Here is a 109817-nt window from a genome sequence, read left to right as displayed (position 1 = left end):
TCGCCGGTGCGGTCGTGGCCCTCCTCGGCGTCGGGCTGATCATGTATGCCCCGCGCTGACCGTCAGCCCAGATGGGCGCTGTCGTCGTCGAGGTCGTCGCGGCTCAGGCCCATCGGGGTCGCGGCGGGCACGTCGCCGGCGGCCACCACCTGCCGGGTGATCGGCGTCAGCACCCGGAACAGGGTGGTGATCTCGTCGTCGGTCAACGCGTCCAGCGCACCAAGGGCCAGGGCATCGGTCCGGTCCTCGACCGTCTGCTTGACGTCTCGCCCGGCGTCCGTGAGCTCGCCCCGGCTGTCGAGCCAGCCGCGCGAACGCAATTGCTCGACGTAGCCCGCCCACTGCTCGTCGTCGTAGTCGCGGCCGCGCATGATCATCTCGCGCGGCACCCGGCCGGCCGCGGCGTGCAGCACATTGCATTCCCGTCCGCTGATCCCCTCGGCGACCAGCACAGCGATATGGCCGTCGCCGCGTTGCTCACGCAGCAGGGTGACCGCATGCCAGAGCTTCGCGATCGGTTCCTCCGGCCAGGGCAGGGCCCGGTTGGCGGCGTAGAGCGGCCGGCCGTCCAGGGGCGCGGTGCGGGCCGCCTTCGCGGCCAGCTCGGCCGCCAGGCGGGTCGATTCCGAGTCGGTCACCCCGGAGCGACGCAGTGCCGCGACGGCCGACTCCGACCGCAGCTGCAAAAGCTTTGCCGGACTTGCCTTGTCCCATGCCGCGGGTAGCGCCCTGGCCACCCGCTCGGTGGTGAAGTTGTAGAACGCCGCGGCGACGACTTCGGGCGGCACGATGCCAAGTGGCGCCGAGCGGGCGCCGAAGTAGCCCATCCAGAAGCCGGGGTAGCCCAATTCGGCGAACGCCGCGAGCGACTCCGGGGCGAAGTAGGTGACCCCGTGTACCGGCTCCAGCCGGTCGAAGAAGCGACGTGCCAATGCGGGAGAACGACCCATACCGCTAGTTAAGCATCGGGACCGTCACCGTCGACCACCGCGGTGGCGGCCTCGTCGATGATGGCCCGCATGGCCCGTTCGGCGCCGTCCTCGTCGCGCAGCCGGATCGCCCGGGCCACCTCGTCGTGCAGCGCGATGGCGGCCGGGTTGGGGGAGTCCGGCATCAGGCCGTGCTGGGTGCGCCCGGCCAGGACCTCGGCCACCACGTCATTGAGTGCGCGGAACATCTCGTTGCCGCTGGCGTCCAGGAGCGTCTGGTGGAAAACCTTGTCGGCCAACAAATAAGCGTCGAGATTGCCGGACCGGCCATGTACCACCATGTCGGAAACCGCGGCGGCCAGGATCCGGCACTGATCCGGGTTCGCGCGCCGGGCGGCGAGTGCTGCGGCGGCCGGTTCGAAACCCCGCCGGAGTTCCGACAGCGACGCCAGCAGGGCGGCGCGGTCGCCGGCCTGCAGACGCCAGCGAATCAGCCTGGGGTCGAACACATTCCATTTGCGCGCGGGCTGGACGGTGATTCCCACCCGGCGCCGTGATTCCACCATGCCCATCGATTCCAGGACGCGGATCACTTCGCGCGCGACACTGCGGGATACCTCATGCTCGGTGCTGACCCGGTCCAGGGTCAGCACCTGCTCGGCCGCCAGCTCACCGGAGACGATGCCGGTGCCGAGCGCGGTCAGCAGGCTGGCATGCAGCGCACCGACGTTTGAGGGCGAGGACACGGTTACATCGTGTCATATCCGCCGATGGGCGGTAAAAAAACCGATGTAATCGTGACACTCTTGCAAACGTATGCCTTTTAAGGCAGGCTGTGTGACGGCAGACACATATCGTGAGGCGGATGTATGGGTTCACCAGTCGTGGTCATGGGGGTATCGGGGTCGGGTAAGTCGACCGTCGGCGCCGCGTTGGCACAGCGGATGCGCGTGCCGTTCGCCGATGCCGACGACTTTCACCCCGCGGCCAACATCGCCAAGATGTCCGCGGGCCACGCCCTCGACGACGACGATCGCTATCCCTGGCTGGAGTCGATCGGTGAGTGGCTCGCCAAGCACCACGACGGCGGAGTGATGAGCTGCTCGGCGCTCAAACACAAGTACCGCGACCAATTACGGCGGCACTGCGCCGATGTGGTGTTTTTGTTTCTGAGCGGCTCAGCCGAGGTGATCCGTCGACGCCAGGCCAGCCGCCCCGGGCATTTCATGCCGGCTGCCCTGCTGGACTCCCAATTCGCGACGCTGGAGCCGCTCGGCCCCGACGAGGCCGGCATCGCCATCGACGTGGATCAGAGCATCGACGACATCGTCGATGAGTACATTGCCCAATCCGACACCTCGACAACAGAACAGGACAACCGATGACCTCGACGCTGACTCATCTCGCGGCCGGGACGGAGCTGGTCGAGCCGGTGGCGGGCGGCGCGCAGCTGGTCCTGGCCGCACTGGCCGGCATCGCCCTGATCGTCGTGCTCATCACGATCGTCAAACTGCATCCGTTCCTGGCCCTCATCTTCGGCGCGCTGACCGTGGGCATGGCGGCGGGCGAGAACGTCAGCGACGTGCTCGCCTCGTTCTCCACCGGCTTCGGGTCCACTGCTGCCAGCGTCGGCATATTGATCGCTCTCGGTGCGATGTTCGCCAAGCTCCTGGCCGACTCCGGGGGAGCGGACGAGATCGTGGACACCATCGTCGGGCACGCCTCACCACGGGCGCTCCCGTGGGCAATGGCGTTGGTGGGCGCGATCATCGGTCTGCCGATGTTCTTCGAGATCGGTCTGGTGCTGCTGATGCCGGTGATCTATCTGGTGGCCCGCCGTTCTCAACTGTCCCTGATCACGGTCGGCATCCCCGCGCTGGCAGGCCTGTCGGCCATGCACGGATTCGTACCACCACACCCGGGACCCGTCGCCGCGATCTCATTGCTGAACGCCGATCTCGGTGTCACCTTGGCGCTGGGTGTGTTGGTCGCGATCCCGACGATCGTGGTGGCAGGTCCGTTGTTCGGCAAGTTGGCCGGACGCTGGGTGGTCCTTGAGGTCCCGGACCGGTTCGACGCCGCCGACTCCTCGGCCGGCTCGACCGGCGCGGACGCCGGCGGCGGGACCACGGCGGGCTCGACCGGCACGGCCACGACGACCGCTACGAAGGCGCGACCGACGTTCGGGATCACCATGTTCAGCGTCCTGCTGCCGGTGGCACTGATGATGGGCAAGGCGCTGGTCGACATCTTCGTCGACGACAAGTCACACCTGTTGCGTCAGACGTTCGACATCCTCGGGCAGCCCTTGATGGCGCTGCTGATCGCGGTGGTCGTCGGAATGTTCACGCTCGGCGGTGGCGCCAAGATGAGTCGCGACCAGATCGTGAAATGCATCGAGTCATCGCTGCCGCCGGTCGCAGGCATCATCCTGATCGTCGCGGCCGGTGGCGGATTCAAACAGGTTCTGGTCGATACCGGGATCGGAACCCTGCTCGCCGAATGGGCCAAGGGAGCCAACCTGTCGGTGGTGCTGCTGGCGTGGGTGCTGGCCGTGCTGATCCGGTTGGCCACGGGATCGGCCACCGTGGCCACCATCACCGCGTCGTCACTCATGCTCGGACTGGTCGAGGGGATGAGTACCGGGGAGGTGTCCCTGGTGGTGCTTGCGGTGGGTGCCGGCTCGTTGTTCTTCTCGCACGTCAACGACGCCGGATTCTGGCTCGTGAAGGAGTATTTCGGGATGACGGTCGGTCAGACCATCAAATCGTGGTCACTGATGGAGACGGCGCTGTCGGTGTCCGGCCTGATCTTCGTCCTGTTGCTGGGCCTGGTGGTCTGAGCCCGTTGGCCGGACCCGGCGTGAGGTGCCCGATCGAACGGGCACCTCACGCAACGGGTTTCAGCCCCGCACCACCTGTGTTCCGCCGGCGAGTTCGTCGTGCTTGCCCTGCTTGGTGGGGCTCGAGCTGATGGTCACCGCGATGATGATCATCGCGACGATGGCCAGGAAGCCGCCCGCGAACGGGATGATCGGCAGCAGGGTGAAGGCATTGCGGATGGCTGACTCTTTGGCGGTCGGCTTCGGTGTGTTGCCCGCGCCGTGTACCGCGAGGCCCAGCATCTTCTTGCCCGGTGTCGCACCCGTCGCCACTTCGAGACCGACGAAGTACACGAACATCAGCAGTCCGGTGAACAGGCCGGTTACCCAGTAGCTCGACAGCGAGTCGGTGACGAACGACAGGAAGAACGCCACGATCGCTACGAGGATCCCGTCGATCACCCGGGCCAGCCAACGCCGGCCCAGGCCGCCCGGGGTTTGCGTGCCGTAGGGCGGGGGATAGCCACCCGGCACCTGCCCGCCGTAGGGCGGTGGGTATCCGCCGGGTTGTCCGTATTGTCCGAATTCCGGTTGATAGTCACCCGTGGTCATGCCACAACGCTACCGATCAAGGCGCTGGTCGAGTTGAGTTCGTGCGAGATCGGCCAGAGCAGCGGAGCGTTCGCGGGCGGCCTCGGCCAGTTCGGGTGCGCGTTCGCGGGCGACATGGGCGAGTTCGCCGGCCCGCGCACGGGCGGCGTCAGCGACCTCGGGTCCATGTTCACGCGCCAGTTGGGCCAACTCCGAGGCCAATTCGGTCGCCCTGTCCACAGCCGCGTCGGCGAGTTCGCGGCCGCGTTCGGCGCCGACAGCCAGACCGTGGCCGATCTTCTCGGCGATGGCACTGTCGGCGAGGGCGTCACCGCCCGCTGCCACGCCGGGAACGGCGGCCGCGACACTGGCCGAGACGTGTCGGGCGGCACGGCGTCCACGCCATGCCAGCGACGGCTTGCCCGCGGTGTCGGCCGCCGCGATGATCAGACCGCCCAGCAAGCTCACGTCGGTCAGAAGCTCACGGCGCTGCCGCGCGGCGTGTTGCGGGTCGGAATCCTTCAAGAATGCCTGCGAACCAAGGCTTCCCGGAATCATCGTGACGGCAAGGGCCGCCGCGGTCAGTCGGGGCGCCCGCCCGGCGGCCAGTAGCAGCCCACCTGCCACCTGGACCACCGCGTTGACCCGGGCGACGGCATGGGCGTTGTTGGGGACCCCGGCCCCGACCGGGCCGGGCAGTGCGCTCAGCGCGCCGAGGGTTCTCTGTGTCGTCTCGGTGGAGGTACTCGGGTCGCGCAGGGTGTCCACACCGCGGGCGATGAAGGTCGCAGACAGCATGGGGCGGGCGATTCGTCTGATCAACATGGGCTAGGAGTTCCCCCAGCCCGCCAGAGCAAACCTGTGCGGTCAGCTCAGTGCGGACCGGCCAGCAGAACTTCGCTGAGGTGGGTGGTGGTCTGGACTCCGTCGTCGTAGCCGCCCTGGTCGCCGAGGGCGTTCATGATCGCCAACGTGTACCGCTGCTGCGGTCCCGCGAAACCGACACTGTTGATCACCCAACCGCCCTGTTCGAGTGACCAGCCGTCCTTGTTGCCGGGATTCATCGCCGCGCCGGCACCCCAGACACCCCACTGCTGGTTGGCGTCCACGTGTTGCAGTGCGTCCACGATGCCCGCGGTTTCGGCCGGTGCGAGGCTGGTCAGCGTGTAGTTCATCAACCGGTCCAGATCCTCGGGCGTGGCCTTCTGAAAGCCCCAGTACGGGAAGGTCTTGCTGAATCCGCGTTGCGGTTGCAGCCCGGTCAGCCCGTAGGCCCCGAAATCGGCGTTGAAGGCCTGGTGGTCGGCGCCGCTGTACCGGGTCCACAGGGTGTCGGCGGCGTCATCGTCGGACGAGTGCAGCATCGCCGCCATCAGGCTCCGGTCCGAATCGGTGAGCGTCACGGTCCCGGCCCGTTGCCTGGTCAGCAGGTCGACCACCATGCCCAGCTTGATCGTGGACGCCGTCCACACCAGGTCACCGGCGTGCGCGTTCCGGTAGACGGCGCCGGTGGTGCGGTCGCGCAGCACATATCCGACCGTGCCGGGGCGTCCCGCCAAATAGGCGTCGGCAGCGGCGACGCGTTCGGCGAGATCGCAGTCCGCCCCCGTCGTGCAGGCCGCCCGCGCAGACGGGATCGTGATGCCGCACGCCATCGCGACGAGTACACAAACAGAGAACAGGAGGCGGTGCACAGGAGTAGCTTCGCAGGCGTGTGTCCCATTGCCGGCATCGACGGTGGGCAATGAACTACGACTGGGAACAGTTGGGCGACGGTGTGTGGCGCACCCGTCTGCCGTTCCTGGATGTGACGGTCGGACTTGTCGGTGGCCGCACGCACGCCCTGTTGGTCGATTCCGGCACCACGTTGGCCGAGGCCCGCGGCATCGAGGCCGACGTTGCCGCGCTGACGGCGCGACGGGTCGGGCATATCGTCCTGACGCACAACCATTTTGACCACGTCCTCGGCTGCTCATGGTTCAGGGAGGCCGAAATCCATTGCGCACCAGAGGTTGCCGCAGCCATGACATCGGGCCGGGCACACCTGCGCGAGGATGCGATCCGCTATGGCGCCGATGCCGACGATGTCGACCAGGCCATCGCGGCGATGCCCGTCGCTGCACACCAGGTGTCCGCCGGCGATATTGATCTCGGCGGTCGGATCGTGACCATCCGGCGGCCCGGCCGGGGCCACACCGACCACGACCTGATCGTCACCGTGCCGGGCAGGCACACGGTGGTGTTCTGCGGCGATCTCGTCGAGCAGTCCGGTGACCCGGTCATCGACGCCGACTCCGACCTCGCGGCCTGGCCGGTCACCCTGGACGCGGTGCTCGCCGCAGGCGGGGAGGACGGAGTGTTCGTTCCCGGCCACGGCGCCGTCGTCGACGCTCATTTCATCCGGCTCCAGCAACGCTGGCTGAGCGCCCGGTCCGCTTCGTGATCCCCGCCGACAAATTTAGTTAGCCCATATGCGACGATTCGCCGATGACCGAGGTTGACGCCCATTTTGTGCAGTCCGAGCAGGACAGGTTCCAGCCGACCCGCTTTGCGCAGAGCCACTGGGGTGAGGATCACCTCAACGGCCCGGCGTTGGTCGGTCTGGCCGCGCGGGCGCTGGAGGCGGCCTTCGGGCTGCCCGAATTTCTGCCGGCCCGGCTGACGGTCGACCTGTTCAAGGCCGCGCGGGGCGTGCCGACCACGACGAAGGTGGCGTTGGTCCGGGACGGTCGGCGGGTCCGCAACTCCGAATGCGAACTGGTGCAGGACGGCGTCACCGTGGCACGTGCGACGTTGGTGCAGTACCGGCTGAGTGCACCCCCGCGCGGTGAGGAGTGGACGGCGCCGACCCACTTCGAGCCGCCGACCGCGCTCGATGGGGACCGGACCACCTATATGGGCAGCGACGCGGGCGGTTGGAGTCGCGCCATCGCCGAACATCAGAACGCGTCCCGCAAGCGTTTCATGAATCGGACGATCACCGTGGTCCAGGGACAACCCAACTCACCGTTCGTGCGGGCCGCGATGGCTGCCGAGGGCACCAGCCTGGTGACCAACCTGGGCACCGCCGGTGTCGGTTACATCAACGGTGACCTGACCGTCGCCCTGTCCAGGTTGCCCGGCGACGAGTGGATCGGCGTCCAGGCCGATTCGCACTGGGCTGCCGATGGTGTCGCCGTCGGTGGGTCGACGTTGTTCGACAGCGCCGGGGCGTTCGGCACCGGCCTCGTCACCGCGATCAGCAATCCGGCGGCACAGATCGATTTCTCCCACGACCCGTTTCCGGATCGCACCGCACCACGGTGACCGACATCCCGGCCGATTTGGTCGTCCGATTTTGATCGGCCGGATTTGATCCCTTGTTTCGGTCGCCGGGTTGGCAGATAGTTTCGCCGCCCCGCGGGATCTGTGAGCCCGCGCGTTGTTCGCCGGTCTCCACCGGCGGAGCTGAACCTGCTGCCGGAGGTCTCCCGTGACACGCCAGATCGTGCTCAATGCGTTCGACATGAACTGCGTGGCCCACATCGTGGCCGGCACCTGGCGACACCCGGATTCGCAGGCGGCGCGCTACAAGGACATCGACTACTGGCTGGACCTGGCCCGGTTGCTCGAACGCGGCCTGTTCGACGGACTGTTCATCGCCGACGTGCTCGGCATCTACGACGTCTACGGGGGTGGCCCGGCGGCCGCGCTGCGTTCGGGCGCCCAGGTGCCGGTGAACGATCCGCTGTTGGTGGTGCCCGCAATGGCCACCGTGACGGACAATCTGGGCTTCGGTGTCACCGCGGCCACGTCGTTCGAGCACCCGTACTCGTTCGCCCGCCGGATGTCCACGCTGGATCACCTGACCAAGGGGCGGGTCGGCTGGAACATCGTCACCGGCTACCTCGAGAGTGCTGCGCGCAACCACGGCCTGGACACCATCACTCCGCATGCCGACCGCTACGACATCGCCGACGAGTACACCGAGGTGCTGTACAAGCTGTGGGAGGGCTCATGGGAAGACGATGCCGTCGGCACCGCGCCCGGTAGGGCGGCCTACGCCGATCCCGCCAAGGTGCATCCGATCGGGCATGACGGCAAGCACTTTCGCGTCCCCGGCATTCACTTGTGCGAACCCTCGCCGCAGCGTACCCCGGTGCTCTACCAGGCCGGTGCGTCGAATCGCGGCCGTCAGTTCGGGGCCGAGAACGCCGAGGTGATCTTCATCGGGGCGCCGACCAAGGAACTCTTGCGCGAGGCGGTGGCCGATATCCGGGCCAGGGCCGCGGCGGCCGGGCGTGACCCGTATGACGTCAAGATCGTGAACGGGCATGTGGTCGTGACGGGGGCGACCGAGCAGGCCGCGCAATCCCGGTATGACGAGTTCCGGCGTTACACCGATCCGGAAGGGACGCTGGCACTGTGGTCCGGGTGGCTCGGCACCGATCTTTCGCGGTTCGACCTCGATGATCCGGTGGCGGTCACCGACAACGAATTCCTGAAGTCAACGGTGGAGACGTTCGGCCAGGGCCAGTGGACGTTGCGCGACTTCATCGACTCGAAGTCGATCGACGCCGAGGGTGGCTTCACCGTCGGGTCGCCGACGAAGGTGGCCGACGAGCTGCAGGAGTGGTTCGAGGAGACCGACGTCGACGGTTTCAACCTGACCAACGTGATCACGCCGGGCTCGTTCGTCGATTTCGTCGACCACGTGGTGCCGGAGTTGCAGCGGCGCGGGCTGTACAAGACCTCCTACGAGGAGGGCACGTTGCGCAACAAGCTGTTCGGGCGCGGTCCGCGGCTGCCCGAATCGCACCGGGCAGCGGGCTACCGCGACCTTGCCGTATCCCTGACCAGCTGACGCCCGGTGTGTCACCGGCGAAACACCAGCCACCGCATGGCGCTGTACATGTAGATCGCCTCGCAGCCGCCGGCAACGATCCGGGCCAGGTGGTACTCGACACCGACAGCCGCCAGCCCGCTGGACACCCCGAGGATGAATGCCAGGTAGTTGATCACGACTACCACCACGTACACCGTCAGCTGGGGACCGACGGCGGCGTGCGAGCGGAAGTTCAGGGTCCGGTTCAGGTAGTACGCGAGGCCGAAGGCCCCCGCGTATCCGACGGTCACCGCGAGCGGAAGTGGCACCCTGAATGCGCCGTGCAGGGCCGTGAGGATCGCCAGGTCGACGCCGAAGGTGAACGTGTTGATCAGGACGAAACCGAGAAATGTCGGGGCCACAACAGAATTCAGCGGCGCCGGAAGCGCGCGGACGACCAGGACACAGAACCGGTGGAACCGTTCGGCGGTAGCTGCCCGGCTTCGATCGTCTCGCACATGGACACCGTGGCATCGGAAGGTGTCAGGTTCGTGAGCGCCGAGCGAACTCCGATGGAGCCCTGGCGATCCCGCGCATCATGCCCCGGTTCGGGCCGGGGTGAACCGGATGTTCAGGTGCGTCAGACCCCGCAGGATGAATGTGGGCAGATAGCGGTATCTGCGGGCGTCCGGCGGGCCGTGGACCTCCTCGTCGATCCAGATGTGCTCGGTACGGTCGAGTAGCCGGTTCAGGCTGACCAGGCCTTCGGTGCGGGCCAACGGGGCACCCGGGCAGCTGTGCGGTCCGCGACCGAACGCCACGTGGTTGCGGGCATTGGCGCGGTCGGCATCGAAGCGGTCCGGATTCTCGAACTTGGCGGGATCCCGGTTCATCGCGGCGTTCACCAGCATGACAGTGGTCCCGGCGGGAACCTCCACGCCGCCGATCGTGACGGGGACCTTGGCGAGCCGGAAATCTCCGCGCACCGGGCTCTCGTAGCGCAGGGACTCCTCGACGAAACGCGGGATCAGCGTCCGGTCGGCGCGTAGCCGACGCTGCAAGTGCTGATCCTCGGCCAGGATCATCACCGCGGCCGACAACAACCGGATGGTGGTCTCCTGTCCCGCGGCGAACAGGTTGGCGGCCACTCGGACCGCGTCGATCACCTCGGGGGTGCTCCCGTCGGGGAAGGTCGCAGCAGCAACCCCGGTCAGGACGTCCTCGCGCGGACGGGCGCGCCGGTCGCTGATGTAGTCGGTGAATTTCCCGTACAGGTACTCCAGCGGCGTCTGTTGCAGCGACTCGCCCTTACTGCTGCCGATCGTGCCGGTGTGGCCGCCGTGCAGCAAGGCTTCCTGGAACTCCGGATGGTCGGATTCGGGAACTCCGAGCAGGTCGGCGATGACCAGCATCGCGAAGGGGCCCGCGAAATCGTCGATGAACTCGCAGCCGCCGTCGGTCAATGCGGCGTCGTACTGGCGGTCGGCGATCCGCCAGATGAACTGTTCGTTTTCCTTGAGCCGCTTGGGCGTGATCATTCTGGCCAGCAGGGCGCGATGATCGGTGTGTTTCGGCGGATCGAAGGTGGGCAGCTGGTCGTTGAACGGCAGGTCGTCGCGGTGGACCTCGATCAGATCGGAGATGTCGGTAGCGCCCGATCCGTCGAGTGGAACGGGAAAGCCGGGAAACGGGCCGGTGACCGAAAGACACGAGGAGAAGCGTTCACTGTCGTTGTAGATCGCCACGCCCTCGTCGTATCCGGTGACCATCACGACGCCGTGGTGTGTCTCCCTGCGTAGCGGACATTCCGTGCGCAACTCCGCGAGATAGGCGTAGGGGTCGTGCAAGAGCCTGTTGTCGGTGAAGAAGTCGACGGCATCGACATCGCCACGGTTGGTCTCGACGCTCACTCCGAGATCTCAACTCCCTCATAGCTGGTCAGCATCTCGGTGTTCGGCAACGCCATCTGCAGATAGACGTCGATGTGGCGGATCTTGTCGTCGGGGGTGAATTCGTACACCGAGATCGAGTTGACCACAGACTCGAAATCGCCCATCTTCGTGCGCTCCTCGAGCTCGAGGAACACCACGCCGTCGACCTCGCTGACCCGTTTGAACAAGCCGTCCCATTCCGAGGCGGTCGCCCAGTTGGTCAGAAAGCCGGTGTACTGGTCCCAGTTCATCACCTCTTTGAAGTTGCCCACCCGTTCGAACTCGTCGGCGGCGACCAGATCCGCCAGCGGCGCCCAGCCTTCGACCCCGAAACCGGGTTGCTTGGCGGCGTCCACGAGCTGCTTGGTGGTGACCGCGTACCGCACCGCCGCGCGACTCCGGCCGGTGTAGTCGTCGACGACCTCATTGACATGCTTCAACGAAAACCTCTCTTCTGTAGTCATTTCCGAGACAGGATCGATCAGGATCCGACACCGGCCGACTCGAGATACTTGTCGACGACCGAATGGAAGTGCGCGATGACGACCTCTTCCTTGACCAGAGCCATATGCTGCAGCGCAGTGTTGCGCAACCCGATCTGCTGGCGGGGCATCTGCTCGTAATCCTGTTGCAGCGCTTCGAAATACTTGTAGCTGCCGGCCTTGTCGACGACGATCGGCTCAGCCGTGAAGGCCGACTTCATCTCATCGGGCAGCCACATGTAGCTGGCGACATGCCAGATGCAGCGGTTGGGGTCCCCGTCGGGATGCGGCAGCGACATGATGATGGTCGCCTCACCGGCGCGGATGGTCATGAAGAAGTTAGGGAACCACACCCAGCCGTGGTTGTCGCTCATCTGGGCGTCGGTCAGCCCGCTGACGTCAAGTCCCATGGTGGTCAAGGTGTCTCGGGTCGCCTTCTGCAGCAGTGTGCGGGCGGTAACCCCTTCGGGAAAATTCAGCGATCCGTCGTCGCCGCGGAACTCGGCGACGAGTTCCTGGAACCGGGGGAGCACCGCGACGGTGGAGGGGAAGGTCTCGGGCAGGTCCATGATTCCGTCGACCTGATGCTCCGGGGTGGCGCCGACGACGTCGAACGGCGCCATCGACACGCTGTGCTGCTCGAAGAACCGGTACCGGCTGGTGGCGGGATCGATGTTGATCACCCGCAGGAGCTGGGGGTGGATGCCGTCGATGTGGTAGCCCTCCTGGAAGGCGTCGAGCACCACCTTCCAGTTGCAGTCGATGGCCTCGGTCACGTCCATCACGGTGACCATCTCATCGAGGTGATACGGCGCCAGCATGGTAGCGACCTCATCGCCGATGAAATCGGCCAGTGGCGCGGCATCCGGGTCCGGGTTGAGGAAGATGAACCCGGCGAAGGTATCGACCGAGACCTCGATCAGCCCATGGCTGTCTTTGTCGATCGGGCCGGCCAGTGCCTCCCGGAGCATGCCCTTGAGGCGGCCGTCCAGGTCGTATGACCACAGGTGGTACTGGCACAGGAAGCCGCGCTTGGCATTCCCGCGGGATTCGCGGCACAGCACATTGCCCCGATGGCGGCAGGCGTTGACGAACGCGCGAATCCCGTCGTCCTTGCCCCGCACGATGATGTAGGACTGATCGAAGATCCGGTACTGCTTCCAATCGCCGGCCTTGGTCAACTCATCGACCCGACCGACCACCTGCCAGACTTTCTTCCAGATCGAATCACGTTCCTGGGTAACAAATTCCGTGGCGATGTAGCGACTCGTCGGAATCTCCATCCGATACGCATCCGGGGCGATGTCGTCCAGGCGGGTGGCGTTCTCGACCCAATCTCCGGGGCGTGCTGTCTGCACGGGCGGACCTCCTCGATCGATATGTGGGCGGGTGAGGTGTCGCTGACGGCCGGTTATGTCCAGGCCTGTCGGCGCCAGTGGTGCTTGTGACTGCGATCACTACTATACATACGCGTATATCGAATACAACAATGAATATGCACGGACAAAACGCAGCGATCGTGGAGGTGTTCCGGGTGCGGTCTCAGTTGGAGCTCATGGCTGAAAGTGCGGAGCAGACGGTGATCTGGGCCGGGGGGCTGATCTGCGACCGGGCACTCGCCGGCTGGCAGGTCGTGGTCTGGCTGCCGGAGGTGACCAAGTCGGTGGCGCTGACGATTCTGGGCGCAGAGGCGCGGGTCGCCGGATCGGAGGTCGCCATCGTCGACACCGTGATGCCACTGGTCCGGATCGCCTCGGGGTCGGGCGGCCCGGCCGGGGCCGGACAGCTTCAGACGTATCTCTGTGACCGAACGGACCCTGCCGGGGCCGCAACGGGGAGTGCCAGTCCGCAGGCGGTCGTCGACGGCGTACTCCACCATCGGCTCAGCTTTGCTGCGCGGGCCTTCAAGGCGCAGGCGCTGACAGCCTGTGGGCGCCCTGGGCCCGTCGGAGAGGTGGAGACGTTCCGCCCCACCGACCTGCGGTGGTCAAGTGGCCCATCTGCCGGCCGGACCGTGACAACACAAGTGCATTGACCTTTGACAGGATGGGGCTATGGCCGAACGCTGGACCAAACAACGCCGCTTGGAACACACCCGCAACGTCCTGCTGGACGCCGCTGAGGAGGTGTTTGCGCGCAAGGGGTTCGACGGGGCCGCGCTCGAAGACATCGCCGAGGTCGGGGGCTACACGCGAGGTGCCATCTACTCCCATTTCGGGAGCAAGGCCGAGTTGTTCCTGGCGGTCATCGAACGGCAGCGCCAACAATTCCTCGACGGGTTCGCCGACGTCATCGCGACGTTTCACCGGCTCGAGGACCTCGATGCCGACGAACTCGGCGACCGCTGGCGGGATCTGGTCGCGGCCGAGGGGCCCGACCGCGCGGTCCTCGGATCCGAGTACACGCTGTTCCTGCTGCGCAATCCCGAGGCGCGGGAGCGCGTGGCCGCACAGCGGGAGGAGACGGTTCGTGCCCTCGCCGACTACGTCTCCAAAGGTGCAGCCCGGCTGGGAGGCCACCTGAGCATCCCGGCGCTGGACCTGGCCCGGGTCATCCTGGCCGCCAACGACGGCGTCACGCTCAACAGCCTGCTCGACGGCCAGGCGGTCTACCGGCCGTTCCTTCGCATGGTGATGGCCAATATCGTTGTCCCCAAGGGGAACAACTTGTGACCAACACCGGACATCCGGCGCGCACCGGCGCGCTGATGGCCATGGCCTCCATGCTGTGCGTGCAGATCGGGCTCGCGGTTGCGGTCGGTCTGATCGATGACATCGGAGCCGAGGGTGCCGCGTGGCTGCGCCTGGCGTGGGCCGGCGTTCTGATGCTCGTGATCGTGCGGCCGCGCCCGTCGGCCTTCACCAAATCCGCATTCTGGACCTGCGTCGCGCTCGGCGTGGTCACGGCCGGGGTGACGATGCTCTTCATGGCGGCGCTGTCCAGGATCCCGCTCGGCACAGCCAGCGCGCTGGAATTCCTCGGCCCGCTCGGGGTCGCCGTGGCCCACGGGAAGGGGCGCAATCGGATTCTGTGGCCCGGGCTGGCAGCGGCCGGCGTGGTGCTGCTCACCGAGCCCTGGACGGGCGACGTCGACCTCGTCGGTGTGCTCTACGCGCTGTGTGCCGCGCTGTGCTGGGCCTGCTACATCCTGCTGACGCAACGGGTCGGCGACGAGGTGGCCGGCATCAAGGGGCTGGCGGTGTCCATGCCGGTCGCCGGCCTGGTCGGCACCGCGGTGGTCGGGCCGTCGGTGTTTCCTCAGCTGACGCCGCAGTTGCTCCTCATCGGAGTGGGGCTGGCGATCCTGCTGCCGGTGATCCCGTTCGCCCTCGAGATGTCTGCGCTGCGGTACCTGAGCACGGCCGCGTTCGGCACGCTGATGGCCCTGGAGCCGGCATTTGCGATGCTGGTCGGTTTCGTTCTGCTCCACCAGGTCCCGGCCCCGGCCGCCGTGATCGGCATCTGCCTCGTGGTGGCTGCCGGGATCGGCGCGGCGCGTACCGGGGCGCGTGCCACGCCGGTCCCTGCCGAGATCGGCTGATCCGGCTACCCTGGCGCCAATGGCACGTGGAATCTTCAATTCCCCGATCACCCGCTGGTTCAATGCGGCCGCCGTGGGCCTCACCCGAGTTCCGGTGCTCGGCCGGTGGATCGGCCACGGTGTGGTGGTCATCCGGTACACCGGGCGCCGGTCGGGCCGCACGTTCGAGACTCCGGTTTCCGTGACGCGCGACGGGAACGCGGTGACCATCAACGTGATGGCGCCGGACAGCAAGAACTGGTGGCGCAACTTCCTCGGCGAGGGCGGTCAGCTCACCCTGCTGAACCTGGACGGCAGCGACCGTACAGGGCACGCCGTCGCCCACCGTGACGGCCGAGGCAAAGTGGCCGTCACGGTGCGACTCGACGCGCCCTGATTCAGGCGTCGATCCGCTTGCGCCGGTAGAGCGTTCCGAACATGAGCAGCAGCAGGCTCACCACCAGGATGGCGGTGGCCAGCACATTGATCTGCGGAGGTACCGCGGCCTTGACCGCCGCGTTGACGTACAGCGGATAAGTGACCGTGGAGCCGCTGACGAAGTAGGTGATGATGAAGTCGTCCAGGGATAGCGCGAACGACAACATCGCAGCGGCCACGATGCCCGGAACGATCAGCGGCAGAGTCACTTTGAAGAACGTTCTGGTCGGGCTGGCCCCGAGATCCATCGACGCGTCCTCCAGCGTCCAGTCGAATCCGCGCACCCGCGCCCGCACCGTCATGGCGATGAAGCTCACCTCGAACGCGATGTGGGCGATGAGGATCGTGGTGTAGCCCGCGGCCCAGCCGAGGTCGAGGAACAGCGTCAGCAGCGAGGCGCCCATCACGACCTCGGGTGCGGTCAGCGGTAGCACCAGGAACGTGTCGACCGCCTTCTGGCCCCGGAACCGTTGGCGCACGAGGGCGATGGCGACCAACGTGCCGAGCACCACGGCGACCGCGGTGGATACCGCCGCGACGTTCAGGCTCAACTTGAGCGCATCGGTCAGCGCCGGGTACTTGAACGGATGCGCCCAGTTGTCGAGGGTGAAGCCTTGCCAGGTGTAGTTGAACTTGCCCGCCGGCTTGTTGAAAGAGAACAACACGATCACGAAGATCGGCAGGAACAGGTACAGCAGCACCAGGCCGGCGACGATCCGCAGGGACCAATCACCCCATCGCGGTGATCCTTTGACCACCTTCGGGGTGGCCGGGCTGGTGGCGTCTGCCAGTGCGGTCGACGTCATACGAGATCCTCCGTGCCCAGCGCCCGCGTGTAGAGCAGCACCCCGACCAGGATGATCGCCATCAGCACCATGCTGAGTGCGGCCGCGGCCGGATAGTCCTTGACCACCAGGAACTGCTTCTGAATCACGTTGCCGATCATGGTGGTTTGCGTGCTGCCGAGGTAGTCGGCGTTGATGAAATCGCCGGCCGCGGGGATGAACACCAGCATGCTTCCGGCCAGCACTCCTGGCATGGACAGCGGCAGAATGACTTTGGTGAAGCTGCGGGTATTCGACGAGTACAGGTCCTTGGAGGCCTCGATCAGGCGGGGATCGATCTTCTCGAGACTCACGTACAGCGGCAGGATCATGAAGATGATCCAGTTGTAGGTCAGGCCTCCGATCACCGCCCAGCTCGTCGACAGCAGCCGTCCTTCACTCGGCAGCAATCCGATGGATCCGAGTGCGCTGACCACCAATCCGTCGTCGGCCAGAATCGTCTTCCACGCGATGGTGCGGATCAGGAAGGTCACGAAGAACGGCAGGATGACCAGGCCCAGGATCAGGTTCTTGTATCGGCCCGCCTTGAAGGCGATGACGTAGGCCAGCGGAAAGGCCATTACCGCACACAGCACGGTCGCCACGAATGCGTAACCGAACGTCCGCAGAATCTGATCCTGATACGCACTGAACGCATGCAGGTAGTTGCCGAAGTTCCAATCGAACTCCAGCGTCGGTAGGTACACCGAACCGCCCGACGTCGACAACGAGGTGCGCGCCAACGAGAAGAACGGCACCACAAAGAAGATCCCCAGGTACACCAAGGCCGGCAGGATCATCAGGTAGGGAGCGATCTTGCTCCGCTGCCGGTTGCTGGTGGCTGCGCCCGCCATCGGCGTCAGCCTCCGGTCACTGCGGCGTAGAGACTGTTGAACTCCTGGGTCTTCTCGTCAGTGAGCGCAGGCCACGACTTGAGCTTGGCGAGAATGTCGGCAGGCGGGTTGATCAGCGGGTTGCTCGCCAGCTTCGGATCGATCTTGGCGAGCTCGTCGGTCATGTCCGACAACACCGGCACGAACTGGGTGAACGCGATGAGCTTGGCGTAGTTCGCCCGGTCGTAGACGTAGTCGATCCACGCCTCGGCACCCTTCTGGTTCTGCGTGGTGTAGGGGATCACCATGGTGTCGATGAACCAGTCGCCACCGGTCTCGGGCACGATGAACTGCAGGTCCGGGTTGTCGGCCTGCAACTGCACCACGTCACCCGAATATGCCTGGGCGACAGCGATGTTGCCGGCCGCCAGATCGTCGGCGTAGTCATTGCCGGTGAACCGGCGGATCTGGCCCTTGTCCTTCTGCTCACGGATGAAATCGACGGCCTTGGTGATGGACTCGGTGGTCGGATCCTCGACGGAATTGCCCTGCCACTGCATGATCATGCCGAGCCCGTCCTGGACGTCGGACAACAAGCTGACCCGGCCCTTGAATGCGGGATCCCACAGATCGTCGATCTTGGTGATGTCGCGCCCGGTCGCGGCCTTGTTGTAGGCCAGGCCCACCATGCCGGTCATGTACGGCGCGGTGTACTTGCGGCCCGGATCGGCCTTCGAGTTGAGCAGGTCCTCGCGCAGGTTCTTCTTGTTGGGGACGCGGGAGTCGCGGATCTCGTTGAGCCACTTGAGCCCGGCGAGCCGGACCGCCATGAACTCGGTGGGGACGACGAGATCGGAGCCGATGTCCTGCTTGCGGGACAACGGTTCCTTGACCTTGGCGAACCACTGTTCGTTGTCGTTGAAATCCTCTTTGTAATCCACGGTCAGACCGGACGCGGTCTGGAATGCCGCGACGAATCCTTCGGCCATGTACAGCGGCCAGTTCGAGATGCGGACTTCGCCGGTGGCCGGTGAGCCGTCGTCGGGGGCGGCCGACGACGTTGCACCGGAACCTCCCTCGCCACCTGACCCGCACGCTGCCAGCACGGACGGACCCAGCGCGAGTGCGGCGGCGGCTGCTGCGCCGCCGCCCAGGAAGCGGCGCCTCGAGGTGCGATTCGCGGTGAGCCGGGCGAGAATTTGGGGATCGAATTGAGCGGGCATGGGCGACCTTTCTGAATTCGGGCGCTTTCGTCGATGAAGGGTGGGCGAGGGTCGGCTGGTGCCAATGCCTACGTGTCGTCGAGCATCTCTTCGAGATCCTCGGTGGTGGGTATGTCCGCGGCCGGAAGTACCCGTGACGCGTCTGGTGACCAGCTCACGTGCACCTGGTCGCCCGGGCGCAGCAGGGGGAGGTCCTGCTCGGGTCCCACGTGGGCGATGATCGTCGAATCATCAGGTGCGGCAAGGGAAAGCCGGAGCACCGGACCCTGGAAGGTCAGGTCCTTGACGGTGGCGGGCACGGTGGCCACATCCCCGGTGGGCACATCCATGGAGACGCGGACCCGCTCGGGGCGGATCATCAGGGTGGCGTGGCCGCCGGGTTCGATGGTGGTGTCACCGGGCTTGGCCTTGAGCGTCGTGCCGAGCACGTCGACCTCGACGAAGTCGCGGTTGGTCCGCCCGGTCTGCCGGCCCGGCCACAGGTTGGCCTGCCCGATGAAGCTGGCGACGAACACCGTTGCCGGGCGGTCGTAGATCTCGGTGGGGCTGCCGATCTGCTCAACGTTTCCGTTGTTCATCACCGCGATCCGGTCGCTCATGGTGAGCGCCTCTTCCTGATCGTGGGTGACGTAGATGAACGTGATGCCGACCTCGCGCTGAATGCGCTTGAGTTCGAATTGCATCGCGTGGCGCAGCTTGAGATCCAGGGCGCCCAGCGGCTCATCGAGCAGCAGCGCGCTGGGGTAGTTGACCAGGGCACGGGCCAACGCGACCCGCTGCTGCTGGCCGCCGGAGAGCTGGCCCGGCTTGCGCTTGGCGAAGTCGGTGAGCCGGACGATCTCCAGCAGCTCGTCGACGCTGCGTTTGATCTCGGCCTTATCCTTCTTCGCGCTGCGCGGACCGTAGGCCACGTTGTCCCACACGGTCATGTGCGGGAACAGCGCATAGTGCTGGAAGACCGTGTTGACGTTGCGCTTGTGCGGTGGCACGTGGGAGACGTCGACGCCCTCGAGCCGGATGGCGCCCTCGGTCGGGCTTTCGAATCCGGCGATCATGCGCAGCGTGGTGGTCTTCCCGCAGCCCGAGGGGCCGAGCATCGAGAAGAACTCACCCGATGCGATGGAGAAGTCCGCCTCGGCTACGGCTAGGTAGTCGCCGAACCGTTTCGTGACGTGGTCGATCTCTATGACTGGCGCGCCGGTGCGTGGCGTGCCGTCGTGTCCCGTCGACTTGTCGACGGCGGTGATATCTGGGCCGGTCAGCGGAATCCTCCTCCAGTACAGCGGGGAAGCTGTCGGTAAACAATCGCCGATGGAGCCGACCTTCGCAACCGTTTCCGCAATGAATTAACAATTTTTCAATGGAATCCTTTGTCTGAACCGGGTTGACAGCGCGATTCCATAGCGCGGCAGGCGAACGGCCACGGCGGGTGCGGTCGGTCCATGGTCCGGATGGTCGATGACTGGCTGGGCTCAAGTTTCGCAGCTCAGCGGGCTGTCACGACGGGAATCCGGCGACTGGAGGAATCAGCCCCATTCGTGGTTCATGGCGCGGGACTCGGACATGGTGCGCACGGACTCGCCGTGGCGGTCGGGTGCGCGGGACACCGCGATGAGAGCCATCGCGAGGGCGGCTGTGACCGCTCCGGCGACGAAGATCGTCACGAAGCTGCCCTCCGATGGCACCATGCGATGCCCGAGCAATACCGCCACGACCGCTGCCGCCACGGAGCTGCCGATCGTCCGCGCTATCGCGTTCATGCTCGTGGCGATGCCCGTCTCGCCGGCGTCCACCTCACTGACGACCAACGCGGGCAGGGCGCCGTAGCCCAGGCTGATGTAGGCGTTGGCCAAGACGCCGGCCACGACGACCTGCCAGGGACGGCCATGGGCGACGGCGAGCATGACGAATCCGGCGATACCGGCGACGGCGGCCACCACCAGCACCCGGCGGGCGCCGTATCGGTCGATGTACCGGCCGCTGACGAGCGCCACCAGGAAACCGGTCAGCGCTCCGGGCAGCAGGAAGTAGACGCTGGCTTGCAGCACGGTGGCTCCGAACCCGTAGCCGGCGACCTGCCGTGACATCTGCACGAACTGGGTGAGGCCGAGGAAGGCGAAGTACAGCCCCATTCCGACCAAGATCGTGGCCAGATTGGTCAGCAGGATGGGACGCCGGGCCAGCATCGTGGTCGAGACCAGCGGATCGGCGGCCCGTCGTTCCCACCACCACCAGCCGATAAGCACGCCGATACCGCCGGTCAGAAAGCCGATCGTCCCCGGGTGGGTCCACCCCCACGAGTTGCCCTGGGTGATGGCCAGCAGCACCGACGACAGTCCGATCGCCAGGCCTGCAGCACCCAGCCAGTCGATCGCGCCTCCGGCGGCGGGCTTGCGATTGGGCACGACCACGACCGCCACCACGATGACGACGGCGGTGAACGCGGTGGTGAGCCAAAAGACCCGGTGATACCCGGCGTCGCCCGACATCAGGAGGCCGGTGACGACGAGGCCGACTCCGCCGCCGAAACCCAGCGTCCCGGACAACACCGACATCGCGCCGACCAGACGATCCTCGGCGAGTTCTTCGCGCAGGATCGCGATGCTGATCGGATAAAGCGCGTACGAGGCGCCCTGCAGGATGCGTGCTGCCACCAGCAGCGGTACCGACGCCGTCACCGCGGCCAGCACCGAACCTGCCAGCACGACCACCAGCACGCCGAGCAGGACCCGCTTCTTGCTGTAGAGGTCGGCGAGCCGGCCGATCAGCGGGGTCGACGCGGCGGCCGCCAGCAGGTTGGCGGTGACCGCCCAGCTGACCGCCACCGACGAGGTGTTCAGCTGCCGGGCGATGATGCCCAGGACGGGGACCACCGCGGTCTGCAGGATGGCGACGGTGAGGGCCACCAGACTCAGGCCGACGATCAGGACACCGGGACGACGGGGTGTTCCGGGCACCGCGGGGGAGACGGACCGGTCGGTTTCGGTCCTGGCCACGTCCCGCTCCGATCCATAGCTAATCTTTGTGTTTCCCGATTATGGCCTTGATGCGGCACGTGCCCGCACACCGGGTGCGTGGTCGAATAGACGAATGGCTTTCGGCGTCAGTGCGCTCAACACATCTACGTTCAGCGGGCGCCGCCCGACCGGATCGGGTGATCTGACCGTGGAGACCCATGGGATCGCACCGCTGGCCGCCGACCAACGGTACGGACATCCCGCCCGGCTGTTCACGGTGTGGTTCGCACCTCAGGTCAACATGACCGGCGTCTTCACCGGGACATTGGCGATCACCCTCGGACTGGGCTTCTGGCTGGGACTACTGGCCATGGTGATCGGCACCGTTCTGGGGTCGGCCGTGGTCGCCTATCTGTCGACATGGGGGCCGCGCACCGGGGCGGGCCAACTTCCCAACGCGCGCATGGCATTCGGCGGACTCGTCGTGGTGCCGGGCATCCTGCAGTGGGGATCGTCGATCGCCTGGGACGCACTAGTCGGATTGTTCGGCGGGGAGGCGCTCGCGGCGCTGCTGGGCATCCCGTTCTGGATCGCGGTGTTGATCGTGCTGGCGGTACAGGGCGCCGTCGGGTTCTTCGGCTACGAGTTGATTCACCGTCTGCAGGCGGTGTTGACCGTCATCCTCTTCATCACGTTCGCGGTCTTCACGGTCAAGCTGGTCAGCGGCCACGACATCGTCGTGGCGCCGTCGGCGTCCGGTGCCGATCTGGCCGGAGCTTTCGTTTTCGAGGTCACCATTGCCCTGAGCCTGGCGATCTCGTGGGCCAGCTACGCCGCCGATTTCAGTCGGTATCTCCCCAGCGACTCGTCGCGGTGGCAGGTGTTCGGCTACTCGTTCGCCGGGATCGTCCTGGGCTACATCTTCGTTCAGGGCATCGGGATCGCGGCCGCGTCGGTCATCGGTGAGCACACCGCCGACGGTGTTCACGCGGTCATGGGCGGGGGGCTGCTCGGCGGTCTGGCGTTGTTGGTGATCGCGCTCGCGGCGGTCGGGTCGGGGGTGATGAACGACTACAGCGGCTCCTTGGCACTGCAGACCATCGGTGTGCGGGTGCGCCGGCCGGTGTCGGCGATCATCGTGACGGCGCTGGCCTTCGGTTTGATCCTGTGGCTGCATGCCGCCGACACCGCGACCCGGTTCACCGATGTCCTGCTGTTGGTCAGTTACTGGATTCCGGCGTTTGTCGCCGTGGTCGTGGTGGATTGGACGATCCGTACCCGCGGACGCAACACCATCGATCCGAGCAGCGAACCCACCGGGCGCCGCGATGCGGTGGCGGCACTGATCACCTTCCTGGTGGCCTACGCCATCGCCGTGCCGTTCATGAACACCACCTTGATCCAGGGTGCGGTGGCCACCGCATGGCACGGTGCCGACATTGCCTACTTCGTCAATTTTGCTGCGGCGCTGGCACTTTACGGAGGTTACCGACTGCTGACACGGGGGGGCGGCCCGACTGTAGGAGTCAGGGCAGTGCGGCGAGTACGTGCTCGGTGAACGCTGACGTGGACGCGTTGCCGCCGATGTCGGCGGTGCCGACACCGGCATCGAGGGTCCGCCGGACCGCATCCTCGATGCGGTCCGAGGCGATGCCGAGCGCCGGTGTGCCGCCCTCCCGACCGGCCAGCCATCGCAGCAGCATCGCGGTGGACAGGATCATCGCGACCGGGTTGGCGATGTCGCGTCCCGCGATGTCTGGCGCAGACCCGTGGGCCGCCTGCGCCATGGCGTGAGTGTGCGACGCGTTGATCGAGGGCGCCATCCCGAGTGAGCCGCTCAATTGGCCGGCGAGGTCGGACAGGATGTCGCCGAACATGTTCTCGGCCACGATCACATCGAAGTCGCGCGGGTGGCTCACCAATCGAGCCGCCAGGGCGTCGATGTGTTCACCACGGACTTCGACATCGGGATAGCTCTCGGCGACCGCCTGGCACACGTCGCGGAACAGCCCGGTGGTCTTGGCCAGGACATTCGTCTTGTGGGCGACGGTGACCGACTTGCGCCGGACGGACGCCAACTGGAAGGCCTGATGGGCGATCCGCTCACAGGCGGTCCGGGTGAACACAGCGACGGCCAGCGCGACATCGGGGGTCGGCATGAATTCGCCTGCGCCGTCGTACATGTTGCGGTCCGCGTAGAACCCTTCGGTGTTCTCCCTGACGATGACCACATCGAGATCGGGGCAGACCGCGTGGACGGCTGTACTCAGAGTGCGCGCGGGCCGGATGTTGGCGAACAAGTTGTAGCGCTTACGGATTGCCCCACCGGGTGACAGTGTGCCCCGGAACTGCTCGGGGTATCCGGCGTTGTCGTGCGGTCCGAGAATCCACCCGGCCAACCCATCGAGCTCGGCCAGCGTCGGTTCCGGCAGAGGAGTTCCGAACTCACCGATCGCCTCGAGTCCGAACGGCAGTTCGCGCCAGTGCACGGCGATCGACACACCGGCCAGGGTCCGTTCCGCGACCCTGGTGGCCGAATCCACGATCTCCGGCCCGATACCGTCGCCGAGAAGCACTCCCAGAGTCAGCACACCGTCATCTTCCGCTCAAACAGGATGGGCCGCGAACCACTGCAACAACATTTCTGCGATCTCGGCCGGCTTTTCCTCCGGAAGCCAGTGCGAGACTCCGTGCAGCGTTTCGAAACGGTAGGGACCGCTCACGTAATTCGCGGTATCGCGTGCAGGCTTGGCGGTGATCGCGATGTCGCGGTCACTCCAGACATACAGCGTCGGCACCGTGATCTTGTCCGCTGCGCCCAGGCCGGACCGGCTCAGCGGCATGGCTCGGTACCAGTTCAGCGCGGCGGTCAGGGCCCCGGGTTGAGCCATCGCGCGAGCGTCACGTTCGGCGGCCTCGGATGGCAGCCCGCTGCGGATCAGTGATTTCTCAATCGCCGCGCCGTTGCCCTCGCGCCCGAGCAACAACCGTTCGGACACCCACGGCAGTTGATTGACATACATGTACCAGGAGGCCAGACCCTGTCGGCTGGTGAGCAGGGACCGCAGGAACGCCAGCGGGTGAGGCACCGACAGTGCTGACAACGACGCCAGTTTCCCGGGTGCGTGGCCGGCCACGCTCCAGGCCACTGCGGCACCCCAGTCATGGCCGACGAGATGGACACGATCGGCGCCGCTGGCATCGATCAGCGCAAGGGCGTCCTCCACCAATTCCGTCGCGCGGTAATCGCGGCGCCGAGTCGGCCGGTGCCGGGCGAGTACCCGCGCTGATTGGGCGCAAGACACCGGAACCCCGCGGCGGTGAGCAGGGAGATGATCGGCTCCCAGCTGACATTCTGCTGCGGGAAACCATGAAGCAAGACGACCACCGGACCGTCGGCGGGACCGTCATCGATGACGTCGAATACGAATTCCCCGCGGCGGTACTGATCCATGCCATGCATCATGCCAAGCGCTGCGGCGGCCGGGAATGAGGCATTGCCTGGTGAGGCTGATCGCCGGTGGATTTGAGGTAGCCCGCTACGCGCGACCGGTCACAGGCCGGCAGTCGACACTGAGCCGATCGACGCCTCACGCGACCAGAAAGGCAGTGGCAGATGAAGAACTACACAGTGGCACTCGGCGACACCCTGTTCGGGATCGCCCAGCGCGAATACGGCGACGGAGATCTCTACCCCGTGATCGCCGAGCAGAATCACCTCAGCAATCCGGGGCTGATCAACATCGGACAGGAACTGTTGATCCCGTACGTCACCTACCGGCACCTGTTCACAACCGATGACGGCGCTGCCGCCCGCAGGCAGCTCACGCAGTCGTTCTACGGGACGCAGAGCCCGGACATCCAGTTGGTCTGGGAAGTGGTCAACGGTGTGGCACAGCGGGAGATCCGTCGCGGTACGTGGTTGCTCCTGCCCGATCTCGCCAACGTCGGACACCACACCGTCGTCGAAGGGGAGAGCTTCGTGGTGTTGGCGGGCCGGTGGTACGGCGACGATCACCTTGCGATCGTCATCGCCAACGCCAACAACCTGGACCCGTCCACCGATCCAGACCCAGGTCAGGTTCTCATGGTTCCCGGGCTCAATCGTCGTCGCCATATCGCCGGGGACACCCTCGAGTCACTGTGCGTCGAAGAGTACGGCGACCACGATGTGTCGACCCGTGCGGCCGTTGCCGGCGCGGCCAACTACATCAGCCGTCCACACCATCTCTTCTCCAATCAGGTGGTGTACTTCCCCTCGTGATCACCTCGGCGTGAACGAGAGTGGTTGTTTGCCAGTCGATCCCGCTATGCCGACGGCGACGGCGGCCGTGACCTTCCGGTGGCCAACTTGTGACAGCAACGTGGCGGCGGTGGGGCCCTGCGCGGTTGCAGCGGATACGCAGGATGCGGTACCAATCATGGGGTGTGCGCGGGAAGGACCATCTGAATGAGCTCGATTGGGGCAGAAGACGTTCCAGGGCAGTGGCTGACCGCGGCGGAAGTGGCCCGGGCGTCGCAGCTGCGGGAGGATCTCGTAGAGCGGTTCCTGCCGGCCGGGCAACCTCAAGGGGCGCTCTACGGACGCGATCTCGTGTCGGTTGCCCGATTCGTCAAGGTGCTCACCGATCTGGGAACACCGAGCGCTGCTGTCGAAGTGGCTGTCGCCGAACTGCGGGCGCGTCCGGATGCGGCATTCAATGTGGCTCTTCGCGGGGGCGGCAGTGCCAGTCGGTGGTCGCTCAGCCCGAAGCTGACCGGTAGCCGGACCCGGGCCTGGAGAACGATCGGTGCGACGACGGCCGCAGCGTTGCTCGTCGGCGGCGTCGTGGCGGTCACGATGTCGACACACGACGATGAGCGGGCCGCAGCGGCACCGGCACCATCTCCGGCCAAACCCGTTCCCGCCGAAGTAATTGCGTCGACCGTGACGGATGGGCCAGGCAGTCGGCCCGCTCAGGCGTTTGCCGCCCCCAAGCCGGATCCGGTGTGCGCGCAGTGGCAGCGGGCCAGCGCCGGGTACGGCGGTAGGCAGCAGGTTTGGGTCAAGACCGATCACCGGATTCCGGCATCGCGATGGTCACCCAAGCAACGTTCGGTGACCATGGCTGTCATCCCGGTCATGCGCCAGGAGGCCGCTGAACTCCGCGCCTTGGCCGACAAGGCCACGGATCCGCTTCTGACCGGTCTGCTGAGTGCGCAGTCGCGGTATCTGGACAACTACGCCACCAAACTGCCGAAGTTCGAACCGGCAGATCATGCGAACTGGACCGCGGCCGGTGCGATGGACGCTGCGGCGAAAGCGGTTTGCTCAACGTCACGTTGAGCGCCCTCGTTCCGATATCTGGTGGGGCACTTGGGGATGAGTGCCCCACCAGAAATCGGTTCGGTTACATCGGAATCCAACGATCGAGGAACCAAAAGCCCCAACCGCGGCCATCACCGGAAGGCATCGGAGTGACCCGCTGGCCATTCCACTCGAACGGTTGGTGATCGCGCCGACCGGCGTCGATGCCGCGGCCGTGCCAGTCGTCGGGCCGAGCACCACGGTCGTCATGACGGTCGCACTGCGGCGCACCCGGGCGGTCGCACCCGGGGCCCGGGTCGGCGTTGGCGGTACCGATGCCAAGGCCGAGCAACCCGGCCATGCCGATTCCTGCCGCCATCGCCGATATGCCCACGGATTTCTTCAAACCCATTGCTTTACTCCGTTCTGACCAGTGCGACGACGGTGCCGCACGGAGAGCAAAGCTATTTCGAAGGGTTGTGTTTGCCCTGTGCTGAGTATTGGCGCGGGCTGTGTGGTCGGTAACGAGATGAAAACTGGTTGGAATCAGTGATATTGAGCACGGCCCGCCGGCCCTCAGATACGTCTCGACAAGCCGACTCAGCCGCATGCTGACCATCTGGATGCGGCGGCGAATTTGTCGAGGTCAACCTCCCAATCGGGGATGCGCCTGAGGATCTCGTCAAAGGCGACACGACCGTCGGTACGCCACAAGGCATTTCCCAGAAATCAGTCCGCGGTGCCAACGGTCACGCCGGCCTCGGCCGGCGGGGACGCCTACTCACCAGGTCAGATTGTGCTTTTCGAAGTGGCGAGCCAAGGCCTCCATGTACTCGTCGCCGTGAAATGGCCCGCGGGCGCCGATCGCCTTTTCCAGGAAGGGACCGTATTCCTCGTCGTTGACGTAGGTCGACCAGTGGGTGATCTGGCCGTCGTCGTTGGTGTCGATGAAGCTGATCGAATAGAAGCCCATCGTCTCGCCATCGGCTGTCGTGCCCTCCCAGCGGTAGCGCATGACGAGGCCGTTCTCGGCGGGCCAGAACTTGTGGTCGACGGGTTTCCAGTCGGGGAAGACCACCGAATACGCCTTGGCCTCGACGGTGGCCGCGACGTCGAACGAGGTCGCCACGTCCTTGAGTACGAGTTCCTGACCGGCCACGAAGTAGGGCGAGGTGTACACGGCGTCGTCGGTGAACTCCCACTCGTCGTATGACTCGCCTTCCTGCACCTTCCGCAGCACGTACTTGTCGCGGTAACTCTCGGCCATGCGGCGGTGTTTGGCGATTCGGTCGACCAGATCCATTGCGGTCCTTATTCATTGGGGGAGTGGCAAGGCCAGGCCGGCGGCTCGTGTGGCCTGGCGCACACCACTAATATACAGACCTGTATCGCAGATTCAATGCTGAATTTCCAGGGCGGCGGCCCCCCTCTACCTGGGTTTCCGGGCTACGCCGGAACCCGCCTCGGCCTCGTCGCAGAGTCGGTCTGAAACGGATTCCGGGCGGGTTCAGCGCACCGCGAGACTAGGAGCGGGTGAGGAACCCCAGCACGGTCTGCTCGAAGGCCTCTTTGGCCTCGATCATCGCCCAGTGTCCGCAGTTGGGGAATACGTGCAGCTCGGCGTTCGGGATGGTCCGCATGGGGATCAATGCCATGTCGAGCGGGCTGACCCGGTCATCGCGGCCCCAGGTCAGCAGTGTCGGAGCCGCTACCTTGTGCATCTGCGCCCAGGGCATCGGGGCATCGGAGGCACGCATGGCGGCCATCATGCCCGCGAATGCGGCCTTGCCGTACATCCGCTTGGCCGCGGCCAGCGTCGTGGGGTCGGTCGCCAGCTCCCACCGCTGTTCGATGAGCTCGTCGGTGACCAGCGCCGGGTCGAACACCATCGAGTTCAACCAATCGATCAGGCGCTGGCGGGTCGGGTCTTCGGTGAACTCCTGCAGGAGCCGGATGCCCTCGCTGGGCCCCGGGCTGAAGAGGTTGGTCCCGATGCCGCCGATGGTGACGAGCTTGCCGATGCGGTCCGGCCTACGGATGGCGAAGTTGATTCCCACCCCGCCGCCCATGGAATTGCCGACGATGTGTACCCGCTCGATGTCGAGCGCATCGACGAAGGGTGCCACCACACCCTGTGCGGTGACCATGGGATGGCCGCCGATGTCGTCGGTGACACCGAACCCCGGGAATTCCAGGATCAGGCACCGGAACTGCTGAGCGAAGGCAGGCAGGATTCCCCGGAAATTGCGCCAGCCCGTCACCCCGGGCCCCGAGCCGTGCAGGAACAGCAGTGCCGGTCCTTCGCCGGTGTCGTAATACCGCAACACTCCGGCGGATGTCTCGATCTCTCTCAGTTCCAGCTCGGTCATGGCGACCAACCTACGGGTGGTTGCCCGCAGGCTCCTCGGCAGTCCCGCACCGTGGAACAGATCTGGTGTCGAGCACGATGCCGAACTCACGGTCCCACGGAATCCGCGCATGATGGGCGCGACCATGGCGGCAGTCGGAAATCTTTGGCTGCCTTATCTCGCTGTGTTGCAGGGTCTTTCGCGGCGGAGCAATACGGTGCTGATCGCCCCGCCGCACAGCGCAACCGCCCCGCAAGTGAGGAGGGCGGCCACGACAGCGCCGGTCGACGGTCCGTCGTTCACCCGCGCCGCCTGGCTGATGGTGCCGCATAGTGCGATGCCGATGGTCAGGCCAAGTTGGCGAGCGGCGTTGGCTGCCGCGGCGGCCACTCCGGCCCGGGCGGGCGGTACCGACGTCGCCGCAACGGCGGGTAGCACCGGGGACACGATCGCAGCACCGATGCCGGTCCCGATCAGCATCGCGATCAGTGAAGTCCAGTCTGGGCGCAACAGCAGTGCCGCACCAGGAAGGCAAGCCAGTCCGGTGAGTAGCGTGCCGCCGCCGAGCACCCAGCTGCGCGGCGCATGGTGCAGTCGAGCGCTCAAGGTCAGCGACACCAGAATGAATGTGGCAAGTTGCAGCGTCAGCACCAGAGCGGCGTGCAGGGGTTGCATGCCACGGCTGGTCTGCAACCACCACGACAGCGCCGGCAGTGCGGCGAAAGCCGCGAAGTAGTAAGCGAATCCGGCGATGAGTACGGCGACGAATCCACGTGTCGCGAACAGGTCCGGCGGCAGTAGTGGATGGGTGGCGCGGCGTTGGACCGAGACGAACAAGCACGCCGCGGCGAAGCTCACCGCAGCGGCTCCCAGGGTCCCGGGCGAGGCCCACCCCGACTCACCGGCATTGATCACCGCGTACGTGGTCCCCGTCATCACGATGGTGATGAGGGCTATTCCCGCGACGTCGAGTCGGGCGCGCACCGGACGCTCCCGCGACAGCGATTGCCCACCAATGATCACGGCGAGCAGGCAGATGGGCAGTGCGCCGAGAAACAACCAGCGCCACGAGATGAATTGGGTGACCGCGCCACCGGCGATCGTTCCCGTGGTGCTGCCGATCCCCGCGACCGCGCCCCAGACGGCGAACGCGATTCCACGTGTGCGGCCGAGGTAATGCTGGGTCAACAGCGGCACGGCAGTTCCGAAGATCGCCGCACCGCCCGTCCCCTGGACGACGCGCGCCGCGACCAGGAGGCCACCGCCCGAGGCCGCCGCGCATCCCGCCGATGCCACCCCGAACACGATCAGGCCGACCAAGAAGAGCCGCCGGTGTCCCCACCGATCTCCCAGGGTTCCCATGGCCATCACGAGCGCGGCAAGCGCGAGGGTGTAGCCATCGATGATCCACTGGGCTGTTGCGAATCCGGCACCCAGCCCGCTCGCGATGTTCCCGGCGCTGACCGTCACGACGGTGGTGAACGCGAGCAAGAGGAAGGTCGCCAGACAACAGCTCACCAACGGGCGCCAATCCCTGCCTTGCTCGGGTGCAGGGTCGTGGACGGGGGCGGAACTGGGGGAGCTCAAGGACATGGTCCGACCCTGCTGTAATGGTCTTGTGCATGTAAACCATTACATCGAGCCGCTGCTGCGCAACGTGACCGATCTGGTCAATCGGCCCGCGGCCACACCGGCCGACCTGGAACAGCGCTGGACGGCTCGCGACATGCCCATCCACTGTCGCGTCACGCGTGCCGACGTGCGAGCGGTGAGGGATTTCCTGGAACTGTGGACGGGTGTCGTCGACGCCGGCACCGAGCAGGACCGGGTCACGGTACTCAACCAGTTACTGACTCGCTTCGCCACCAGTCCGTCGATCACCAATCACGATGGCAGCGGCTGGCATCTGCACTACCGCGACGCTGACGCCGGCTTCGCCGCGACGCTGGCCGGCGCCACGAGTGCCGCGGCCGCCCACTTCCTCACCGAACGCGGGATGTACCGCATCCGGCGGTGCGCCCGCGAAGGATGCACGTTGGCATTCGTCGACTTCACCCGACCGGGTACACAGAAGTACTGCAGTCACGGTTGCGCGAATCGCGATGCCGTCCGGCGGCACCGCGCCGTGTCTGCCCGCAGTGCCTCAGTGCGTCACTGAAACGCCCTGGCAGACAAGGCGCCATCGCTTGACGGTCGGACAGCGGCCCACCTAACCTCCAGACACGACGCATACATGTCCGACGCGACGTCAACATCTGCGGGGGAGTTGTGGGGGAATCACGTTCTGCGGTGCCGGTCGACGGTGTCGCGATGACGGCGATCGGGGTGGCCGTCATCCGAGTACGCGAGAGTCAACGTCCGGACGCGCTGTACCTGGATCCCTTGGCGCAGTCGTTTTGTCGACGCTGCGCGCCAAGGGTTTTCGGCCCAGCGCTGGGCGACGCTGGAAGGCCTCGCCGATCAGTTCTACGAGGGGCGCTCGGTGGCCGTCCGGCTGGTCGATGATCGTGTCCGCAATGCGGTGGATAGCGGTGTCAGGCAGATCGTAATGCTCGGAGCGGGTTTGGACACCCGGGCCTTTCGGATGGCATTACCCGCTGATGTGAATGTTTTCGAGATCGACCTGCCTGAGCTGATCGCGTTCAAAGAGCCCGTACTGGCCAACCGAGCAGCCGCGCCGACCTGTCGCCGCCATGTGATAGCGGCCGACCTGCGTGAGGACTGGACGGCACCGCTGCGCGAGAGCGGGTTTCGCCCGGAGTCGCCGACGCTGTGGGTCGACGAAGGGGCATTGGCCTATCTACCGCCCGGGCCGCGACGTGACGTCGTGGCCGACCTCACCCGACTGTCCGCTCCCGGTAGCCGATTCGGTGTCAGTCGGTACTCGGTCGATGCCAACAGTGCGCCGTACACGGGGCTGGCCGGCCTGGTCGGTGGTAGCGCATCGGGACAAGCTCCGCGGGAAACCGTTCGCGATGTACGGGAATGGCTCGACAGCCTCGGCTGGGACACGGAGTTCCAGAGCTGGAACGAGGCCGTGACGCGGCTGAATCGCGCGGTTACGCAGGCTGATTCCGAGGTCGGTCACATCGCCGCCGTTCTCAGGCCGAGTGCGCACTAGGCCCGAATCGATTAGGGTTTGCCCGTCAGCGACTGACTCGAGCACGCGTCGCGCCCGGTTCGTATTATTGGGTAATGGAGCGAACGATCCGTGCGCTTCGGGCAACACTGGGAAGACCGCAGATGTGACTCCGTCACCGGCACCCGCATCACGCCCACGTCCCGGCGTGACAACGGATCCTGCCGGGACCGGTACGCAGCGCAGGCTGCCGCTGCGAATCCTGCTCGCCGTGGTGGTACTGACCCTCGCGGGTAGCGGGGCCGCACTGGTTCTTGATCACGACACGGGCCGGATCGGCCACGAGTCAGCGCTGATGGGGCTGGTCGCGGTGTCGTTGGCCGCGACGATTCTGCTGCACGGTCTGCTCCTCGGGCGCCCGCTGACCGTGGCCCATGGTGCCACCGCCGCGGCGGCCCTGTTACTGGCGACGTTCGCGGTGGTGCTCGGCCACCCGGCAGACGCCTGGATCTGTCTCGTCCTCTCGGCCGCCATGCTGATCAGGCCGCGGGGGTCGACGGCGCAACCCGATGCCTTACGTGCGGTGGCATCTCTGGTCGACCGCACCCCGGGCGATCCGCTGGCGCCATTCGCGATGGCCGCGGGCAAAAGTTACGTGTTCTCGGCCGACGGAACCGCCGCACTCGCCTTCCGGACGGTGGCCGGGTTTGCGGTGGCCAGCGGTGATCCGATCGGAGACGCGGCCCGTTACCCGGAGGTCGTCACCGCATTCGGCGGCCTGTGTCGAGCGCAGGGCTGGCGCATCCTGGTACTGGGCGCATCCGAACGGCGGGTGATGCTGTGGCGCGACCGCGCCGCGACCGGCACCGCCCTGCGGGCCATCCCGATCGGACGTGACGTGGTGGTGGAGGTGAACGGGTTCGATCTGGCCGGCCGGTCCAGACGCAACCTCCGGCAGGCGGCTCAGCGAACGCGCAACGCCGGCGTGACGACCGAGGTGGTCGCCGAGTCCGGTCTCGACGATGCGCTCCGGGCCGAACTCCTCGACGTGATGCGCGAGTCGGGAAAGGCCGTCGGTCGTGAGCGGGGGTTCTCGATGATGCTCGGCGGCACTCTGTCCGGCCGCTGTCCCGGCGTGTGGCTGATCTACGCGCGCGACCGTGAGGGACGGATTCAGGCATTTCAACGTTACGTCTCCGCCGGTGGCGGGACCGACATGAGCCTTGACCTGCCGTGGCGACGGCTGAGCGCACCGAATGGGATCGACGAACGTCTCACTGTGGACATGATCGGCTGGGCCCGAACGCACGGGGGCGAGCGCGTCTCGCTGGCCTTCGCGCCGTTTCCCGATCTGTTCCGCAGTGACCGCAGCGGCGAGGTCCCCGTGCGGGCGCTGCGGACCGTCGCTCATGCCGGCGATCGGCTCATCAAACTGGAGTCGCTGTATCGATACGTCCGCAAGTTCGACGCGATGGCCGAGCCGCGGTACGTGCTCCTGCCGCTGGTCGACCTGCTTCCAGCGGCGGCGGTGTTGTTGACGCTCGAGCTCGCTCCACACCGCCCGGTGCCGTGACCAGCTGATATCACCGGCGGCGACGTCGGTATCCTGGATCGGGATGTTGTCGCGAGTGCTCTCCAGTCTGATCCGGGTCCGAGTCACCCTGGTCTACGCGGCGGCGCTGTTCGTGATCGCGTCCCTGCTGCTGATCTCGGGCCCCAGGGTGCAGGACAGTGTGGTCGGTCATCTGAGTACCAACCTGGAGAACCTGGGGCACGGCCACCTTGGAACGCTCGTGGGCAGTGCGTTCGTCACCGCCGAGGGATACACGTACCTCCTGCTGCCGGGCCTGGTGTGCCTGCTGGCGTTGGCAGAGCTGCTGTGGTGCAGCAGGCGGTTGATCCAGGCCTTCGCCCTGGGCCACGTCGGCGCCACCCTGATCGTGGCCGCCGGGTTGGCCGCCGCGATCAAACTCGGCTGGCTGCCGATCTCTGTCGCGCACGCGAAAGACGTCGGGCTGAGCTACGGCGCGATCGCCGTCCTCGGCACGCTCACCGCGGCCATTCCGATGCGGTGGCGCCCGGCATGGATCGGCGGATGGGTGACAATTGCCCTGGTGGTCGCGGCCTCGGGGACCGATTTCACCGCGATCGGGCACGCCATTGCGCTGATTCTCGGGATCCTGCTGTCGACCCGATTCAGCACCGGCTCGGACTGGACGCCGGCCCGGCGGGTACTGCTGGGAATCGGTATCGGGTTCGGACTGCTGCTCCTCGTCGGAGTGTCCCTGCCCGCGGCGCCGATTGCGCTTCCCGCGGGTCTTGCGGTCGCCGGGATCGCGACTTGGGCTTGGTGGCGGTGGCTCGCAGCGCCGAAGGCCGGCGAACCCAGCCTGACTACAGTGTCGGCATGACGCTGCACGCCGACACTGCCCATCCGGATCTGGTTTCCGTCGGGGTGCCGACGCACTGGTACAACCTGGCAGCCGAGCTGGACCAGCCGATCCCGCCCCATCTGCACCCGGGAACCAAGGAACCGGTCGGCCCCGACGACCTCGCGGCGCTCTTTCCGAGCGGATTGATCGCGCAGGAAGTATCCACCGAGCCGTACATCGAGATCCCGGAGGTTGTGCGCGACATCTACTCGATGTGGCGCCCGGCGCCGCTGATCCGGGCCCGCCGGTTCGAGCAGGCGCTCAACACCGGTGCCCACATCTATGTCAAGTACGAGGGTGTCAGCCCGGTCGGCAGCCACAAGACCAATTCCGCTGTGGCGCAGGCCTACTACAACAGCATCGACGGGGTCCGGAAGCTGACCACCGAGACAGGTGCCGGGCAGTGGGGTAGCGCCCTGTCCTTCGCCGGAGCACAGTTCGGCCTCGAGGTCGAGGTGTGGCAGGTCCGCGCGTCCTACGAGTCGAAGCCCTACCGCGGTCACCTGATTCGCACGTACGGCGGCACCGTGCACTCAAGCCCGTCGAATCTCACCGAGTCGGGACGCGCGATCCTCGCGGCCCACCCGGACACCACCGGCAGTCTCGGGATGGCGGTGAGTGAGGCAGTCGAGGTGGCGGCCGCGAACGCGGACACCCGCTATGCGCTCGGTAGCGTGCTCAACCACGTCGTCCTCCATCAGAGCGTGATCGGTCTGGAGGCTGTCGCGCAGCTCGCCGCTGTCGAGCCGGACGGTGCCGACGTTGTCTTCGGCTGCGCCGGTGGCGGTTCCAACCTCGCCGGCCTCGCATTCCCGTTCCTGCGCGAGAAGATTCATGGCCGATCGAACCCGAAGGTGATCGCCGCGGAGCCCGCTGCGTGTCCGTCGATCACGCAGGGGGAGTACCGCTACGACCACGGCGACGTCGCGGGACTGACCCCGTTGCTCAAGATGCACACGCTCGGAATGGATTTCGTTCCCGATCCCATTCATGCGGGCGGCCTGCGCTATCACGGGATGGCTCCGGCGCTCAGTCATACCGTCGAACTGGGACTGGTCGAGGGCATCGCCGTCGGGCAGCACGATGCGTTCTCCGCGGGCGTCCTGTTCGCACGCACTCAGGGCATCGTGCCCGCACCCGAGGCCACTCACGCCATCGCCGCGGCCGCCGCGCACGTGGCCGATGACCCGAGCGAGCAGGTGGTCGTGATCGGACTCTCGGGTCACGGTCAACTCGATCTGCCGGCGTACGCGGAATTCCTGGACGGGAACTTCTGAGCCGGCCTACGACCGGACGGCGATGAAGGACGCGACGAATCCGGCTACGGCCTGACCGTTGGAGTGCGCCACGGTGCGGATCACCGATCCGGTGATCGCCGGCACCTGGTTGACTCCGTGCGGCCACGACGGGATCAGATAGCCGACGTAGTCATAGACCCACGTCTCGCCCCCGATTTCCCCCACCCCTTGAAGGCGGCACGCGAACGGATTTCCATATGACGCCGCACCTTTGAGATCGAGTTGCCAGCCGGCGCCGCCGAGGGTTCCGGCCAGCCGGCCCAGGCTCGGCGAGTGCAGCGTCAACGTGCCCGCACCAAACCTCAGGTCGTTGAAGTCCACGTCGAGGTCAGGGTTGTTGACGAAGCTACGGTAGCTCCAAGTGCCGGTGAACGATTCGGTGTCCATCGCTGTCTCCTCCCGATGATCTGCCGGCCTGCGGCCGTCCAGAGTCGCTTGTCGGTCAACGTCGCACGCCGTGGCCGGCAGACACGCGAGTAGTCGCCTACGCGAACTGGCGATGTGACCACAGACCTGCTGGTTTGCACTCGAGTCAAATCTGGTGCAGCAAACCGGCTCGGCGGATTACGCTCGACTCATCCACTGGTGACGAACTGTGGGGGGCAGCATCGATACGGTGACCGCGGGCCAGGCCGCATCAGCCCCGTTGTCGGAGCTGATGTCGACGCTGAATACGCAATCTGAGGGTCTGACGTCGGCGGAGGCATCCGCACGTCTGTCCCAGCACGGGCCCAACATCATTCGCACGCATCAGGTCAGTGCCTGGGCGGTGCTCAGACGGCAACTGAACAATGCTGTGCTGATCCTGCTGGCCGTGACCGCCGTGGCCTCGGCCTTTCTCGGTGATGCCACGCAGTCGATCATCATCGGAATCATCCTGGTGATCAGCGTCGGGCTCGGCTTCGTCAACGAGTACCGGGCGGAGCGGGCCACCGAAGCCCTGCATTCGCGGGTGCAGCACACCGCGGTCGCTCGCCGTGACGGGAAGGCCGTCAAGGTTGGTGTGACCGAGTTGGTGCCCGGTGACGTCATCCAACTCACGCTGGGCGAGGCGGTGCCCGCCGATGTCCGGCTGTTCGACGTCAACGGTCTGGAGTGCAACGAAGGCATTCTGACCGGTGAGTCGATGACCGCGGAGAAGTCGGCCGAGGTGGTGGCGATGGACACCGCACTCGCCGATGCGACCGATCTTGCCTTCATGGGCACCATCGTCAGCGCGGGGACCGGCATCGGTGTCGTGTACGCGACCGGCGCCGACGCTGAGTTCGGCCGGATCGCGGTCGGACTGAGCCAGAGTGCGCCGGAGACCGACTTCCAAGTGGGTCTGCGCAAGTTCTCCTATCTGCTGCTCTACGTGGCGTTGACCCTGACGGTGTTCATCCTGCTGGCCAACCTGATGCTGCGCCGGCCGGTCATCGACTCCATCCTGTTCGCGCTGGCCATCGCGGTCGGCATCACCCCGCAGCTGTTGCCTGCCGTGGTCAGCAGCAGCCTCGCCTCCGGGTCGCGGGAACTGGCCAAACGCAAGGTCCTGGTCAAACGCTTGGTGAGCATCGAGGATCTGGGTGACATCGATGTCCTGATCACCGACAAGACCGGAACCTTGACCGACGGCCGCATCAGCTTCATCGATGCCGTTGACCCCGCGGGTGCCCATTCCGAAGATGTCCTGCGTGATGGGTTGCTGGCGACCGATGTGGACCCGGCGACCGGGGGAGCCAGCGGCAACGAGATGGACGCTGCACTGTGGCGGACGGACGGTGCGGATGCCGGGGCGTTGACCGCGGGCGTCCGCCAGATCGCGGTCCTTCCGTTCGACCACACGCGCCGGTCCACCACGACGCTTGTCGACGACCCCGGGCGCGACCAGCGGACACTGATCACCAAGGGGGCACCCGAGCAGGTGCTGGCCAGGTGCGCCCAGGTGCCGGAATCGGCTCACCAAACGCTCGATCGACTGTTCGCCGAAGGCCGGCGGGTCGTCGCAGTCGCGGTCAAGCCCGCGTCCGGACTTGAGACCGTGACCCCGGCCGACGAAACCCACCTCAGCCTGGCCGGGTTTCTGTCCTTTGCCGACAACCCCAAGTCTGCCGCGCGCGAGTCGCTGGCCAAATTGGCCGAACTGGAAATCGACGTGAAAGTTGCCACCGGAGACAATCCGCGGGTGGCCGAAAAGGTCTGTACCGAACTCGGTTTGGCGTCGAAAGGCACGATCACCGGTGTCGAGATGGACAAACTCGACGACCATAAATTCGATCGGATGGTCACCCAAACCACCATTTTCGCCCGGGTCAGCCCTGAGCAGAAGGCGCGGGTGATCGCTTCGGCGCGCAAGCAGGGCCGTTCGGTCGGTTTCCTCGGTGACGGTGTGAACGACGCGCTGGCCCTCCACGCGGCCGATGTCGGCATCTCGGTGGACTCGGCGACCGACGTCGCCAAAGACGCCGCCGATGTCGTGCTCCTGGAGAAGGACCTCGGCGTCCTCGCCGATGGTGTGTCGGAAGGGCGACGCATCTTCGCCAACACGATCAAGTACGTATTAATGGGCACGTCAAGCAATTTCGGCAACATGTTCAGCGCCGCCGCGGCGTCCGCGGTGCTGCCGTTCCTCCCGATGCTGCCCGGGCAGATCCTGCTGAACAACCTGCTCTACGACAGTTCCCAGCTGGCCATCCCCACCGACCGCGTCGATCCGGAGCAACTACACGCGCCGTCACACTGGAACATCGCCTTCATCAGGCGGTTCATGCTGACGTTCGGTCCGATCAGTTCGTTGTTCGACTTCCTGACCTTCGGATTGATGCTCGGCGTGCTGCACGCGGCGCCCGCCGAGTTTCGCACCGGGTGGTTCGTGGAGTCATTGGCCACCCAGACCCTGATCATCTTCGTCATCCGGACCCGGCGCATTCCGTTCTTCCGCAGCGTGCCGAGCGGCCCGCTGGTCGCGACGACCTTCGGTGCGATCGCGATCGGGATCGTGCTGACCTTGTCGCCCTTGGCATCTCGCCTGGGTTTCGCGCCGTTGCCGTGGCAGTTCTTTGCCGCACTGGTGCTACTGACCGTGGGCTATCTGGTCTTGGTCGAGTTGACCAAGAAGGTGTTCTACACCGATCCGATGCATCTGGCGGGTGCGCCGGTTCGTACCCGCGGGCGTCTTCACCGCATCGAACGCCGAGCCTCCAGGTTCGTGCACCATCCGAGTTCGGCCCCCCGATGAGGGGCGGCCGCCCCGGGGGTCGGCAGCCGGGTCAGATCTGCCAGTCTTGCGCGCCATCCGGCTGGTTGTAGAGGCCGACGGAGTTCTTGACGACGACAGGGTCGCCCGCGCCGAAGTGGTCGAAGAACCATTGCGCGTTCGCAGGGCTGAGGTTGGGGCAGCCGTGGCTGACATTGCGCTTGCCCTGAGCGCCGACCGACCATGGCGCGCTGTGCGCGAAAATGCCTGTGTTGCTGAGGCGGACCGCGTTCTGGACCTTGAGCTTGTAGCCTTCGGCCGAGTTCACCGGGACTCCGTAGGTAGACGAGTCCATGATGATGTCGGCGAACTTCTCGAGCACGTAATACGTGCCGTTGGGGGTTTCATAGCCAGGCTTCCCCAGGGAGACAGGGAAGGTCTTCTCCAGCGTGCCGTTGCGGTGGATCTGCATCTGATGGGTGTTGTCGTCGATGGTCGCCACCAACGAATCGCCGACCTGGAAGCTGGACTTCGTGCCTGCGGCGTCGATGTTCACGACGGTGCCCGACGGCCAGAAATCGATTGGCCGCCAACGTACTTGACTGTCGCTCATCCAGTAGAACTTGCCGGGAACCGGAGGGTTCGAGGAGATGCGAATGGCGTCCTCAGCCATCTGACGGTCGGCGATCGGCCGCTGGAACGTGATGGAGATCGGCTTGGCGACACCGACTGTCGACCCGTTGGAAGGATTGAACGCGGGTGGCAGAAACGGCGGCTCGCCGCTGAACGGCACGGGGTTCTGTCCCGGCGGGGTCGCCACGTTCGCCGCTGCGCCGAACGGGTTGAGCCAGGGCATCGGCGCCGGGTCGAGTTGTGGTGCCGGTTCGACGGGCTGCGGCGGACCCGCGGGCTCTGCCAGCGCGGTCGTGCCGGCGACTGTTGACGCGGCGACCATGACGGTTGCCGCGATCGCGGGGATCCACAGGTGTCTGGTGCGGTGCTGCACTAGGCCTCCATCGACAGTGTGCCGTTGACGATCACGCCCGGTTGGGCGGACGCATGACGTTGCCCAGTCTACTAGTTACGTACGGGGATAGTAGATAGCGTGAGCGGGCGAGCAATCGTTCGCCGTCGGACATCTTGTGGAAGAGTCCGAATAGCACTGCGCGGAACTGCCATCGCTCTGACCTGCTAGATCCGACCGTACGTAGTCATTTAATACGTTGATACTGCGTAGGTTGTTGTGGGTTCGATATGAGTTCGGTTCCCGGACGACAAGTGCGATAGACGGGTTTCTTCAACGAACCTTCACAAAACTCATACCGATTCACTGAACTCCGTGCCCAGGGTGGAGGACATGCCAGACATCGCCGACCCGCCACGGCTCAGTCGCCGGGGATTCCTTGTGGCATCTGCTGCGTTGAGCGCCACAGCTGTCGCGGCGTGTCAGCGCGACAACGGCGCCACGTCGAGCGAGCCGGGCGCCCGCGATGCGATCGCCGCGGCTGAAGCCCGTCGCCCACACAGCGGCAGGACGGTTTCGACCACCTTGACCGCCCAGCGCTCGCGGGTGGACCTCGGCGGCAGGATCGCCGACACGATCGCCTACAACGACATCGTGCCCGGACCACTCCTGCGGGCATCGGTCGGTGACGAACTGGAGGTCACGGTGCGTAACAGGCTCGGCCATGCGACCTCGGTGCACTGGCACGGCCTTGCGCTGCGGAACGACATGGACGGTGCGTCGCCGGCCACCCGTGACCTCGCCGATGGCCGCGACTTCACCTACCGATTCTCGGTGCCCCACCCGGGGACGTATTGGGCCCATCCGCACACCGGGCTGGATGCGGACACCGGCCTGTACTTCCCGGTGATCGTCGACGACCCGAACGACCCGGGCCGCTACGACGCCGAATGGGTGGTGATGCTCGACGATTGGACCGATGGCGTCGGTCCGAGCCCTGCTCAGATCTATGACCGGCTGCGCATGCCGTCGGGCGACGGGCCCGGCATGCCCGGGATGGGTGGCATGTCAGGCATGCACGGCGACGGCGGCATGGGCTCGATGGGAGGCCGCGACAGTTCACCGCTGGGAGGCGACGGCGGTGACGTCGACTACCCGTTGTACGTGGTCAACGGCCGCGATGCCCAGAACCCCAGCAGCTTGCGGGTACGTCCTGGTCAGCGGGTGCGGATCCGGTTGATCAACGCGGGCTCCGACACCGCGTTCCGGGTCGCGCTGGCCGGGCACCGGATGACGGTTACGCATACCGATGGGTTCCCCGTCGTTCCCACCGACGTGGACGCGGTGCTGATCGGGATGGGTGAGCGCTATGACGTGGTGGTTACCGCGCGCGACGGGGTATTTCCGCTGGTCGCGGCGGCCGAGGGGAAGGACGCGTCGACGCGCGCGCTGTTGGTGACCGCCGGTGGCTCGCCTCCGGCCCCCGACTACGCGCCGCCGGAGCTGCGGGGCCGCCTCGGCACGGTCAGCTCGTTCACCGCATCGTCGGAGGTCACCCTCGATTCCACGCCCGCTGACGCCGAGTTGCCGGTCGAATTGGGCGGCTCGATGGCGACGTATGACTGGACGATCAACGGCCGCTCGTTCACGAAGGCTCAGCCGCTGACCGTGCGCGAAGGACAGCGCGTGGCAATGACTTTCCGGAACTCGTCGATGATGTGGCATCCGATGCATCTGCATGGGCACACTTTTCAGGTTCTGGGTGACGACGGCCGCCCGGGCGCCCGCAAGGACACGCTCATCGTGCTGCCGATGCAGCGACGGCGGGTGGTATTCGCCGCTGACAATCCAGGGACATGGATGTTGCACTGCCACAACACATATCACCAGGAGGGTGGGATGATGACGACCGTCGCCTACGTCAGCTGACGGCGTGGTATCGGGGGAGTACTACGTACTAGCCTAAGTAGTAGATTCGGAGCCCGCGTCGAGGCCCATCACGAGCCCCGCCGCGAGGTACGCTCACAACACCGATCGTGGAGGGGTGCAGTGCGCGTACGAGGATTCGGCGAACTCGAAGCCGACATCATGGATCGCATCTGGAATCGCGGAGATGCGGCCGTCACAGTCCGTGAGGTGTTCGACGAGATCGCCGAGGAGCGCCGGATCGCCTACACCACAGTCATGTCAACGATGGACAACCTGCATACGAAGGGCTGGCTGGAACGCGACCGCGACGGGCGCGCCTATCGATACTGGCCGACGTTGAACCGCGAGCAGCACACCGCCCAGTTGATGCGCGAGGCCCTCGACGGTGGTGGTCGTTCCGATCTCGTGCTCAGCTACTTCATCGAGCAGATGGACCCACAGGATTCCGACCGGTTACGTGCCGCGCTCCGTACTCTGGCCCGACGCTCCGGAAGCGCGAAGAAGCGGTGAATGTCGCCGCGGGGCTGCTGATCTACAGCGTGGTGATGGTGGCGCTGGCGCCCACACTGCTCGGCGTTCTCACCCGCGGTGGCTCGGCTCCCAGATTTGGTGTGGCGGCGTGGTTGACGTCCGTGGTCAGCGTCTTGGCGACCTGGATCGCCATTCCGATACTGGTCATCCTCGATGTGGCCTTCCACGGCGGGCAACGGCAGTCCTTGTTGGTGTCGTGCGTGCAGTTCCTCTGTGACATCGCGTCTGGGCGCGCGGGCCTTGCGGCGCAAGCGACAATGATCGTCGTCGCGGCCGTGCTGGCCGTAGCGGTGGTCGCTGTCGGGATGAAAGCGGCACGAACCATCAGCCGGTTGCAGTCCCGCGCTCACCGGCACGCCCAGGCGGTGAGGATGGTGGGACGTCCGACAGCCCAACGCGACGTCTTCATCGTCGACACCGACGAGCGCACCGCATACTGCGTCGCGGGGGCGCCGCCCGCGATCGTGGTCACCACCGGTGCGATTGCCGCGCTCGGTGGCGATGAACTACAGGCGGTACTCGCCCACGAACGGGCGCACCTGGATGGGCACCACCTCAAGATCGTGACGGCGCTGCGCGGGTTGGCGATGGTTTTCCCACGGGTGCGGCTGATGACCCGGGCGTCCACCGATGTCGGTCGGTTGCTGGAAATGTGTGCCGACGACGTCGCCGTGCGCCGCCATGGACAGCACTCGCTGCTCGCCGGGCTGATGGCCCTGGCCGGGGCCACGCCGGCCCAGGCGCTCGGTGCCGCCGATGTTGCATTGCTGAACCGCGCTGAGCGCCTTGCGCTTCCACCTGCGCCGTGGATGCGGCTCGGTGCGGGTGCCGGTTTGTTCGGCGCTACCACCGTGATCGCGCTGGCTCCGGTGGCGACCTTCGTGCTGGGGGTGTCGGGCCTGCTCTGTCTTTGAGGTCAGTGCTCCCGCTCGAATACAACGAGCGTGTCCGCCAGGTTGCCGTCGACGAAGTATGCCCGGCAGACGAACGGGTCGTGAATCGTGCTGCCGGATTCGGTCTGGGCGTCGACCGCTCCCGACACGTTCCATACGGTGATACGTGAGTGCTCGACGCCCTTCAGCGGCTCGTCGGTGGTCAACGGGAACAAGTCTCGACTGTCGGGCTCGAGGTCACTGAGCTTCGACTCCACGTCAGTGAGCTGTGCGGTGGCGGGCGTCACCAGCTTGCCGCGCACATCGGTCTCGCATCGATCCTGAGCCTCGCGCTCCGCCGTGTCCACGAGACCAAAACCATGTGTTCTCACGGCGAACACGGCGACGACGCCCAAAATGAGTGCACACGCCAGTAGCCACAACGGGACACGTCGACCGGTCATGCTCACCTGGGGATTGTCCCGTCAGTATTCGATGATGCGGGTGACATTGGGCGTCATCCCCGATTTGCGGACCGGCGAGATCGTGACCGGGACACCCGTCTGCTGGGCCTCGATCATTTGACCGTTGCCCAGGTAGAGCGCCTCGTGTTGTCCACCGCCGGGACCCCAGAACAGCAGGTCGCCCCGCTTGGCCTGTGACGGCGGGAGTTGGCGTCCCGCGGTGTATTGATCGCCCGAATACCGGGGGAGCAGCACGCCGACACCGGCGAACGCGTAACGGGTCAGGCCAGAACAGTCGAAGCCGACGGTGCCGGCACCAGAATCCACCCCTCGACTGGGTCCGGTCAAGCTGCCACCTCCCCAGGAATACGGGACCCCGATCTGAGTGCCGGCCCGCCGGATGACGTACTCGACCGCCTGTCTGCCGTAAACACGGTTGCCGCGCAGTACGGGAGCGGCGCCGCTGTTGTCAACCGGCACAAGTCCCAGGCTGCCGAGGAACTTTCGCCCCATGTCAAAGGTTGTCTGTGCCGCAAAAGCGCTTGCCTGCAACGACGCATTGGCTATGGCCACCGGATCGCCGGGCGCACCCGCGCTGAGCAGGTTGGGCAGAGTGGGATCCCACTGGCCGGCGTTGGGTTCGGCGTGGGCGAGCGGCGCGCCCATCAATACCATTGATGCTGCAGCCAAAACCCCTGTGCACAAGAGTGTTCGACGTTCCCAGGAGGTGTGATCCGAACGCGGATTGGAAGGCATGGTCCCGCAGTTCCTTTCCGCCCTGGGTCGGCCGTGGCCGATTCGGTATCAGACCATTCAAGGTCTACGTAGTAACTACGTACGTACGTACTCTACATCACAATATTCACGTGAGTCCCACTCGTAACAAAATTGCGCTTCTGTAATTCGTTGTAGAGATTGCGGTTTGGTATCGGGCCCGGCGACGGCTGCGGCTTGGGGACCAGGCGGACAGACCCGATGACCGGGTGTCGCAGAACAGGTAGCGGAATACTCATGCCGGCTGTGCTGCCGCTCCATACGCTTGTGGACGTCGGGCAGCTGAAGGGATGCGGACATGATCGTTCTGACGGATACCGTTCAAACGTGGGGCCATTCGGCCACCGTCCACTATTCCCATGCGGCGCGCTCCGTCGTCGCTCAATCGAACCTTGCGTTGCACATGGAGTTCAACGTGGATCTACCGCCCAAGCCGATATTTCGGAGCTACGGGTTCATTCGCACGGCCGTTGTCGGCGGATCGACCGTGACCGTGAACGGACCTTCCCTTGTCGCAGCCGGGGTGACGGAGTTGAACTTTGAACTCTTGACCGACAACGGCGCCTCGGTGTCGGTCGTCAATCAGTTCGATACAACCGGCACTTTCACCGGGCCGCCACAGGAAGCCGTCAGTGTCCGGCGAGTCTCTTTTCACCGTCCCGTGAACGGAACAACCGCTTTCGCGCACACCGCCAAGGTCTACGCCGGCGGCCGTGACATCAGCGAGCAAGAAGCCGTCGAAACGGCGATCGCCAATCTGAGGTCGCGCGGTCTGGACCTGGCAGACCTGGTCATGAAGGTGACATCCGGCGCCGACCATGTGTCCCGCCCGCAGCGCCTCGATCTTGAGACCAATGAACTCGTTGACGAGGCGACCGACCCGCGAATCAGCTAGCGGAGTTCCGTGACCACCCGTCGGCGCATCAAGGTCGGTAGCCGTCGATGAATCCGGTGAGCCCTGACGGTGAGTGCGGTCCGATGGCGATCTGCTCGACGACACCGATGCCGGTGCGCTCACCCATCGTGGCCTTGACGACGTTCTGTAGGTGAATCGAGGCGAAGTCGGTCGGGTCGAAATCGTCGAGACGTATGGACTCCCGGCCGATCTCGAACTGTCCGTGGTTGGAACCGTGGCCCCAGTGCGGATGCCAGTAGCCGATCCCGCGCATGCGGAAGGTGAAGAGTTTCTCCACCTCGATGTGCGTCTCGCCTTCGACCGGATCGGTGAACCACAGGTGCGCCCGCCGGATTTCGCGTCGACCGGGTTCCCAGTCGAGTTCGTAGCCGATGTCATAGCACTCGCGCACTCCGACCCGGCTGCACGGGGAGACGCCCGCCGGCAGTGGATCGAGGACCTGCGCGGTCTGCAACCACCGGCGGCCGTCCTCATGCTCGTGGAAGGCGTAGTGGGTGAACCGGTCTCCGAAATGCAGAGGCGCCCAAAGCCAGAACACCTGAAACGGCATCGGCTGGCGGAGGACAGGAACCTGCTCGCCCACAGGCCGGACACCCCATGACCGGTCACGAGTTCCGGGCACAGCCCCGGCTTCGACAGCGGTGTCCTCGCCGTCGACGCTGATCGTTCCCTCCCATGAACCCCATTGCGTGAGGCGGGTGTGGTCAGTCAGCACGATGCCTTCGGCGGTCCGACGCGTTTGCCGGGGTTCCTCGATCGCCACGGTGGTGGCCCGGAAGGTGAGGTCACAGGAGATGTTGTGTTCATTCGAGTCGACGATGTACCGGATGGTGCGAAGCGGTTCGATCACCTCGATGCGGAACGGCCCGATCGTCGCCGACCGGTCCAGTGGCATTGCCCCGGAGGCGAACACCGAGTGCTCCACACCGTCTTTGACGAGACTGAAGGCGGCATCGATGACCCCGCGGACCGGGTAGTGGCCCATCGCGGCGCCGAAGTAGAAGTCGCCGTCGCGCTGGTGACCGTTGAACCAGTAGCGGTCATAGTGATTGGGGTCGGCACCGACCGGTGTCGCGACGGGTTCGGCCGACGAGTGGATGGGGTAGTCGTCAAACGGCGTGAGCATCGGTCCTGTTTCTGTTCACTTGCCCAGCAGGGAAAACGCGTCGAGATCGGCGATCGCGGTGGCCGACCGTTCGGCCATCACCGTGAACATCCGGTCGCCGCGCTCGGAGGGCTGACCGACCAGCGCGCCGAGTACTGTCACGAACGGTCCCTGGAACAGCGCGTAACGATAATCGGCCCAACAGCTTTCGAGGCTGTAACCAGTGATACCGAGTTCGGTCAACCGGCGGTGGTATGCCTCAATGATCGAACCCTCACCGGCGCGGCGGTCCGGGACCGACAGACCGGGCGCGACGAGCAGGGTGACGTCACGCAGGGGCAGGCCGGTTGACATGACCTGCCAGTCCACCGCCACCACCGGCTCGATGCCACCGGCACTGGCGAACAGCAGATTGTCCAGGCGATAGTCACCATGCAGCAGTGCGAACGGCTCCCGCCGTCCGGCCGCCCAGGACATGAACTCGTCGGAGAACCGCTGCAGCACAGCGGCGGTGTCCGGCGACAGTGTGTACCGCTGGAGAAACTGTTCGGTGGCATTGGCCAGCAGCTCGGCGGCGAACTCGGGCATCGCCGTGAGGTCGGGTATCAACCAGTCGAGCTCACGCACCGCCGGATCATTCCAGGTCGATGCATGCAGCCCGGCAACGTTCACGGCCGCGGCGCGGGCTTCATCCACTGTGCAACCGGCGATCTGGTCACCTTGCTCGGCCGGCGCCAGGTCCTCCAGCAACAGGGTGAAGCCGTTGGATTCTGCATCCGCCGCGACGTAGTAGCAGTGGGGGAGCCGCGCACCGACCCGGTGCGCGTAGTCGCGATAGAAGCTGGTCTCGCACCGATAGCTGAGTGTGCCGGCGGCTCGGCTGTTGGCGTCGGTGGCAGGCAGCTTGATGATCAGCCGGCCAGGGCCGGTGCCGTCGGCGTAGTCGATGAACAGTCGTGCGCAAGAACCCATCTGGCCGGTTCCGACCCGTTCCGCGGTCACATGCCGCACCGTCGCGGCGATGCCGGACGAGTTGAGTGCGGCGGTAAGCCACTCGGCGTCGACCTCGCCGGCGGTATCGACCACCCCGGGCGCAGGCGCCATGCTCCGGCCGGCATCCGTCGCCGTCATCGTTGGCTGGGTTCGTTGATCTTCACCAGCATCTTGCCGATGTTCGCACCGGTGAACAGTCCGTTGAGCGCGTCGATGCTGGATTCCAGTCCTTCGTACACGGTTTCACGGTGCGTCAACAGCCCCTGCTGTTCCCAACCCTGCAGCGCGGCGAACGCCTCGTCGAAGCGCGCCCACTCTTCGAGTGCGATGAAGCCCTGCATCGTCGAGGCGGTGGCGAGCAGGTTCACGTAATTGGACGGGCCGGGGTGATCACCGTTGAGATAGCTGGAAATGATGCCGCACATCACCACGCGCGCCTTGTGCGCAAGATTGGCCAGCACCGCATTGAGAACTTCGCCGCCGACGTTGTCGAAGTAGACGTTGATCCCGTTGGGGCACACTTCCTTCAGCGCGGCGGTCAAGTCGCCGGCCTTGTAGTCGACGCAGGCATCGAAGCCGAAATCCTCGACCACGGCCCGGCATTTGTCCGGGCCTCCGGCGATACCGACCACCCGAGCTCCGGCGATCTTGGCGATCTGGCCGGCCACCGATCCGGTGGCACCCGCAGCCGCCGATACGACGACGGTCTCGCCGGCTTGCGGATTGCCGACACCCTTCATGCCGAAGTAGGCCGTCGCGCCGGTCGGCCCGTAGATCGACATCACGGCCAGCGGATCCGTGTACCCGACCACCGGCGTGCTGAACAGGTCGTCGCGGATGATGGCGTAATCCTGCAATCCGGTCAGGGTGGTCACGAGATCACCGACTTTGTAGGCATCGCAACGTGATTCGACGACCTCGCCGATACCGGCCACCCGCACCACCTCACCCAGCTCGAGGGGCGGAAGATAGCCGGGCTCGCCGTCCAGCCACGTGCGAGCGGCAGCGTCGATGCCAACGTAGGTGGTCCGCAGCAGTGCCTCACCCTCCGCGGGCACCGCCGCGGGCACGGTCACCATCTCGGTGTCGTCGGGGGAGACCAGTCCATTGGGGCGGCGGCGGAGCAGGACCTGACGGTTCGGCCGGTGCGCGGAGTCAGTCAATTCATCTCTCCCGTGGTCATCATAATTTTCATATTGATTCTTAGAACTCGCATCGATTAACGTCAACCCCCAGATCGAGAGTGTCCCGCCTGGTAGGAGGATTCCGTGACCTCCAACGACGTAGCGCCGCGCCGTGGCCGGCCGCCCCGCATCGACACGAGCGCCATCGTCGCCGCGGTGCTGGAGATCGGCACCGAGAACGTCACCATGCGTCGGGTCGCCGCACACCTCGGCGTCAGTCTGCCGGGGTTGTATCACCACGTGAAGAACCAGGACGATCTGTTGCGTCTGGCCACCGAGAGTGCACTGGTCAACTCCCCGCCGCCGCGATACACCGGCGAGCACTGGGCCACCTGGATGCGCAGCTACGCGTCATACATCCGGACGGTGCTGGCGTCCGAGCCGGCACTGGTGGAGAAGTTCGTGACGGGCGGGGTGCGCGATGAGATGGAGATGGAGTGCAACGGCGACGCGGTCGAGGCGCTGGCCGAGCACGGTCTGGCCCCCGATGATGCGATGGCGGTCTGGGCGGCGGTAAGCGCGATGGCGATCGGCAGCGTCACCGAGGCGCACCGCGAACACCTCCACGCCGAAAGCGGACAGCCGTGGTTGGCCCGGATCTTCAAACTCACCGCCAAACGTCCCGCGTCCGACTATCCGACGCTGCGCGCGATCGCGCAGTCCGGTTATGACCCGTTCGGCGAAGACAGCTTTCAGCAGCGAATGACGATGTTGCTCAACGGCATTGCGGTGCAGTACGGACTACCGCCGGAGCCCGCGGACTAGCTTCCCGGCATTCGGCGGACCAGTCCGTCGTCGAGCATCTGCTGAAAATGATCGGTGACGGTCTGCTCGGCCGGCCGATAGGCCAGTCCCAGCTCGTTGCGGCTACGGCTGTTGTCGAATGCCAACGGGTATCCGATGTTGCGATCGACGAACTTTCGCGTCAGCCCGGCTGCCGGGGCGATGGCTTTCACCAGCACCTTGGGTGCGGTCATCCTCGGGAACGGGTAGAACGGTCCGAACTCGCGGCGCAGCACCTTGCCGATCTCCAGGAGGCTCAGCGAGTCGGCGTTGACGATGTAGCGGTCATGGGCCTCGGGGGTGAACCCAGCGCGCAGGTGGGCATCGGCGACGTCACGCACGTCCACCACGCCCATGGTCAACGCGGGAGCGCCGGCGAGCAGGGTGCCGTCGGTGAACTGTTTCATCGTGCTCAGGCTGGCCGAGTCGCTGGCGTTGGTCAGGGAAGGACCGAGCACCAGGCCCGGGTGGATGGTGACCATGTCCCAGCGGTCCTGCGCCTTCTGATACCGCCAGGCCTCCTGCTCCGCCACGGTCTTGGAATAGGGGTACGGCTGGTGGTCGACACTGCTGGTGGTGTTCCAGTGTTCATCGGTGAAGACACCGCCGGGGACATCCCGTGTCTCCCGGGCATCCCCGTAGATCGCGACCACGCTGCTGGTCAGCACCACACGTTTGACGCTGTCCGTGCGGTTGACCGAGTCCAGGACGTTGCGGGTGCCCTCCAGTGCCGGGCGGACCAGCGCCTCTTGCGCATCCTTGTAGCCGGAGAGCAGGAACGGCGACGCCGTATGCATGACGAGCTCACATCCGGCCATGGCCTCGTCGAAGCTGCCGGGCTCGAGAAGATCCGCCTTGAACAGCTTCAGCCGACCGGGATGGTCCGCCGAGAGCTTGTGCAGATGCTCCAACCCCGAGGCCTTCTGCGGGTTGCGCACCGTGCCGTGGACGGTGTGGCCGGCTTCGAGGAGGTACCGGACGATCCAGCTGCCGATGTACCCGCTGGCGCCTGTCACGAGCACCGGTGCATCCGGGTCGATCAGGGTCCGGGGTGTGCTCATGGCGGGTTCCTTCCGTTCGGGTCATCCGGCTGGATGCGGGCGCCGGCGTTGTCAGCGCGGCAGCGCGCCACTGACCAAGTTTGCCCTTCGGTGACCGCAGGGCGACAGGCGCAGGTCGATTTTGCTGGATCGAGCAACGGTGCGGCCAAGGTGGGGGGACAGTTGCCTCTATGAGTAGCCAGAAAGTACCGAAACCGAGCGACCTAAAATCGGCGGCTCAGGCGGCGGTCGGCACAGCCCAGTCCGCCGTAGAGGCCGCACAGGCGGTCGCGAGCGGCGCGATGCGTATTCCGCCGGCGTCGGCTCAACTCGCGGCGCAGTTGCCCGATTTGCTGGAGAATCTCGCGGTCGCGACCGAACGGCTCAACACCACGATCGACCGGACCGAACGGGTTATGGCCATGGCCGACCCGATGTTCCGGACGTTGGACCGGCTGCTGCCACAACTCGAATCGTTGATCAACACCGGCAACGATGTCTTCCGGCTGTTGACCAACATTCCGGGGGTCTCCGCCCTGAACCGGATCACCGGGCGCGGGAAGGACGATCGGGGCTGACTGCAGCCGGGCCGGATCCGACTCCACCATCGCCGACCGCGATTGATCGCCGGCCTCGTAGCATTTCCGACCAGAGCGCGTGTCAATGGTTGGACGTTCAGCGAGGAGGACGATCGTGGACCAAGTACAGCCGGGGCGTCAGGTGTTGCCGATTCCCGATGTGAAATACGTCGGCCTGACGACATTCGACGCGAAAGATCCCAACACCAAGTACCCGCCGATCGTCCCGTTGCGTCCACCCGCGGGTGCGCCCAATGTGCTGATTGTCCTGCTCGACGATGTCGGGTTCGGAGCATCGTCGGCATTTGGTGGGCCGTGCAACACCCCGGTAGCCGAGCGCCTGGCGGCCGACGGCCTCAAGCTCAACCGCTTCCACACCACTGCGCTCTGTGCGCCGACCCGCCAGGCGCTGCTGACCGGGCGCAACCATCACTCGGTCGGGATGGGCGCGATCACCGAGATGGCAACCTCAGCGCCGGGCAACAACAGCATCCGGCCCAAGGACAAGGCCACGATCGCCGAGACCTTGCGGCTCAACGGCTATTCGACCGCCCAGTTCGGCAAGTGCCACGAGGTACCGCTGTGGGAGGTCACCCCGGTGGGGCCGTTCCACCAGTGGCCCACCGGATCCGGATTCGAGCACTTCTACGGGTTCATCGGCGGCGAAGCCAACCAGTACTTTCCCGGCCTGTACGAGGGCACGACCGCTGTGGAACCGCCCAAGACTCCGGACGAGGGCTATACCCTCACCGACGATCTGGCCGATCGTGCCGTCACATGGGTGCGTCAGCAGAAGGCGTTGATGCCGGACAAGCCGTTCTTCATGTACTTCGCGCCGGGCGCCACCCACGCCCCACACCACGTGCCGAAAGAGTGGTCGGACAAGTACCGGGGCAAGTTCGATGACGGCTGGGATGCCCTGCGGGACAAGACGATCTCCCGCCAGAAAGACCTGGGCGTAGTGCCCGAGGATGCGGCGCTGACCACTCGGCACGCCGAGATCCCCGGCTGGGACGATATGCCTGCGGAACTGAAGCCGGTGCTGGCCCGGCAGATGGAGATTTATGCCGGCTTCCTGGAGCAGGCCGACGATGCGGTCGGCCGGGTAGTCGATGCCATCGCCGATCTCGGTGTACTCGACGACACGTTGATCTACTACATCCTCGGCGACAACGGAGCGTCGGCCGAAGGAACCATCAACGGCTGCTTCAATGAGCTCAGCACACTCAACGGAATGCCCGGCATCGAGACCACCGAGTTCCTGCTGTCCAAAATCGATGCCTTCGGCACACCTGACGCCTACAACCACTACGCCGTCGGTTGGGCACATGCGTTGTGCGCGCCGTACCAGTGGACCAAGCAGGTGGCCTCGCATTGGGGAGGGACCCGTAACGGGACCATCGTGCACTGGCCCAACGGCATCGCGGACAAAGGGCAGACCCGTGACCAGTTCCACCACGTCATCGACATCGCGCCAACCATCCTGGACGCCGCGGGACTGCCGGCACCGTTCTCGGTCAACGGTATTCAGCAGGCACCGCTCGAAGGCGTCAGCATGCTCGCCACTCTGCGAGAGGCGGCCACGCCCGAAACGCACGACCTGCAGTATTTCGAGATGATGGGCAACCGCGGCATCTACCACCAGGGCTGGACTGCGGTCACCAAGCACCGCACACCGTGGAAAGCCGACACTCCACCGCCGTTCGACGCCGACGTCTGGGAGCTGTACGCCCCCGGCGACTGGACCCAAGCGCACGATCTCGCGGCCCAAGATCCGGAGAAACTCGCTGATTTGCAACGGCTTTGGCTGATCGAGGCGGTCAAGTACAACGTCGTCCCGCTCGATGATCGCGGTTTCGAGCGGATCAACCCCGATATCGCGGGCCGGCCGCAACTGATCACCGGCAACTCGCAGCTGCTGTTCTCCGGGATGCGGATCAGTGAGGCCGCGGTGTTGACGCTGAAGAACAAATCGCATTCGGTGACGGCGAACATCACCGTGCCGGAATCCGGTGCGTCGGGTGTGATCATCACCCAGGGTGGCAGCGCCGGTGGCTGGACGCTGTACGCACACGAAGGCAAGCTCAAGTACTGCTATTGCTTCTTCGGCATGGAGCACTACATGACCACGGCCGAGCAGCCGATACCCACGGGCCAGCACCAAGTGCGAATGGAATTCGCCTACGACGGAGGCGGATTGGCCAAAGGCGGCAACGTCTCGTTGTACTACGACGGTAAACAGGTGGGCAGCGGCCGGGTCGAACAGACCCAGCCGATGGCCTACTCCGCAGACGAAGCCTGCGACGTCGGAGCCGACACCGGTTCACCCGCCTCCCCGGACTATGGGCCGACCGGGAACAAGTTCAACGGAGAGATCGACTGGGTGCAGATCGACATCGGCGACGACAGCCACGACCATCTGATCACCGCCGCCGACCGGCTCAAGGTCGCGATGGCAAAACAATAGTCACCCGGCGGGCTCGGCGATGCCGAGAACAGCAGCGGTGAAGCGCCACAGCGTTTGCGTGGCTTGATCGGAATTCGGCGTCGGGGTGACCCGGAGTTGTTGCGCAATTCCGTGGCGCAGCCCGCCGATGACGTAGGCCCCTGCGCTGTCCGGATCCAGGTCGGCCGGGAGTTCACCCGACTGTTGCCCGTGGCGGATGTTGGCGGCGGCGTTGTCGATGAGGTTGTGGATGTAGGCGGCCTCGAGTTCCGTCAGCTGCGGGTCGCTGGCGGTGCGGTTGAGCAGGATCGGCGCGAGTGGCTCGGCGAGGTGATAGGCGACGAAGCGGTGGGTGCGGTCGCGTTCACGAGTGGCCCAGTCGCCGGTGGGGAGGTGGGCGTCGGCGATGGCGTGGCGCAGTCCGTCGTAGAAGCCGTCGTAGATCGCCGTCAGGAGGCCACTCTTCGACCCGAAGTGGTGGTAGAGGGCGCCGGTGCTGAGCCCGGCGCGGCGCGTCAGTCCGCCGAGCTCGATGACACCGTTTCCCTCGACGAGTTCGTCGCGGGCGGCGTCGAGGAGTTGTTGACGTCCGATCGGGGCCCGTGCCATAGTGCAGACCATAACAGAAGTCAGTTATGTTTCGGTCTGGGGCAATCATGAGTACTGAAGTGACATCGTTGACGGAGTTGGCGGGCGACCTGGCCGGTACGTACCGGCGAACCCCCAGCAGCGGTGAACAGGTCGATCCGGCGGTGGCCGACGCGGATCTGGCGGCGGTGCTGCGCGACGGCTACGTGATCCTGCCCGACCTGCTCACACCGGCCAAACTCGATGCGATTCGGAAGTCCGTTGATCCACTGCTGGATCCGCGGGGCCGCAACGGATTCGAAGGTCGCGCCACCCAGCGGGTATACAGCGTGTTGAACAAGACCCGCACCTGTGACCGGATCGCCGACCATCCGCGCGTGCTGGCGCTGCTGGATCGGCTCTTCATGCCGAACTACCTGTTGTCGATGCTGCAGGTCATCAGGATTCTGCCGGGGGAGCAGGCGCAGATGCTGCACACCGACGATGGCTTCTACCCACTGCCCAGGCCGCGAAAAGCGCTGGGCGCGGCCACGATCTGGGCGATCGACGAGTTCACCGCCGACAACGGCGCCACCGACATCGTCGCGGGTAGCCATGAGTGGGGCGATCGACTGCCCGAGCCTGCTGAACGCGCACCGGTGGTGATGAGCGCCGGGTCATGCGTGTTCTTTCTCGGCACGTTGTGGCACGGCGGCGGCGCCAACCGATCCGCGAATGCGCGTCTGGCGCTGACGGCGCAGTACTGCGAACCGTGGCTGCGCCCGCAGGAGGCGTTCACCCTGTCGATGACCCGGGACACGGTGCGCGCGGTGTCCGAGGACATCCGCCGCATGCTCGGCTACAGCATCCATCCACCGTTCATCGGCCAGGTCGACGGCATGCACCCCAAGCGCCTGCTGGAGCTGGGCTAATCGCCTGCGGCCCGCAGCGTGATCTCTGAGATTTCTGTGTGGCTCTGCCCGTCGACGGTGCCCAACTTCGAAATCCACACCAGCACATTTGAGGTTTCCGTCTGATTGTCGACGGTGATCGTGTTTTCCCCGGGCTGTAACGCCACGTTCGGCGTCAACTCGGTTGTGTCGGAAAGGCTGTTCGGGTGGGCGGTGTCAGCCGCACGAACCTGGACCTCTGTTCCGGTGCTGGGCAGGTCGATCGTGACCTCGCTCAAGGCGGTCCGTGAGGGGAGCTGAAGTATCAGGCCGACGCCTTCTTTGAAGTCGGGAAACGGCGCGGCATCTTGGTAGATGTCGGTGGGCCACGATGTGGCCGGGTTGCCGTCGATGGCCAGACCCGCCTGATCCGGATGGTCTGGTGAGCCGCCGGGGGAGAACACCGTCGCGCTCTCGGGCGTCACAATCGGACCCGGGCCGCTGTGCGACGACGGTCCCAACCCGCGGGTGAGAACGATGGACGCGGCAACGATCGTTGCGATCGCGGCCACAACCAACACGATTCGCACCGGTCGGGATGCCAAAGCACCGCGGCGCTTACCGGACCGCACTTCGAACGACGGGCGCCGACGACGTCCGCGGGCCCCAGCCGAATGATTGACCGCAGAGTCGGCAAACAGGGTTCGGTTATCCCAGAAGCCGCTGACCTCCACCACATCCCCGTCGGAGAGTTCGCCTGTGACGGAGTCACCACGGAGCTCGACCGGCACGACGGTGTGCGCTTCACCGGTCGATTCGTACCGCTCCAGGCGGAAGGTCCAGACCTCCTCCTCGCCGTCAGGTCCGGACGGTCGCTTCTGCACCCCCTGGGCAGTGCCCAGGATCGTGAGCATGGCTAACCGCTTGGTCTCCGGCGAGCTGCTCGGCTCGCGATCGTCGGAGATCTCCAGCGGGGCAGTGTGCGGACCGGCATCCGGGGGAGTCGACTCGGTATACCGCTCCGGCACCGGTTCGGGCGCGGTCGGCACATCCGTACTCCCGCCCAGCGCCCGGGCGAAGTCCAGGCACCGTGCGTAGCGCTTGCCGGGTTGCTTCGCCAGCGCCTTGGCCATCACGGCGTCGAGATGTGCGAGGTCGCGACGGCGCCCCGACAGCGGAGGCGGCGGCGTGTAGAGGTGGTTGCCGGCCTGGACGATGCGATTGGCGTCGTCGAAGACAGGCGCGCCGGTCAACAGATGGAAGGCGGTCGCCGCCAGCGCGTACTGGTCTGCCCGGCCATCGAGTGTTTTCCCGGTGAGCTGCTCGGGCGCTACATACGCGACGGTGCCGATGGCCACATCGGTCTCCGTGAGGCCATTCGCGTCGTCGGCCTCCCTGGCGATGCCGAAATCGGTGAGCAGGATGCGCCGCCGGGCACTTCCCGACGGCGGAGTGACCAGGATGTTCGCCGGTTTGACGTCGCGGTGCAGCAGGTTCCGTTCGTGCGCGACATCGAGGGCTTCGGCGACGGCCGTCACGATCTCCACCACATCCTGCAACGGCATTCCAGACGGGTGCTGCTCGATCAGGTGCTTGGCGTCGGTGCCCTCGACATAGTCCATCGAGATCCACAGTCGGCCGTCGAATTCACCACGGTCGTGCACCCCGACGATGTGCGGATGCCACAACGCCGCGGCCAACTCCGCCTCTCGGGTGAACCGGGCGCGGAACTCGTCGTCGCGCGTGGTGCTCACCGAGAGAATCTTGAGCGCATCCAGACGGGGCAGGCGAGGATGCTGGGCGAGATAGACCTCGCCCATGCCACCGGCACCGAGGAGCCGCTGAATGGTGTACCCGGCAAATACGTCACCGGCATTGAACGGCATGTTCGAAGCCTACAAACCAGGGCAAATCGAGTGCGAACAGGTGTTCGCCAGGACTGCGAGGCCCGAAACAACAGCAGCTGGCCCGTCCAGAACCGAGCGGACTGCTGGGGTGGTCAGCGGGAATCGCTCGGGTCTGCGTCCTCGAGGTAGACCAAGCCGTTGCCGTCGGAGTCTGTGAAGGAGAACATCGCCGGTATTCCCTCCATCCGGACCAGCTCCGCGTTGTGCAGGGGCACCCCGGCCTCCCGGACCTTGTCGTGGGCTTGTTGAGCATCAGAGGTACCCAACCGGATCGCGATCGGGATCTGGCTGTCGTGCGGCAGGAGCACCAAGGAGACAGCTGAGCCCGGCGGCACGACCTCGATCATGCGCGCACCCGGCCAGACCTCCACGTCGGTGCGGAGTTCGAATCCCAGCACTTCGGTGTAGAACTTCAGCGCGGCGTCCTGGTCGGAAACCGGAACCGACACACTCAGCACTCTCGTCGTCATCGTCATGTTCAGTAAGACCCCGCCGCGGAGCGATACTCATCGCGTCGCCGCCACGCCGGCGGCCTGAGGTCCGCCACAACATCGACCTCTTGCGGTCGTGTCTGAAATCCGCATGAATCGGCTATGCATTTGCTATGGGCATAGTTATGCGTCGTATATGAATTCCTGGCCAAATATTTAGACGTGGCTAAACTGGACACTAATTCCGTGCACACGAATAGCGACCGCACTGAATAATAGTCGGAAAGGGAAGCGAATTGTCGAGCGGCAGGATCACGGGGAGCGTTGTCGTTGCCTTAGCTGCGGCTGTATTGGGATTGAGCTCATGTGCGGTGGCGTCGGCGGCGCCCACGGGTCATACATCAGCTCAAACAACAATCAGTGAGCTCGAGGCCCAGGGATTCCGGGTGATCCTCAACAAGGTCGGCAACGCACCCATGGACCAATGCACGGTGACCGCGGTGCGTCAGGGCACCGACGTCAAGCATTCCTGGGTGCAACGCGGCCCGACAGGCAGAGTGAACAATCTCGTGCGGTACACAACCGCGTACGTCGATCTGATGTGCAAGCGCTGATCATTTCGCGAGAGCTGAATTGATGCGGAAATTGTCGCATCAATTCCATTCCGTTTTGCATTTCTGAAGGGCGGTATTCTCCTCCCGCTGGTGCACGTCGTGGGTGCGCGGCAGTCTCCGAGAGTGGATTCGGCCACGCACATTTTGGACAAGACGCACATTGTCGGGGCCACGAGCGTGATCATCAATCACATGACAAACGAGCGAGTGTTCGGGGTCTACCGCGGCCTCGTGGTGGAGAACATCGATCCAGAGCTTGCCGGACGGGTCAAGATCCGTCTAGTCGACGTCGCCGCCGACCGGACGCTGTGGGCGCCGACTGTGCAGCCTGTCGTGAGCGTCGCCCAAGAGGTGCCGGCCGTGGGAGCGGAGGTGCTCGTTGCCTTCGAGGCGGGCGATCCCAATTCTCCCTACGTGATCGGCGGGTTATGGCGAGAGCCGCCGATCCCTGCCGTACGGAGCCTGACGCTGCGCAGCGGACATCAAGTGGTGATCGACGAGCCCGCGCAGGAAGTACGGTTGCTTCACCCCAACGGGGCCGAGATCGTCCTGGAATCCAATGGCGGCGTGACGATTACCGCACCGATGGTCGACGTGCGCGCGGCCGCGGCCAATTTCAGCGGTACGGTCACCTGCACAACGATGGTCGCGACCAGTGGTGTGGTGTCACCGTCTTATACACCGGGCGTCGGCAACATGATGTGACAACTCATCGCACGAAATATGTTGCAGCACAACATAATACGTCACAGTGACGATTGTCGCGCACCTGGCTGGTCACGGAAAGGGGATAGGCGGGATCGCGGAAGGCAATTGAATCCGGGGAATCGCACCGGGCATCTCAACTTGCGGCACGTCGGCTGGAAGTTGCGCCCGCGGAATCTCGTTCGGCATCTCCACAATGGGAATGGCACTCGGCAACGGCACTGGCGGAATGTCGCTGGGCAACGGAAAAGGCGGAACGTTGGCCGGCACCGGCAGCGTCGTCACGGGATCATCTGATGCGATCGGTTGAGACGAATCGACACCGCAGCCGGCGACGATCGCCGCGGCGGCCGCCGCCAGAGGCAAGAGCAGTGCAACTCGCCGCCCGGTCCGTCCCGTCCTGATCACCATCTCACCAACTCCTTGCGGTTCACCAACGACGCTATCACCGGCGCGCCGCCTGGAGCCGCTGCGAGACCTCGCGCGGAGCGAAAGCGCCTGCAAGGCAATCGAATCAGCGCACGGGCACAAGACAGCAAACCGTCACTGTGACGCAATTAGCGGTGCAGACGGGAGTGGGCGGAGGGGCGTCAGTAGCCGTCGCCACCGATGGACCGGCGCGAGTACCGCCGTGCGTATCCCAGACGTCGACGGGTTGCGACAGGATCCTTGGCGGCTCGGCCGGCGCCACGGCGTTTGTGCGGCTTGCACATCGCACACCCGCGCCACGAGCGAGATGGATGATGGTTGGGCATCGAGAGGCTCCTGGGCATGACTCCGCCGAGGGGCGAAGGAAGTGACTCTACGCCGCTGCCTACGGTGTCAGTCCTGCATACCGATGTGCCGATAAGCTACATTATGTCAACTTAACAGCTGCGCATCGCATCAGATGAATCATTGCCCGCTTCCTTGCGCCGTACTGCGTCTGCGTGACTAGCGATTCTGTCTGCACGGCAAGGACGGAAGTGCTGACCGCTAAAGGATCTGCTCAGCCCATTTAGGCTGCCGCCCTATCTTTTCCACCCATGAAGGAGATGCCGTCGCAGCGGCTGTGGAGCACCTGAAGGCAGAGGTCGTCGACAATCTTCTCGAGTGTGAGTGCTTCCGTTCGCGCCGTAGGCTCACGGCATGGACAACGTGACTCTGGCCAGCACCGCGGCAACGGCGACGGTGGCGCTGGCGGCCTATGCAGCGTTGATCCTCGCCTGCATCGCGGTGGCGATCGACAGCGCCCGCCGGCACCGACGACCCCGGGCGATCGCCGCCGCAGTGATGGTTGGGGTACTGACGCTGGGCGGGCTGGTTATGGCGATTGTCAGCAGCGTCGCATGAACCCGCACAACGCGGTGAGGATGAACACCGGATGGTTGGCGGCGTCGGCAACTCCCGGAAGTTGCCATCGACCACCTCGCCCCTTGACATGCCAATTCCGCGCGCGGCCCCAGTGACGATTACGACTCTCCCAAAAGCCGATTCATCCGTCGGTAGCGACAAGCTCATATCGTCACTCAGTGAGGCTGTATTGCCTGGCAGACCTATCGGGCCGTCAGCAAACATAGAGCGATCCGACGACTGGAGCGTGAGTTCACGCTGCCGCCTCGACGCGGGTGACCTGAGGCTGCTCCCCCGGCATGCAACCATGTAGGCGGCCGAACCACTCAAAGCGGCCCGACTGATCGGGATACACCACCTTGGTGGACACTATGACGTGGCCCTTTCTGCAACAGTATTCAAAGTCGAACTCGGCGTCTCCGATGTCGATCACGGTTACTACGCCGATCACACGCTGACCGTGGCCCGTCATCCCAGTGAGACCGATGAGCGGATGGTGGTGCGGTTGTTGGCGTTTGGTCTGCGCGCACACCGACTCAGCGACGTCGACGGTGAGTTGGCGTTCGGGGCGGGCCTGTCCACCCCCGGCGTACCGGACTTGCGGCTCGCCGACTACACCGGCCGGATCCTGGAGTGGATCAACGTCGGCCAGCCCGACGAACGCGTCTTGGGCAAGGCGGCCGGCCAGGCCGACCAGGTGCTGCTGTTCCCGTTCGCCGCCGGCGTGGCCACCTGGTGGCGCACCGTCGGCCCCAAAGTGGCGGGGCTGCCGAACCTGTCTGTGGTGCAGATACCGCACGCACCGGTGCAGCAACTGGCCCAGACTGTCGATCGACGGGTCTCGGCGCAGGTAATGGTGATCGAAGGTCAGGTGACGATGACCGTAGGCGGAGTCGACGTCACCTTCACGCCCGAGCAATTGCAGTGAGCGTCTGAGCCCAAGGTGTCTACCGGGCCGCGCACATGCCTCGCGACCCCCACGTCCGAGCGAAAGGCGTTGGCCCGGGCGACAACCCTACGATGTGAAGAGTTCGTCGAGATGCTGATCGATTGCAGCGAGGGCCTCCCCTGGATTGATGACCTCCAGGTCGAGAAGGGGCGTCAGGCCGGTCAATGCAAGGATCCGGTCCGTCTCGGTGTTCACGTCGCGATCACCAGCGATCTTTCCGTCATCGATCGCTTGCGCGATGATCACCTTGACCTGTTCCCTTCCCTCGCGTAGGCCCTCGCGCGCGCGATCGCGAATCGTGTTGTCGTGCAGTGCTTCGAGAACGTAGGCGGCATTCATTCGGCTCGTCGCGCGCGCATCGTCGTGCAGCGGCAGCATTTCGATGAGTACCAATCGGAGGACGGCTCGAGGATGCGGCGCCGCGCCGAGCGCCTCCAGCCCACGCTGCACTCGCTGAGCAGTTTGTTCGGCAGCGAAGTCCATCGCGAAAGAAAGCAACTCCCGACGACTTGCGAAGTAATGCTGGAGTTGGCCGTGTGACATCTCGGCCTCCGCCGCCACCTCACGCAGACTCAGACCCAGAGCCCCGCGTTGATCCACCACCCGCCACAGGGCGCGAGCGATGGTTTCGCGGCGTTCTCGATGGTCGACCTGTTTCGGCAATCCGCACCCCTTTCGGCTATTACCATACATCTGACATAATACAGTTGACTTGGAAAGGTGGCGCGAGTGACAGGCCGATCGAGGAACGTCGAAGCACTCACCGAGGATCGCGACCGGTCGAGCCGGGCTGAGGCTGACGTCGCGCCGCACGCCGTCCCGGGCGAGCGCAGCCGTGTCGAGTGCGGGAGGGCGCGATGACCGCATTTGCCGACCCCGAGCTGGAGACAGCATATTTCGCGGCCTACGACGCGGTGATGGCCAATTGGCCGGTGCCGGCCGAGACGGTGGATCTTTCGGGGCGGTACGGGACGACACGAATCACGTCCGCAGGCCCGACCGCAGCGCCGCCGCTGGTCCTGCTCCATGGATACAGTGGCACGGCCGGAATGTGGTACCCGGTAGTCGGTTCGCTGGCCGAGGAGCACCACGTGCGGGCCGTGGACACCATAGGCGAGCCGGGCCGCAGTCGACACACCGGCGCTGCCTTGACCAGCATGGACGATCTCGTGGACTGGCTCGCGGAAACTTTCGACCTGCTCGGCCTACCCGCCGCCGACCTGTGCGGCCAGTCCCTGGGCGGGCACCTCGCGCTCCGGTTCGCGCTCGCCCATCCCGAACGGGTGCGGCGGCTGATCCTGCTCGATCCGCCTCTGGTCTTCGCCGGGCTCAGCCCCGAGTTCGAGGAGTTGGGCCGGAACCGCGACCCGCACCCGACTTTCGAGGATGCCCGCGCGATGCTGGCACCGGGCGCCCCCGGCAGCGGGCCGGCGCATCTGGAGGCCTACCTCGACCTGCTCGCTCACGGAGCCGCTCACTTCCCGGCCTCGCCGATCGTCCATCCCCACCTGCCGGACGGGCTGACGCACCTGCCGGTCCCGACCCTCGTCGCCCTGGCTGGGGCGAGCCAGGTGCATGATTCGGAGGCGGCCGCGGAAGTCGCGCGGCGTGCTGGGGCGCACACGGTGATTCTCCCCGGTGCGGGGCACGGCCTCCTGGCCGACGTCGAACCTGTCCGCAGCCTCGTCCTCGAACACCTCCGGCGAAAGGACTCGCGGACCTGACACCGCAGCAGCGAACCCGGAACGGGACCGATGGACACCGCGGCAGTGTGACCAAAGCTTCCAGTCCGGATGTCTCGGGGGCTCCCTCATTTCCTGCAGGTCACCTTCGCCAAAACCTAAGGCGCGCGCCATCACCGGCGAAAGAGCGGCGAGGCGCTGACCTGACGGTCCCGTGGGCGGGACCTACGCGGTAGGAAGCCGAGCAGTATGTTTCCTCGGGTGTGGGAGGAACGGGCGGGCCGGTCACCGCGGGTACGCACAGTCTGGCGCGCGACTGTGGAGAGTCCCGAACGCTATTCGGTGATCGGATCCGAGTACTGGGGCTTGTCGTTCATCCGTCGCCGAGACGGAGAGTTGGCCGCGGAGCTGGATGGTCCGAGCCTGCGCAACCGGGTCGTCGACGGGCATTTGGGTGAGCGGTACTGGGGCGTCGAACTCGCCGCCTACGTCGCAATCCCAGGCGTGCCCAAGCAGGCGATCCTCGGCGAGACGGTGACCTTGCCGGTATCGGGCGGCCACGTCCTGCTCGGGGATCACCGATGGCCGGTGCCGGCCTGGCCCGATCTTGAAGACTGGGTCGATCACCTGGCTGAGAACTGCGGGCTACTGGTCGACGAGGAGGTCCGCAAGGCATTGAACGGGGATCGGATCGGTGCCTCGGAGCGGACTTGGCAACGCCGCTACCGTCGCACGGTCGGGCTGACCGCACAGCAGATCGATCAACTCCACCGCGCGCAGCACGGCTATTTCCTGTTGCAGACCGGGCACTCCCCTGCGGAAGCGGCGGCCGGGGCCGGATTCGCCGATCAGCCGCATCTGACGCGCTCACTGCGGTTGATCCGCGGTCAGACCCCGGCCGCGATCATCGCCGCCCAAAGGCGTCGGCAGCACTGAGCCGACGACACCGCGACGGTGGCGCGGCACCGAGGAGTTGTCGTTCTGGTTCAAGAACTGGCCTGCGGTCTCGCGATCAAATAGTCGCGAAGAAAGGAAACCCCATGACTGCTGTCCCCGCCGCCCCGGCCGGCTTCTCAACGATCAACCCGTTCATCGTCACGCGTGAAGCCGAGGGCCTGATCCGTTTTCTGACCGATGTCTTCGACGGCATCGAGCATCCCGACGCCCGCACTGTCGACGACGACGGGCTCCTCCTGCATGCCGAGCTTCAGATCGGTGGCAGCACTGTGATGTTCGCCGAACGGAAGCCCGGCTGGGCATTCACCCCGGCACTACTGCAAGTCTACGTCGACAATGTCGACGTCGTGCTGGAGCGGGCGGCCGCCGGCGGAGCCGAGATCATCACCCGCCCAACCGAGTTCTTCGGTGATGTCTTCTCCCGTTTCCTCGACCCCTGGCACAACCTGTGGTGGGTCTACCAAAGCGGGACCGCCCTGGACAACACCTGGGGCGAGAGCTCCACCGGCACTGACTGGTCCGACACCACTGACGATTCGGCGGCGTGGGAGCCGACTCCCGAACTCACCTACATCCACGACACATTGCTTCAGGCACTCCACAAAGTTCGCGACCCCCATAAGTGATCGACGAGCGGAGGTTTCCGAGGATGGCGAACCAAGACATCAGCTACGACGACGCCGACGCCCCGTGGAACGGGGAAACCAGCCGAGATCCATCGACCTGGAACGACGACGTGGTTGCCGAGTTCCGGGCGAACGCGGGCCAGGTCGGCGGTGACTACGCCGGGTATCCGCTGATCCTGTTGACTACAACTGGTGCCCGTAGCGGTGAGCTCCGCGTAGTGCCTCTGGCGCCCAACTATCGCGGCGATACGCTCTACCTCAGCTCGTTCCGGGAGGATCGGGATCCGGACTGGTTCCACAACATCCGAGCCAACCCGGCCGTCACTGTCGAGATCGGGAACGAGACGCGTCAGGGAACGGCGACACCTCTGGCCGGTGTCGAGTACGACGAGTTCGCCGATTGGGTGCGGCGAAACAACCGACTGCTGACCGAGTTCCAGGCGACGATCGACAGGCCGGTGCCGCTGGCAACGGTCCGCTTCACGCAACCCTGAATTCGGCCTGATTGTCAGGCGCGTCATAGGACGTGCGGTGGAGGCGCCCGGCGATAATCACCACTTGTGACTGAAGAAGCATCGACCCAAGTCGGGCCGCCCCCCAACCTGGCCGTCGGCGTGATCAAGGCCTTGCGGCCTCGGCAATGGATCAAAAACCTCCTGGTGGTGGCTGCACCTCTGGCGACTCTGGGCGGCGATGTCCACTACGACTACGGCGATCTCTTCTTCAAAGTAGGTGTCGCGTTTGTGGCGTTCAGTTTGGCCGCATCCTCGATCTATCTCGTCAACGACGCCCGTGATGTGGAGGCCGACCGCCAGCATCCGACCAAGCGCTTCCGGCCGATCGCCGCCGGGGTGGTCTCCCCCGCGCTCGCCTACGCACTGGCGATCGCGCTCGCCGCGATCACGCTGGCGATCTCGGCGGCGATCGCGCCATCCCTCGCGCTCGTGATCGGGGTCTATCTGGCGATCCAGCTCGGCTACTGCTTCGGCCTCAAACATCAAGCCGTGCTTGATATCTGCATCGTGTCCTCGGCCTACCTGATGAGAGCGATCGCTGGTGGTGCGGCGACCGGTATCCCGCTGTCACAGTGGTTCTTGTTGGTGATGGCGTTCGCATCGCTGTTCATGGTTGCAGGCAAGCGCTATGCCGAACTTCAACTCGCTGAGCGGACCGGTGCGAAGATCCGCAAATCGCTGGAGGGCTATACCGCTACGTACCTTCGGTTTGTATGGACGATGTCCGCCACCGCCGTCGTCGTGTGCTACGGGCTGTGGGCATTCGAGCGCGACGGCCATTCCGGGTCATGGTTTGCCGTCTCAATGATCCCGATCACCATCGCAGTCCTGCGCTACGCCGTTGACGTCGACGGTGGCGTTGCCGGCGAGCCCGAAGACATCGTTCTGCAAGACCGCGTATTGCAGGTTCTGGGCGTAGCGTGGATCGCAATCATCTGCGTTGCAATCATTTTGGCTTGATTCGACCGACGGGCACACGTCCCGAACGGTCCCCTATTTCGCCGCCGTCACCGGTCGCCCGGGTTTCGCCCCAGCAGGTCGCGTTTCAAGAAGTCTCGGAAGATTCTCGCGAGATTCATCGCGGTTGGGTCGGCGTAATCACCGAGTCGGTTTCCGAGTTGAAAGGCCTCGTTGACAACGGCCCGCCGTGGCACTTCAGCACGGACCTCGTCACCGAATTCCTTCTCTACCTGTTCCCTGATCGACTGGTCGATGCCGTTTCTTCGGTCGAAACCGGATAAAACCACACCACACCACCTGAGGGGATGTGTTCGTTGGATACGCTCAACTCTGTCGCGGGCCTCGCGGGCTTTGCGTACCGCATCAAGGGTCGGAGTGATGGGCGCGTAGGCAACATCACCCAGATGCATTGCCAGGGCTTCCAGCGAGCCAGTGCGGCCGCCGGTGTCGATCAGAACAACCTCGTAGCGGTCAAAGATGCCGGCAACGTCAAAGATGGCCCGCAACAATCCGGTGTCCGGTACCCCGAAACCCGCAACACGGCCTAAGGAAGCACCCGCAGGTAGCAAATCGATGCCAGGCCATTCAGTTTCGATGATCTCCTCATCGATTCGCTTCGCGCCCTTGTCGGGATTCCCCCAAAAACTGATATCGGCATCCTCAAGCACCGAACCCAGGCCGGTCGAATGCTGCGACACTCCAAAGTGATTGGACAGGTTTCGCTCTGGATCCGCGTCGACCAACAATGCGGAGATGCCGGCCCGCGAGGCCTCCCCCGCCAGCATCATCTGCCATAGCGTTTTCGCTGTTCCGCCCTTACCCGAGAGCACCAGCACCGAAACAGCTACCATTGCGAGCCTCTATGCAATGCCTGACTCACCTCGCTGTATGCCTCCATCGTGTTCGCGCTGTTGCCAGACACCGCGCGTTCTCACCCTATATGTCGAACAGCGGATATCCCCTCGCCTGGCGCACCGCCCGTGGAACCAGGGCATGTTGCATCTGATGAATCGTCGTCGTCAGATGAATCATCTTGAGCCCGAGCTCGTTACGCGCCATTCCCGAGGAAGGCCTTCTCAAGCACATAAGTAAGGGTACCCTAACTAGGCATGACAACTACCAAAGCCGACGACCTGCTGCGCGTTCTGCGCGGGATGGTGGGGAACTTTCCGTATCCGCATCAAGCCGCCTTCTTCCTGGACAATCCGGTACGCCGAATGCTCGAGAACCCGGCCGACGCCATCGAAGCGATCGGGTTGGCCGGCGACGAGCGAGTCCTCGAACTCGGCCCGGGCCCCGGATTTTTCAGCGTGGAGATCGCCCGGCGACTCACCGGCGGACGCCTCGACCTGTTCGATCTGCAACCGGAGATGCTCGCCAAGGCGCGGCGCAAGCTGGAGCGGGCCGGCTACCCCGACATCGGTACCCACACCGGGGACGCCGGTGCCCCACTGCCCTTCGACGACGCCAGCTTCGACGTCGCATTTCTCGCCGAGGTGATCGGCGAGGTACCCGATAAGGCAGCGTGCCTCGGCTCGCTCAAACGCATCCTCAAACCCGGTGGGCTGCTGGTATTCCACGAGGAATTCCCCGACCCGGACCGGCTGAGCGTCGCCGAGCTACGCGACTTGGCCGAACCCGCGGGATTCACACTGGTCGACGTCACCGGCAACCGATGGCGAGACACTGTGCGCTTCCGCTCCTAGACTGCGCCTTGCGCTACACGCCGCCACGGCGCAACATCCGACCCTGCGCCGTGTGGAAGTCAATCTTCTTGCCGCGCAACCAGGTACTCCTCACGACACCGGCGAGCGCGCGTCCGTCGTACGGGCTGATCGGGTTCTTGTGGTGCAGCTTGTGCACATCGACGACCTGTGCGGAGTCGGGCTCGAAGATCGCGAAATCGGCGTCGTAGCCGAGCGCGATCTTGCCCTTGTTGTTCAATCCGGCAAGTGCGGCGGGTTTGGCTGCCATCCACTCGAGCACCTGCGTGAGAGCTATCCCGCGACGCTTGGCCTCGGTCCAGATCAACGACAGGCCCAGCTGCAGCGACGCGACGCCGCCCCACGCAACACCGAAGTCGCCGTTCTCGACGTCCTTCAGATCGACCGTCGACGGTGAGTGGTCAGAGACGATGCAGTCGATCGTGCCGTCGAGCAGGCCCTGCCACAGCAGTTCCCGATTCGACGCCTCACGGATCGGCGGACAGCACTTGAATGCGGTTGCGCCGTTCGGGATCTCCTCGGCGAGCAGCGTCAAGTAATGCGGACACGTCTCGACAGAGATCCTGACGCCATCGCGCTTGGCCGTCGCGAGCATCGGCAGGGCGTCCGAGGACGACAGGTGCAGGATGTGCGCGCGGGCTCCGGTCCATCGGGCTCGCTCGATGACCTCGGCGATCGCCACGTTCTCGGCACCGCGCGGCCGTGAGGCCAGGAAGCGTTCGTACCGGTCCCCCTCCGCCGAGGGCGCATGGTCGATGGCGCGGGAATCTTCGGCGTGCACGATCATCATGGAGTCGAAGCCGGCCAGCACGGCCATGTCCTTCTCCATCTCATCGGCGTCGAGATGCGGGAATTCGTCGACGCCGGAGTGCAGCAGGAAGCATTTGAAGCCGAACACGCCATCGTCGTGCAGACCGCGCAGATCGTCGGTGTTGCCGGGGATCGCGCCGCCCCAGAAACCGACGTCGATGTGTGTCTTGCCCGATGCCGCGGCGCGCTTGGCATTCAGTGCTTCGACGTTGACCGTCGGCGGAATCGAGTTCAGCGGCATGTCGATCAGCGTGGTCACCCCGCCCGCCGCCGCTGCGCGGGTAGCGGAGTCGAACCCCTCCCACTCGGTGCGACCGGGCTCGTTGACATGCACGTGCGTATCGACCAAGCCGGGGATCATGACCTGCTCGTCGGTGAGTTCGACGATCTCCGTGCCGGTGAGGCCACTGCCCAGCGGCTCGATCGCGACGACGCGACCGTCGCGGATACCGATCTCGCGGGCGACGATTCCCGCCGTCGTCAGCGTGCGTTCGCCGCGGACCACCAGGTCGAATTCCGGGTGGCTCGGCATCTCGGGCGCGTCGGCGGTCATCGGCAGCTCTCCATGGCTAGCAGCATAATTCCTCATCGTGGAAATGACACTCCACCCTTTGGAGAACTCTAGATGTGAGCGCTGACACAGTCAATCGCGCCAAAAGCTTGACAGTCGGCGTCTGCATGCGACTTACTTACTGAAATCGTGGAATATTACTTCCACATAATGGAATGTATGCGCCGGCGTTGAGCGCCGGCGCACCGACCGTGACAGGCTTATCCATGACCACAGAGTCCACCGGGCTGATCGGCGACTCCAGTCGCACCGATGCAACCCCGTTCGCCGACGTGAGTCCGCATCTGTACAACGCCGATCTCGCGCCCACCAAGCGCGAAGGCCGACGGTGGGGCGCGTACAACATCTTCACGTTGTGGGCCAACGACGTGCACAGCCTCGGCAACTATTCGTTCGCCATCGGACTGTTCGCCCTCGGCCTCGGTGGGTGGCAGATCCTGGTGGCGCTCGGACTCGGCGGCGCCTTCCTCTTCTTACTGCTCAGCCTGTCCGGGTTCATGGGAGAGAAGACCGGCGTCCCGTTCCCGGTGATGAGCCGCATCGCATTCGGCATCCGCGGCGCGCAGATCCCCGCCATCGTTCGCGGCGCGGTCGCGATCGCATGGTTCGGCATCCAGACCTACCTCGCATCCGTAGTGCTGCGCATCTTGATCATCGCGCTCGCACCGTCGGCCGCGACCCTCGACTCGAACAGCTTCCTGGGGTTGTCGACACTCGGCTGGATCTCGTTCGTCGCGCTGTGGGTGATCCAGGTGGTCATCGTCAGCTACGGCATGGAGATGATCCGCAAGTACGAGGCGTTCGCCGGACCGGTCATTCTGATCACGATGGTCACGCTCGCGATCTGGATGCTCAACAACGCCGACTGGTCCATCGCATGGACCACGCCCGACTCGCTGACCGGCGCCGACATGTGGCTGAAGATCGTCGGCGGCGCCAGCTTGTGGGTGGCGATCTACGGCACGTTCGTCCTGAACTTCTGTGACTTCACGCGTAACGCGAAGTCGAAGCGGGCGATCGTGAAAGGCAACTTCTGGGGCATCCCGCTCAACATGCTGGTGTTCGGCGGCATCGTCATCACTCTGGCCGGCGCTCAGTTCCGCATCGACGGACGCATCATCGAAGCGCCCGCCGACATCGTCAAGGAAATCCCGAACACCCTGCTGCTGGTGCTCGCGGGACTCGCGTTGCTGATCCTGACTGTCGCCGTGAACATGATGGCCAACTTCGTCGCGCCGATCTATGCGCTCAACAACCTGTTCCCAAAGCACCTGAACTTCCGTCGCGCAGCATTCATCTCGGCCGTCATCGGCCTGCTGATCCTGCCGTGGAACCTGTACAACTCCCCTGCCGTCATCAACTACTTCCTCGGTGGCCTCGGTGCCATTCTCGGGCCGCTGTTCGGCATCATCATGGCCGACTACTGGCTGGTGCGTCGTGCCAACATCAACGTTTTAGCCCTGTTCACCACCGACGCCAAGGGTGAATACCACTACGCAAAGGGCATCAACGTGCGTGCCGTGGTCGCCCTCGTCATCACGGCGGTCGTCGCGCTGCTGCTGGCGTTCGTTCCGGCTTTCCAGGTCGTCTCGGAGTTCTCCTGGTTCATCGGCGCAGCACTCGGCGCGATCGTGTACCTGGTGGTCGCGGACCGCCGCGGGCCGTTCAACGACATCTCCGGCGAGCCGATCGCCGTGGCCAGCACGCACTAGTAGGGACCGCCATGAGAATCCTCGTAGCCAACGTCAACACGACGGTTTCGATGACCGACGCGATCGCCGAGTCAGCGCGCGGTGTCGCGTCGCCGGGTACCGAGATCGTCGGAATCACACCGCGTTTCGGCGCGGACTCGTGCGAAGGAAACTTCGAGAGCTATCTCGCGGCCATCGCGGTCATGGACGCGATCACCTCGTACCCGGAGCCGTTCGACGCGGTGATCCAGGCCGGATACGGCGAGCACGGTCGGGAAGGTCTGCAGGAGTTGCTCGACGTCCCGGTGGTCGACATCACCGAGGCAGCCGCGTCGACAGCGATGTATCTGGGACACAAGTACTCGGTCGTCACCACGCTCGACCGCACCGTCCCGCTGATCGAAGACCGTCTGAAGCTGGCGGGACTCGACGCGCGATGCGCGTCGGTGCGGGCGTCGGGCCTCGGTGTGCTCGAACTCGAGTCGGATCCGGATCGGGCGGTCGAGGCGATCGTCCGCCAGTCTCGAGAGGCCGTCGAGAACGATCACGCCGAAGTGATCTGTCTCGGCTGCGGCGGTATGGCTGAGCTCGAAGCGAAGGTAAGGGCCGCGACCGGCGTCCCGATCGTCGACGGAGTCCGCTCGGCGGTCACCATCGCCGAAGGCCTGGTCCGGATGGGTCTGTCCACGTCGAAGGTGCGTACCTACGCGACTCCCCGCGAGAAGAAGGTGATCGGCTGGCCTTTTCAGCCGTAGGCCAACTCCATAGAAGAAGTAGACGAGACCGGGTGCCTCTTTCGAGGCACCCGGTCTCGTCGTGTGTCAGAGGATGATCTGGCGGTTGACGTCCTTGTACAGCAGGTAACGGAAGTTGGACGGCCCGCCGGCGTAGCACGCCTGCGGGCAGAACGCGCGGAGCGAGAGGAAGTCGCCTTCCTGAACCTCCACCCAGTCTCCGTTGAGGTGATAGACGGCCTTGCCTTCGAGCATCAGCAGGCCATGCTCCATGACGTGGGTCTCGGCGAACGGGATGGTCGCACCGGGTTCGAAGGTGACGATGTTGACGTGCATGTCGTACCCGAGATCCTGCGGGTCGAGCATCCGTGTCGTGCGCCATTTGCCGTCGGTCCCCGGCATGGCCGAGGGTGCGATGTCCTGCTCGTTGCCGAACTTGACCGATACCGGGTGGCCCTCGATGGCCTCATAGCGTTTGCGGATCCAGACGAACGTCGCGTCGGCGTCGCCGTTGTTGTGGGCCGACCAGTCGGTGCCTGCCGGAAGGTAGGCGAAGCCGCCTTCGGTGAGTGTCTGCGACTGACCTGCCGCGTCGACCGTGAGCGCACCGGAGGTGACGAACAGGAAGCTCTGCACCTCGGGCTGCGGCTCGGGCCGCTGGGCCCCGCCGCCCGGCTTGACCTCGACGATCGCCTGGTAATACGTCGTCGCGCCACCGGCGACCGGGCGGTTGATGATCCACGCGCGGGTATCGGTCCACTCTGGGAACACCGAGGTGACGATGTCGGAGAGGACGCCGCGCGGGATCACCGTGTAGGCCTCGGTGACGATGGCGCGGTCGGTCAGCAGATCGGTCTGCGGGGGCAGGCCGCCGCGGGGCGTGTAGTACGAAGCAGTGGTCACTGGGTGCTCCTGGTTGTGCGGCCGAGCGCGATGTCGCGCACGGTGGAAATGGGCAGATCGGTGGCTGTCTCGATCTCGTCGGCTGTGAGCGCGCCGCACACGCTGCCGCGATGGATCACGTTGGCGAGCGCGCGGGCGGTGGCCGGTTCATCCATGACGGTCGAGTCGAGCCGGTGGATGTAGTTGCGCAGACGCGTCGCGGCCGGCGCGAAGGCGCCACGGTAGAACGCGTAGGTCGCCAGATATCGGGTGACGAGTTGGGCGGGGTGCATGTCCCAGCCCTGGTAGATACCGCGTTCCAGGTGGCGCCGGACGAGGCGCGCGTGCAGTTTCCATGCCGTGGCGACGTTGTCAGGGTCGCCGACCGGGAGGATGTTGGTCGAGCCATCGGACATGTGGACACCGGTGCCTGCCACAGCGAGTTGCATGACGTTCTTGGCGTGGTCTGCCGCCGGATGCTCCATCGACTGGTAGGCGGCGGCGATACCGAGGGACGCCGAGTAGTCGTAGGTTCCGTAGTGCAGCGAGCTGACGCGGCCCTGGCCGGCGTGGATGAACTGGGCAACGGGTGCGCGGCCATCGGCGCCGAGGATCGCCTGCGGTGTTTCGACCTGAACCTCGAAGCGGATGCGCCCTGCCGGCAGGTCGTTCGCCGCTTCGAGCGCGCCCGCGACCGCCACCATGGCCTCGACCTGGTCGACGGACGTCACTTTCGGCAGGGTGAGGGTGAGGCCGTCGGGGAGGCCGCCGGAGCCTGCGAGTCCGCTGACGAACATGTCGAGCGTGCGCAACCCACGCGCGCGGGTGCCGGCTTCGAAGCATTTGAAGCGGGTGCCGACGAACGGGGTCGAGGTGCCCGCGTCGAGCGCGGCCCGCAGTGCAGCGATCGCCTGGGCGACATCGGCGTCCTCCGTCGCGTCGTCGAAGCTGCCGTAGCCGTCCTCGAAGTCGATGCGGAGGTCTTCGATCGGCTCGGCGGTCAGCTTGTTCTCGACGAGGACTGCGAGAGTCTCGGGTTCACAGTCGGTTCCGCTGCTCGCACCGACAAGTGAGGCCACTGCGTCGAGCCCGCCTGCGTCCGTCGCGGCGGTGAGGGCGGTTGATCCCCAATCAGCGGGCATCGTCGCCGAATACCGGTTGCCCGGGATGTAGACGGTGTGGACCGGCTGCCGACGGCCGTCGTCGCCTGGATATCGGTTCACCAGGTGTGCGTCGGAGGCCGAGAGCCGGCGGTCGACGTCGGCCAGCACCGCATCATCGAGGCGTCGTGTCACAGATGTGCCTCCCCTGTCTGGAAGTTCCCGCAAGGACAGAATTCCACATTGTGGAGTTTAACGCGAGTGTAATCGTGGCACGATGTGCGTTTCCTCATCGAAACACGTATTCCATATTGCGGAAATGATCTTGCGCATGTTGGATGGAACGACAATCGTCGGCCAGGAGTGGAATGCATGGCGGAGAAGACAGGCGGCGTGCAGTCGGTGGAGCGCGCGTTCGAGTTGATGGAGTTGATCGGGCGTGCCGGAGGCGAGTGCTCGCTGACGGAGTTGTCGGCGGAGTCGCCGTTGCCGCCGCCGACAATTCACCGTTTCCTGCGCACACTGGTCGGAATCGGCTACGTGCGGCAACCCCCCAATCGCCGCTACGCCCTTGGACCGAGATTGATTCGGCTTGGCGAAGTTGCGAACCGCCAGTTGGGCGCGGTCGCCGCCCCGGTGCTGCAGTCGTTGGTCGACGAACTGTCGGAGACGGCAAGTCTTGCAGTGCTCGACGGCGACATGGTGATCTACACCGGACAGGTGCTGCCTCCGAAGCTGGCGCGGACGGACAGCGAGGTCGGCAAGCGTGTCGGTCTGCACACAACCGGTGTGGGCAAGGCGGTTTTGGGCGAGTTGGACGATGCACGCATTCTGAAACTGGTCACGCAGTCAGGATTTCCGGCACCGACCGAGAACAGTGCGTCGACCCTTTCTGCGGTGTTCGCGAACGTCGAACGCGTGCGCGTCGACGGCTATGCGATCGACAACGAGGAGTTCGAGATCGGTGTTCGCTCCGTCGCGATGGCGGTGCCCGGCGCTCCGACACCGATGGCAATCGGCATCTCCGGGCCCTCGGCTCACGTCAGTGAGGAATTGATCGCTCGAGCCGTTCCCGCGCTGAAGAAGGCGACCGACGTCATCTCGGAAGCCCTGATCGGGGCGAGGGAGCAGTAAATCTTCGGCCTGTGCCGCTCCGATTCACGGGCCGTGTCCGGAATCCGCATTCCACCATTACTAGAACGTGTTCTAATTCGGTGCATGTCCAGTTCAGCGGAGGGGCACGCTGACCCCGCGTTTGCGCAAGTGAAAGCCGTCTTTGAAGCAGGTTTGGCCAACGGCGACGACCTCGGCGCCGCGGTGGCGGTATTCGTCGACGGTCGTGCGGTGGTGGATCTGTGGGGAGGCATCGCCGACAGACGGACCGGACGTCCTTGGACGCGCGCCACCGCTTGTCCGACCTTTTCCTGCACCAAGGGTGTGACGGCGACCGCGGCTCTCATGGTCGCCCAGCTGTGCGGCCACGGCGCCGACGAACCGGTGAGCGCCTGGTGGCCGGAATTCGCGCAACACGACAAGCACGAGACCACACTGAGCGACCTGATGGCCCACCGCGCCGGGTTGCCCGTCTTGGAGCGCCCGGTTTCGGTGGCCCAGGCCGCGGATCCCGCGGCGATGGCCGACCTGTTGGCGAGCCAAAGCCCGCTCTGGCAGCCCGGGACCGAACATGGTTATCACGCTTTGACTTTCGGATGGTTGGTCGGCGAATTCGTGCGCCGCCACACCGACATGACCGTTGGCGATTTCACCCGGCGCCACCTGGGCGATGGGTTGCTCATCGGCGCTTCAGGTGCGGCGGTGCGCGAGGCCGCCCGGGTCAGTTCGCCACCGCCCGAGCAGCGGGTCTGGAGCGCCGAGTACGCGCCGCCGATATCGGAGGACGCAGTCGCCGAGATGGTGGCCGCGATCGCCGATCCGGAATCGCTGTTCATCCGGGCGGCATCGAATCCCGTTGCATCGTATAACGATCCAGAAGTGTTGGCGGCCGGCTGGCCCGCGTCCGGCCTGGTCACGACCGCTCGTGATCTGGCCAAATTCTATGGCGACTTGATCAGCGGGACCCGGGTCGCCCCGGGTTCTCTGCGGGACGCGATCACAGAACGCGCACGCGGCCGCGACCGGGTGCTGCGCTTGGAAAGTGCATTCGGGCTCGGCTACATGCTGCCGTCGCAGAACTTCGTGGTGCCCGAACCGGCGCAATCGACCGTCTTCGGTCACCCGGGGGCCGGGGGCGCGGTGGGACTGGCAGATCTCGAACACAAGGTCGCATTCGCCTTCGTGCCCAATCTGCGCCGCGACTGGCTGGCCGGTGATCGTCGTGCCTATCGGCTCATCGACGCGGTGTACGACGCGTTGTGACACCGCAACGCAACTGACACGCTCGGTGCTCCCACGTCGAACATCAGGTTCGTCCTTGAAGGGCTCCCGGTTTTCCGGAAGTGTTGACACTATGAATCGCAACGCGCTCATTCGTGCCTTTGCCGCTCTACGGTTCATTACCGGTGTCGCCGCATGGATGGCTCCCAACACCACGGGTCAACTCATCGGACTCAGCGCCGGCCGCGACCAGCCACTCACTACTCAACTCTTCGGCTCGCGTGAACTGACGTTGGCAGTCGCGATCACCGATACCGCTTCCCCACGACTGCAAACTCGCGCGCTACAGCTGGGGCTGCTCACCGACCTCCTGGACATCATCGCTGCCGCGCGTGGGGTCCGGGCCCGAACCCTCTCGGCTACCGGCGCGATCGTCGCCGGAGGCGGTGCTGCACTTTTCGCAGGTCTGGGAGTCGCGGCGCTCACTAGTCGCGAGCAATCGGCCGTGGGTTCTGCGTAGGACCCACCGCGCGCAGGTCATACACATACGACCGGTCGTCCTTGCGGCTCACCCACGCGCCTTCCGGCGGCAGGTCACCACGCCCGGCATCGTCGAACGGTCGCGAAGACACCAGGCCGGATTCCGTGCACACCACCCAGCCGAATTCCGGCAATCGCCGACACCAGATATCCAAGTCAATTCGCTTGTAGGACGGAAAGCCATAAGCCGCACCGTTATCGGCGAACTCGTAGACCACGCCGTCGACACGTCGAACGAATCTGAACCTTTCCATAGCGGCCATCCTTCAGACTCACGCCCATCCCCTCAACTCGATTTCTCGACAAGCGAGCGTGACGAGACTGAGTCTCAGCGCTGCAAACGTCGGACATCGAGCGCTGTCTCGCTTACCGCGGCGACGTCCCGTCGTTCCACGAAATACGCTCCCGCTGTGGTATTTTCGGCGACAGCTTCCACGAACTGGGTGCCGTGGTAGACAACGCCGGCGCCGTCATCGGTGGCGAAGGCCGATGGAAGAACTGCGGTGCCAACCAACTCATGTAGTAGCGGCCGGCGCTGATCCTCGGAATCGTAGTGCACACCGTTGGCGTAGGGCAGGAACCCTAGCCCGTTGGTAACAGGCTGTAGTTGCGGGCCGAACGAATCGGTCGTGCCGCCGGCGTGCCAGCAGATGGAGCCGGCCGAGACGCCGGTGAGCACCACCCCGGCCTGCCACGCTGTACGGAGGGCTTCATCCATTCCGTGCAGCCGCCACATCGCCAGCAGTCCCGCGACGCTGCCACCGAACACCCACACCACATCCTGCTCCAGCAGATGCGCGGTGACATCGTCGACGGTGGGCATCGGGAACAACGCCACGTGCGACGGGACGAAACCACGAACCTGCGCTGCCTCGGTGAGGTAGTGCAGGACCGCTTTGTCGTCACCCATCGCCGTCGCCAACATGCAGACGCGCGGAGGTCGTCCGGTGACACCGGAAAGCTCGACCGCGTAATCCGTCATGGCGGTGAACTCGAGACGCGTGCGCAGCCCCGGTCCTATCCCGCCGCTGGTCGCCAGAATGGTGGGTGCATCCGCAGGCATGGCTTGGACGGTAGGCGCACCGCCCGTTGGAGGGCAATCCAGTTTCAGCTGGCAACGTGGCCGCTACGCGTCACGCGGAATAAACCCGCACCCCGGTGAACTTGGCTCTGGAGTCACCCCTTTCCCCGACCCGGGAGCATCATGACCCGTCCCGTTCGCATCGCCGTGCAGATCCAGCCCGGCGGCACGCCCGACTACGCCACGTGGCGCGAGGCCGTCCTGGCCGCCGACGACCTCGGCGTCGACGTAATCTTCGGCTACGACCACTTCCACCGCCCGGCGATGGAGGCCATCATCGACGGCAAGCCCGTCCTGAACGATGAGCAGCCCGACGTCGCCAACTTCGAGGGCTGGACCGCGCTCGCGTCGTGGGGTGAGATCACCTCACATGCCGAGATCGGGCTTCTCGTCACCGGCGTCGGCTACCGCAACGCGGACCTGCTCGCTGACATGGCACGCACCGTCGACCACATCAGCGGCGGCCGGCTCATCCTGGGTCTTGGCGCGGGCTGGTACGAAAAGGACTACACCACCTACGGTTACGACTTCGGCACCTTCGGATCCCGCTTCGATCTGTTCGACGAGAGCCTGATCCGCATCGAGAACCGGCTCGCCGCACTGATTCCGCCGCCTGTGCGCAAGCTACCGATCCTCATCGGCGGCACGGGGCCCAAGCGCTCGCTGCCCGCCGTGGCCCGGCACGCCGACATCTGGCATGCGTTCCAGGACCTCGAGGCGTTCCGCAGGTCCAGCGACCGCGTCGACGAGCTGGCAGCGACGTTCGGCCGCAACGGCGCCGACATCGAACGCTCGACACTCTGGGAGAACGCACACAGCGCCGATGCCTTCCGCGAGGCAGGCGTCACGTTGTTCCAAACCGAACTCACCTCCGACAACGGTTACGACCTCACGTCTCTCAAGGAGGTGCTCACGTGGCGGGACCACGGCTGACCACGACCGAAGACTGCAGAGTTCGGCCTTGGTGGATTCTGTTGGGGCGGAACGGCTTGGGCAGCCCTCCCATGGTCACCGGAGGTTTTTGATCATCGCCAGCCCGAGCGGGCCGTTTCCCTGGCCGACTTCGCGAAATCCCTTGCGGCCGTAGAGGCGCATAGCGGGATTGCGTACGTGAACGTTGGTGCACATCATTTCGACGTGTGGTGAAAGGTCCGCGAACAGCGCGTCCAGAAGCAAGCCACCAACCCCACCGCCACGCCGTCCGGGTGCGACACCGATGCAGAGTTCCGGCAGCGGCGCGCCATCAGCACCGGAGCGCAGCGGCGGACTGCTGAAGTACGTCCACACCGCACCGATGGGCAACTCGCTCCGATCCTCGGCGATGATCGGTATGACCCCAGGCGGCGGGAGCATCTCGAGCACTTCGTCGTCGTCTGGGTCCGGAAGTGGCCAGTCTTCGATTATGGCGGCGTGGCGGGCCATCTCGACGACGAATGCGTGGTCGTCGGCGGTTGCTGGGCGAAGCCGGACAGTGGACTGACGGGCCATCTGCCGATGATGGCAGATCCTCATCGCGGCACACACATTGTTTTCGGTGGTTACCGGGCGGTCATCGGACAAACTAGGACACGCATCCGAACGCCATGGAGGAACGATTCCGGAATGAGCCCCGTCGCCGAATTCGACTTCGTCATTGTGGGAGCAGGCAGTGCGGGCTGCCTGCTCGCCAATCGGCTGAGCGCCAACCCTGACTACCGTGTGCTCTTGATCGAGGCCGGCGGCAAGGACAACTGGTTCTGGATCAAGGTGCCGGTGGGCTATCTGTACACAATCGCCAACCCCCGGACCGACTGGTGCTTCACCACCGAGGCCGATCCAGGTCTGGCCGGCCGCAGCATTCACTACGCGCGCGGCCGCGTGATCGGCGGCTGCTCGTCGATCAACGCCATGATCCACATGCGCGGACAGGCCAGCGATTACGACCTGTGGGCACAGGCCACCGGTGACGACCGATGGCGTTGGGGTGGCCCGGACTCCCCCGGCGAGACACTGGCGATCTACAAGGAGTTGGAGGACTACTTCGGCGGAGCCGACGATTGGCACGGCGCCGGTGGGGAGATCCGCGTCGAACCGCCGCGGGTGCGCTGGAAGATCTTGGACGCCTGGCAGGCCGCCGCTGCCCAGATCGGCATCGCCCCGATCGACGAGTTCAACCGCGGCGACAACGCCGGCAGCGCGTACTTTCATGTCAACCAACGGCGCGGCCGCCGCTGGTCGATGGCCGATGCGTTCCTGCATCCCATCGCCCACCGACCCAATCTCACCGTCTACACCCAAACTCAGGCCCTACAACTGCTGATGGATGACCAGGTCCACGAAGATCAGCGTCGCGGTGCCTGGACCACGGCGCAGCACCGCGTCACCGGTCTGAGGTTGCTCAGGGACGGCCAGATCGTCGACGTCCATGCTCGCCGCGAGGTGATCCTGAGCGCGGGATCGATCGGCTCGCCGCATCTCATGCAGGTTTCGGGTCTGGGCCCGGCCGGACTGCTCACCCAGCATCACGTGCCGGTCGCCGTCGACCTGCCGGGGGTGGGCGAAAACCTGCAAGACCACCTGCAGCTGCGAACGGTCTACCGGATCAAGGGTGCTCCGACCGTCAACACGCTGTACCGGAATTGGATCACCCGTGGAGGTATGGGACTTCAGTACCTGATGCTGCGTTCGGGACCCATGACCATGCCGCCCTCCACCCTGGGGGCTTTCGCCAAAAGCGATGCCGCGCTGGCCAGTCCCGATCTGGAGTGGCATGTACAGCCCTTGTCCTTGCCCAAGTTCGGCGATCCACTACACCCTTTCGCCGCGATCACTCCCTCGGTCTGCAATCTGCGCCCGAGCTCGCGTGGCCATGTGCGGATAGCCGATGCAGACCCGCTGACCTACCCGAAGATTCTCTGCAACTACCTGTCGACTGACGCCGATCGTCAGGCCGCCGTGACCGGACTCCGGATGACCCGGCAGATCATGGCGGCGCAGGCCCTGGCCCGCTACCAACCGCAAGAATTGCTTCCCGGCCCGCAACTGGTGAGCGACGACGACCTGCAGCAGGCGGCCGGCGAACTGGGTACGACCATCTTCCACCCGGTGGGCACCTGCACGATGGGGTCCTTTGACGCACAAGGTATCCCGACGTCGGACGCCACGGTGCTCGACACCGACTGCCGCGTGTACCGCGTCGCCGGCCTTCGAGTGGTTGATGCTTCCGCGATGCCCACCATCACTTCTGGGAACACCAACGCACCGGTCATGCTCATCGCAGAGCGCGCAGCGCGGGCGATTCTCCGATAAGTCCGTCGACGCCGAGATGTCTCCCTTGCAGACAGCTCATCGCCGCTGCGCGGCAGCGCGGTGCACAAGCTCCAAGACCAGACTCGTCCAGTCCTGCTCGGTGAGCGGCTTGCCGCGATCTGCCGCCTTCAATTTCCAGGCGATGAGCGCCGCAATGACATCGTCATCTTCGCGGTTGCGGTACTCGCCGGCCCCGGTGGCGTCGCCTGCGGCTTCGGCCAGCAACCGATCTTCGTGTTCGAGATAGGCGTCGATCAGGTCGTCGGCGCAATGGGCTGGATGAAATGTCGATGGTGTTGCGCTCATACCCCACGCTACCAGGGCATTTGCCGCAAAATCCCGCATACGACCGAGGAAGCGACTGGCCTCGCGCTGCGAGGGTTCTCCGCTGACCGCGTGGTCGCTGCGTCGAGCAATCCTGACATCGGATCATGCCGAAGAGAGAAGAATGTGAACATGACGCACCAGATCGCCTTGACCGACCAGGAGAAACAGGCCCGCCTGGACGTCAACCAGCTCAAGCAGTTGGTGGGCCTGGTGGATTACGACCTGAGCAGCGACCCGTTTCCCGTAACCGGCTGGGATGCCATCGTCTTCGTGGTCGGAAATGCCACCGAGGCCGCGAGTTACTTCCAATCCACGTGGGGCATGGAACTGGTCGCGTACTCGGGGCCGGAGAACGGCAACCGCGACCACAAGGCGTTCGTGCTGCGCTCAGGCTCCGTCCGGTTCGTCCTGAAGGGCGCGGTGAGTCCCGACAGCCCGCTCGTGGCTCACCACGCCAGACACGGCGACGGCGTTGTCGATATCTCACTGGAGGTTCCCGACGTCGACAAGTGCATCGTGCAGGCCAGGCGGGCCGGCGCCACGGTCCTCGAAGAGCCTCACAACCTGTCTGATGAGCACGGCACCGTGCGAGTCGCGGCCATCGCGACCTATGGGCAGACGCGACATACGCTGGTCCAGCGGTCGGTCAACGGAACCCGCTACGCCGGTCCCTACCTGCCGGGCTATCACCAGGCGACGAGCGGCTACGTCAAACGTGAGGGTGCCCCCAAGCGCCTGTTCGAAGCTTTGGATCACGTCGTCGGCAATGTCGAACTCGGCAGGATGGACGAGTGGGTCGGCTTTTACAACCGGGTCATGGGGTTCGTGAACATGGCTGAGTTCATCGGCGACGACATCGCCACCGACTACTCGGCGCTGATGTCGAAGGTCGTGGCCAACGGGAACCACCGGGTGAAGTTTCCGCTCAACGAACCAGCGGCTGCCAAGCGCAAGTCTCAGATCGACGAGTACCTGGAGTTCTACCAGGGTCCCGGTGTCCAGCACCTGGCGCTGGCAACCAACGACATCCTGCGTGCTGTCGACGAGTTGCGACAAGACGGGGTGCAGTTCCTCGATACCCCGGACGCCTACTACGAGGACCCGCAACTGCGGGCCCGCATCGGCGAGGTGCGCGTGCCGGTCGAGCAATTGCAGCGCCGCGGCATCCTGGTCGACCGGGACGAGGACGGGTATCTGCTGCAGATCTTCACGAAGCCGTTGGGAGATCGGCCGACGCTCTTCTTCGAGCTCATCGAGCGCCACGGCTCGCTGGGCTTCGGTAAGGGCAACTTCAAGGCCCTGTTCGAGTCGATCGAGCGCGAGCAGGAAAGGCGCGGGAATCTGTGATGACCGAATACCTGTCCGGCTTCGGCAACGGCTTCGAAAGCGAGGCACTGCCCGGCGCATTGCCTATCGGCCGCAACTCGCCGCAGAAGTGCGCCTACGGCCTTTATGCCGAGCAGCTCAGCGGCTCACCGTTCACCGCACCCCGCGCCAGCAACAAACGGTCCTGGTTGTACCGGATTCGGCCGAGCGTGGCCCATTGGGGCCACTTCACAGCCGTCGACGCTGACGGAGTCACATGCTGGCGCTCGGCTCCCGACGACGCAGCGCCCGTGCCCATTGCCCAGATGCGCTGGAATCCATTGCCTGTACCCGATCCCGCGGTGGAGGACACGACGTTCATCACTGGCATCCGCACCATCACGACCGGCGGCGACCTCGGGACCCGGACCGGATTTGCCTGCAGCATCTACTCCGTCACGTCATCAATGGTCGACGCCTACTTCTACAACGGCGACGGCGAGATGCTGTTCGTCTTGGAGCGCGGCGACGTTCGGTTCTGGACCGAGTTCGGGATCATCGACGCCGAGCCCAACGAGATCGTCGTCATCCCCGGGGAGTGAAACTTCGCATCGAAGTGCCCAACGGTCCGGCTCGCGGCTATCTGTGCGAAAACTACGGCGGCACTTTCACTCTCCCCGAGCGCGGCCCGATCGGCGCCAACTGCCTGGCCAATCAGCGTGACTTTCTCACCCCCGTCGCGAACTACGAGGATCGCGAAGTCCCGTCGACGATGTACGTGAAGTGGGGTGGCACGCTGTGGCAGGCCGATCTGGGCCATTCTCCGCTGGATGTTGTTGCCTGGCACGGAAATTACGCTCCATACAAATATGACCTACGGCGCTTCTCCCCCGTCGGCCCGGTGCTGTTCGATCATGCCGACCCGTCCATCTTCACGGTGCTCACCTCGCCCAGCGAGGCCCCGGGAACCGCCAACGTCGACTTCGTCTGCTTCCCCGAGCGATGGATGGTCGCCGAGGACACTTTCAGGCCACCGTGGTACCACATGAACGTCATGAGCGAGTTCATGGGACTCGTGCACGGTGTCTACGACGCCAAACCAGATGGATTCGTACCCGGCGGCTTCAGCCTGCACAACAGCATGACCCCACACGGCCCTGACACCAACGCATTCCAAGCCGCGAGCACCGAAGAGCTGAAACCGGTGAAACAGGAAAACACCCTGGCGTTCATGTTCGAGACCCGGTTCCCGCAGAAGGTCACCACCTACGCCGCGGATCTCCCCCAGCGGCAGCAGGACTACGCGGACTGCTGGAGCGGTCTGACAAAGCGATTCCATCCGGACACCCCGTGACCGCGCCGGGCCCCGCACTGGATTTCACGCATGATCCGTCGCCGCACAGTTGGGTCGCCTCTGCAGGCTCCAACAGCGATTTCCCCCTGCAAAACCTGCCGTTCGGCGTGGTGGCCGGTGCCGTCGGCGAACCTCACGGCGTTGTCCGCATCGGAGACGCGGTCCTCGATCTGCGGGGACTCGCCGCATCGGGGTTGCTCACCGATGCGGCACAGGCGGCGGCCGAAGCCGCCGCACACGGAACGTTGAATGCCTTGTTCGCCTTGGGGTCCGGCCCGCGAGTCGCCCTTCGCCGGGCGCTGCACTCGCTGTTGGTCGAAGGCGCGCAGAACCGGCACTCCGTTGCTGGATTCCTTACCCCGCTGCCTGAAGTCGACGTTCTGCTGCCCGCGCGAATCGGTGACTACAGCGATTTCTATGTCGGTATCCACCATGCGCGCAATATCGGTGCTCTGTTCCGGCCGGACGACCCGCTGCTGCCCAACTACAAATGGGTTCCGATCGGCTATCACGGCCGGGCTTCCAGCGTGCGGGTCAGCGGTACCCCGATCACCCGCCCGCACGGACAACTGAAGGCAGGCGATGCGACGCCGCCGGTGCTGGCACCCACCCGGCGGTTGGATTTCGAACTCGAGCTCGGCGTGTGGATCGGACCGGAGAATCGTCTCGGCGAGCCCGTGGCGCTGGATGACGCCGAATCCCATGTCGCCGGTTACTGCCTGCTCAACGACTGGTCGGCGCGGGACGTGCAAGCCTGGGAATACCAGCCGCTGGGCCCCTTTCTCGCCAAGAGTTTCGGCACCACGATCTCCCCCTGGGTGATCACTCCAGAAGCATTGGCGCCGTTCCGGATTCCTGTTGACCGACCCGCGGACGACCCCGCTCCCCTGCCTCATCTCGACAGTCCCGGGCATCGCACCGGCGGTGGACTCGACATCGACCTGCGGGCACTGATCACCACGGCCCAGATGCGCCACGATGGCCGGCCGCCGCACGTGATCTCGCGCTCGTCGAGCCGCCACATGTACTGGAGCGTCGCGCAGATGCTCACCCACCACACCAGCAACGGATGCGACCTACAGCCCGGCGACTTGCTCGGCAGCGGCACCCTCTCCGGACCTACGTCGGGCTCCGAAGGGAGTCTGATGGAACTCAGCCACGGCGGAAACGATCCGATCACACTGCCCAACGGCGAAACCCGCACGTTTCTCGAAGACGGTGATGAAGTCATCCTGACCGCCAGCGCACATCGCCCGGGCGCAGCCACCATCGGATTCGGCGAATGCGTCGCCGCCGTGCAATCGGCGACCACCTACCGGTGATCTATGCAGCGTCGTGTAGCAGGCGCTCGATCATGTCGTCGTCGACCTGGGTGAAAAACCCGCCGACCACGTCTTCGATCTCGTTGAATCCCCGGGCGCAGAAGAGAACTGGCTGATAGTGCGTGATGTCGTAGGTCTGCACACCCATCCGGCCGATGTTCAGCGGTCGGAGGTCGGCCACATCGATCTGCTGGATCTCCCCGTATGACGACAGCAGGCCCGCTCCATAGGTGCGTACTTCGCCTTGCTCACGGACCACGCCGAACTCCAAGGAGAACCAGAAAACCTTCGAGATGAACTCGAGCGCCTCAGGCGTTCTCACGCGCCGAGCCGCCTGGCCGGCCAGCCGGTACAGGGTCGCGAACCGGTCATGAGCCAGGCAATTGCCATGGCCGACCACCTCGTGGATCAGGTCGGGCTCTGGCGTGTAGAGGGGTACCGAATGGTGCCGGATGTACTGGGTGGAGTGGAAGATTCCGTCCGCGAGAAGTCCGTAGAAATCGCGCAGCGGAACCAGCCCGGCCGCCGGCACGTACCGAAAGCCGGTGAGCGGCCCGAGCATCTCGTTGACCTCGACCAGTTGTGGGATCCGGTCCTCGGGAAGCTGAAGTCGCTCCCGGCCCTGCAGGTAGGCCGCACATGCCAGGCGTTGATGCAGTTTGTGGAGCTCGGCGCACGCAATGCGCCAGACCTCCTGCTCGGCGTCAGTGTAGGTGGCGATCGGTGGCGGTGTGCCGGGCTGCCAATCCATCGCGAGCGCGGCGATCGTGTTGCGGCGGGCGCGGTATTCCGGATCGACCGCACCCGGGTGATCAGCAGCCAGATGAACGGTGACGCCATCCTCCGAGCGCGTTACCGGCGCATACAGCTTCGCCTCTTCGAACATCGCTGCCTCCCGGGTGTCCGGGCGTCGCACAGAGCGGCGTCGTTCGTGACCGGCCGTCGCTTTGGTGTGGCATCGCGGCAGCCCATCTGGGTAGGACTTGTGGTCCTGCCAACCAGGATATGCGCGCCGGCGCGGTCGATGAATGCGCACACGCGGCGCGTCGGCGCTCCTACAGCCCCGACGGCACGACCTTGCCGTTGACCGTCACCTCGACCTGCGCGGTCTTCGTGTTGTACGAGACCTGGCCGTGCTCGAACGTCTCCACGAGCAGATCCCCGTCAGCGGTCTCGTCACTGGTGGGCGCACCCAGCGGACCCACCGAGCCGTTGTCGCCGGTGACCGCGGGCACCCCGTCCGGGTTGCGGGGCACATTCCAGGCCTCCCGGATCTTGCCCCGGGTGATATACGCAGGAGTGCCCGCCTCCTTGCTCTTGGCAGTGATCACACCGCCCTGAAACTGCTGGAACACCACGCCGCTCTCCCGTGCTCCCGCGTTGCGGTCGCCCGTCAGTGGCTTGCCGAGAGCCTGCTTCTGCTCCTCGGTTGCCGACGCGTATTTGGCAGCGATCGGGCCGGTCAGCGTCACCTCGACGTCTCTGTCCCCAATGAGCTTCACTTCGCCGGGCGGAGCCGGGGCTACCGGAGTGGAAGTGGCGATCAACCCGATCTGAGGCGGCGCCGACGTATCGACGCTTTGGCCATTGCTGCAGCCCACGGCGATAAATGCGACGGCGGACAGGCCGGCAAGTGCGGTGTGGCGTGCGATCGTCCTCATGCGGTTCCCCTCACGTCTTTCATGTGGTGTGGGTCAAGTTACGGCTGAACCCTCGTCCGGCCGGGACTATAACTGAACCTATTGAGTGGCGCAGGCGATCCATGGCCCGGTCGCCCCGTGCGTACTGCGGTCGACCGGCGCATGAACGGGTTCAGGCGCACCCGCCCGAATCGCCGCTAGGTGCAGGGATATTGCCTGTTCAGCACACAATTCGACGGTGGCGAGTAGAAGCCGGTCAGCACGCCACGAATACCACCGGTGGCGGAACCGCCCGGCGCAATGATGCGATTCCAGTTCGCGGGACCGATGACATAGTGGGTGCCGGATTGCGCGAACGTGCTGCTCCACGTGTGCGAGATGGATTCGCCCGCCGGCAAGTCGAATTCGAGCCGCCAATCCGTCATCGGCACCGCACTCGCATTGACGATGGTGAAGTGGGCGATGAAACCGGTCTGCCACGTCGATGACACCGACAACCTCGCCGCGGCCGCGGCCGCTTGAGCTACGGGAGTGACCGCGAGTCCGGAGGCGGCAACCGTCAATGCCGCCATTGTCATGTGAAGCGCTGCGCTCCAGCGCTTCACATATTTGCCCAGTCCGGCCACAGCAGCCAACACTAAGGCCAAGCAATCGATATCGACCCGCGCATCACGGGTGCGCTGCGGGACCTTTGCTCAACTGAAACCATCGCGAAATCTCTGCCACGAACGACGCACTCGTGGTTTGCCGAGGGTCGAATCGCCGGAAAGCTCCCTTCCCCCTTCGGCCCAGCGGTAACACTGATGGACGTGACGATCGCCGAGGACGTCAAAGCCGAACGAGCGGCATTCGCGGAATCCCTTCTCAACGTGGGCCCGTCGGCTCCCACCGGATGTGGTGAGTGGACCGCATTGGAGCTCGCGGCCCATCTGGTGGGTGAGGAGCGCAATGGTGGCGTGACGACCTTCATCGCTCGATCCCTGGTGGCACACGGTGTTTCGGTGCCGGCCCCACCGGTGTTGGTCGAAACCGCACTGCGGTTGCAGCGCCGCCACGGGTTTACCGCACTGGTCAACCGGCTGCGGCGACCGGTGCCGCGGCTGCTGCTGCGGCCCCTGGTGGCGCCACTGACCCTGTTCGAGTACTGGACGCATCACGACGATCTCATCCGGTTCAACAAGGGAGCCCACACAGTGCCTGCCGCCCTGGTCGACGTGATTCCCTCCGTGTTGCGCTATCAGCTCAAGAAGCTGCCCGCCGGTGTCCGGGTGACCGTCGGTACCTGCGACAACCGTCACCAATGGTCGATCGGGCCGAACTCGGGGCCAGAGGTAACTCTCGCCGGCGATCCCCCGGACTTGGTGCGGTGGCTGTCGGGGCGTTCGGCGACAGGCGAGATCACCATGACCGGAGCCGATACCCCCGTGCAGGCACTACGCGCGTTCATGGGCCAGGTATGACGGCTTCAAGGCCAGGTCAGAGGGCCCTCAGACCACGCAGGGTCCTCTCGATCAGTTCACGTCGTTCGTCGATCGAGGTCGAGTCACCAAGGGAGGCGTGCACCCTCAAGTGACCCTGTGTCACCAAGTCGTCGACCAGGAATCGCGTAGCACCGAGCGGCAAAGACAGATGAGCGGCGATCTCCGCGACCGTGCTACCGCGCGCGCACCACATCAGGATCTGGCCCCGCACATCGTCTTTCGGCCATCTCGGTGATTTCCCTGTGGCTTTGAGCGCTTCCACCGGAGCCTCGAGTGCCAGTTCGACACCCGAGTCGATCCGGCCTGCCGTGGGTGTGTTCGGCGGCATCAGGGGCGACTCGTCCACGCCGGGCGATCCCTTGAACCAGTCGTCGGTCGCTTCGCGCTTCTCCCCTACATCTGGTGAACGAGGCCGCACCTTTCGTTTCTCCAAGAACCGCAGGGCGTGCTCGGCGTGTACCGATGCGCGCAGTTCGTTGGAGACGACCTTGAGAATGGTGCGGTCGGTGTCGATGACGAAGGTGGCCCGTCTGACCGGCAGCAGCCGGGCCAGCAGGCCACGGCGCCGGGCGTGCCGGCCGCGCCGGGCCTCCCCACCCGCCGCGACGGATCCACGCAACTTGGCGAACCTGCCTCGGCGCATCCCGAACAGCTCGGTTACGACGCCATCCGGATCCGAGAGCAGCGGATAGTCGAACGAGCGCTGTTGGGCGAAGTGGGCCTGTTTGTCGACGGTGTCCAGGCTGATGCCCACCCGTTGGGCGCCGAGTTGGGCGAACTCGTTGCTCAGGTCCCGAAAATGACAGGCCTGGGCTGTACAGATCGGTGAGGACGCCAGTGGGTAGAAGAACAGCACAACCGGCCCGCCGGAAAGAAGCGCGGACAGTGACCGAGGCCGGCCGGTGTGGTCACACAGAGTGAAATCAGGCGCCCTCTCGCCCGCAATCATCGGCAAAGACTAGCGCGGGGAGCCCTGCGCGACACGCGACTCAGAGAATTCCCCAGCTTCGTCCGCAGGATTATGCGTGCGGACTGCTCATTCCTGCTGGGCGAAAGGCCAATTGACGCGACTGATGGCGCCGGGACGTCCGGCGGTCAGGTGACCGGCTGCAGGGTGGCGCCGGCGGCCTGGCTGTACAGGTCTGCAGCCGCGGTCATCGCGGCCTTGATGGTGTTGTAGTACTGCGTTCCGACCCCGCCGTGGTACTTGAGTAGTTGCGGGTTCTGCGCGAGCGTGGCAGCCAGCACGGTATCGCCGGCGATACCGAACTTCTTGTACGCCTCAGTGAATCGGGCGATGAACCGGGCGATCGATTTGTTGGGGTCCTGCCGGTCGGCAACGGTGCCGAAACTGGCCTTCTCCTGGAACAAGCCGATGACCTCGTCAGCCGCGGTCCCCCGGCCGCCATAAGCCTGCACACCGCCGGACGCGGTCGGGCGGAAACTGGACTCGATTTTCGCAGTGGCGATGATGGTCTTGATCTGGTCGTCGCTCAGCTTGGCCGCCCGGCCCTGACTAAGGATGGCCTTGACGATGTCCTGCGCGTTGGAGTCCTTGGTGACGACCACCGGGGCAGGAGGAGGAACGACGGCGGCGGCCGGCCTGGGGACGACGTCGCCCACCGGGCGCTCCTCAGCCGCAACCGCCGCATGCCGGTGCATCGGCGGAGAAACGAGCGTGGCACCGCCGAGGCCAGTCGCAACGAGAAAAGCGCTGATGATCTTCTTGACGTGCTTCTGTTCTCCGAACGGACCTGTTGGTCTGTCGAATTTCGGCATGCTTTTGCTCTCTTCTGTGGGGGATTTGAACTTGTGGGTCCGTATGTCGGACACGGACACCCCCCTCCAACCCGTCTCTGTGCACCGAAAACAGGGTCGGACTGCGCACTGGTCACTACGCGCCGATAGGCAACGATCCGACCAGATACGCACCAGAAAAAGTTTGCCGACTGCGATTATTGCTGCGGCGACGCAAGAGTCGGCCGCGGCCAACACATCACGCCCGCCGCAAAGATGCCCCCATTTGCGGCGATGTGGTGTACGTCACTCTGCCTGGTACTTCTGCAATGAGATAGTTAGCCACGGACTGTATTGGAACACCCGGAATATTGCAAAACCCCAGTACGGGACCGACAACGAGCGTCCCGTGCACGCATGATCGACGACCGTGGCCCCGTTTGCCGATAACGGCCGGTGGCGTCGTCAGTTGATGATCTCGCCTCGTTCGTCGGCGCGGATCGAGGCGAGCCGGTCCCGCCACATCTGTAACGCCTCCGGCGTCAGCCGCGTCCAATCGGTCACTTCACGCACCACGCGAAGCGGTGCTTCGCTCCGGAACGACCGCGTGGGGTTTCCCGGAAACTTCTTGTCTGTGACATTCGGGTCATTCTCAAATGGCCCGGTGGGAACAACCTCGTAGACGTGCGGCGTCGCGCCGTCCAGCGCCGCGACCTCGGCCGCCAGGCCGGCCCCGTCGCGCAATGCAGTGAAGTAGATGTGGTTCATGACGACCTCGGGCCGGTAGTTCGAGGTGAACCCGGCGGTCAGGTGCTCCCCGGGCCGCAGCTCCGCCTTCGTACCGTGAAAGAACGGTCCCTCGTCGAGTACATCACCCACGAGCCGATCTTACGGTCCGCAGGGGCCCAGCCGATGTACGTGCCGATCCGGACCGAAAGTGGCTGTGCTGTCGGAAAATCGATGACAATCTGCTCGCGGAACAACTAGGTCGTGGGAAAGTTCCGACATGACAATCTTCGTCATCGATGCGCGGGTGGCCATCGACCTCGCGACCGCCGAGGCGAGTATTCCACCGGAGCACAGCCTGGCGGCTCCCACATTGTTGCGCTCGCAGGCTCTTGCCATCGTGTACAAATCGGTACACCGCGGCGAGATCGGCGAGCGGGCCGGCCGGAAGATCCTCGACGATATCCGTGGACTGCGGATCCGCCTTCTCGGCGACCGATCACTGCAGGACCACGCATGGCGGATAGCCGCAAAACTGAACTGGCAGGACACCTACCAGGCCGAGTACATCGCACTTACCCAGCTGCAGGCGGACGCCTTGGCCACCGCGGACACGAAACTCGCTGCGGCAGCCCGCATATTCGTCGAAACCGTGTCACCGGCCGACATACTGCGACAGTAACCTCACGGGTTGCGGTGTCGCGACGTCACCGCGGCGGCGTTGAGCTCCGTCCGAAGCGAAAGGCGTTGGGACGGAGTCCGACAGCGTTGTACGGTATTCACCTAGACACCAGGCACATGCACGCGTTGGGCCAGCCATGGCAGCGCATTGGCGAACGCCGCGGCCGCGAATTGCCATGTGTGGTAACCGGGATACACCCGCAACGAGCAGGAGATGTCGACGGCCACAGCCGCCGCACAGAGATCGGGTAACGCGCCCTTCTCGCGGAACTCATCGGCATCGTCGTGCCCGCCGAAACCGACGGGCGCGCGATGTTGATCGGGGCGGTTCGGCAGATTCTTCGTCTTGTCGTCGGCCGGCTCCTGTGAGTCGTCGAAATACCCTGCCACTCCGACGTACGGCCCATGCCTGGCCATGACGGTTCGCGGGTCGAATGTCGCCCAAGCATTGGCATCGCCACCGTAGAGCCGGCTGATCGTCTGCTCTTTGGTGCCCGAATTCGGCCCCCGATCACCCCCTATGTCATCGAACGTCCGGAACATGTCGGGGTGCATCACCGTCAGGTCGATCGCACAGGTGCCGCCCATCGACCATCCGACCACGCCCCAGTCCGCAGCATCCGATGAGGTGGCGAAGCGCGAGATGACGTAGGGGCGCACGTCCATTGTCAGGTGGTCGGCGGCCTTGCCGCGCGGGCCGTTGACGCACTCGGTGTCGTTGTTGAAGCTCCCGCTGGAGTCGACGAAGACGAAGACCGGCGCCGCTCCCCCGTGTGCTCTGGCGAAGCTGTCGATCACCCCGATCGCATTTCCCGTACGCATCCAGTTCGTCGGATTGCTGAACTCTCCCGCGATCATCATGACAACCGGCAGCGACGGCGGAGTCGGACCGCCGAACCAGGCGGGTGGCAGGTACACATACTCGCGACGGTTCCTGAATCCGCTTGCATCGGAGGGGATCTCAACTGAAACCACCTTCCCCGTATCGGGCCGGGTGCCGCGCATGCCGACAAGCTCCGCTTCATCTGTCTGGTCCGGCAGCGGCCCCGAGGTGAGATCTCCCCATGCACGTTGCACCGTCGGGTAGTAGCCGACCCAGCCGTTGAGTACGAGCAGCGTGCAGATCAACGTCAACGGGATCGCCGATACGGAGATGCTCCGCCGCCACCATCGGGCGCTGCGAAACCCCCCGAACGCCACCGCCACTGAGCCGGCGAACATCGCTGTCCACACCCACAGCGCGATGGGGGCAGGGTCGGAGGCCAGCCCTTGTGAGTTCATGTAGGCACGCGCCGCGAGCGCAACGACGACACCAACGGTCGCACAGATGGGTACCCAGACCATCCGCCAGCGCCGCGTCCGCCATCCGATTGCGGTGACCAGCACGACGATCGTCGCGATCTCGACGCTCAGCGGCAGCCATCCACCGAGCAGCGAGATCCCATGACCGAATCGGCTGAAATCGGGATCCGGTATCGGAGGCATCGGCGTGGGAACCGGCGGCTCGATGGTCGCTGGACCGTTTGGCGGCACGTCGTCAGTATGCGAGCGCTGACTGGGAGAAACCTGGCCACCCCGGACACAGACCTGGACGGCCGCGTGACCACCGCCGATTAACCCGGATGCCAACCAACGGGCGGATCTTCGCCCACCAGACCGTCCACACTCTCGCGGATCAAATCCGCATGGCCGGTGTGGCGCCCGTATTCCTCGATCATGTCGCAGACGCTGCGCCGCAGGCTGGCTCGCCGACCATCCTGCCATTCCAGTTCCACGAGCTGGCCCAAACCATCTGCGGCAAGCGCTGTTTGGAGCCTGGCCCTGGATCGCGCCACGGTGTCATCCCACAACGCATAGAGCTGCTCCGGGGTGTCATCGGCTGCCGAATTGAAGTCCCATTCTGGGTCGGTGTCCCAGTCCGCGGTGTCCCATGGTGAACCGATCGGCGACCCGTCGAGCACCGGGCCGAAGCGCTCCGCCTCGGCCCGCGCAAGATGCTTGGTCAACCCGCCGAGGGTCAGCGAGGACGCGCCGACTCGAGTCTGCAGTCCCGCCGAATCCAGGCCGCCCACCTTCCATCGGAAGGTGGCGCGCAGCCGCTCCAGCGCACCGATGAGGTGTTCTTCCTCAGTTCCTGCCAGCGGCGGTTCCCACGGAGGGTCAGCAACCATCACCCCACCCTATCGACCCAGTCGGCTGGAGGTACCCCATCAGTTCTCGGTCGCCGCGACGGCCCGCTGCAAGGGCCGGTTACGGCGAGCGCAGGATGACGACGGCGTTGTCGATCTTGTTGAACGAACTGAATGTCTCTGCCGGAACGCCGAATACCGCGGACAACACCCGCGGTGGAAGCCTGCTGAGGGACTCCCCGATCCCGATGTTGTCTTTGTCTTCGGGCGCGCTGGTGTTCTGGATGATGATGATGCTCATGTCGTCGGGGCCGCGGTTCTCGAAGTAGTGAAAAGAACCCTGGGGCGCGAAAACGATGTCATTGACATGCTGATCGAAAGCCTCGTAGTTGCCGTTCCCGTCGATGACAATCCACGTCGCCACTCCACTGGTGACGATGTTGAGTTCCCACGCGCTGGGATGCCAGTGCGGCTCGCGGATACCACCGGGCTGCAATGTGAGCATCAGGAGGCTGGCCTCCTGACCTTTGAGGATCGGAAAGTTGTCCTCGTTGGCCTGTTGGAACCAGCCCCCGTCATGTGTGCTCTTGGGTGAAGCGCCCAGATGGAACAGGTGTGATTGCGAGGTGATCGTCTCGGCGGGTAGGCGGGGATCACCAAAGCGCGCAGCGTCATCGGACATTGGGGCTTCCTTGTCAGGGCCGTCGCCGTCGCCGGTGCCGGTGCCGGTGCCGGTGGAGATGATCAGGCGGTCAACGCCCACACCGGTTGCGGCCGCGGCGCCTGCCAGGCCCGCTCCGCCCAAGATTTTGCGACGATTAACCGTCACGCTGGGAGATTACCGTCGACACTGACGGGCCGTGAGCGAGTTCGACGAAGTAGCACGCAACCGGCGCCAAACCCGCATCGGCTTCGCCACCGCTGCGCGGCTCAGGTGCGACGCGCCGGCGCAGTAGCCAGCGTGCCGCGGTGTCCAGCACGAACCCCAACAGGCCGATGACGACGATGACCGCCACTACCTGGTCGTAGGCCAACTGATCGCGGGCGTTGAGAATCTGATAGCCGAGGCCCAAACGCACCCCGAGCATCTCGGCGGGCACGAGCACGATCCACGCGACACCGAGCGCCAACCGGATCCCGGTCTGCACATGGGTGCGGATCGCGGGCAGGATCACGGCGATCAACAACTCCCACCGCGTGGCGTGGAATGAGCGCGCCACATTGAGCAGCCCCGCATCGACGGCGCGGACACCGGCTGCTGTGTTCAGCAGCACCGGCCAGACCGCGGCGACGGCGATGAGGAAGATCACCGGCTGATTGCCGATACCGAACAGCGCCAGCGCAATCGGTGTCCAGGACAGCGGCGAGATCATGCGCAGAAAGGCGATGATCGGCCCACCGGCGCGCTCGGCGACGCCGGACAATCCGACCAACAGGCCCAGCGGTATCCCGATGACGGCCGCGACGGCCAACCCGATCACCAACCGCCACAGGCTGACACCGAGATCGCTCAGCAGCACCCCGCGGTCGATGAGACCTGCCAGGGCCGGCACCACCCGCTGCGGCGCGGTCTGGCGCAGTAACGACTCCGGCCCGCTGAGCACAGATGTCGCCAGCCACCACAGCGCGATGGTGACCAGAATGGCGACGGCCGGTGGTGCAAAGCGTCTCCCCCAGCGCGAAATGCCCTCGGATGCAGAGACTTTGCCGGCACTGACGATCGTCATAACGGTTGCACCTGTTCGGTTCGGGTGAGGTCGGCGGTCAACCCGAACGCACTGGGCCCGCCATGAGCGGTCAGAGAACGGCGCACAAACCGATCCTCGACGAGTTCGGTGTGCACCGAGGCCGGGTCGAGCCGGCCCAGGAACCCGCGGTCGCCGTCGACAACGGTGTCGTGCATCGCCTCGGCGAGGCGACGGGTGAAGCTCGGGTACGGGAAGGGCTGGAAACCCAGACGCTGCGGCTGCCAGTCCGGATGCGCCGGCGGATAGGGCGGTTTCGGGTAGGTCAGCGCCAGCGCGACCGCCGGTGTCGGCTGCGGCAGATACTTGCCACCCGTCAGTGCGGCTGCCGCGCCGGCCCGGTCGGCATCGATCCGCAGCTGCGCACCCACCACCGCGTCGGCCACCGCCTGCACAGCCCGCGGCCGGGAGGCGATGACGTCGTCCCGCGTGACCAGCGCGCAGCAGGCGTGGTCGCGCCAGACATCACCGAGGAAGGTGTGGATGTGGCCGATCTTCTTGATCTGCGCCACCGCATTGAACGGGTCGGCCACCACGTATCCGCCCAGCGTGCCGTTGGCCAGGGCGGGCACCATGTCCGACGGACTCATCACGATCAGTTCGACGGTCCGGTCGGCGCGGGAAGCGCTGCGCCGCACCACCGGTCGCAGGCCATGCGCCCGGAGCAGTTCCTGGAGCACGATGTTGTGGATCGACCACCAGAACGGGATGGCCACCTGGGTGCCGGCCAGGTCGCTCAGATCGCGGATGTTCGGCGCCACCGTCAGCGCCGAACCGTTGGTGTGGTTCCAGCCCAGCACCCGGACCCCGGCGCCCAGCGTGTAGCGCAGCTGGACGGCCATCGGCATCAGCAGGTGCACGATGTCGACCTGGCGCGTGATGAAGGCCTCGGCCAGCGCCGCCCAGCTGCGGAACAGCACAGGCCGAGCCGAGCTCACCATCCCGGCCGGGTACAACCCGGCGCTGTGGGCGATCAGCAGCGGTGCGGCATCGGTGATGGGCAGGTAGCCGACCCGCAGGGCACCCTCGGCACCCGGCGGGCTGCTGACCGCGCTGTGCGCCAGGCCGCCGATACCGAAGAGACCTCCGGCCGCGGTCAATCCGGCCGCTCCTGTCAGCAGGGAGCGCCGGGTCAGCACCGTCACCGCACCTCCACCGCGGCATCGGTGCGGTACTGGTCGAGAATCTCGCTGCGGGTGGGGGTTCCGTCGCTGCCGACTGTCCAGTCTGCGCGAATGCGTCCCCCGTCGAGCAGCACGATGCGCTGTGCCAGCGACAGGGCCTCGTCGACATCGTGGGTGACGAGCACGACGGTGATGTCGAGTTCGCGGGCCAGCTCGCCCAGCCACCCGACCAGATCCGTACGGGTGGCCGGGTCCAGCGCGCTGAACGGCTCGTCGAGAAGCAGCAGTTGTGGCCGGGTGGCGACTGCCCGCAAGATCGCGACCCGCTGAGCCTGCCCACCGGACAACTCATCGGGATAACGCGCGGCGAGGTGATCCAGCCCGAACCTGGTGATGAGCTTCGCGGCGTCGTCGGCGTCGAACCCGCTCCGTTGCGCCGCGAACCGACGAGCGAAGGCCACATTCCCGGCGACGGTCAACCACGGCATGAGCAGGGGCTGCTGGAAGACCACCCCGGTGCGCGGCCGGGTGCCGTCCCCTGACCAGGTGAGGGTGCCGATGCTCAGGGCGTCCAGTCCGGCGCAGATCCGCAGCAGGGTGGATTTTCCGCTGCCGCTCGGGCCCAGCACAGCGAGGAATTCACCCGTGCGGATCTGCAGGTCGATATCGGCCAGTGCCGGTGTCTCGCCGAAGTATCTGGCGCCGTTGGCTATTCGTAGCGCGTGAGTTCCCACCGCAGTTGTCCTTCCGAGGGTGATTGCACGGGCAGGAAGGCGGTCTCCCGGAACCGCCGGTTGGCGGCGCTGCCCAGGGTGTAGCCGGCGCCGCCGGTCAGCGAGAGCTCCAAGCGGGTGACGTCGACGGCCAGGCCCGCCGCGTCCAGTCGCAGCCGGATCAGCTGGGCGACCGTCGCGCCATCCGGGTCGGCGGCCCAGCCGTACAGCCGTGATCTGACATCCGTGGCACGGGTGACCGCATCGTCGAGTTCGGCGCCGAACCGGGCCATCGGGCCCGTGTGTGCCTCGATGGCCGCGGCGAGCGCCGCGCGAGTCACGCCGGCGCAGAACGCGGTCTGCAACAACAGGAATGCGGGCCGGATTCCGGCGACGAACGCGTCCAGGTCCGGGGCCAGCACCTGGTGCGGCGAAACCCGAACGCGGTCCAGCTGCAGCGAGGTGGACGCCGTGGCCCCGAGCGCCGTCAGCGGCGGCGCGGGGTTGACTGTCACACCGTCGGCACCGGCGTCCACGGTGACGACCAGGGTCCGCTCCCCGACACGCACCGGCAGGACGATCAGCGCGCCCGGAAACACGTTGGAGGCCCAACGAATCGGGCCACTGATCACCAGGTCGGTGCCATCGGCTGCGCCGGTGACCGGAACCTGGCCCAGGCCGGCCACCTGTTTGAGACCAGCCGCCATCGCGGTGACGCCGATCCGTTCCGCCGCGGCGAGGGCGCCGATCTGCTCGCCGAATTCGCCGTGTGACGCGGCGTGCAGGTACCGAATGGTCATGTGGTGCGCCCAGGTGGAGAAGCCGACGGCCAAGCTGTGGGCCGACACCTCGTCGACGACGCGGACGATGTCGCACAGCTCGAGGTCCAGCAGCCGGCCCGGCCGAGGTCGGCCAGATCGATGCGGACATCGCTGCGCTGTTCGTCGAGATCAGCAGCCCGGGCCGCCACAGAGTGCGCCACCCGGTCGAGTGCGGATGCTGCGAGCGCGGCCGTCACAGGAGCGGTCCGTCCAATCCGTACAGACGGTCGATCGGGGTGCTCACCGCATCGCGGGCCCGGCGCACCGCGGCCTCGTCCGGCGCGTCGTAGAAACACAGGCATTTGTCCATGTCCTCGCGGACGTAGGTGCGCAGGAACTGGACTTCGGGCACATCGGCGTACTTGGGAGCATTGGCCTTCTTACGGGCCAGGTAGGACTCCATGTCCAGTTCGGCAGGCAGATCCCACTCGACCAGATAGCCGGCCTGCGGCCGGGCCGCCTTCAGCGACGACAGATCGGCACCGACCAGTCGGACCTGATGCGGGCCCGCGACCGCGGCGACGGCCGGCTGTGCGGCGTCCAGCGTGGCCGCGTCCGCGGCGAACTCGGCAATGGCGAACACCCGCCGGCGCTGCGCGGTCACCTGGGCCTCGATCAATTCCCCACCAGCGCGGGCGATCTCGGCGTCGAGCGTCTTGAGCAGCTGTCCCACCGCGGCGTCATCGGTGGCGTCAGGGGTAAGTTCGTAGAGATACAGAGTCACGATGAAAGTCCTCGGTGTCGCAGGGGCGGAACGACACGAGATTCACATAGACAGACAGGTCTGTCTATGCAGCTTTCCGGGTTAGGCTGACGTCATGAGCACGCTCCAGGCAGGCACCACAGCGACGGCTGTGCCCGCGACGGGCACCGTCCCGCCGGCACAGCGATTGCTCGCCACCGCGGCTGAACTGTTCGCCAACCAGGGCATTCGCGCAGTCGGCATCGACCAGATCCTGCGCGAGGCCGGGGTCGCCAAGGCAAGCCTCTACAGCACCTACGGCTCCAAAGACGCCTTGGTGATCGCCTACCTCACCGATTTGGATCACGCTGATCGCAACCGCTGGGAACGCGCGGTCGCCGAGATCGATGATCCGGTGGATCGAATCCTGACCTTCTTCGACCTTGCCTCAGGTGCCGCGACGCGGCGCGACTACCGCGGATGCCTCTACGCCAATGCCGCTACCGAATACCCCGGCGTGGAGCTCGAACCCGTACGGGCACATCGCCAGTGGTTGCGGGACACGTTGGCCGCACTGCTGGATCAGGCCGGCGTCAGCTCCCCCGCGGTGCCGGCCCGGCGCATCCAGTTGCTCTACGACGGCGCTCTGCTGGGCTCCAAGCTGGACCGGTCGACCGAGCCGATCCTCGCCGCGCGGACACTGGCCGAGGAACTGATCGGCCGGCCGCGGCACTGACACACGGCGGGACTGGCCGGCATCTGTCAGTTACCGGCAAACCAAGCCGTGACCACGCCGTGGGCGGCGGGCGGTTGCGCCGGTTGCCCAAATCCCGGCAGATCACCAAGTTCGACGTTCCACGTTGGTGTGGACCGGTCGATCGGCTCGGCGTCCGGCCGGGCAAGCACAACCTGATTGGCGTCGCAGCGGTAGGCGCCGACGTAGCCGTCGTCACGACCACCCCACGAGCCGCCATTTCGGAGCCGGCAGTGCGTGCCGTCATCGAGAAGCAACGCGACAGGTTGGGGCGCAACGGGTGCGGTGACGGGGTCCAGCGCAGCGGCAACGTGAATACGGTGCACTCCCTTCGCCCAGGGATCGTTCATGCAGAGCAGATCCAAGTCCGCGGCCGGCCAGCACACATCGGCGGCATAGGCCGATGGCGCGCACCCGTAGATGTTGTCGCTGACGGCCGCAGGTGACGGTTCGTCGCACTCGGCCGCACGGTCCGGGACGGCATCGGTTGATTCGCGGTAGCCGTTGGCGGGCCGACCACTGGAGTCCACTGCGATTTCGTTGATGATCCGAGTCGGCGCGGCCCCCACGGTGGTTGTCGCGTCGCCTCGGCCCTGGTCGCCATCGTGATCTCCTGCGCCACACGAGGTCAGTGCAAGAGCCATCGTGGCCGCCCCCGCGCACGCGGTGAGGACCGCCAAGACGCGGGTCGCGCCGATCGGCCGCCGGCGGCCGCAGGTGTCGTCGTTCATCGGCCTCTCCCACATGTGCAATCGGCCTGCAGTGGGCATCTGAGATCAGGATCAGCCACGCCTCGTCCCTCCGGACGCGTTTCGGCCAAAGATTTCGGTGCGCCCTCACAATACTTAGCCCTTGCGCTAAGTATTGTGACGATGGATACTTAGCCTTGTGGCACAGTATTCCGCCGAACTCGACGAGGTCTTCCTGGCTCTTGCAGACCCGACCAGACGGGCGGTGATCCACCACCTCGGGCGCGGCCCCGCGAGCGTTGGCGATCTGGCCCGTGGGGCCACGATGACGCTCCCCTCGTTCATGAAGCACGTGCGGATGCTCGAGTCGACCGGGCTGATCCACACGGCGAAGGTCGGCCGCGTGCGCACCTGCAAACTCAACCGGGAACGGCTCACGGTCGTCGACGACTGGCTGACCCAGCAGCGACGCGTCTGGGAGGAACGCACCGACCGGCTGGAGCAATTCGTCACCCACCCCAAGGAGAAGGACCCGACATGAACCCTGATCTCGACCTCAGCATCGAACGGATCATTCGTGCGCCCCGCAAGGCCGTGTGGGAGGCATGGACCGATCCGAACAGCCTGGCGCAGTGGTGGATACCGGCGCCGACGCGGTGTCGCGTCGAGCGCCTGGAAGTCCGCCCAGGAGGCGCGTTCGTGACGCGGATGAGCGATGACGGCCTCGCGTTCGTGCCGCATCTGGATGCGTGCTTCCTGCTGGTGGACGAGTTCGAGCGGTTGGTGTTCACCAACGCCGTCGACAGCGGGTGGCGCCCCGCGAACCCCGCTCCCGTCGCGATGACGGCCGAGGTCACCATGTATGAGCACGCCGACGGTACCGACTACCGCATCGTCGCACGGCACGGCGACCCGGCCGCGAGGAACCGCCACGCCGAGTTGGGCTTCGCCGACGGTTGGGGCACCGTCGCCGATCAGCTGGCACGATTCACCGAAGGCGCGCCGTGACGCTGAAAGCATCTTGGCGTCAACAGATTTGAGTGACCCAACTCCGTGCTGTCCAGCCTCCGGCGCGTACCGCGTCACCACCGGTACCGTCACAACTTGTGGCTGCTGAATCGTTCCGTGAGGCCCCGGTCCGCGACGAGGGTCTGCTCGATGTCGGTGACGGCAACCGGATGTATTGGCAGAGCAGGGGTAATCCGAACGGTCGCCCGGTGTTGATCGTTCATGGTGGGCCGGGGTCGGGACGATCGCGCAGCGCTCACAAGTCATTCGATCCCGAACAGTTTCGCCTCATCTCGTTCGACCAGCGAGGATGCGGCGACAGTGTCCCCAACGCTGCCGATCCCGCCACCGACATGGGGTGCAACACCACCCAACATCTGCTCGCCGATATCGAACTCCTCCGTGATCATGTGGGGATCGATCAGTGGCTGCTCTACGGCGGGTCGTGGGCGTCGACGCTGATCCTTGCCTACGCTCAGCGTCACCCCGAACGTGTTACCGGCATCATCCTGGTCGGAGTCACGATGAGCCGGCCACAAGAGATCCGCTGGCTCTACCACGGGCTCCGTCTGCTGTTGCCTGCCGAATGGGAACGTTTTCGCTCTGGCGTGCCTGCCGAAGCGCGCGACAGCAACCTTGTCGAGGCGTATCGACGGCTGATGGAGAGTCCTGATCGCGCGACCCGCGAGCAGGCCGCGCACGATTGGTGTGTATGGGAAGACGCGGTGATCGCACACGAAAACCTCGGTAAGCCAGGACAGTACAGCGACAAGCCGGACGCGGCGAAGTTGGCGTTTGTCCGTATCTGCACGCACTACTTCGCTCACAACGCGTGGCTCGACGACGGACAGCTGTTGCAAAACGCCCACCGTCTGGCCGAGATCCCGGGAGTGCTGATTCACGGACGTCTCGACCTGTCAGGACCGTTGCTCACCGCGTGGGAACTCGCGCAGGCTTGGCCCGCGGCGAAACTGAAGATCATCGAAGACGCGGGTCACACCGGCAGCCCCGCCATGGCCGAGGCGATCGCTGACGCAATCGCGAACCTGACCGCGACCGGTCCGCCGAGCGACGAGAAAAACAGTTGGACGGGTCCGTCTTCGCGTTGATACCGTGCGCCAGAACCGTGAGATGACGCGAGGAGGTGAGACCCATGTACGCAGCAACCATGTGGGTGCTCCCCGCTCGTGTTCACGGTTGAGGGTTCGGCGAAGGTGTCGCCGGGAGCGCCTGACCAACGGCGATCCCGAGAGGCAACACCATGCATTTCACCTCGCAGACAATTTCGAACGGCGTCATTGAACGCACTTTCAGCCTGGACGGCGTCACCGGTGTGCTCTGGTCACCGGACTCCGATTCTCAGGGCGCTCCCCTCATCCTGGCCGGCCACCCCGGCGGCTTGGACAAGAAAGCCCCGCGGCACATGGCCCGGGCCTATTCCACGGTGACCGCTGACGGTTTCCATGTCGTCTCTATCGACATGCCCGGACACGGTGATCGACCGCGAAGCTCACAAGACCAGGACCAGATCACCGATTTTCGCCAGGCGCGCGACGAAGGCAGTCCCGCGTTCGGTCGGATCCTCGCCGACTACTGCCAATCGGTGGCCGAGCGCGCTGTCCCGGAGTGGCAGGTAACCATCGACGCCTTGCAGGCGCTGCCCGACATCGGTGCGCACGCACCGATCGGCTACACCGGGGCGTCACTCTCAGGTGCGGTCGGGATAGCGCTGGCCGCGATCGAGCCTCGGATCACCGCCGCGGTCTTCGGTTGGGTGTCGGCGCACGACGCTCTGCTCGAGGCCGCAGAACGGCTGACCATCCCGATCGAGTACCTGCTCCCGTTGGACGACAAGGAGATCCCGCGCGAATTCGGTCTCGAGTTGTTCGACGCGTTCGCCTCGCAGGACAAGGTCCTGCACGCCTTCCCGGGTGGGCATCACCAGGTACCGACGGATGGCCGGATCGACACCCGGTTCTTCCAACGGCACCTCGGACAGTCGGACAGCGGTTCTCCGGAGTGACATGAGGGGCCTCGGAACATTGCCAGGAGGCCTTCGGACCCACATACTGACCTAGGCGGCAGGTCTTCCTGACAGGCTGAAGCCGCCATGCCGGTGCGATACGCATCGTCCATGCTCGGTCCGCAATCCACGCGGCGAGCGCCCTTGGGCCGTCCCAGTGCGCGGGCACTTCATCCCTCTCGGCACAGATCGCTGCGCCAGCGGCCTGTGTCTTCAGCCTGACCAATGCAGCCCGCGCCCAACGGGTAGCAGAATGGAGTGAATTCACATGGGTACCAGAAGAATTACCGATGGAGAAGAGCGAGCGATCATCGAGAACATGCTCGACGGCAACCGCGAGGCGCTCATCGAAACCGTGCGCGGGCTGTCCGACGCGGACGCCCGCCGACGACTCGTCACATCGTTGACGACACCGATCTCGTTGATCAAGCATGCCGCCGCCGCGGAACGCATCTGGTTCCAACGGTTCTGGGCGGGACTGAGCGAAACTGAATGCGACGGATACTCGAATCGCGACGAGGGCACCTTCGCCGTCGGCGACGACGAGTCGCTCGCCGAGGTGATCGCCGAGTTCGAACGTGCCAGCCGCCGATCGCGCGAGATCGCATCCCGTTTCGACCTCGATGACACCAAGGACAATCCCCGTGAGGGCAGGGTCAGCATGCGATGGACGCTGCTTGCCATGAGCGAGGAGTTCGCGCGGCACGCGGGTCACGGCGACATCCTGCGTGAACAGATCGACGCGGCCACCGCGCGGTAGCCCAGCCGTGAAACCCCTTGACCTCAACTGCGCTTGGGATTCTACGGTTGAGCCATGACGACGCAACGTCCATACCTGAACGCCCCGACCGCCGACGGCGATCAGGCGGTGCGGGAACTGATCGACCATCTCCAGCACGGTGGTGAAATCGGAGACGCCGACGTATACGACGGGATGTTCGCGGCCGACATCCTATGGGGCACACCAAAAGGCATGGTGCTCAAGGACTATTCGAACCTCAACCCGATCCATCGCCGGATGATGAGCGGTCCCCCGGTTGTGCCTGTTTCGCGCTTCGAGCCGGCGCAGGTGAGCCATCCCGCACCGGGCGTAGTGGTCGCCCAGATTCGCCGCAGCGCGCTGGACGGTGGTTTCAGCGAGATGGCGATGTACGTCTTGGTTCAGCACGGCGGGAAATGGTGGGTCGCCGCGGCGCAGAACACGCCCGTCGTCGACACCCTCCCGGCAGTGCCGGCTCCGCAGTGAGGTGAGCCGTTCAGTCGAGACAGAACTCGTTGCCCTCGATGTCCTGCATCACGATGCATGACTCATCGATGCCATCGGCGGCCAGCAGTCGCACGCGCACCGCACCCAACTCGACCAACCGCCCGCACTCGGCCTCGAGCGTCTCCAGACGCTCCTGACCGACCAGTCCGGCGCCAACCCGCACATCGAGATGCACGCGGTTCTTCACGACCTTGCCTTCGGGAACGCGTTGGAAGAACAGTCTCGGACCGATGCCTGAGGGATCCACGCAGGCATACATCGAACCCTGACGCTCCGGGGGCAGCGTTCGATCGAAATCCGCCCACGCGTCGAACCCCGGTGGTGGCGGCGGGACGACGTACCCCAGCACGGCGCACCAGAACCGGGCGACACGCTCCGGATCCGCGCAGTCGAAAGTGACTTGGAACTGCTTGACCGAGGCCATCGGTCGACCATATCGGCGCCTGCCGACTCTGCCGCTGCCCGACACGTCCTGTTCGATCGACGGATGAATCTCGCCTCCGGAGGGCGTTCCCCGGGAAAGACAGGTCATTTCACCATGTCTTCCGGTACAGCCCTCAGGAGGAGAACGCATGAGCTTGGACAACATTTCACACCTCGGAAGTCCGGTCGACGAGTTGGTGCCGTCACGCTATGCGGTACAGGTCGGCGACATCGAGGTACTGGTGATCAGCGACGGGGTGCTGCCGATCACCGCTTCGACGCTGGGCACCAACGTCGAGCCGGCCGAGCTGGCGGGCTGGCTGGGCGACAACTTCCTTCCGCCCGAGGTGGTCGACTGGCCATTGAACGTGGTGGTGGTGCGCAGCGGCGATCGGACGATCCTCGTCGACGCCGGGCTGGGGCTGGAGTTTCCGGACTTCCCGCGGGCCGGCAACACGGTCCAGCGGCTCGAGGCCGCCGGTGTCGATCTCGGTTCCGTGACCGATGTGGTCCTCACCCACATGCACATGGACCACGTCGGCGGGTTGATCACCAAGGGCCTAAAGGAACGACTGCGTCCCGACCTGCAGATCCACGCAGCGACCGCCGAAGCCGAGTTCTGGGAGGCACCCGACTTCACCCACACGGTCATGCCCCAGCCGATCCCCGACGTACTTCGTAGGGTCGCGACGCAGTTCCTGGACGAATACCGGGGCCAGCTGCGGACGTTCGAGACCGAGTATGAGGTGGCGCCGGGAGTGCTCATCTCGCGCACCGGCGGTCACACCCCGGGGCACAGCGTGGTCCGCCTGGAATCCCGCGGCGACAAGCTCACGTTCGCCGGTGACGCCGTCTTCGCACCCGGGTTCGATAATCCCGAGTGGCAGAACGGATTCGAGCACGATCCCGAGGAGGCCGCGCGGGTCCGAATCCAGCTTCTGCGCGAGCTGGCGGCTACCGGAGAATCGCTGGTGGCCACCCACCTGCCGTTCCCGTCTGTCTGCCACGTGGCAACCGCCGGTGACGTCTTCCGCTGTGTGCCGACCACCTGGGACTACTGATCGCTCGGAGCGGTCGGCCGGCGCCCCAGTGGAGAGCGCCGGCCGACTCGCGCCTTGTTTTTTGACAGCTACGTCAAACTTCAAGCGGCGTTGGAGTTTTTGCCAGCGAAGTTCGGATTTCCACCCGCAGCACGTGCAGAGCTGCGAGCATGGCGATGACGGTGCGGCAATGGCAAACGTCACGGCCGGCCCGTTTGAGTCCCAGACGAAGGAGCGGCAGATGAGTTGGATGATGGCCCCTGAGGCGCGAAACGCACTGACGAGAGCAGCCGTGGCGGCGATCGCTGGAGTGTTCGTGCTGGGCGCGGTCCCGGCGAGCATGATGTCCGTCGCTGCGGCGGCACCCCGCATACCCGCCGCTCCCGAATCCCCCATCAGCCCCGACGATCCGGCGTGCGCGACGGAGGGGTGGAATCCGGACTGCTTCGGTGGCATGTACGACCAGGTGCCAGACGACGGAATACCCGGTGACAACGCCGCCGAAGGTGGCATACCGGCTCCGGCAATGGTGCCGAATGTCGACGGGTCGATGAGCCCGCCCGGCACGCCGGGTGCCATCTAGCCCCAACGCGTCCATCTCGGCCAACCCCGACGACCGGTGAGTAATTGTCAATACCTGTGGATTGGTGTTTTTCAGGCGACCTCCGTTCCGGTCGGGGTGGCCGGGTTGTCGGCCGGTTCGGGTGGGGTGATGTCGACGGGTCGTTCGAGCAGTTTGCCTTTGTGGAACACCGCTCCGGCCCGGACCAGGGCGACCAGGTGCGGGGCGTTCACCGCCCGCCAGCGGGCTTGTGCGGCGTCAATGAGCTTGTAGGCCATGGCGATACCCGCCGCGCGGGAACCCGGCCCCTTGGTGACCTTGGTGCGCAACCGGACCGTGGCGAAGGTCGACTCGATCGGATTGGTGGTGCGCAGATGTACCCAGTGCTCGGCGGGATAGTGGTAGAACTCCAGCAGCACATCGAGGTCGTCAACGATCTTGGCCACGGCCTTGGGGAACTTGGCGCCGTAGTCCAGTTCGAAGGCTTTGACCGCGACCTGCGCGTGGTCGATGTCCTCGGCGCCCGCGATTTCCCGCATCGCCGCGATCGCCCCCGGATGCGCCGACTTCGGTAGTGCGGCAAGGACATTGGCCTGCTTGTGAAACCAGCACCGCTGCTCACGGGTATCGGGGAACACCTCACGGACCGCTTTCCAGAACCCCAGAGCACCGTCCCCGACCGCGAGCACCGGGGCGCGCATGCCACGGCGCCGGCAGTCCCGCAGCAGATCCGCCCACGAGTCCGCTGATTCGCGGTACCCGTCGGTCAGCGCGACCAGTTCCTTGCGGCCGTCGGCGCGCACCCCCAGCATCACCAGCAGGCACAGTTTGTCCTGCTCCAGGCGGACCTTGAGATGGATGCCGTCCACCCACAGGTACACATAATCGGTGCCCGACAGGTCCCGGCGGCCGAACGCGGCGGCCTCGTCCTGCCACTGCGCGGTCAGTCGGGTGATCGCCGGAGCCGAGAGCCCCGCCCCCGAGCCGAGGAACTGCTCCAACGCCGGACCGAAGTCGCTGCTGGACAGGCCATGCAGGTACAGCAACGGCAGCACCTCGGCCATCTGCGGGGACTTACGCGCCCACGCCGGCAGTATCTTCGACGAGAATCGTTGCCGCTCACCGGTTTCCGGATCGACCCGTTTGTCGTTGACCCGCGGCGCCTTCACCTCGATCGCCCCAGCGCCGGTGAGCACCTCCCGGACGTTGTGGTGGCCGTTGCGGACCACCAGCCGGTGCCCATTCTCGTCGACCTGATCGACGAACTGGTCGACATAGGCGGCGACCTCGGCCTGCAAAGCGGCGGCCAGCATCTGCCGGGCACCGTCGCGGACAATCTCATCCAACAACGACCGACCGGCACCGCTGCGGGTGTCGTTGGCCTGCGCGACATCGTGAACTACGGTGAGCACGGGCGTGCCTTCCCAACCAGCGCGCCAACGCCGGTCTTGATCAGAAACGAACTGGACTTGTGATCATCCCCGGGAAGGCGCGCCCACATTCACGCCGCCCTACCAAGGCTCATCCACAGGTTCTGATCATTGCTCACGACCGGTCCTGCCGGCCCTCAAGAGGCTCCTGCCGCGAACAGAATCAAATTGCCGTCCGGATCCCTCACGATGAAAGTCCTTGCACCCCAGGGCTCTGTCGTGAGTGTGCGATACAAGTCGACACCGAGGTCTCGGTAGTCGACGAATAGTTCCCGTAGCGCGGCCGCCGACGTCAACGTTATCGACGCCGACAACAATTGCTCACGTTCTCGGATATCGCCGACGAACACCGGTTCGTCGACTCGCCGAAGATTCAGCCGCGCATCACCACGACGGACCTGGGCATAGAACGACGGCTCACCGTAAACGAAGGCGATCTCGAATCCCAACGCGGACCGATAGAAGTCACATGATGCGTCGATATCGGTGACATAGATCTGCGCCTCGACAACCATCACATCCGGCATGGCCTGCACGTCACCGGCATCAGCGCCGCCAACTGTCACCGCGGAAACCCCTTCCTTGAGTGCACGCCAATCCTGAAATCCGTTCTGCCGCGCCACCAACTCCTGCGCGTCGGTCAGCTTGAACTGTGCCTGCAACACCTCGCGGTCACTCAGGGACCGATACCGCGGAAGAACGGCTCGGATGTGGGCGGCGACCGGATAGTAGCCATCACGATGCCAACGGACGTAGAGCTTGGCCTGCTTGCGGAGATTCTCGAGACTCGGCATACGACGCTTCCATGATCAGTAGGTCAGGCCGGGCATCGCCCTTCGGCCGAGGTCGGCCGACGCGCCTCAAGCGTCTTCGCCAGCCTCACACGCAGCTCCGCACCTGTCAATTGTCCGAAGGAGGCTCGCCAGGCAGGGGTAGGCTATGACCACATTGCAGAAAGAGTCATAGCTATGGCGACAGCGTTCACTCAGAACGAGAAGCAACGAATCAGCGACGCCCTGCTCGACGCCGGCGAACAGCGGTTCACCGCGCACGGTTTGAAGAAGACATCGCTCGATGAGCTCGTCGCGGCGGTGGGCATCGCCAAAGGCAGTTTCTACGCCTTCTTCGACTCGAAGGAGTCGCTGTACCTCGAGGTGATGCTGAAGCGGGCACCGAGGGTGGCCGCCCGCGTCGCTGCCACCCTCGAGGTCCCGGTGAGCGAGGACGGACTCGTTGCGGTCCTGCGGGGCGTCACCGACGCACTGGCCGACGATCCCATGTACCGGCGGCTGATCATGCGCCCCGAAGAACTCGACGCCGTAACCCACCGCCTCGGCAGCGAGCAGATCGCCCGCGTCACACCACATCTCGTGACACCACTGCTCGACTACCTGACGACGGGCCAGAACGAAGGCGCCCTCGTCGACGACATCGAGCCCGCGGTCCTGCTCCAAGTCATCCGCACCATCGGCCTGGTGGTCATGCATCGCGACCGCTTCGAACCCGGCTACGACTCCGTACTCGATGCCACCATCCGCACGCTGGCGAGAGGAATGCTGCAATGAGCCTTCTGGACAGGTACGCCCGCATGGCCGGGATGAGCGACGAAGCGTGGCGGCGCCATGCCAATCCGTGGAGCGTGTGGACCAGATTCGCCGCCATCCCGCCGGCGATCCTGGCGATCTGGAGCCGCACATGGATCAGCTGGTGGGCACTGGTCCCGCTGGCGGTGGTCGCACTGTGGCTGTGGTGGAATCCGCACGCATTCGCGCCCATCGACAAGCCGACGGCGTGGTCGTCGAAGGGCATTTACGGCGAACGGATGTGGATGCGTGACAGGACCCGGATTCCGCAGGGATTCAGGGTCGTCCAACGAATTTGGACACTGAACGCGCTCGCCGGATTCGCCATGCTCGTCTACGGCTTGATCGCGCTCCAAGCGTGGCCGACCATATCGGGCGCCGCACTGATCGTCCTCGGTCAGCTGTGGCGCATCGATCGGCTCGGGATTCTGTACGAGCAGTCAGGCGAGGAACCGTAGGGTCGTCGCGTCTACCCTCTCGTCGCCATGGCGACGAGCCCGTAGGCCACCGCAAAGCGGTGACCCAGCTGTCCACCCACATTGCCTCTGCCCACACTGACCTGATGGCCGAGTTGTTCACTGACCGCTCGGACGAGTTCGTCGTCACTGGCTCCGCCACCGACCAGGAGCACTCCGGTCGCGCCGGGTGCCACCTGTTCCAGTCCCCTCAGCACGTTGCCCCCGATGACCAGCCTTTTCGACGCGAGTCGCCAACTGCGCCATTCCGTTCCGGACATCCGCGACGTGAACGGCAGTAGGCCGCTGGGGGCCGCGGTCAGCAGCCACCCCGTACACCGGCCGCTGATCGGCT

General features: G+C 65.3%; 116 protein-coding genes and 6 pseudogenes (2 of these 122 only partly in view). 61 read left to right on the top strand and 61 right to left on the bottom strand.

Going from position 1 to position 109817, the window contains the following annotated elements; all coding sequences use genetic code 11:
• A protein-coding gene (locus ACNQVK_RS20620) for a YnfA family protein (RefSeq protein ID WP_418030989.1) crosses the window boundary here: on the top strand, positions 1 to 59 show its end. Its footprint begins 268 nt before the window's first position; 59 of the gene's 327 nt are visible here — the last part of the coding sequence; the start codon falls outside the window, past its left edge; its stop codon occupies positions 57 to 59.
• Positions 60 to 62: 3 nt separating this feature from the next.
• Here ACNQVK_RS20620 and ACNQVK_RS20615 read toward each other — a convergent pair whose 3' ends face one another.
• Together ACNQVK_RS20615 and ACNQVK_RS20610 are read right to left on the bottom strand one after the other, a co-directional pair.
• Entirely contained in the window at positions 63 to 950 is an 888-nt protein-coding gene (locus tag ACNQVK_RS20615) for an SCO6745 family protein (protein ID WP_418030988.1), read from the bottom strand.
• Between the two features lie 8 nt (positions 951 to 958).
• Complete coding sequence (locus ACNQVK_RS20610; RefSeq protein WP_418030987.1) at positions 959 to 1675, bottom strand: FadR/GntR family transcriptional regulator; 717 nt, start codon at positions 1673 to 1675, stop codon at positions 959 to 961.
• A 123-nt stretch (positions 1676 to 1798) separates the two neighbouring features.
• Between ACNQVK_RS20610 and ACNQVK_RS20605 the strand changes: the two genes are divergently transcribed.
• Both ACNQVK_RS20605 and ACNQVK_RS20600 read left to right on the top strand, forming a co-directional pair.
• Entirely contained in the window at positions 1799 to 2314 is a 516-nt protein-coding gene (locus ACNQVK_RS20605; protein WP_418030986.1) for a gluconokinase, read from the top strand.
• Complete coding sequence (locus ACNQVK_RS20600) at positions 2311 to 3771, top strand: GntP family permease (RefSeq protein ID WP_418030985.1); 1461 nt, start codon at positions 2311 to 2313, stop codon at positions 3769 to 3771. Before ACNQVK_RS20605 ends, ACNQVK_RS20600 begins: the two co-directional genes overlap by 4 nt.
• A 60-nt stretch (positions 3772 to 3831) precedes the next feature.
• Here ACNQVK_RS20600 and ACNQVK_RS20595 read toward each other — a convergent pair whose 3' ends face one another.
• The 3 genes from ACNQVK_RS20595 to ACNQVK_RS20585 are packed head-to-tail and all read right to left on the bottom strand — an operon-like array spanning position 3832 to position 5996.
• On the bottom strand, positions 3832 to 4362 hold the full coding sequence (locus tag ACNQVK_RS20595) for an RDD family protein (RefSeq protein WP_044518510.1): 531 nt from the start codon (positions 4360 to 4362) through the stop codon (positions 3832 to 3834).
• 9 nt (positions 4363 to 4371) lie between these two features.
• Entirely contained in the window at positions 4372 to 5166 is a 795-nt protein-coding gene (locus tag ACNQVK_RS20590; protein WP_418030984.1) for a DoxX family protein, read from the bottom strand.
• A 47-nt stretch (positions 5167 to 5213) separates the two neighbouring features.
• Positions 5214 to 5996, bottom strand: coding sequence for a tat pathway signal sequence (locus tag ACNQVK_RS20585; protein ID WP_418030983.1), 783 nt, complete (start codon positions 5994 to 5996; stop codon positions 5214 to 5216).
• A gap of 89 nt (positions 5997 to 6085) precedes the next feature.
• Between ACNQVK_RS20585 and ACNQVK_RS20580 the strand changes: the two genes are divergently transcribed.
• The 3 genes from ACNQVK_RS20580 to ACNQVK_RS20570 all read left to right on the top strand — a co-directional run bounded on the left by ACNQVK_RS20580 (position 6086) and on the right by ACNQVK_RS20570 (position 9184).
• On the top strand, positions 6086 to 6784 hold the full coding sequence (locus tag ACNQVK_RS20580) for an MBL fold metallo-hydrolase (protein ID WP_418030982.1): 699 nt from the start codon (positions 6086 to 6088) through the stop codon (positions 6782 to 6784).
• A gap of 44 nt (positions 6785 to 6828) precedes the next feature.
• Entirely contained in the window at positions 6829 to 7647 is an 819-nt protein-coding gene (locus tag ACNQVK_RS20575; protein ID WP_044518514.1) for an acyl-CoA thioesterase domain-containing protein, read from the top strand.
• Positions 7648 to 7813: 166 nt separating this feature from the next.
• Positions 7814 to 9184 carry an LLM class flavin-dependent oxidoreductase gene (locus tag ACNQVK_RS20570; RefSeq protein WP_418030981.1) on the top strand — a complete coding sequence of 457 codons (1371 nt, stop codon included), beginning with the start codon at positions 7814 to 7816 and terminating at the stop codon, positions 9182 to 9184.
• An 11-nt stretch (positions 9185 to 9195) separates the two neighbouring features.
• Here ACNQVK_RS20570 and ACNQVK_RS20565 read toward each other — a convergent pair whose 3' ends face one another.
• The 4 genes from ACNQVK_RS20565 to ACNQVK_RS20550 form a co-directional block, all read right to left on the bottom strand.
• Positions 9196 to 9663, bottom strand: coding sequence for a GtrA family protein (locus tag ACNQVK_RS20565; RefSeq protein ID WP_211154349.1), 468 nt, complete (start codon positions 9661 to 9663; stop codon positions 9196 to 9198).
• A 78-nt stretch (positions 9664 to 9741) separates the two neighbouring features.
• Entirely contained in the window at positions 9742 to 11055 is a 1314-nt protein-coding gene (locus tag ACNQVK_RS20560; protein ID WP_418030980.1) for a cytochrome P450, read from the bottom strand.
• A complete protein-coding gene (locus ACNQVK_RS20555) occupies positions 11052 to 11540 on the bottom strand; it encodes a hypothetical protein (protein ID WP_418030979.1) in 489 nt (162 codons plus the stop codon). Before ACNQVK_RS20555 ends, ACNQVK_RS20560 begins: the two co-directional genes overlap by 4 nt.
• A 17-nt stretch (positions 11541 to 11557) precedes the next feature.
• Entirely contained in the window at positions 11558 to 12916 is a 1359-nt protein-coding gene (locus ACNQVK_RS20550; protein WP_418030978.1) for an aromatic ring-hydroxylating oxygenase subunit alpha, read from the bottom strand.
• 137 nt (positions 12917 to 13053) lie between these two features.
• Here ACNQVK_RS20550 and ACNQVK_RS20545 point away from each other — a divergent pair, with 137 nt between their 5' ends.
• From ACNQVK_RS20545 to ACNQVK_RS20530, 4 genes are read left to right on the top strand one after another with little or no spacing between them, the layout of a single operon-like run.
• Positions 13054 to 13593 (top strand): hypothetical protein, encoded by a 540-nt coding sequence (locus ACNQVK_RS20545; RefSeq protein ID WP_418030977.1) that lies wholly within the window; start codon positions 13054 to 13056, stop codon positions 13591 to 13593.
• Positions 13594 to 13612: 19 nt separating this feature from the next.
• Positions 13613 to 14230, top strand: a complete 618-nt coding sequence (locus ACNQVK_RS20540; protein ID WP_044518524.1) for a TetR/AcrR family transcriptional regulator — start codon at positions 13613 to 13615, stop codon at positions 14228 to 14230.
• A gap of 35 nt (positions 14231 to 14265) precedes the next feature.
• Positions 14266 to 15099 (top strand): EamA family transporter, encoded by an 834-nt coding sequence (locus tag ACNQVK_RS20535; protein ID WP_418034237.1) that lies wholly within the window; start codon positions 14266 to 14268, stop codon positions 15097 to 15099.
• A gap of 19 nt (positions 15100 to 15118) precedes the next feature.
• Positions 15119 to 15475, top strand: a complete 357-nt coding sequence (locus ACNQVK_RS20530; RefSeq protein WP_418030976.1) for a hypothetical protein — start codon at positions 15119 to 15121, stop codon at positions 15473 to 15475.
• A gap of 1 nt (position 15476) precedes the next feature.
• Here the strand turns inward: ACNQVK_RS20530 and ACNQVK_RS20525 are convergent, their stop codons facing one another.
• The 5 genes from ACNQVK_RS20525 to ACNQVK_RS20505 form a co-directional block, all read right to left on the bottom strand.
• The gene (locus ACNQVK_RS20525; RefSeq protein ID WP_211154354.1) at positions 15477 to 16322 is read right to left on the bottom strand and encodes an ABC transporter permease; all 846 of its coding nucleotides are present in this window, start codon (positions 16320 to 16322) and stop codon (positions 15477 to 15479) included.
• Complete coding sequence (locus tag ACNQVK_RS20520) at positions 16319 to 17194, bottom strand: ABC transporter permease (protein WP_044518528.1); 876 nt, start codon at positions 17192 to 17194, stop codon at positions 16319 to 16321. The genes ACNQVK_RS20525 and ACNQVK_RS20520 overlap by 4 nt, the downstream gene beginning before the upstream one ends.
• Before the next feature lie 5 nt (positions 17195 to 17199).
• Positions 17200 to 18396: a polyamine ABC transporter substrate-binding protein gene (locus ACNQVK_RS20515; RefSeq protein WP_418030975.1), complete on the bottom strand. Its 1197-nt coding sequence runs from the start codon at positions 18394 to 18396 to the stop codon at positions 17200 to 17202.
• Positions 18397 to 18464: 68 nt separating this feature from the next.
• On the bottom strand, positions 18465 to 19493 hold the full coding sequence (locus ACNQVK_RS20510) for an ABC transporter ATP-binding protein (protein WP_418030974.1): 1029 nt from the start codon (positions 19491 to 19493) through the stop codon (positions 18465 to 18467).
• 429 nt (positions 19494 to 19922) lie between these two features.
• Positions 19923 to 21392 carry an MFS transporter gene (locus ACNQVK_RS20505; protein WP_418030973.1) on the bottom strand — a complete coding sequence of 490 codons (1470 nt, stop codon included), beginning with the start codon at positions 21390 to 21392 and terminating at the stop codon, positions 19923 to 19925.
• Between the two features lie 94 nt (positions 21393 to 21486).
• Here ACNQVK_RS20505 and ACNQVK_RS20500 point away from each other — a divergent pair, with 94 nt between their 5' ends.
• The gene (locus ACNQVK_RS20500) at positions 21487 to 22911 is read left to right on the top strand and encodes a purine-cytosine permease family protein (protein WP_418030972.1); all 1425 of its coding nucleotides are present in this window, start codon (positions 21487 to 21489) and stop codon (positions 22909 to 22911) included.
• Here the strand turns inward: ACNQVK_RS20500 and ACNQVK_RS20495 are convergent.
• Entirely contained in the window at positions 22880 to 23944 is a 1065-nt protein-coding gene (locus ACNQVK_RS20495; protein ID WP_418030971.1) for an isocitrate/isopropylmalate dehydrogenase family protein, read from the bottom strand. The two genes, ACNQVK_RS20500 and ACNQVK_RS20495, sit on opposite strands and share 32 nt — an antisense overlap.
• Before the next feature lie 15 nt (positions 23945 to 23959).
• Positions 23960 to 24807: pseudogene (locus ACNQVK_RS20490) on the bottom strand (alpha/beta fold hydrolase).
• Between the two features lie 162 nt (positions 24808 to 24969).
• On the opposite strand from ACNQVK_RS20490, the gene ACNQVK_RS20485 reads away from it, so the two are divergent.
• Both ACNQVK_RS20485 and ACNQVK_RS20480 read left to right on the top strand, forming a co-directional pair.
• Positions 24970 to 25617, top strand: a complete 648-nt coding sequence (locus ACNQVK_RS20485; protein ID WP_418030970.1) for a LysM peptidoglycan-binding domain-containing protein — start codon at positions 24970 to 24972, stop codon at positions 25615 to 25617.
• 186 nt (positions 25618 to 25803) lie between these two features.
• Positions 25804 to 26679, top strand: coding sequence for a hypothetical protein (locus ACNQVK_RS20480; protein ID WP_418030969.1), 876 nt, complete (start codon positions 25804 to 25806; stop codon positions 26677 to 26679).
• Between the two features lie 64 nt (positions 26680 to 26743).
• Here the strand turns inward: ACNQVK_RS20480 and ACNQVK_RS20475 are convergent, their stop codons facing one another.
• The 4 genes from ACNQVK_RS20475 to ACNQVK_RS20460 all read right to left on the bottom strand — a co-directional run bounded on the left by ACNQVK_RS20475 (position 26744) and on the right by ACNQVK_RS20460 (position 30581).
• On the bottom strand, positions 26744 to 27052 hold the full coding sequence (locus ACNQVK_RS20475; RefSeq protein ID WP_418030968.1) for a hypothetical protein: 309 nt from the start codon (positions 27050 to 27052) through the stop codon (positions 26744 to 26746).
• Between the two features lie 369 nt (positions 27053 to 27421).
• Positions 27422 to 27943, bottom strand: a complete 522-nt coding sequence (locus ACNQVK_RS20470; protein WP_090511401.1) for a hypothetical protein — start codon at positions 27941 to 27943, stop codon at positions 27422 to 27424.
• Between the two features lie 220 nt (positions 27944 to 28163).
• Positions 28164 to 29009, bottom strand: a complete 846-nt coding sequence (locus ACNQVK_RS20465) for an alpha/beta fold hydrolase (RefSeq protein ID WP_418030967.1) — start codon at positions 29007 to 29009, stop codon at positions 28164 to 28166.
• A 153-nt stretch (positions 29010 to 29162) separates the two neighbouring features.
• Positions 29163 to 30581, bottom strand: a complete 1419-nt coding sequence (locus ACNQVK_RS20460; RefSeq protein ID WP_418030966.1) for an MFS transporter — start codon at positions 30579 to 30581, stop codon at positions 29163 to 29165.
• A gap of 25 nt (positions 30582 to 30606) precedes the next feature.
• Between ACNQVK_RS20460 and ACNQVK_RS20455 the strand changes: the two genes are divergently transcribed.
• From ACNQVK_RS20455 to ACNQVK_RS20435, 5 genes are all read left to right on the top strand, one after another.
• On the top strand, positions 30607 to 31146 hold the full coding sequence (locus ACNQVK_RS20455) for a CGNR zinc finger domain-containing protein (protein ID WP_418030965.1): 540 nt from the start codon (positions 30607 to 30609) through the stop codon (positions 31144 to 31146).
• Positions 31147 to 31365: 219 nt separating this feature from the next.
• Positions 31366 to 32109, top strand: a complete 744-nt coding sequence (locus tag ACNQVK_RS20450) for an SAM-dependent methyltransferase (RefSeq protein WP_418034236.1) — start codon at positions 31366 to 31368, stop codon at positions 32107 to 32109.
• Positions 32110 to 32275: 166 nt separating this feature from the next.
• Positions 32276 to 33640: a bifunctional lysylphosphatidylglycerol flippase/synthetase MprF gene (locus ACNQVK_RS20445; RefSeq protein WP_418030964.1), complete on the top strand. Its 1365-nt coding sequence runs from the start codon at positions 32276 to 32278 to the stop codon at positions 33638 to 33640.
• A 43-nt stretch (positions 33641 to 33683) separates the two neighbouring features.
• On the top strand, positions 33684 to 34478 hold the full coding sequence (locus tag ACNQVK_RS20440; RefSeq protein ID WP_418030963.1) for a rhomboid-like protein: 795 nt from the start codon (positions 33684 to 33686) through the stop codon (positions 34476 to 34478).
• A complete protein-coding gene (locus ACNQVK_RS20435; protein ID WP_418030962.1) occupies positions 34475 to 35776 on the top strand; it encodes a TrpB-like pyridoxal phosphate-dependent enzyme in 1302 nt (433 codons plus the stop codon). Before ACNQVK_RS20440 ends, ACNQVK_RS20435 begins: the two co-directional genes overlap by 4 nt.
• A gap of 6 nt (positions 35777 to 35782) precedes the next feature.
• Here the strand turns inward: ACNQVK_RS20435 and ACNQVK_RS20430 are convergent, their stop codons facing one another.
• Complete coding sequence (locus ACNQVK_RS20430; RefSeq protein WP_418030961.1) at positions 35783 to 36184, bottom strand: hypothetical protein; 402 nt, start codon at positions 36182 to 36184, stop codon at positions 35783 to 35785.
• A gap of 271 nt (positions 36185 to 36455) precedes the next feature.
• Here ACNQVK_RS20430 and mgtA point away from each other — a divergent pair, with 271 nt between their 5' ends.
• Positions 36456 to 39014, top strand: coding sequence for a magnesium-translocating P-type ATPase (gene mgtA / locus ACNQVK_RS20425; RefSeq protein WP_418034235.1), 2559 nt, complete (start codon positions 36456 to 36458; stop codon positions 39012 to 39014).
• 31 nt (positions 39015 to 39045) lie between these two features.
• Here mgtA and ACNQVK_RS20420 read toward each other — a convergent pair whose 3' ends face one another.
• The gene (locus ACNQVK_RS20420) at positions 39046 to 39978 is read right to left on the bottom strand and encodes an Ig-like domain-containing protein (RefSeq protein WP_418030960.1); all 933 of its coding nucleotides are present in this window, start codon (positions 39976 to 39978) and stop codon (positions 39046 to 39048) included.
• Positions 39979 to 40329: 351 nt separating this feature from the next.
• Here ACNQVK_RS20420 and ACNQVK_RS20415 point away from each other — a divergent pair, with 351 nt between their 5' ends.
• From ACNQVK_RS20415 to ACNQVK_RS20405, 3 genes are all read left to right on the top strand, one after another.
• On the top strand, positions 40330 to 41865 hold the full coding sequence (locus ACNQVK_RS20415) for a multicopper oxidase family protein (RefSeq protein WP_418030959.1): 1536 nt from the start codon (positions 40330 to 40332) through the stop codon (positions 41863 to 41865).
• Between the two features lie 120 nt (positions 41866 to 41985).
• Positions 41986 to 42375 (top strand): BlaI/MecI/CopY family transcriptional regulator, encoded by a 390-nt coding sequence (locus ACNQVK_RS20410; protein WP_418030958.1) that lies wholly within the window; start codon positions 41986 to 41988, stop codon positions 42373 to 42375.
• A complete protein-coding gene (locus ACNQVK_RS20405; RefSeq protein ID WP_418030957.1) occupies positions 42372 to 43310 on the top strand; it encodes a M56 family metallopeptidase in 939 nt (312 codons plus the stop codon). The genes ACNQVK_RS20410 and ACNQVK_RS20405 overlap by 4 nt, the downstream gene beginning before the upstream one ends.
• A 2-nt stretch (positions 43311 to 43312) precedes the next feature.
• Here the strand turns inward: ACNQVK_RS20405 and ACNQVK_RS20400 are convergent, their stop codons facing one another.
• Together ACNQVK_RS20400 and ripB are read right to left on the bottom strand one after the other, a co-directional pair.
• A complete protein-coding gene (locus tag ACNQVK_RS20400; protein WP_418030956.1) occupies positions 43313 to 43636 on the bottom strand; it encodes a hypothetical protein in 324 nt (107 codons plus the stop codon).
• A 117-nt stretch (positions 43637 to 43753) separates the two neighbouring features.
• On the bottom strand, positions 43754 to 44407 hold the full coding sequence (ripB, locus tag ACNQVK_RS20395; RefSeq protein WP_418030955.1) for an NlpC/P60 family peptidoglycan endopeptidase RipB: 654 nt from the start codon (positions 44405 to 44407) through the stop codon (positions 43754 to 43756).
• 397 nt (positions 44408 to 44804) lie between these two features.
• On the opposite strand from ripB, the gene ACNQVK_RS20390 reads away from it, so the two are divergent.
• Positions 44805 to 45401: a hypothetical protein gene (locus ACNQVK_RS20390; RefSeq protein ID WP_418030954.1), complete on the top strand. Its 597-nt coding sequence runs from the start codon at positions 44805 to 44807 to the stop codon at positions 45399 to 45401.
• A 28-nt stretch (positions 45402 to 45429) separates the two neighbouring features.
• On the opposite strand, the gene ACNQVK_RS20385 is transcribed toward ACNQVK_RS20390, so the two are convergent.
• From ACNQVK_RS20385 to ACNQVK_RS20375, 3 genes are read right to left on the bottom strand one after another with little or no spacing between them, the layout of a single operon-like run.
• Positions 45430 to 46548: a hypothetical protein gene (locus tag ACNQVK_RS20385; RefSeq protein ID WP_418030953.1), complete on the bottom strand. Its 1119-nt coding sequence runs from the start codon at positions 46546 to 46548 to the stop codon at positions 45430 to 45432.
• A gap of 15 nt (positions 46549 to 46563) precedes the next feature.
• The gene (locus ACNQVK_RS20380) at positions 46564 to 47658 is read right to left on the bottom strand and encodes a phosphotransferase (RefSeq protein ID WP_418030952.1); all 1095 of its coding nucleotides are present in this window, start codon (positions 47656 to 47658) and stop codon (positions 46564 to 46566) included.
• Entirely contained in the window at positions 47655 to 48683 is a 1029-nt protein-coding gene (locus tag ACNQVK_RS20375) for an NADP-dependent oxidoreductase (protein ID WP_418030951.1), read from the bottom strand. The genes ACNQVK_RS20380 and ACNQVK_RS20375 overlap by 4 nt, the downstream gene beginning before the upstream one ends.
• A gap of 105 nt (positions 48684 to 48788) precedes the next feature.
• Between ACNQVK_RS20375 and ACNQVK_RS20370 the strand changes: the two genes are divergently transcribed.
• A complete protein-coding gene (locus ACNQVK_RS20370; RefSeq protein ID WP_418030950.1) occupies positions 48789 to 49469 on the top strand; it encodes a TetR family transcriptional regulator in 681 nt (226 codons plus the stop codon).
• Here ACNQVK_RS20370 and ACNQVK_RS20365 read toward each other — a convergent pair.
• Positions 49466 to 50548, bottom strand: a complete 1083-nt coding sequence (locus tag ACNQVK_RS20365; protein ID WP_418030949.1) for an SDR family oxidoreductase — start codon at positions 50546 to 50548, stop codon at positions 49466 to 49468. The two genes, ACNQVK_RS20370 and ACNQVK_RS20365, sit on opposite strands and share 4 nt — an antisense overlap.
• A 170-nt stretch (positions 50549 to 50718) precedes the next feature.
• Between ACNQVK_RS20365 and ACNQVK_RS20360 the strand changes: the two genes are divergently transcribed.
• Positions 50719 to 51105, top strand: coding sequence for a hypothetical protein (locus tag ACNQVK_RS20360; protein ID WP_044518552.1), 387 nt, complete (start codon positions 50719 to 50721; stop codon positions 51103 to 51105).
• 85 nt (positions 51106 to 51190) lie between these two features.
• Complete coding sequence (locus ACNQVK_RS20355; RefSeq protein ID WP_418030948.1) at positions 51191 to 53572, top strand: arylsulfatase; 2382 nt, start codon at positions 51191 to 51193, stop codon at positions 53570 to 53572.
• Here ACNQVK_RS20355 and ACNQVK_RS20350 read toward each other — a convergent pair whose 3' ends face one another.
• Positions 53573 to 54160 (bottom strand): TetR/AcrR family transcriptional regulator, encoded by a 588-nt coding sequence (locus ACNQVK_RS20350; RefSeq protein ID WP_418030947.1) that lies wholly within the window; start codon positions 54158 to 54160, stop codon positions 53573 to 53575.
• Positions 54161 to 54207: 47 nt separating this feature from the next.
• On the opposite strand from ACNQVK_RS20350, the gene ACNQVK_RS20345 reads away from it, so the two are divergent.
• Positions 54208 to 55050, top strand: coding sequence for a phytanoyl-CoA dioxygenase family protein (locus tag ACNQVK_RS20345; protein ID WP_418030946.1), 843 nt, complete (start codon positions 54208 to 54210; stop codon positions 55048 to 55050).
• Here the strand turns inward: ACNQVK_RS20345 and ACNQVK_RS20340 are convergent.
• Together ACNQVK_RS20340 and ACNQVK_RS20335 are read right to left on the bottom strand one after the other, a co-directional pair.
• Positions 55047 to 56894 (bottom strand): serine/threonine-protein kinase, encoded by a 1848-nt coding sequence (locus ACNQVK_RS20340; RefSeq protein WP_418030945.1) that lies wholly within the window; start codon positions 56892 to 56894, stop codon positions 55047 to 55049. The genes ACNQVK_RS20345 and ACNQVK_RS20340 overlap by 4 nt on opposite strands.
• Positions 56895 to 57007: 113 nt before the next feature.
• Positions 57008 to 57385 (bottom strand): VOC family protein, encoded by a 378-nt coding sequence (locus ACNQVK_RS20335; RefSeq protein ID WP_418030944.1) that lies wholly within the window; start codon positions 57383 to 57385, stop codon positions 57008 to 57010.
• 407 nt (positions 57386 to 57792) lie between these two features.
• Between ACNQVK_RS20335 and ACNQVK_RS20330 the strand changes: the two genes are divergently transcribed.
• Positions 57793 to 57960: a hypothetical protein gene (locus ACNQVK_RS20330; protein WP_234711918.1), complete on the top strand. Its 168-nt coding sequence runs from the start codon at positions 57793 to 57795 to the stop codon at positions 57958 to 57960.
• Positions 57961 to 58083: 123 nt separating this feature from the next.
• Positions 58084 to 58665, top strand: a complete 582-nt coding sequence (locus tag ACNQVK_RS20325; protein ID WP_418030943.1) for a phage baseplate assembly protein V — start codon at positions 58084 to 58086, stop codon at positions 58663 to 58665.
• 72 nt (positions 58666 to 58737) lie between these two features.
• On the opposite strand, the gene ACNQVK_RS20320 is transcribed toward ACNQVK_RS20325, so the two are convergent.
• The gene (locus ACNQVK_RS20320; RefSeq protein WP_418030942.1) at positions 58738 to 59076 is read right to left on the bottom strand and encodes a hypothetical protein; all 339 of its coding nucleotides are present in this window, start codon (positions 59074 to 59076) and stop codon (positions 58738 to 58740) included.
• A 717-nt stretch (positions 59077 to 59793) separates the two neighbouring features.
• On the opposite strand from ACNQVK_RS20320, the gene ACNQVK_RS20315 reads away from it, so the two are divergent.
• Together ACNQVK_RS20315 and ACNQVK_RS20310 are read left to right on the top strand one after the other, a co-directional pair.
• On the top strand, positions 59794 to 59997 hold the full coding sequence (locus ACNQVK_RS20315) for a hypothetical protein (RefSeq protein ID WP_418030941.1): 204 nt from the start codon (positions 59794 to 59796) through the stop codon (positions 59995 to 59997).
• A 376-nt stretch (positions 59998 to 60373) separates the two neighbouring features.
• Positions 60374 to 60925 (top strand): YaeQ family protein, encoded by a 552-nt coding sequence (locus ACNQVK_RS20310; RefSeq protein ID WP_418030940.1) that lies wholly within the window; start codon positions 60374 to 60376, stop codon positions 60923 to 60925.
• A gap of 87 nt (positions 60926 to 61012) precedes the next feature.
• On the opposite strand, the gene ACNQVK_RS20305 is transcribed toward ACNQVK_RS20310, so the two are convergent.
• Positions 61013 to 61609: a TetR/AcrR family transcriptional regulator gene (locus ACNQVK_RS20305; RefSeq protein WP_418030939.1), complete on the bottom strand. Its 597-nt coding sequence runs from the start codon at positions 61607 to 61609 to the stop codon at positions 61013 to 61015.
• A gap of 194 nt (positions 61610 to 61803) precedes the next feature.
• Between ACNQVK_RS20305 and ACNQVK_RS20300 the strand changes: the two genes are divergently transcribed.
• The 5 genes from ACNQVK_RS20300 (at position 61804) to ACNQVK_RS20280 (ending at position 65686) form a co-directional block, all read left to right on the top strand.
• Positions 61804 to 62670, top strand: a complete 867-nt coding sequence (locus ACNQVK_RS20300) for an alpha/beta fold hydrolase (protein WP_418030938.1) — start codon at positions 61804 to 61806, stop codon at positions 62668 to 62670.
• 276 nt (positions 62671 to 62946) lie between these two features.
• A complete protein-coding gene (locus ACNQVK_RS20295; protein ID WP_409549859.1) occupies positions 62947 to 63564 on the top strand; it encodes a helix-turn-helix domain-containing protein in 618 nt (205 codons plus the stop codon).
• A 104-nt stretch (positions 63565 to 63668) separates the two neighbouring features.
• On the top strand, positions 63669 to 64211 hold the full coding sequence (locus tag ACNQVK_RS20290; protein WP_418030937.1) for a VOC family protein: 543 nt from the start codon (positions 63669 to 63671) through the stop codon (positions 64209 to 64211).
• Between the two features lie 23 nt (positions 64212 to 64234).
• Complete coding sequence (locus ACNQVK_RS20285; protein WP_418030936.1) at positions 64235 to 64705, top strand: nitroreductase/quinone reductase family protein; 471 nt, start codon at positions 64235 to 64237, stop codon at positions 64703 to 64705.
• 66 nt (positions 64706 to 64771) lie between these two features.
• Positions 64772 to 65686 carry a decaprenyl-phosphate phosphoribosyltransferase gene (locus tag ACNQVK_RS20280; protein WP_418030935.1) on the top strand — a complete coding sequence of 305 codons (915 nt, stop codon included), beginning with the start codon at positions 64772 to 64774 and terminating at the stop codon, positions 65684 to 65686.
• A gap of 47 nt (positions 65687 to 65733) precedes the next feature.
• Here ACNQVK_RS20280 and ACNQVK_RS20275 read toward each other — a convergent pair whose 3' ends face one another.
• Positions 65734 to 66537: a ParA family protein gene (locus tag ACNQVK_RS20275; protein ID WP_418030934.1), complete on the bottom strand. Its 804-nt coding sequence runs from the start codon at positions 66535 to 66537 to the stop codon at positions 65734 to 65736.
• A gap of 258 nt (positions 66538 to 66795) precedes the next feature.
• Here ACNQVK_RS20275 and ACNQVK_RS20270 point away from each other — a divergent pair, with 258 nt between their 5' ends.
• Complete coding sequence (locus tag ACNQVK_RS20270; protein ID WP_418030933.1) at positions 66796 to 67392, top strand: class I SAM-dependent methyltransferase; 597 nt, start codon at positions 66796 to 66798, stop codon at positions 67390 to 67392.
• A 13-nt stretch (positions 67393 to 67405) separates the two neighbouring features.
• Here ACNQVK_RS20270 and allB read toward each other — a convergent pair whose 3' ends face one another.
• Positions 67406 to 68773: an allantoinase AllB gene (gene allB / locus ACNQVK_RS20265; protein ID WP_418030932.1), complete on the bottom strand. Its 1368-nt coding sequence runs from the start codon at positions 68771 to 68773 to the stop codon at positions 67406 to 67408.
• Positions 68774 to 68997: 224 nt separating this feature from the next.
• On the opposite strand from allB, the gene ACNQVK_RS20260 reads away from it, so the two are divergent.
• Both ACNQVK_RS20260 and ACNQVK_RS20255 read left to right on the top strand, forming a co-directional pair.
• A complete protein-coding gene (locus ACNQVK_RS20260) occupies positions 68998 to 70503 on the top strand; it encodes an NCS1 family nucleobase:cation symporter-1 (RefSeq protein ID WP_418030931.1) in 1506 nt (501 codons plus the stop codon).
• Between the two features lie 11 nt (positions 70504 to 70514).
• Positions 70515 to 71237: an aspartate/glutamate racemase family protein gene (locus ACNQVK_RS20255; RefSeq protein ID WP_418030930.1), complete on the top strand. Its 723-nt coding sequence runs from the start codon at positions 70515 to 70517 to the stop codon at positions 71235 to 71237.
• 66 nt (positions 71238 to 71303) lie between these two features.
• Here ACNQVK_RS20255 and ACNQVK_RS20250 read toward each other — a convergent pair whose 3' ends face one another.
• Together ACNQVK_RS20250 and ACNQVK_RS20245 are read right to left on the bottom strand one after the other, a co-directional pair.
• Positions 71304 to 72119 carry a bifunctional allantoicase/(S)-ureidoglycine aminohydrolase gene (locus ACNQVK_RS20250; protein WP_418030929.1) on the bottom strand — a complete coding sequence of 272 codons (816 nt, stop codon included), beginning with the start codon at positions 72117 to 72119 and terminating at the stop codon, positions 71304 to 71306.
• Entirely contained in the window at positions 72116 to 73393 is a 1278-nt protein-coding gene (locus tag ACNQVK_RS20245; RefSeq protein ID WP_418030928.1) for a DUF6986 family protein, read from the bottom strand. The genes ACNQVK_RS20250 and ACNQVK_RS20245 overlap by 4 nt, the downstream gene beginning before the upstream one ends.
• A 177-nt stretch (positions 73394 to 73570) precedes the next feature.
• Here ACNQVK_RS20245 and ACNQVK_RS20240 point away from each other — a divergent pair, with 177 nt between their 5' ends.
• The 3 genes from ACNQVK_RS20240 (at position 73571) to ACNQVK_RS20230 (ending at position 76052) form a co-directional block, all read left to right on the top strand.
• Positions 73571 to 74332, top strand: a complete 762-nt coding sequence (locus tag ACNQVK_RS20240; RefSeq protein WP_418034234.1) for an IclR family transcriptional regulator — start codon at positions 73571 to 73573, stop codon at positions 74330 to 74332.
• Between the two features lie 84 nt (positions 74333 to 74416).
• Positions 74417 to 75574: a serine hydrolase domain-containing protein gene (locus ACNQVK_RS20235; protein ID WP_418030927.1), complete on the top strand. Its 1158-nt coding sequence runs from the start codon at positions 74417 to 74419 to the stop codon at positions 75572 to 75574.
• A 91-nt stretch (positions 75575 to 75665) separates the two neighbouring features.
• Positions 75666 to 76052, top strand: a complete 387-nt coding sequence (locus ACNQVK_RS20230; protein ID WP_418030926.1) for a hypothetical protein — start codon at positions 75666 to 75668, stop codon at positions 76050 to 76052.
• Here the strand turns inward: ACNQVK_RS20230 and ACNQVK_RS20225 are convergent.
• Together ACNQVK_RS20225 and ACNQVK_RS20220 are read right to left on the bottom strand one after the other, a co-directional pair.
• Entirely contained in the window at positions 76018 to 76326 is a 309-nt protein-coding gene (locus ACNQVK_RS20225; protein WP_418030925.1) for a hypothetical protein, read from the bottom strand. The two genes, ACNQVK_RS20230 and ACNQVK_RS20225, sit on opposite strands and share 35 nt — an antisense overlap.
• Positions 76327 to 76400: 74 nt before the next feature.
• Positions 76401 to 77135, bottom strand: a complete 735-nt coding sequence (locus ACNQVK_RS20220; protein WP_418030924.1) for a Type 1 glutamine amidotransferase-like domain-containing protein — start codon at positions 77133 to 77135, stop codon at positions 76401 to 76403.
• A gap of 141 nt (positions 77136 to 77276) precedes the next feature.
• Here ACNQVK_RS20220 and ACNQVK_RS20215 point away from each other — a divergent pair, with 141 nt between their 5' ends.
• Positions 77277 to 78086, top strand: a complete 810-nt coding sequence (locus ACNQVK_RS20215; protein ID WP_418030923.1) for an LLM class F420-dependent oxidoreductase — start codon at positions 77277 to 77279, stop codon at positions 78084 to 78086.
• A 75-nt stretch (positions 78087 to 78161) separates the two neighbouring features.
• Here the strand turns inward: ACNQVK_RS20215 and ACNQVK_RS20210 are convergent, their stop codons facing one another.
• Positions 78162 to 78641, bottom strand: a complete 480-nt coding sequence (locus ACNQVK_RS20210; protein ID WP_418030922.1) for a GNAT family N-acetyltransferase — start codon at positions 78639 to 78641, stop codon at positions 78162 to 78164.
• Positions 78642 to 78755: 114 nt separating this feature from the next.
• On the opposite strand from ACNQVK_RS20210, the gene ACNQVK_RS20205 reads away from it, so the two are divergent.
• Positions 78756 to 80441: a GMC family oxidoreductase gene (locus ACNQVK_RS20205; RefSeq protein ID WP_418030921.1), complete on the top strand. Its 1686-nt coding sequence runs from the start codon at positions 78756 to 78758 to the stop codon at positions 80439 to 80441.
• 36 nt (positions 80442 to 80477) lie between these two features.
• Here the strand turns inward: ACNQVK_RS20205 and ACNQVK_RS20200 are convergent, their stop codons facing one another.
• The gene (locus tag ACNQVK_RS20200) at positions 80478 to 80747 is read right to left on the bottom strand and encodes a hypothetical protein (protein WP_418030920.1); all 270 of its coding nucleotides are present in this window, start codon (positions 80745 to 80747) and stop codon (positions 80478 to 80480) included.
• 150 nt (positions 80748 to 80897) lie between these two features.
• Between ACNQVK_RS20200 and hppD the strand changes: the two genes are divergently transcribed.
• The 4 genes and pseudogenes from hppD to fahA all read left to right on the top strand — a co-directional run bounded on the left by hppD (position 80898) and on the right by fahA (position 84749).
• Positions 80898 to 82115: a 4-hydroxyphenylpyruvate dioxygenase gene (hppD, locus tag ACNQVK_RS20195; RefSeq protein ID WP_418030919.1), complete on the top strand. Its 1218-nt coding sequence runs from the start codon at positions 80898 to 80900 to the stop codon at positions 82113 to 82115.
• Positions 82115 to 82890, top strand: a pseudogene (locus ACNQVK_RS20190) (homogentisate 1,2-dioxygenase); the annotation flags it as partial. The gene hppD and the pseudogene ACNQVK_RS20190, both read left to right, overlap by 1 nt.
• A gap of 84 nt (positions 82891 to 82974) precedes the next feature.
• On the top strand, positions 82975 to 83427 hold the full coding sequence (locus ACNQVK_RS20185; RefSeq protein ID WP_418034233.1) for a homogentisate 1,2-dioxygenase domain-containing protein: 453 nt from the start codon (positions 82975 to 82977) through the stop codon (positions 83425 to 83427).
• Positions 83424 to 84749 (top strand): fumarylacetoacetase, encoded by a 1326-nt coding sequence (fahA, locus tag ACNQVK_RS20180; protein WP_418030918.1) that lies wholly within the window; start codon positions 83424 to 83426, stop codon positions 84747 to 84749. The genes ACNQVK_RS20185 and fahA overlap by 4 nt, the downstream gene beginning before the upstream one ends.
• A 1-nt stretch (position 84750) precedes the next feature.
• On the opposite strand, the gene ACNQVK_RS20175 is transcribed toward fahA, so the two are convergent.
• The 3 genes from ACNQVK_RS20175 to ACNQVK_RS20165 all read right to left on the bottom strand — a co-directional run bounded on the left by ACNQVK_RS20175 (position 84751) and on the right by ACNQVK_RS20165 (position 87015).
• Positions 84751 to 85635 (bottom strand): phenylalanine 4-monooxygenase, encoded by an 885-nt coding sequence (locus ACNQVK_RS20175; protein WP_418030917.1) that lies wholly within the window; start codon positions 85633 to 85635, stop codon positions 84751 to 84753.
• Positions 85636 to 85804: 169 nt separating this feature from the next.
• Positions 85805 to 86410: an LGFP repeat-containing protein gene (locus ACNQVK_RS20170; RefSeq protein ID WP_418030916.1), complete on the bottom strand. Its 606-nt coding sequence runs from the start codon at positions 86408 to 86410 to the stop codon at positions 85805 to 85807.
• A gap of 176 nt (positions 86411 to 86586) precedes the next feature.
• On the bottom strand, positions 86587 to 87015 hold the full coding sequence (locus ACNQVK_RS20165) for a cellulose-binding domain-containing protein (RefSeq protein WP_418030915.1): 429 nt from the start codon (positions 87013 to 87015) through the stop codon (positions 86587 to 86589).
• 183 nt (positions 87016 to 87198) lie between these two features.
• On the opposite strand from ACNQVK_RS20165, the gene ACNQVK_RS20160 reads away from it, so the two are divergent.
• A complete protein-coding gene (locus ACNQVK_RS20160; RefSeq protein WP_418030914.1) occupies positions 87199 to 87849 on the top strand; it encodes a maleylpyruvate isomerase family mycothiol-dependent enzyme in 651 nt (216 codons plus the stop codon).
• Positions 87850 to 87865: 16 nt separating this feature from the next.
• Here ACNQVK_RS20160 and ACNQVK_RS20155 read toward each other — a convergent pair.
• From ACNQVK_RS20155 to arr, 4 genes and pseudogenes are all read right to left on the bottom strand, one after another.
• Positions 87866 to 88189, bottom strand: a pseudogene (locus tag ACNQVK_RS20155) (DUF742 domain-containing protein); the annotation flags it as partial.
• Positions 88190 to 88288: 99 nt separating this feature from the next.
• Positions 88289 to 88819, bottom strand: a pseudogene (locus ACNQVK_RS20150) (peroxiredoxin); the annotation flags it as partial.
• 146 nt (positions 88820 to 88965) lie between these two features.
• Positions 88966 to 89649: a hypothetical protein gene (locus ACNQVK_RS20145; RefSeq protein WP_418030913.1), complete on the bottom strand. Its 684-nt coding sequence runs from the start codon at positions 89647 to 89649 to the stop codon at positions 88966 to 88968.
• Positions 89650 to 90072: 423 nt separating this feature from the next.
• Positions 90073 to 90486, bottom strand: a complete 414-nt coding sequence (gene arr, locus ACNQVK_RS20140) for an NAD(+)--rifampin ADP-ribosyltransferase (RefSeq protein WP_418030912.1) — start codon at positions 90484 to 90486, stop codon at positions 90073 to 90075.
• A 127-nt stretch (positions 90487 to 90613) separates the two neighbouring features.
• Here arr and ACNQVK_RS20135 point away from each other — a divergent pair, with 127 nt between their 5' ends.
• A complete protein-coding gene (locus ACNQVK_RS20135) occupies positions 90614 to 91015 on the top strand; it encodes a type II toxin-antitoxin system VapC family toxin (RefSeq protein ID WP_418030911.1) in 402 nt (133 codons plus the stop codon).
• A gap of 101 nt (positions 91016 to 91116) precedes the next feature.
• Here ACNQVK_RS20135 and ACNQVK_RS20130 read toward each other — a convergent pair whose 3' ends face one another.
• The 8 genes and pseudogenes from ACNQVK_RS20130 to ACNQVK_RS20095 form a co-directional block, all read right to left on the bottom strand.
• Positions 91117 to 92019, bottom strand: coding sequence for an alpha/beta hydrolase (locus ACNQVK_RS20130; protein WP_418034232.1), 903 nt, complete (start codon positions 92017 to 92019; stop codon positions 91117 to 91119).
• 608 nt (positions 92020 to 92627) lie between these two features.
• Positions 92628 to 93185: a DUF664 domain-containing protein gene (locus ACNQVK_RS20125; RefSeq protein ID WP_418030910.1), complete on the bottom strand. Its 558-nt coding sequence runs from the start codon at positions 93183 to 93185 to the stop codon at positions 92628 to 92630.
• A 79-nt stretch (positions 93186 to 93264) separates the two neighbouring features.
• Positions 93265 to 93972, bottom strand: coding sequence for a cupin domain-containing protein (locus ACNQVK_RS20120; protein ID WP_418030909.1), 708 nt, complete (start codon positions 93970 to 93972; stop codon positions 93265 to 93267).
• A 112-nt stretch (positions 93973 to 94084) separates the two neighbouring features.
• A pseudogene (locus tag ACNQVK_RS20115) lies at positions 94085 to 94870 on the bottom strand (ABC transporter permease); the annotation flags it as partial.
• The gene (locus ACNQVK_RS20110) at positions 94867 to 96033 is read right to left on the bottom strand and encodes an ABC transporter substrate-binding protein (RefSeq protein ID WP_418030908.1); all 1167 of its coding nucleotides are present in this window, start codon (positions 96031 to 96033) and stop codon (positions 94867 to 94869) included. The gene ACNQVK_RS20110 and the pseudogene ACNQVK_RS20115, both read right to left, overlap by 4 nt.
• Positions 96030 to 96746 carry an ABC transporter ATP-binding protein gene (locus tag ACNQVK_RS20105; protein WP_418030907.1) on the bottom strand — a complete coding sequence of 239 codons (717 nt, stop codon included), beginning with the start codon at positions 96744 to 96746 and terminating at the stop codon, positions 96030 to 96032. The genes ACNQVK_RS20110 and ACNQVK_RS20105 overlap by 4 nt, the downstream gene beginning before the upstream one ends.
• A pseudogene (locus ACNQVK_RS20100) lies at positions 96722 to 97743 on the bottom strand (acyl-CoA dehydrogenase). Before ACNQVK_RS20100 ends, ACNQVK_RS20105 begins: the two are co-directional and overlap by 25 nt.
• Positions 97740 to 98270, bottom strand: coding sequence for a DUF4242 domain-containing protein (locus tag ACNQVK_RS20095; protein WP_418030906.1), 531 nt, complete (start codon positions 98268 to 98270; stop codon positions 97740 to 97742). Before ACNQVK_RS20095 ends, ACNQVK_RS20100 begins: the two are co-directional and overlap by 4 nt.
• A 94-nt stretch (positions 98271 to 98364) precedes the next feature.
• Here ACNQVK_RS20095 and ACNQVK_RS20090 point away from each other — a divergent pair, with 94 nt between their 5' ends.
• Positions 98365 to 98964 (top strand): TetR/AcrR family transcriptional regulator, encoded by a 600-nt coding sequence (locus ACNQVK_RS20090; RefSeq protein ID WP_418030905.1) that lies wholly within the window; start codon positions 98365 to 98367, stop codon positions 98962 to 98964.
• Between the two features lie 26 nt (positions 98965 to 98990).
• Here ACNQVK_RS20090 and ACNQVK_RS20085 read toward each other — a convergent pair whose 3' ends face one another.
• Positions 98991 to 99713, bottom strand: a complete 723-nt coding sequence (locus ACNQVK_RS20085; protein WP_418030904.1) for a hypothetical protein — start codon at positions 99711 to 99713, stop codon at positions 98991 to 98993.
• 157 nt (positions 99714 to 99870) lie between these two features.
• Between ACNQVK_RS20085 and ACNQVK_RS20080 the strand changes: the two genes are divergently transcribed.
• The 6 genes from ACNQVK_RS20080 to ACNQVK_RS20055 all read left to right on the top strand — a co-directional run bounded on the left by ACNQVK_RS20080 (position 99871) and on the right by ACNQVK_RS20055 (position 103948).
• Complete coding sequence (locus ACNQVK_RS20080) at positions 99871 to 100212, top strand: ArsR/SmtB family transcription factor (RefSeq protein ID WP_418030903.1); 342 nt, start codon at positions 99871 to 99873, stop codon at positions 100210 to 100212.
• Complete coding sequence (locus ACNQVK_RS20075) at positions 100209 to 100679, top strand: SRPBCC domain-containing protein (protein ID WP_418030902.1); 471 nt, start codon at positions 100209 to 100211, stop codon at positions 100677 to 100679. The genes ACNQVK_RS20080 and ACNQVK_RS20075 overlap by 4 nt, the downstream gene beginning before the upstream one ends.
• A gap of 98 nt (positions 100680 to 100777) precedes the next feature.
• The gene (gene pip, locus ACNQVK_RS20070; protein WP_418030901.1) at positions 100778 to 101788 is read left to right on the top strand and encodes a prolyl aminopeptidase; all 1011 of its coding nucleotides are present in this window, start codon (positions 100778 to 100780) and stop codon (positions 101786 to 101788) included.
• Positions 101789 to 101940: 152 nt separating this feature from the next.
• The gene (locus ACNQVK_RS20065; RefSeq protein WP_418030900.1) at positions 101941 to 102702 is read left to right on the top strand and encodes a dienelactone hydrolase family protein; all 762 of its coding nucleotides are present in this window, start codon (positions 101941 to 101943) and stop codon (positions 102700 to 102702) included.
• Positions 102703 to 102970: 268 nt separating this feature from the next.
• Entirely contained in the window at positions 102971 to 103462 is a 492-nt protein-coding gene (locus tag ACNQVK_RS20060) for a DinB family protein (protein ID WP_418030899.1), read from the top strand.
• A 54-nt stretch (positions 103463 to 103516) separates the two neighbouring features.
• The gene (locus ACNQVK_RS20055; RefSeq protein WP_418030898.1) at positions 103517 to 103948 is read left to right on the top strand and encodes a DUF4440 domain-containing protein; all 432 of its coding nucleotides are present in this window, start codon (positions 103517 to 103519) and stop codon (positions 103946 to 103948) included.
• Between the two features lie 10 nt (positions 103949 to 103958).
• On the opposite strand, the gene ACNQVK_RS20050 is transcribed toward ACNQVK_RS20055, so the two are convergent.
• Positions 103959 to 104393: a VOC family protein gene (locus ACNQVK_RS20050; protein WP_409549816.1), complete on the bottom strand. Its 435-nt coding sequence runs from the start codon at positions 104391 to 104393 to the stop codon at positions 103959 to 103961.
• 148 nt (positions 104394 to 104541) lie between these two features.
• Here ACNQVK_RS20050 and ACNQVK_RS20045 point away from each other — a divergent pair, with 148 nt between their 5' ends.
• Positions 104542 to 105453, top strand: a complete 912-nt coding sequence (locus ACNQVK_RS20045; protein ID WP_418030897.1) for an MBL fold metallo-hydrolase — start codon at positions 104542 to 104544, stop codon at positions 105451 to 105453.
• 220 nt (positions 105454 to 105673) lie between these two features.
• Complete coding sequence (locus ACNQVK_RS20040) at positions 105674 to 106015, top strand: hypothetical protein (RefSeq protein ID WP_418030896.1); 342 nt, start codon at positions 105674 to 105676, stop codon at positions 106013 to 106015.
• 71 nt (positions 106016 to 106086) lie between these two features.
• Here the strand turns inward: ACNQVK_RS20040 and ACNQVK_RS20035 are convergent, their stop codons facing one another.
• Positions 106087 to 107406, bottom strand: coding sequence for an IS256 family transposase (locus tag ACNQVK_RS20035; protein WP_016894482.1), 1320 nt, complete (start codon positions 107404 to 107406; stop codon positions 106087 to 106089).
• A gap of 155 nt (positions 107407 to 107561) precedes the next feature.
• On the bottom strand, positions 107562 to 108218 hold the full coding sequence (locus ACNQVK_RS20030) for a VOC family protein (protein ID WP_418030895.1): 657 nt from the start codon (positions 108216 to 108218) through the stop codon (positions 107562 to 107564).
• 174 nt (positions 108219 to 108392) lie between these two features.
• Here ACNQVK_RS20030 and ACNQVK_RS20025 point away from each other — a divergent pair, with 174 nt between their 5' ends.
• Complete coding sequence (locus tag ACNQVK_RS20025) at positions 108393 to 108989, top strand: TetR/AcrR family transcriptional regulator (RefSeq protein ID WP_418030894.1); 597 nt, start codon at positions 108393 to 108395, stop codon at positions 108987 to 108989.
• The gene (locus ACNQVK_RS20020) at positions 108986 to 109465 is read left to right on the top strand and encodes a DUF6653 family protein (RefSeq protein ID WP_418030893.1); all 480 of its coding nucleotides are present in this window, start codon (positions 108986 to 108988) and stop codon (positions 109463 to 109465) included. The genes ACNQVK_RS20025 and ACNQVK_RS20020 overlap by 4 nt, the downstream gene beginning before the upstream one ends.
• An 11-nt stretch (positions 109466 to 109476) precedes the next feature.
• On the opposite strand, the gene ACNQVK_RS20015 is transcribed toward ACNQVK_RS20020, so the two are convergent.
• On the bottom strand, positions 109477 to 109817 hold the end of the coding sequence (locus ACNQVK_RS20015) for a diol dehydratase reactivase ATPase-like domain-containing protein (RefSeq protein WP_418030892.1). It continues 1243 nt past the right edge of the window; the window shows 341 of its 1584 coding nt (coding positions 1244-1584); the start codon falls outside the window, past its right edge; the stop codon is at positions 109477 to 109479.

The sequence above is a fragment of the Mycobacterium sp. 134 genome, assembly GCF_048282715.1.
Lineage (GTDB): Bacteria > Actinomycetota > Actinomycetes > Mycobacteriales > Mycobacteriaceae > Mycobacterium > Mycobacterium septicum.
Note: the sequence above shows the minus strand (reverse complement) of the source record. Positions and strands in the feature narration are given on the sequence as shown.

What these genes read in the sequence shown, in the direction of transcription:
- ACNQVK_RS20315 (WP_418030941.1), top strand. Translation starts at nt 59,794, where the DNA reads ATGGACAACGTGACTCTGGCCAGCACCGCGGCAACGGCGACGGTGGCG.
- ACNQVK_RS20220 (WP_418030924.1), bottom strand. Translation starts at nt 77,135, where the DNA reads ATGCCTGCGGATGCACCCACCATTCTGGCGACCAGCGGCGGGATAGGA.
- ACNQVK_RS20255 (WP_418030930.1), top strand. Translation starts at nt 70,515, where the DNA reads ATGAGAATCCTCGTAGCCAACGTCAACACGACGGTTTCGATGACCGAC.
- ACNQVK_RS20040 (WP_418030896.1), top strand. Translation starts at nt 105,674, where the DNA reads ATGAGTTGGATGATGGCCCCTGAGGCGCGAAACGCACTGACGAGAGCA.
- ACNQVK_RS20595 (WP_044518510.1), bottom strand. Translation starts at nt 4,362, where the DNA reads ATGACCACGGGTGACTATCAACCGGAATTCGGACAATACGGACAACCC.
- ACNQVK_RS20530 (WP_418030976.1), top strand. Translation starts at nt 15,119, where the DNA reads ATGGCACGTGGAATCTTCAATTCCCCGATCACCCGCTGGTTCAATGCG.
- ACNQVK_RS20090 (WP_418030905.1), top strand. Translation starts at nt 98,365, where the DNA reads ATGAGCACGCTCCAGGCAGGCACCACAGCGACGGCTGTGCCCGCGACG.
- ACNQVK_RS20510 (WP_418030974.1), bottom strand. Translation starts at nt 19,493, where the DNA reads ATGCTCGGCCCCTCGGGCTGCGGGAAGACCACCACGCTGCGCATGATC.
- allB (WP_418030932.1), bottom strand. Translation starts at nt 68,773, where the DNA reads ATGACCGCCGACGCGCCCGAGATGCCGAGCCACCCGGAATTCGACCTG.
- ACNQVK_RS20435 (WP_418030962.1), top strand. Translation starts at nt 34,475, where the DNA reads ATGACGCTGCACGCCGACACTGCCCATCCGGATCTGGTTTCCGTCGGG.
- ACNQVK_RS20125 (WP_418030910.1), bottom strand. Translation starts at nt 93,185, where the DNA reads ATGGTTGCTGACCCTCCGTGGGAACCGCCGCTGGCAGGAACTGAGGAA.
- ACNQVK_RS20470 (WP_090511401.1), bottom strand. Translation starts at nt 27,943, where the DNA reads ATGGATCTGGTCGACCGAATCGCCAAACACCGCCGCATGGCCGAGAGT.
- ACNQVK_RS20300 (WP_418030938.1), top strand. Translation starts at nt 61,804, where the DNA reads ATGACCGCATTTGCCGACCCCGAGCTGGAGACAGCATATTTCGCGGCC.
- ACNQVK_RS20340 (WP_418030945.1), bottom strand. Translation starts at nt 56,894, where the DNA reads ATGCCGTTCAATGCCGGTGACGTATTTGCCGGGTACACCATTCAGCGG.
- ACNQVK_RS20060 (WP_418030899.1), top strand. Translation starts at nt 102,971, where the DNA reads ATGGGTACCAGAAGAATTACCGATGGAGAAGAGCGAGCGATCATCGAG.
- ACNQVK_RS20585 (WP_418030983.1), bottom strand. Translation starts at nt 5,996, where the DNA reads ATGGCGTGCGGCATCACGATCCCGTCTGCGCGGGCGGCCTGCACGACG.
- ACNQVK_RS20130 (WP_418034232.1), bottom strand. Translation starts at nt 92,019, where the DNA reads ATGCGCGGCACCCGGCCCGATACGGGGAAGGTGGTTTCAGTTGAGATC.
- ACNQVK_RS20545 (WP_418030977.1), top strand. Translation starts at nt 13,054, where the DNA reads ATGCACGGACAAAACGCAGCGATCGTGGAGGTGTTCCGGGTGCGGTCT.
- ACNQVK_RS20055 (WP_418030898.1), top strand. Translation starts at nt 103,517, where the DNA reads ATGACGACGCAACGTCCATACCTGAACGCCCCGACCGCCGACGGCGAT.
- ACNQVK_RS20270 (WP_418030933.1), top strand. Translation starts at nt 66,796, where the DNA reads ATGACAACTACCAAAGCCGACGACCTGCTGCGCGTTCTGCGCGGGATG.
- ACNQVK_RS20065 (WP_418030900.1), top strand. Translation starts at nt 101,941, where the DNA reads ATGCATTTCACCTCGCAGACAATTTCGAACGGCGTCATTGAACGCACT.
- ACNQVK_RS20285 (WP_418030936.1), top strand. Translation starts at nt 64,235, where the DNA reads ATGGCGAACCAAGACATCAGCTACGACGACGCCGACGCCCCGTGGAAC.
- ACNQVK_RS20345 (WP_418030946.1), top strand. Translation starts at nt 54,208, where the DNA reads ATGAGTACTGAAGTGACATCGTTGACGGAGTTGGCGGGCGACCTGGCC.
- ACNQVK_RS20275 (WP_418030934.1), bottom strand. Translation starts at nt 66,537, where the DNA reads ATGGTAGCTGTTTCGGTGCTGGTGCTCTCGGGTAAGGGCGGAACAGCG.
- ACNQVK_RS20525 (WP_211154354.1), bottom strand. Translation starts at nt 16,322, where the DNA reads ATGACGTCGACCGCACTGGCAGACGCCACCAGCCCGGCCACCCCGAAG.
- ACNQVK_RS20240 (WP_418034234.1), top strand. Translation starts at nt 73,571, where the DNA reads ATGGCGGAGAAGACAGGCGGCGTGCAGTCGGTGGAGCGCGCGTTCGAG.
- ACNQVK_RS20260 (WP_418030931.1), top strand. Translation starts at nt 68,998, where the DNA reads ATGACCACAGAGTCCACCGGGCTGATCGGCGACTCCAGTCGCACCGAT.
- ACNQVK_RS20320 (WP_418030942.1), bottom strand. Translation starts at nt 59,076, where the DNA reads ATGGTGATCAGGACGGGACGGACCGGGCGGCGAGTTGCACTGCTCTTG.
- ACNQVK_RS20520 (WP_044518528.1), bottom strand. Translation starts at nt 17,194, where the DNA reads ATGGCGGGCGCAGCCACCAGCAACCGGCAGCGGAGCAAGATCGCTCCC.
- ACNQVK_RS20135 (WP_418030911.1), top strand. Translation starts at nt 90,614, where the DNA reads ATGACAATCTTCGTCATCGATGCGCGGGTGGCCATCGACCTCGCGACC.
- ACNQVK_RS20540 (WP_044518524.1), top strand. Translation starts at nt 13,613, where the DNA reads ATGGCCGAACGCTGGACCAAACAACGCCGCTTGGAACACACCCGCAAC.
- ACNQVK_RS20515 (WP_418030975.1), bottom strand. Translation starts at nt 18,396, where the DNA reads ATGCCCGCTCAATTCGATCCCCAAATTCTCGCCCGGCTCACCGCGAAT.
- ACNQVK_RS20045 (WP_418030897.1), top strand. Translation starts at nt 104,542, where the DNA reads ATGAGCTTGGACAACATTTCACACCTCGGAAGTCCGGTCGACGAGTTG.
- ACNQVK_RS20360 (WP_044518552.1), top strand. Translation starts at nt 50,719, where the DNA reads ATGAGTAGCCAGAAAGTACCGAAACCGAGCGACCTAAAATCGGCGGCT.
- ACNQVK_RS20215 (WP_418030923.1), top strand. Translation starts at nt 77,277, where the DNA reads ATGACCCGTCCCGTTCGCATCGCCGTGCAGATCCAGCCCGGCGGCACG.
- ACNQVK_RS20575 (WP_044518514.1), top strand. Translation starts at nt 6,829, where the DNA reads ATGACCGAGGTTGACGCCCATTTTGTGCAGTCCGAGCAGGACAGGTTC.
- ACNQVK_RS20170 (WP_418030916.1), bottom strand. Translation starts at nt 86,410, where the DNA reads ATGAGGACGATCGCACGCCACACCGCACTTGCCGGCCTGTCCGCCGTC.
- ACNQVK_RS20050 (WP_409549816.1), bottom strand. Translation starts at nt 104,393, where the DNA reads ATGGCCTCGGTCAAGCAGTTCCAAGTCACTTTCGACTGCGCGGATCCG.
- ACNQVK_RS20075 (WP_418030902.1), top strand. Translation starts at nt 100,209, where the DNA reads ATGAACCCTGATCTCGACCTCAGCATCGAACGGATCATTCGTGCGCCC.
- ACNQVK_RS20335 (WP_418030944.1), bottom strand. Translation starts at nt 57,385, where the DNA reads ATGACGACGAGAGTGCTGAGTGTGTCGGTTCCGGTTTCCGACCAGGAC.
- ACNQVK_RS20475 (WP_418030968.1), bottom strand. Translation starts at nt 27,052, where the DNA reads ATGGGTTTGAAGAAATCCGTGGGCATATCGGCGATGGCGGCAGGAATC.
- ACNQVK_RS20235 (WP_418030927.1), top strand. Translation starts at nt 74,417, where the DNA reads ATGTCCAGTTCAGCGGAGGGGCACGCTGACCCCGCGTTTGCGCAAGTG.
- ACNQVK_RS20020 (WP_418030893.1), top strand. Translation starts at nt 108,986, where the DNA reads ATGAGCCTTCTGGACAGGTACGCCCGCATGGCCGGGATGAGCGACGAA.
- ACNQVK_RS20085 (WP_418030904.1), bottom strand. Translation starts at nt 99,713, where the DNA reads ATGAACGACGACACCTGCGGCCGCCGGCGGCCGATCGGCGCGACCCGC.
- ACNQVK_RS20500 (WP_418030972.1), top strand. Translation starts at nt 21,487, where the DNA reads ATGGCTTTCGGCGTCAGTGCGCTCAACACATCTACGTTCAGCGGGCGC.
- ACNQVK_RS20350 (WP_418030947.1), bottom strand. Translation starts at nt 54,160, where the DNA reads ATGGCACGGGCCCCGATCGGACGTCAACAACTCCTCGACGCCGCCCGC.
- ACNQVK_RS20465 (WP_418030967.1), bottom strand. Translation starts at nt 29,009, where the DNA reads ATGACCGAGCTGGAACTGAGAGAGATCGAGACATCCGCCGGAGTGTTG.
- ACNQVK_RS20605 (WP_418030986.1), top strand. Translation starts at nt 1,799, where the DNA reads ATGGGTTCACCAGTCGTGGTCATGGGGGTATCGGGGTCGGGTAAGTCG.
- ACNQVK_RS20030 (WP_418030895.1), bottom strand. Translation starts at nt 108,218, where the DNA reads ATGCCGAGTCTCGAGAATCTCCGCAAGCAGGCCAAGCTCTACGTCCGT.
- ACNQVK_RS20430 (WP_418030961.1), bottom strand. Translation starts at nt 36,184, where the DNA reads ATGGACACCGAATCGTTCACCGGCACTTGGAGCTACCGTAGCTTCGTC.
- ACNQVK_RS20145 (WP_418030913.1), bottom strand. Translation starts at nt 89,649, where the DNA reads ATGCCGAAATTCGACAGACCAACAGGTCCGTTCGGAGAACAGAAGCAC.
- ACNQVK_RS20025 (WP_418030894.1), top strand. Translation starts at nt 108,393, where the DNA reads ATGGCGACAGCGTTCACTCAGAACGAGAAGCAACGAATCAGCGACGCC.
- ACNQVK_RS20210 (WP_418030922.1), bottom strand. Translation starts at nt 78,641, where the DNA reads ATGGCCCGTCAGTCCACTGTCCGGCTTCGCCCAGCAACCGCCGACGAC.
- ACNQVK_RS20365 (WP_418030949.1), bottom strand. Translation starts at nt 50,548, where the DNA reads ATGAGCACACCCCGGACCCTGATCGACCCGGATGCACCGGTGCTCGTG.
- ACNQVK_RS20225 (WP_418030925.1), bottom strand. Translation starts at nt 76,326, where the DNA reads ATGGAAAGGTTCAGATTCGTTCGACGTGTCGACGGCGTGGTCTACGAG.
- ACNQVK_RS20440 (WP_418030963.1), top strand. Translation starts at nt 33,684, where the DNA reads ATGTTGTCGCGAGTGCTCTCCAGTCTGATCCGGGTCCGAGTCACCCTG.
- ACNQVK_RS20580 (WP_418030982.1), top strand. Translation starts at nt 6,086, where the DNA reads ATGAACTACGACTGGGAACAGTTGGGCGACGGTGTGTGGCGCACCCGT.
- ACNQVK_RS20390 (WP_418030954.1), top strand. Translation starts at nt 44,805, where the DNA reads ATGATCGTTCTGACGGATACCGTTCAAACGTGGGGCCATTCGGCCACC.
- ACNQVK_RS20555 (WP_418030979.1), bottom strand. Translation starts at nt 11,540, where the DNA reads ATGACTACAGAAGAGAGGTTTTCGTTGAAGCATGTCAATGAGGTCGTC.
- ripB (WP_418030955.1), bottom strand. Translation starts at nt 44,407, where the DNA reads ATGGTATTGATGGGCGCGCCGCTCGCCCACGCCGAACCCAACGCCGGC.
- ACNQVK_RS20200 (WP_418030920.1), bottom strand. Translation starts at nt 80,747, where the DNA reads ATGAGCGCAACACCATCGACATTTCATCCAGCCCATTGCGCCGACGAC.
- ACNQVK_RS20205 (WP_418030921.1), top strand. Translation starts at nt 78,756, where the DNA reads ATGAGCCCCGTCGCCGAATTCGACTTCGTCATTGTGGGAGCAGGCAGT.
- ACNQVK_RS20590 (WP_418030984.1), bottom strand. Translation starts at nt 5,166, where the DNA reads ATGTTGATCAGACGAATCGCCCGCCCCATGCTGTCTGCGACCTTCATC.
- ACNQVK_RS20355 (WP_418030948.1), top strand. Translation starts at nt 51,191, where the DNA reads ATGGTTGGACGTTCAGCGAGGAGGACGATCGTGGACCAAGTACAGCCG.
- ACNQVK_RS20290 (WP_418030937.1), top strand. Translation starts at nt 63,669, where the DNA reads ATGACTGCTGTCCCCGCCGCCCCGGCCGGCTTCTCAACGATCAACCCG.
- ACNQVK_RS20485 (WP_418030970.1), top strand. Translation starts at nt 24,970, where the DNA reads ATGAAGAACTACACAGTGGCACTCGGCGACACCCTGTTCGGGATCGCC.
- ACNQVK_RS20460 (WP_418030966.1), bottom strand. Translation starts at nt 30,581, where the DNA reads ATGTCCTTGAGCTCCCCCAGTTCCGCCCCCGTCCACGACCCTGCACCC.
- ACNQVK_RS20615 (WP_418030988.1), bottom strand. Translation starts at nt 950, where the DNA reads ATGGGTCGTTCTCCCGCATTGGCACGTCGCTTCTTCGACCGGCTGGAG.
- ACNQVK_RS20175 (WP_418030917.1), bottom strand. Translation starts at nt 85,635, where the DNA reads ATGTTCGAAGAGGCGAAGCTGTATGCGCCGGTAACGCGCTCGGAGGAT.
- ACNQVK_RS20535 (WP_418034237.1), top strand. Translation starts at nt 14,266, where the DNA reads ATGGCCATGGCCTCCATGCTGTGCGTGCAGATCGGGCTCGCGGTTGCG.
- ACNQVK_RS20600 (WP_418030985.1), top strand. Translation starts at nt 2,311, where the DNA reads ATGACCTCGACGCTGACTCATCTCGCGGCCGGGACGGAGCTGGTCGAG.
- mgtA (WP_418034235.1), top strand. Translation starts at nt 36,456, where the DNA reads ATGTCGACGCTGAATACGCAATCTGAGGGTCTGACGTCGGCGGAGGCA.
- hppD (WP_418030919.1), top strand. Translation starts at nt 80,898, where the DNA reads ATGACGCACCAGATCGCCTTGACCGACCAGGAGAAACAGGCCCGCCTG.
- ACNQVK_RS20380 (WP_418030952.1), bottom strand. Translation starts at nt 47,658, where the DNA reads ATGACGGCGACGGATGCCGGCCGGAGCATGGCGCCTGCGCCCGGGGTG.
- ACNQVK_RS20480 (WP_418030969.1), top strand. Translation starts at nt 25,804, where the DNA reads ATGAGCTCGATTGGGGCAGAAGACGTTCCAGGGCAGTGGCTGACCGCG.
- ACNQVK_RS20415 (WP_418030959.1), top strand. Translation starts at nt 40,330, where the DNA reads ATGCCAGACATCGCCGACCCGCCACGGCTCAGTCGCCGGGGATTCCTT.
- ACNQVK_RS20230 (WP_418030926.1), top strand. Translation starts at nt 75,666, where the DNA reads ATGAATCGCAACGCGCTCATTCGTGCCTTTGCCGCTCTACGGTTCATT.
- ACNQVK_RS20385 (WP_418030953.1), bottom strand. Translation starts at nt 46,548, where the DNA reads ATGCTCACGCCGTTTGACGACTACCCCATCCACTCGTCGGCCGAACCC.